We start from the raw sequence: 114,123 nt of genomic DNA on the forward strand, positions 1-114,123 counted from the left end.
AATCGGTCAATCGACAGGGTATAGTTGGTATTTTGTGCCAATGCATAAGCTTAAGGTGGTGCCTCATGCCAAAAAGACGGCTCGATGTCATCGACCGCCGCATCCTGGCCGCTCTGCAACGCGACGCCCGGCTGACCAACGTGCAACTGGCCGAGGAGGTGAATCTATCGCCATCGCCCTGCCTGCGCCGGGTACGCCAGTTGGAGGCGGAGGGGCTGATTCGCGGCTATCACGCCGAGCTGGATCGTGGCGGTGTGGGTTTCGGCCTCACCGTCTTCGTCGGCATCAAGGTGGAGCGCCACCACGAGACCCAGGCCAACGCGTTCCGCGAGGCGGTTGTCGCCCTGCCGGAGGTGGTTTCGGCGCATCTGGTGTCGGGAGAGTCGGATTTCCTGCTGCAGGTAGTCGTGCCGGACCTGGCGGCCTACGAGCACTTCCTTACCGGGATCCTGCTGAGGCTGCCCGGGGTCACCGACATTCGCAGCAACTTCGCTATCCAGACCGTCAAGGCGCACGGATCGCTGCCGGTGGAGCGCCTGGGTGTTACCGAAGAGCGCTCGGTGGAAGAGACGCGTCGCCCATGACTCGATTGCGTCCGGCATCCTTGGCGCCATAGAGGGCAGCATCGGCCCGCTCCAGGGCCTCTTCGGCGGTCTCGTCGTCGCCTATCCGTGCCACGCCGACACTGGTGGTGACGGGTACCCGCTGGTGATTGTGGTCTGGGAAATGGTGCTGCTCCACGGCCTGGCGAATGCGCTCTGCCACGTCGTGAGCTCGATGGATATCGGCGTTGACCAGCAGGATGACGAATTCCTCGCCGCCGTAGCGAGCGACGCAATCTTCAGCTCGGGTCTGGCTGGCCAGCACCCGGGCAAACTCAGTGAGCACCGTGTCCCCCACGGAGTGACCGTGGCTGTCGTTGATACGCTTGAAGTGGTCGATGTCCATCATGAGGACCGCGCAGTCGGGCAGTTGGCCTCCCGAGTGCTCCTCTCGACGCCAAGCCTGGAGCTTGTCCAGATGAAGCTTCAGCGCTCCGCGGTTGAACAGGCCCGTGAGAGGATCATGGGTCGCCTGGCGGTAGACCCGCATCAGCAGGCTCAGTTGGAAATGGTTGGCCGTCAGCGAGACCACTAGCAGGCTGGTCAGCAGCCACAGTCCCTCCAAGCCCGCCGGGGTAAACCAGCTGCCGTCTACTGTCTGGGCATAGACCAGCAGCCAGAGCATCACGATCCCCGCGGCCAGCGACTCTACGATGGTGAGCGGGAAAATGCTGAGAGCGGCGACTAGCAGGAAGGGAATAAAGGCGTAGCCGGCCAGGCGCTCGGCCTCGCCGGGTGGCAATAACATCAGCACCATTGCATAGAAGGCCGCTGGAAGGACCAGCAGTAGGCTCGCGCTGAGGCGGATGCGACCGATCTTTTCACGGCTGAACTTGGCAAGCAGCAGCGTGCCGACTAGCCCAGCCATCAGGAATGCTCGTCCCGCCAGTGTTGTGCCAAGTAGCTCCCTGGGCAGCATCACAACGTCTACCAGGGCCCAAAGCGGAGAGAGCAATACGAAGATAAGCCCCACTGCCAGCACGCGGTTGCGCAGGTATTGGGCGTGGGAGTAGGCGAAGTCCAACGAGTGATGGCGACTACTGAAAGTATCGCGTATCGAGGTCAGATTAGCGCTTAATTCACCACCGGCACGCGGTGCGCTAAGGGGAGGGCTGGTCGATTGGCGTCGCTCTTCTGACATGGGGGGTGATCCTTCGTCGCTCGAGTGAGTCATGGGCACAGGAACTCGTCTTGACCCCGCAGTAGCCGGGTGATGTGTAGTGAAAACACCGAGGATGATAGCAGGTTGCCCCAGGTAGGCCGCGAGCCTAGCGGTTTCATCAGCGCGCCGAGCGTCTTTCTGCTATGATGCAAGCCTTATTTTTTCGCTTACCCGGCCCTCGGCCGTTCGGCCTTCGCTGCCGCTTGTCATCGCTATATGTCGCTCGCTGTTTCCGGCCCCTTATTCGTCTGCAGGATGTTCCCTTGTCTGATCCCACCCCCGATGCCGCTTTCGCCTCGCTGCCGCTGGCGCCGGAACTCCTGGCCAACCTCGCGTCGCTTGGCTTCGATGCCATGACGCCGATCCAGTCCGAGAGCCTGCCGCCGATCCTGGCCGGTCGCGACGTAATCGCCCAGGCAAAGACTGGCTCCGGCAAGACCGCGGCCTTTGGCTTGGGGCTGCTCTCGCGGCTTACCCTGTCGAGCTTTGCAGTACAAGGGCTGGTACTTTGCCCGACCAGAGAATTGGCCGACCAGGTGGCCGGCGAGCTTCGCCGGCTTGCGCGTGGCCTGCCTAACGTCAAGGTGCTGACCCTCTGCGGCGGTGCTCCCTTCGGCCCTCAGCTTTCCTCCCTGGCCCATGGCGCCCATCTCGTGGTGGGCACACCGGGCCGAGTTGAAGAGCATCTGCGCAAGGGCTCGCTGACGCTGGGCCGGCTCGAGATCCTGGTGCTAGACGAGGCCGACCGCATGCTCGACATGGGCTTCCAGGCGAGTCTCGAGGCGATCGTTGCCGAGACCCCGTCCCGCCGCCAGACGCTGCTGTTCAGTGCGACCTTCTCCGACGCCGTGCGACCCGTGGCCGGGGCGCTGATGCGCGACCCGGTGACGGTAGAGGTGGCCGAGGCCCACGACGCCAGCAGCATTCATGAACGGGTCTACCGCGTCGCCGCCGGCGACGAAGCCCGCCTGGAGGGGCTGTGCCGCCTGCTGCTGCACTTTCGCCCGACATCCAGCGTGGTGTTCTGCAACACCAAGCGCGAGACCGATGAGGTGGCCCAGGCGCTCGACGCGGCGGGCTTCAGCGCCCTGGCGCTGCACGGCGACCTGGAGCAGGCCGACCGGGATCGGCTGCTGGTGCTGTTCGCCAACCGCAGCGCCTCGATCCTGGTGGCCACCGACGTGGCGGCTCGAGGGCTCGACATCGCCGAGTTGGACGCGGTATTCAACTACCAGATCGCCCGTGACCTGGAGGTGCACGTGCACCGGGTCGGGCGTACCGGACGTGCTGGCAGTGCGGGCATCGCCTGCACTCTGGTCGGCGAAGGCGAAGATTACCGGCTGGCGCGCCTGACCGACTTTCTCGGCGAGCCCCTTGAGGAGGCCACGTTGCCACCTCGCGCGGTGCTCGGCCGCGAGCCCCAGGAGCCGCCCATGGCGACCCTGCAGATCGGCGCCGGCAAGAAGCAGAAAGTGCGCCCCGGGGATATCCTTGGCGCCCTGACCGGCGAGGCGGGCCTGGCCGGAGACCAGGTGGGCAGGATCAAGGTGCTGGCCAACAGCGCCTACGTGGCCGTTCAGCGCGAGGTGGCCGCCCAGGCCCTGGAACGACTGATCAACGGCGGAATCAAGGGGCGCAGTTTCCGCGCCCGGCGCGTCAGCCATTGAGGCGCATCGGCGAACCCCAGAGGAACAGATGAAGATACCCAAGCGATTACAGCCGCTGGTGGACGACGGCCTGATCGAGGCGGTCGAAAGCCAGCTGATGAGCGGAAAAGAGGCTCAGGTCTACGTGGTGCTCTCCCATGGGGAGCGGCGCTGCGCGAAGATCTTCAAGGAGGCGAAACAGCGCAGCTTCAAGCAGGCCGTGCAGTATCAGGAGGGCCGCCGTGAGCGCAACAGCCGCCGCTCGCGGGCCATGGCCAAGAAGACACGCTTCGGTCAGAAGGAGCAGGAGCAGGCCTGGCTAAATGCCGAGGTCGATGCTCTCTACCGGCTGGCGGCGGCGGACGTGCGGGTGCCCAAGCCCTACGGGTTCATCGACGGCGTGCTGCTGATGGAGATGATCTCCGACGCAGACGGCCTCACCGCCCCGCGCCTTGATGAGGTGACCCTGAGCGCCGAGCAGGCCCGCGAGTACTACGCCAAGATCATCAGCGACGTGGTGAAGATGCTGTGTGCTGGCCTGGTCCACGGCGACCTCTCCGAGTTCAACGTGCTGCTGGCCGCCGACGGACCGGTGATCATTGACCTGCCCCAGGCGGTCGATGCCGCCGGCAACAACAGCGCAGAGATGATGTTTGAGCGCGACGTGGACAACATGCGCCGCTACTTTGGCCGCTTCGCCCCCGAGCTCTTGGCCACTGATTACGGCAAGGAAATCTGGGCGCTCTATGAGGCGGGTGAACTCCACCCGGAGAGCATACTGACCGGCTGCTTTGTGCATGACACCGCGACTGTGGATGTCGACGACCTGATGACGGTGATCGACGACGTACGCGATGAGGAGACCTACCGCCAGGCGGCGCTCAACCGCGGCGATGAGCCCGGGGTCGAGGAGGCCGCCGAAGAGTGGCGTGAGTCACAGCGGGAGCGCTGAGTCGGACGAGGAGACCATCGGTGCGACTGCAACACACCGCCTGGAAAGCCAGGCCTGCCGACTGAGTTTCTAGAATGCCACCCCGGAAACCCGCCCACCGGCGGGTTTCTGCTATCTTGGCGTGCCATCTTACACGACTGCGCACCCTACCCAAGGAGGTCGCCATGCCCACTGTCACCATTCAAGGAGTCCATCGATGAAACCGTCTTACAGGGCCTGGATCCAGGGGCACCTTGAAGAAATCTTCACGGCAATTCTCGCCGCTTTCTTTACCGCGCTGATGTTTCGCGTGGGGCTGGGCATGCTCTTCTCGATCATCAGTGGCCTGGTCATTGCCTATCTGATCCGCCTGGTGGCGGTGCCTTGGGCAGTGCGGGCACTCAAGCGCCGCCTTCCCTGGCTGGATGAGGCTCAGGATGCCACGACGCTCCGCTGAGCGTGTCTCGTCTCCCACTCCCGTTTCCCGCTGTCTGGACTAGGCTTGTCCAGGCGGGTCCTCGTTTGGCCCGCGCTGTCAATCGGCGGCGAATGCCGCCCTGCATGCCATCGCGGAATGGCGAAGGAGAGAACGATGAACAAGCGGATCTGCGCCCTGGCGCTGGGGCTTGCCGGCAGTGCACTGCTGGCGGCTCCAGCGATGGCGGAATTGGAGCGCGTCCCGGCGACCGAGGGTGCCGAGGTTTATCTCATCTCGCCGGAAGACGGGGCGACCCTGCCCGGGCCGGTGACTGTGCGCATGGGCCTCAAGGGTATGGGCGTGGCCCCTGCGGGTGCCAACCTCCCCGACACGGGCCACCACCACTTGCTGGTGAACATGCCGCTGGAGGACTTGGATCTGGACGCACCGCTGCCCTTTACCGATCACACCCGCCACTTCGGCGGCGGTCAGACCGAGGGCAGCCTGGCGCTTGAATCGGGGGAGTACACCCTGCAGCTGCTGTTCATGGATTATCGCCACGTCAGCTTCGACCCTCCGCTGGTCTCCGACGTCATCAGCATCACGGTGGAGTAGTACGGCCGGCCGTCAGGCGCCGCGGAGGCGGTTGACGGCCATCACACCCAAGGCGCCGGCCAGGGCGGTGCCGATCACTACCAGTGAACCAGCAAGGCTTTCCATCAGCGACGGCGCCATCAGCATCACGCCCCCCAGTGCCAGCATCACCATGCCTCCGATCAGCTTCAGCACACGGCCGTGAGTCTCCTGCATGCGGCCGATGCGCAGGGTGACGATGGCTACTGCCAGCACCAGAATTTCGTCGAGCAGGTAAACCAGCAGCGAGACTTGCCAGCGGGCAGCAGGGCTCACGGTCACAGGCATGACGGTCAGTGCCTCGACATCACCGCGGAGGCCGGGTGGCGATCCCGCCGCAGGCAGGCGAACATCCACAGGAACACCGGCACGTTCATCAGCAGGCCATAGAGCAGCGGTACCAGGCCAATGGCCGGCTGCTGCAACACCACGAAGGCCACCATCATCGCCACACCGGCGTTCTGAACACCCACCTCCACGGTGATGGCGCGCACGCTATCGTTGGGCAGCTGCAGCCGCCGGGCCACGCCGTGACCGAGCAGCATGCTCAGCAGGCATAGCATCAGCACGGCGAGAGTCTCGAGGCTGATCAGGGCCGGCAGCCGCGCGGCATGGCTTGCGAAGAGCGCCACCACCACCGAAATCATGGCTACCCCTGTAAACACCTTGACCCCGGGCAGTGCCACCTCAAGCCAGCGTGATGGCAGAGTCCGACGCACCAGCATGCCGGCCAGCACCGGCAGCAGGGTGACCGTCAGCAACTGGCCGACGGTTTGCCAGTAGGGCAGTGAGAGCCCGCCTGTGGTCAGACCCAGCAGTTCGAGGTTCCAGCCCATGATCAGCGGCAGGGTAAAGGGAGCCAGCACGGCGGCGATAGCGGTCAGTGTCACCGACAGGGCCAGGTCGCCCTGTACCAGATAGCTGAACATGTTGGAGGTGGCTCCGCCTGGCACCAGTGACACCAGCAGCAGTCCGGCCGCCGCCAGTGGTGGCAGAGGCAGCAGCAGTACCAATGCCCAGGCGAGCAGCGGCAGCGCCAGCATCTGCAGGCCGGTGCCGAGCAGCACCCGGCGAGGATGGCGGCGGGTGCGAGCGAAGTCGGCCCCGGTCAGGCTAAGGCCCATGGCCAGCATCACGCTGGCCAGCACCCAGGGCAGGGCCACCTGAGATAACCAGGCTGCGGACATGCTTTCTCCTTGCAGGCACAGGGGATACGCCACAGAGTATGCCCCATGTCATGCGTTGCGGCGAAGGGCGGTAGCGCTTTCAGTGGGGAAGATAATGACCGCGGCGTCTGGGCACAAGATGATCATCTGGGGGCAGACCCTGCGCCCACGCACGCTGCCGGCGGCGGTGGGTCCAGTGCTGCTGGGCCAGGCGTTGGTGGCGCCCGGCGACTTTGCCTGGTTCACGGCGCTGCTCTGCCTGCTTTGTGCGCTGACGCTGCAGCTGGCGGTGAACCTGGCCAACGATCTCTTCGACGGACTCTCCGGCGTGGATCAGCCGGACCGCCTGGGACCCACCCGCGCTCTGCAGGCGGGGTGGCTCAGTGCCAGTGAGCTGAGTGCTGGCCTTGCCGTGACCCTGGGCGTTGCCGTGGTGACCGGGCTCTGGCTGGTGCTGTTCGGCCACTGGCTGCTGTGGGGGCTGGGCGGCCTGGCGCTGCTCGGCGTGCTCGGCTATAGCGGTGGGCGGCGTCCCTACGCCAATCGGGGGCTGGGAGAGGCGGCGGTATGGTGCTTCTTTGGCCCGGTAGCGGTACTCGGCGGTCTGCTGGCCCAGCAGAGCCCGATCACGCTGGAGGCAGTGGCGGCCGGCGTGCTGGTGGGTATGCCGGTGGCCGCCATCCTGGTGGTCAACAACCTGCGCGACCGCCACACCGACGCCCGGGCCGGCAAGATAACCCTGGCTGTGCGGATGGGGCCGGGGGCGACCCGCCGGATGTTCACCCTCCTGACGGTGGGGCCGCTAGCGGTCACGCTGCCGCTGGGGATGCCGACCTGGGCGTGGGGGGCATGGGGGATCATTGGCCTGGCGGCGCTGGGCCTGGTACGCGAAATGCATCGTCGCGACGGCGCGGCGCTCAATGCGCTGCTGGGTATGACGGCGTTCTACTCGCTGGCCACGGCTCTGTGGCTTGGGCTGCGCCTGGTGGTGGCCGGCGGCTGAGCCAGCCTGCTTGGCACCAGCGCCACGGCCGGATATCCGCGGCGGCCACCCTACAGATTTCCTGGTAAGCAAGTCGGACCGAATCCGCCGGGATTGACACCTGACTGACGGAGTAGGCGAAGCTGCCGCTGACATGACGGGTCACCGCCGCCCCGGGTGCGCGGCGGTGGGGCCGGTGCTACTCGGGCAGTTCGGCGTTGTGGAAGACGTTCTGCACGTCGTCCAACTCGTTGAGCATGTCGATAAACTTCTCGAACATGGCCACGTCGTCGCCCTCGATGGGCGCAGTGGTCTGGGGGACGAACTGGATCTCGTCGACTTCGAAGTCGATCTCGCCGAGGGCGTCGATCAACGCCTGTTTGGCCTTGGCATACTCGGTATGCGGCGCGAAGACGGTGATAAGGCCCTCCTCGTTCTCGATGTCGGTGACGTCGACATCGGCCTCCATCAGCGCCTCCAGAACGGCTTCCTCGTCGTTGCCGTGGAGGGCGAGAATGGCGCAGTGATCGAACATGTGGCTGACGCTGCCCGGGGTGCCGATCTTGCTCTTGGTCTTGGTGAAACAGCCGCGCACGTCACCGAAGGTGCGGTTGGGATTGTCGGTCAGACAGTCCACGATGACCATGGCATTGCCGGGCCCGAATCCCTCATAGCGGGCCGCGGAGAAATCTTCGCCGCCCACGCCGCTGGCCTTGTCCAGCGCCTTGTCGATGACATGAGAAGGCACCTGATCTTTCTTGGCGCGCTCGATCAGGCCGCGTAGGCTCAGGTTGCCGGCGGGGTCAGTGCCGCCCTGCTTGGCGACCACATAGATCTCCCGGCCGTACTTGCTGTAGACCTTGGTCTTGGCATCGGCCGTCTTGGCCATGGATTCCTTGCGGTTCTGGAAGGCCCTACCCATATCGTTGTCCTGTGGCGTTCAACATGTGCCGAGATTCTACGAAACCGGGCCGGAGGCGAACAGGGATATTTTCGCTCCTGACCCGAGGCCTGCGCCGGGGCAGGGTTACACTGCCGGTAGCTTGGAACCGTCGCGTTCCGTCCCGGCTCGAACGCCAACGTCTCACCGCCCCACCTTCCGGAGAGTGCTCATGGATCACCACGCCTACCGTCATGCCCTGGCCGAACACCTTGGGGGAACCGAACTTCCCTTCACCCTCGATGAATTTGCATCCCGCCTTGCCCGGGTGCGCGCCGCGATGCGTGACTCAGGGCTGGAGGCGCTGCTGCTGACCGACCCCTCCGACATCTTTTACCTGACCGGCTACCACACCTTCGAGGTCTCGGTGCATACGGCCCTGGTGGTCTCGGCCGACCGGCGGGTATTGCAGGTGCCTTCCATCGAGACCGGCCCGGCAGTGGTCACCGCCGCGGTGGACGAGATCCTGGGCTATCGCTGGGAGGGCATCGACGAGGTGATCGCCCCGTTAGTGGAGGCGCTCGCCCCCTATCGCAGCATCGGCCTCGATCTCTTCGGGGCCGGGCTGCGCTTTGGTGTCATCCGCGAGCTGCAGGCGCGGCTTGGTGCCGAGCGCTTTCGCGATGACGGCGGGGCACTGCTCGACGCCATCCGCATCGTCAAGACGCCGGCGGAGCTCGACTGTCTGCGCGAGAGCGCCCGGATCACGTCGGTCGGCCTTCGCGCCGCCGAGGCGATCATTGCTCCCGGCGTCACCGACAACGAGGTGGCCGCCGAAGGCTCCCGGGCCATGCTCGCAGCCGGCAGTGAGTTCATGAGCCTGCAGCCTATCGTCACCAGCGGGCAACGCATCAGCATCATTCATGTCAACCACAAGCGCTTTCCCATTGGCAGGGATGAGCCGGTGTTCCTGGAGTTCGGTTCGGCCTTCCAGCGCTACACTGCGCCCATGATGCGCACCGTCGTGGCGGGCCGTGCCAGCCAAGAGATGCAGGAGGTACGAGACCTGTGCCGCAGCCTCTTCGAGGCATTGCTTGCCGAGATGCGCCCGGGGCGAACCTTCGACGATGCTGCCCGGGCCGCCGGGGCGGTGCTGGCACCCCATGCCGAGCGGCTGTTCTTTTCGGGGGTGTTCGGCTATGCGGTGGGGGCCCAGTTCCCGCCCAGCTGGGTCGAGGGCACCGGCTACATCGCCCGCGGTCAGGAACGAGAGTTTGTGGCGGATATGGTCTTTCATCTGCCGCTCTGTTTGCGCCTGCCGGGGCAGTGGGGTATCGGCCTGAGCGATACCGTGCGGGTGACACCGAAAGGCGGCGAGCCGCTCACCGACAACGACTGGACGCTGGGTGTGGCGCGAGCTTGAGTATGACGCTGCTGCTGATCCTGCTGACCACGGCGGTGACCCTCGCGGCCTGGAAATGGCCATCGCTCTCCCAGGCGTTGATCTACTCGCCGCCCGGCGTGGCGCACGGGCAGTATTGGCGGTTGCTCGGCCACGGTTTCATCCACGCCAACAGCACCCACCTGATGTTCAACATGATCACCCTCTACTTTTTCGGGACGGTGATGGAACTGGTGCTGACGCCGCGCATTGGGCAGGCGGGGTTCGTGCTCTTCTATCTGTCGGGCCTGCTGGTCGCGATCCTGCCGACTCACCTCAAGCACCGTCATAATCCCCGTTTTCGCAGCTTGGGTGCCTCCGGTGCCATCTCGGCGATGCTTTTCGCCTACATATTGTTGCGGCCTTGGTCGTTGCTGTTTGTGCTTTTCATTCCGGTTCCGGCGATCCTCTTCGCCGCCGCCTATGTCATCTACTCCGTTCGCGCCCAGCATCGTGGCCGTGATCGCGTCAACCACAGTGCCCATCTGTGGGGCGGTGCCTGGGGCGTGGTCTTCATGCTTGGCCTGGAGCCGTCGCTGGCCGGGCGCTTCCTTGAGGCGTTGATGTCGCCGGCCAGCGGCGGGATATGGCTAGGTTAGGCTAGGCGCCGAGCGGCACCGGCGTATCGTTGAGCGCTACCCCGGGAGATCCTCGACTTCCTGGAGGAGGAATGCCGAAGGCGTTGCCTCCGTCCATGCTATCGTTTCCTCGAGAATGGCAACCAGAGGAAGGCATGCCATGGCGCAGGACGACCAGCCGGAATCACCGCTGTGGGAAATGATCGCGCTTGACCAGCGAGCGCTGCCGAAGGCGTCGCAGGTCAGCCAGGCGCGCCAGCGCTGGCGTTGTCTGGGACGCTGGCTGAGATTTGGGGCCGAGGCCGGCGATGACCCGGCCAAGGATGAGGCAGAGCTGCAGCATCTGTCTCAGGTTCGTTTGGCCAACCTGGCGCCGCCCATCGACTGGCAGCCGGGGGCTCGGGCTCTGACGCGCTATCTGTCCGAGGTAGGTGACTCGGCTGGGCCAGTGACCTTTCTGATCGGCGCCCCGGAGTGCCATCACGCCGAATTGCTGCGCGTATGGGCCATGCAGCAGGCGGCTCGGACGCTGCCCGAACCGTTGCCCACCAGCCTTCTTGCCGGCGACTCACCCTGGACGCTGGAACCGTCCGAAACACCCTGGGTGATCCCGCAGCTGGAGCGCGGATTCCTGCGCCAGGCGGCGGCCCTGGCGGGGTTGCGGAGCTTTCTCGAGGAGGCGCTGGCCGGCCGCCTGGGGCGCGGGGTGATCGGCTGCGACAGCTGGACCTGGGCCTATCTGCACCATACCTTGGCGCTGCCTGACGCCTCGGCCGTGACCCTGCAGGCCTTTGATGGAGCCCGGCTTTCCCGCTACTTTGCCCATGCGGCGCGGGCGGCGGGCAAGCTGCCGGCCATTCGCGCCGTGGGCAGCGGTGAGTCGGTGTTCGCCGAGGGCGAAGAAGCGCTGGTCAGTCGCGAGCTGCAACCGCTGGCGGTCCACTGTCGCGGTCAGTTGGGTCTGGCCTGGTACTACTGGCGCGCTCGCCTGTGCGAAGAGGCGCCGGAGGGCCACGTCGCGGACACGCTGTGGCTGGCGGAGCACCTCGATGACGCTACCCTTCCCGGCGAAGTGGGGGAGGAGACAGTGCTGCTGCTGCACACCCTGCTGCTCCACGGTGGTCTCGATGAGGCCCTACTCCCCGAGGTGTTGCCGCTCTCCCGTGCACGAGCCCTATCCGGCCTGCGCCAGCTACAGCGGCGAGGCGTGGTGAGCTGCGATGCCGACCGCTGGCGGGTGGCTCCGCTGGGCTATGCGAGTGTGCGCCGCTTGCTTGAGGAGCGTACCTACCTCTTGGATGTCCTCTAGGGAGCCTGCGATGGACGACGACGACTTGCAGATGTTCAACGACATCGACATCACTGCCTTGGTCGAGCTGGCGCTGGTGGTGGTCGGCGCCACCCTGTTAATCGTGCTGAGCCAGAAGGGACTGAAATGGGCGGCCAACCGCCTGCACGGCCATCACCGATTTCGGGCCTTCGCCCTGGTGCCGCTGGTGCGCCTGGCGATTCTGATTGTCGCTCTCTCAATGGCGGTGCCCGTGGTCATCGACCCGTCGCTGCAAAACATGATCGCTCTGCTCGGCGCGGTTGGGTTGGCCATCGGCTTCGCGCTCAAGGACTACGTCAGCAGCCTGATCGCCGGGGTGGTCGCCGCGGTGGAGCTGCCCTATCGGCCGGGGGACTGGGTGGAGATCGAGGGGACCTATGGCGAGGTGGTGCATGTGGGGATGCGCACCATCCAGATGGTGACCCCGGACGATAATCTGGTCAGCATCCCGCACTTAAAGATTTGGGGCTCGGCGATCCATAATGCCAATAACGGTGGTGACAGCCTGCAGTGTGTGGCCGACTTCTATGTTCACCCCGACCATGATGCGGCACGCATCATTGAGGCGCTGCGCGACGTGGCTTTGACCAGCTGCTACCTCAAGTTCGACAGGCCTGTCGCCGTGGTCGCCTGCGAGCAGCCTTGGGGCACCCACTACAGGATTCGTGCCTACCCCGTGGACCCTCGCCAGCAGTTTCGCTTCGTGACCGACCTCACGCTGCGCGGCCGGGCGATGCTCGGGCGCTTGGGCGCACGGCCTGCCCAGGCGCTGGCGGGGCTCGGCGAAGTGGGCTGACCGCTCTCGGCCACTCGGCTCAGACCAGCCAGGCTAGCGCCAACCCGGCGGCCAAAGACGCCAGCATCGGTACCCCGACCCGCCAGCCAGTCCGAGGCGTGCCGAAGAAGCCGGCTAGTGTCGCCTTGACCAGGTTGTTGATGGCGGCGGCGATGACGATGCCCAGCACTGCGGTGGCAGCATCGATGCGCTCGAGCGACATCCTGGCCAACGACAAGGTGATGGCGTCGACATCGGCCAGCCCTGAGGTGGCGGCCAACAGGTAGATGCCGGCTTCGCCCAGCCACTCTCTTAACCACTCGCCTAACAGCATGATCAGTGCTAGTAGAGCGCCGAACAGCAGTGCCGTGCGCAGCTCCAGGGGGTTCTGTATCGGGGTTGGGCCATCTACCCGGGCCGCCAGGCGGTGGCGCCGCCAGATCAGCAGGGCAGGCAGGTAGAGCAGTGCCCCCATGACCAGGATTGGCAGCAGGAGTCGAGGCAGCAGGGCAGGGTGAATCACCGCGGTGTAGATCAGGATGCGTGGGAACATGGTGCCGCAGGCAAGCAGGATGCCGGCGGCTAGCAGGGCATCCAGTTCCGGGGTGCGGCGCGATTGCCGGGCGAAGTGCAGGGTCAGGGCGGTGGAGGAACTGAGCCCGGCGAACAGGCCGGTGAAGAGGATGCCCTTCTCTGGCCCCCCCAGGCGGACGGCGAAGTAACCGACGAAGGAGATGGCGGCGATCATGACGACCATCCACCAGATCTCGTAGGGGTTGAGGACGCCTCCAGGCCCCATGCCCTGGTTGGGTAGAAGGGGTAGCATCACTACCGAGATCATCAGCAGCTTGAGACCGGCGTCGAGCTCGTGGGCCTGAAGCTTGTCGAGCAGGCCGTGGATCTCGTGCTTGTTGTCGAGGATCACCGCGGTGATCACCGCGCAGGCGGTGGCCAGTGCCACGTCGATAGCGACAGCGATGGCGCCGAAACAGAAGGTGAGCAGCAGCCCGATCAGGCCGGTGATGCTGTAGTCGCGGTGCTCGGCGACTCGAGCCCGCCAGGCCACCACGGCGATCGCTGCTACGGCCAGGAACAGCAGCGGAAAAGCCAAGGCGACCAGCGCCTCGGTGAGCAGGGCAGCAATGCCGCCCAGCAGCCCCACCAGGGCATGGGTGCGGATGCCAGCGATACGCTCGCCGGACTTTTGCTCCCGGGCTACCCAGCCCCGTTCGGTGCCGATCAGCGCGCCGAGCAGCAGGGCTACCGCGAGTTGGATGGCGGTCTGGTTGGAGGCGATGAATTGGCTGGCAACGTCGTCCATGGCAATGGGTCCCGGCGGTCGTCTCGGCTGGTTCGTTCAGAATGGACGGAGCGCGGTACGATTGCCATGCGGCCTACAGGCTAGGTGGTCGGCCTCGTTAAGGCAGCGTGAAACTTGCTGTTGCCAGGTCGGCACAGGCGTCACTTAACCATTACGCTGTTATGATATTCGCCTATACACCCAAGGAATGCCGACTGATGGTCGAGCCTGTCACCCGGGGCGACGAGATGGCTGATCGTCGCGTTCGAAAGGATCGCCGGGTTGCTATTGCCCTTTACCTGGTGGGCATGGTGGTGCTGCTGGGTTCCCTGGCCGGCTTCATGGTCGACCAGTACCAGCGTGATATGCAGGCCGCTCACGAGCGAACCGCGGCACGGGCCGACCTGGTTGCCGAGTGGGTCGCCAGCATCTTTTCCGCCAGCGACTTTATCCTGTCGGGCGTGACGGAACTGCTGCAGCCGCCCTGGCGTCAGCGCCTGCTGGGGGAGCCCCTGGATCTGGCGCAGACGGAAAGCTTCCTGGCTCAGCGTAGTCGACGCCTGGACCTGGTTGACAAGATCAGCCTCATCGATCCCGAGGGGCGTATTGTCGCCTCCTCCAGTTCGCTGTATCCCCCCGGCTTCGATATCTCTGGCCTGCCCTTCTACCGCGCCTTTGAGACCATGCCTGCACTCACAGAGCGGGTAACGCCGCTGTTATGGTCGGCGGTAACACGTCGCCATGTGGTAATGCATGGCCGTCGGTTGCCCGATGGTGAGGGGCTGGCCATGGTGGAACTCGATCCCGGTGTGTTCGGCCAGGCTCTGGAGCGGCTGAGCCTGGCGCGCGGTGAGAGCATCGCCATCATCGATACCGAGATGCACCTGATTGCTCGCCGTCCTCGAGAAGGTGACGAGATTCTGGAATCCCTAGGGGTGCAGATCGACGAGCCCCTGACACGCGCCTTCATCGAGAGCGGTGAGCCCCGGGTGCATTTAACTACGGCGTCGCCGCTGGATGGTGACGAGCGGATCTATACCATGCGACGAGTCGATGATCTGCCTTTCGTTGTCGTGGTGGGCGAGGAGAGGGAGGTCTTGCTCGGCGGCTGGACGAATCGCCTGTGGGTCCGGGTGTTGATTGGTCTAGCGGTTATGGGGCTCGGCTGGCTGGCGCTACGCCACTATCTCAATCGGCTGCGCCTTGAGGGAGAAGTCCACCGGCAGGTCAGGGAGCGCGAGCGGGCCCGCCTCGACATTCAGTCCCGCGAGGCGCGTCTTCAGGCGCTGGTGGGCTCGATCCGGGACATGATCTTCGTCTTCGATGACGGAGGGCGCTTCACTTATATTCACGCCCCCGATCCCAACGAGCTGCTGATCGATATTGGCGCGATTCTGAAGCGTCCCTACCGTGAGGTGTTGCCGCCGGCCATGGCCGACCAGCTCGATGAGGCCTTTGAGGCGCTGAGTCTGGGAGGCAAGCCGGTGGAATATGATTATACGCTTCACGTCGGCGGGAAGCCGCGTCAGTTTCACGCGGTGCTGAGTCCACTGTTGGCCCCGGGCGATTCGCAAGAGGAAGTATCCGGCGGGTCACTGGCAGTGGTTCGCGATGTCACCGAGGAGCGCGCCACCGAGGCCCAGCTGCGCATCGCCGCCACTGCCTTCGAGACCCACCTGGGCATGCTGATCACCGATGGCGACAGCCGCATCCTCAAGGTCAATGACACCTTCACGCGAATCACCGGCTATACCGAGGCCGAGGTGGTGGGCAGGAACCCGCGACTGCTGTCGTCGGGGTTGCACAACGAGGTCTTCTATCGTCGTCTCTGGCGCAGCGTGCTGCGCACCGGCAGCTGGCAGGGAGAAGTCTGGAACCGACGCAAGAACGGCGAGGTCTTCCCGGAGTGGCTGACCCTCTCCGCAGTGCGCAATGCCGCCGGCACGACGACCCACTTCGTGGCGACCTTCAGCGATCTGACCGAGCGCAAGGCGGCCGAGCAGGAGATCCACCAGCTGGCCTTCTTCGATCCCCTCACCGGCCTGCCCAATCGGCGGCTTATGCTCGACCGCCTGGAAGGAGCGCTCAAGGATAGCTACCGCAACGGCCAGATCGGTGCGCTACTGTTCCTCGATCTGGACCACTTCAAGCAGGTCAACGATACCCTCGGTCACCACGCCGGTGATCAGCTGCTGCAGGAGGTGGCCCGTCGGCTGGAGGGGGTGCTGCGTGATACCGACACCGTGGCCCGGCTGGGCAGCGATGAGTTCGCTGTGCTGCTGCATGACCTCGGGACCGACGAGGAGGAGGTGGCGGTGGTCGCCGAACGCATCGCCACCAAGCTGCTGGCGGTGATGCAGGCGCCGATGCGCCTCGGCGAAGAGCGCCTCAGCGTATCGATGAGTATCGGCCTGACGCTCTACCGCGACCACGAGACGACCCTCGACGATATCCTGCAGCAGGCCGACATGGCGCTGTTCCAGGCCAAGGCGGCGGGTCGCAACGTCATGGCCTTTTTCGACCCCGAGATGCAGGTGCGCCTGCAGGCCCGTGCGCGACTCGAGACGGATCTGCGCCAGGCGCTGCCCAACGATGAGCTGCGCCTGCACTACCAACCTCAGGTGGACGAGCGAGGTGCCGTTGTCGGTGTCGAGGCGCTGCTGCGTTGGCAGCATCCCGTGCGCGGCCTGGTGTCGCCCGATGAGTTCATTCCCCTGGCCGAGGAGAACCAGCTGATCGTGCCGATCGGCCACTGGGTACTGGAGGCCGCCTGCCGGCAGCTGGCGGCCTGGGCCGCAGATCCGGCGCGGGCGGTGATGAGCCTCTCGGTCAACGTCAGCCCAAGACAGTTCCGCGAACCGGATTTCGTCAAGCGCGTGCTGGAGATCCTCGAGGCGACCGGCGCCCCGGCCTCCCGCCTCAAGCTCGAGGTGACCGAGAGCCTGCTGCTCGAGGCCCGGGACGAGGCGCGCAGCCGGATTCTGGAGCTCCGTGAGTGGGGCGTGCGCTTTGCGCTGGACGACTTCGGCACCGGCTACTCCTCGCTGGCCTATCTCAAGCGGCTGCCGCTGGACCAGCTCAAGATCGACCAGTCCTTCGTGCGCGACCTGTTGGAGGATGAGGCCAGCGAGGCGATCGTCGCCAGTACCATCGCCCTGGCTCAGAGCCTGCAGCTGGAGGTGGTCGCCGAAGGCGTGGAGACCGTAGCGCAGCGAGACTGGCTGCTGGCGCATGGCTGCCGAATCCTGCAGGGCTACCTGTTTGGGCGGCCGGTGCCGGTGGAGGCCCTCGAACTCGATGGCTGAGGCAAGGCGTCAGCCATCGCCGTCGTGGAGATGCGCCTCGGCCTCGGGGGCGCTCTGATAGATATGCGGGGCCACGGCCCGCGCCTCCAGGGCATGGCCCAGCTTGCGGCGCATGAAGCCGCTGGTGGTATAGCGGGTGACCCGGGTATAGAAACGCTCCTCCAGGCCACGCACCATCTCGGTGTAGGCCCCCAGCACTGCGTCGTCGATGCGGCAGTGATCGTAGTTGACCACCGCATAGACTCGCCGGCCGAGCGGGGCTAACCGCGCCTCCACCTCTCGTTCGATGGCGTTCACGTCGGCCTGGGTGTCCACGCGCAGGTTCTCGAAGTCGATAAACAGCACTTCGTCCGCCGCATCCAAGTGGAAGCGCTGGGCCAGCGGGCGCTCAAGCAGCGTCTCGCGCAGGCCCATTGGTGCTTCCTGGAAGATGCGCGGGTCCATCACCTGCGGCGGTTCGGGCATCAGCGGCGTGAAGCCCATCTGCGCGAGAATGTCGCGCTCGAGTTCCACTCCCGGAGCGATCTCGACGAGGGCGAGGCCCTTGGGCGTCAGCGCAAAGACGCACCGCTCGGTCACGTAAAGTACCGGCTTGCCGTCGGCGGCGGCCAGGGCGCCGCTGAAGGTGCGCTGCTCCACCTCGCCGACAAACTTGGGGTGGCCGCCCGCGGGCAGGCGCAGGGCGCCGTCGATCACCACAAGCTCCTCTCGGCAGGCTGTAAAGGTACCCATGAACACCACGCGGCGGGCGTTCTGGCTGATGTTGATGAAGCCGCCGGCACCGGCCAGGCGGTTACCGAAGCGCGAGACGTTGACGTTGCCGGCGGCATCGGCCTGGGCCATGCCGAGGAAGGCGATATCCAGGCCGCCGCCGTCGTAGAAATCGAACTGGGCGGGCTGGTCGATGATCGCCTGGGTGTTGAGGGCGGCGCCGAAGTCGAGCCCGCCGGCGGGCAGGCCGCCGATCACCCCGGGTTCGGCGGTCAGCGTCACCAGTTCCAACATGCGTTCTTCGCTGGCCACCGCGCCGACCCCTTCCGGCATGCCGATGCCCAGGTTCACCACGCTGTTGGGCGTAAGCTCGAAGGCGGCGCGGCGGGCGATGATCTTGCGCGCGGAGAGGGCCATGGGCTCCGGCGCGACCATGGGTGCCCTGATCTCGCCGGAGTAGGCCGGGTTGTAGAGGGTGCGGAAGGTCTGCCAGTGGTGCTCGGGTTCGTCGCACACCACCACGCAGTCGACCAGCACCCCGGGAATCCGCACCTCCTTGGGGTGCAGGGTGCCGGACTCGGCCAGCCGCTCCACCTGCACGATCACCAGGCCCCCCGAGTTGTGCACCGCGGTGGCGATGGCCAGCGCCTCCAGCACCAGCGCCTCGCGCTCCATGGTCACGTTGCCCAGGGTGTCGGCGGTGGTACCGCGCAGCAGCGCCACCTGCAGCGGCAGCGCCGGGTAGAAGAGGGTCTCCGCGCCGTCGATTATCAGCAGCCGTACTCGCTCCTCGGTGCTGATGGCGTTGATTCGTCCGCCTTCCAGACGCGGGTCGACGAAGGTGCCGAGTCCCACCCGGGTGAGAGTGCCGGGCTTGCCGGCGGCGATGTCGCGGAACAGGTGGGAGATCACCCCCTGGGGCAGGTTCCAGGCCTGAATGTGCCCCTCGATGGCCAGCTTCTGCAGCGTCGGCACCAGCCCCCAGTGGCCGCCGATCACCCTGGCCACGAGCCCTTCATGGCCGAAATGATTCAGTCCGCGGGTCTTGCCGTCGCCTTGGCCGGCGGCATACATCAGGGTGAGGTCGCGCGGCGACCCGCTCTCCAGGAAACGCGCCTCCAGGGCCACCGCCAGGTGTTCGGCAAAGCCGATGCCGACGAAGCCGCCGGTGGCCACGGCGTCGCCGTCGCGAATCAACTCCACTGCCTCGCGGGCGGAGACCACCTTGCCCTTGGGGCTGAAGGGACGGTCGGTGAGCAGCGGGTGAGTGCGGCGTTCCATGGCGGGAGACCTCTCGGCGTGCGTTGTCGTTGTTGTTGTCGTGCGAGGCGCTCTCTGGCGACCTGACGCTACGTTAGCACGCTGCTCCGTTGAGCGAGGGGCGGGGCATTTGCCAAGCGTTTCTCTCTGCCTGATACTGTATGGAATTACAGTATTCAGGGAGATGTTCATGTCGTTCTTGCTTCGAACGAGGGTTCGCGTCGTCGGGCGCGCCGCCAGCGAGGGGGTGGGGCCGCTCCGCCCGCTGATGGGCTGTCGGGTGCGGGCAGGCTTTCCCAGCCCCGCCGACGATCATCTGGATGCGGAGATCGACCTGCATGCCTACGTGGTGAAGCGCCCGGCGGCCACCTACTTTGTGCGCGCCGAGGGCGATTCCATGCTCGGCGACGGCATTCACCACGGTGACCTGCTGGTGGTGGACCGCAGTCTGGAGCCGCTTCCGGGCCGGGTGATTGTCATCGCTCTGGAGGGGGAGCCCACCGTCAAACGCCTGGAGCAGCACGGCGCGGCGGTGTGGCTGGTGGCCAGCAACCCGCGCTTCGCGCCGATTCCCCTGGCCGGGCGCGAGTGCGAGGTGTGGGGCGTGGTCACCCATGTGCTCCATGATCTGTTGGGGCGGGCGCCATGATTGCCCTGGTCGACGGCAACAACTTCTACGTGAGCTGCGAGCGGGTCTTCGACCCGCGCCTGGCCGGGCGGCCGGTGGGGGTGCTCTCCAATAACGACGGTTGCGTGGTGGCACGCTCCCAGGAGCTCAAGGCGCTTGGCGTGGCCATGGGCGCGCCTTTGCACCTGCTGCCGCCCGCTGTGCGCCGCCAGGCGGTGCTGCTCTCCAGCAACTATGCGCTCTATGGCGACATGTCGCGACGGGTCAACCAGGTGCTGACGGAGTTCTCGCCGGACGTGGAGCCCTACTCCATCGACGAGAGTTTCGTGGGTTTCGACGGCTTTCCCGAGGAGGCGCTGGAGGCTCATTGTCGTGCCCTGCGCGAGACCGTGGGCCGCTGGACCGGCATTCCCGTGGGGGTGGGCCTGGCGCCGACTCGGGTGCTGGCCAAGCTGGCCAACCGCCTGGCCAAGCGCGAGCCGGCCTTCGAAGGAGTCTGCCGCCTGGATGCCGACGATGAGGCGACCCGTCGGACGCTCGCGGCCTGTCCGGTGGAGGATCTCTGGGGTGTGGCTCGGCGCAGCGCCGAGCGGCTGGCACTGATGGGCATCACCACCGCCTGGGAGCTGCGCGAGGCCGACCCACGCTGGGTGCGAAGCCGCTTTTCGGTGGTGATGGAGCGCCTCGTCTGGGAACTGCGCGGCCGCTCGGCCATCGTGCTCGAGGACATGAGTGAGCCGCGCCGACGCCTGCTGGTGTCGCGCTCCTTTGGCCGGCTCACCGGCGAGCGCCACGAACTGGAGGCGGCGGTCCGCCAGCACGCGGCCCGCGCCGGCGAGAAGCTGCGCCGCCAGGGCAGCCTGGCCCGGGCGGTGCAGGTGTTCCTCCGTACCCACCCCTTCCTGGCCGGTGAACCCCAGTACCGCAACGCCGCCCTGGTGGCGCTGCCCAGTCCCAGCGCCGACAGCCGCGAGCTGCTGGCGGCGGCCAACCGCGCTCTGGAGGCCATCTTCCTCGAGGGCTACCGCTACCAGAAATGCGGGGTGATGCTGCTCGACCTGGTAGACGCCGAGTGCACTCAGCCCTCGCTGCTGGAGACGCCGGATGATGATGCACGCCGCGCACGCAGCCAACGTCTGATGGCCACCCTGGATCGGCTCAACCGCGAGATGGGGCGCGATACGGTGCGCTTCGGCCTGCCCCGCCAGGGCAATGCCTGGACGCTGCGCTGCGAGCATCGCACGCCCCGCTACACCACGCGCTGGGGCGAGCTGATGCGAGTCAAGACGGGTTGAGCAGCGTCCTGGCACAATGGGACTGTTAGGCAAGGCAAGGCAAGGCAAGCCGCGAGACACGGATCGCGAGTTGGCTACACTGAAGTGCCTAGGCACCTTCAGGTAACGGGAGTCGCGCGGGTTGCCTGGTTCATCATCGTCGAGGAGAGCGACTTATGCGCATGCAGAGAAAGAGTGTCATCGTCACCGGTGGGGCCAGCGGTATCGGTCTGGCCAGCGTGGAGCGCTGCCTGGAGGAAGGCGCCAGCGTGGTCATCGCCGACCTCGAGGAGAGCGAAGGAGCCTCACACGCGGCGGCACTGGACGGAAAGCACGCCGGGCGTTGCCTGTTCAAGGCCTGCGACGTCACCGACACCGCACAGGTCGGCCGCCTGTTTGCGGAGACCGTGGAGGAGCTCGGCGGCGTGGACGCGGTGTTCAACAACGCCGGCATCGGCGGCATCGCGCCCTCCGACGAGGTCGGCGACGAGGAGTTCTTGCGCATCATCGACATCAACCTCAACGGCGTTTTCCGGGTCGCCCGGGCTGCGCTCAGGGTGATGTATCGGCAAGGCAGTGGCAGTCTCGTCAACTGCGCCTCCATCCTTGGCGTGTTCGGACAGTCCCAGGCTGCCGCCTACACCGCCGCAAAGGGGGGGGTGGTCAACATGACCCGTAGCCTGGCTATCGAAGCTGCTCCGAAGGGCGTGCGGGTCAATGCCATCGGCCCCGGCTATATCGATACGCCGCTGCTCGAGGCACTGGATGACGACATGATTCAGGGGCTGATCAGCCTGCATCCCATCGGCCGCCTGGGCCGTCCGGAGGAGGTGGCCAACGGCTTCCTGTTTCTGGCCAGCGACGAGGCCAGCTTCGTCACCGGCACTACCCTGATGGTCGACGGGGGCTTTACCGCCGGCAAGTCTTGAGGAGCCATGACGAGCGCCAGTTATGGTCAGTTGAGCAGGCGCTCGACCTCTTCCAGCAGGGCGTCGCTCTGGGCATAAAGTTCCGGCAGCCCATCGATGGCCTGCTGTTCTTCGCCGCTGTCCTGCAGGGCACACAAGCTCTCCGCCAGCCGATGTATCTGCTGGTGCAGACTGTCCAGTTCGTCGATGTCCGAACCCCGAGAATCACGGAGCTGATCGAGCCAGTAGCAGAAGTGGCAGCGTGACGGATCAAGCGGAGGGTGTTCGAGGCCCTCCGACGTGAGCGCTGACACAAGCCGCCGGACCCAATCGCGGTGCTCGATGCTGGCATAGAGCAGAGGCCTCGAGTTGTGATCGATGATCGGCAGGCCGGACCAGTGCGCCGGGGGTTGCCAGTGCAGCAGCCATGCTGGGATCGCCTCGGGCGGCATGGGGCGGGCAATGCCGAAGCCCTGGGCAAACTCACAGCCCACGCGCAGCAGCATGTCGCCGTGGCGAACGGTTTCCACGCCCTCGGCGATCACCTGCCGGTCGAAGGCGATTGCCAGGCTCAGCACCCCTTCGAGGATCTTGAGATCCTCAGGGTTGTCGAGGATATCGCGCACGAAGCTCTGGTCGATCTTGATGGTGCCGGCCGGCAGGCGTTTCAGGTAGGTCAGTGAGGAATAGCCGGTCCCGAAGTCATCCAGCGAGACCTCAATGCCGATTTCACGGGCTCCTTCGAGCAGGCTGGAGACCAGCGCCAGATCGCCGAGGGTGCTGGTCTCGAGGATCTCCAGCTCCAGCGTGCCGGGGGCCAACTCGGGATGTCGGTCAAGCAGGGATCTCAGACGCGGTACGAGATCCCTCTGGCGCAGCTGGCGAGCGCTGACGTTGACGCTGACGGGCAGCTCGACCCCCGCGGACTTCCAAGTGGCCGCCTGGGCCAAGGCGGTGCCGATTACCCATTCGCCGAGCGCTTCCGACAGGGGGTGGTCCTCGATCACCGGGAGGAACTGGGCCGGTGACATCAGCCCATTTTCGGGATGTTGCCAGCGCACCAGCGCCTCGACCCCAATGACTCTGCCAGTGCGCATATGGACCTTGGGCTGGTAATGAAGGATGAACTCGCCTTGCTGCAGGCCTTGCTGGATACGCTCCAGGGTCTCGTTATGGCTGCGGATGCTGCGGTCGTGGTCGGCATCGAAGAGGTGGTAGCGGCCCTTGCCGGCCAGCTTGGCCTGGTACATGGCCTGGTCGGCCTGACGCAACAGCTGGTCCGCTTCGATGGGATCGGACTGGGGGTAGAAGGTCACGCCGAGGCTGGCGGTAACCTGAAGTTCATGGAACTCATACCAGACGGGCAGGCAGGTGGCTTCCAGCAGGCGCTGGAAAATGGCGGTGGCGGAGGACTCGTCGTCCAGGTCCAGCAAGACGGCCACAAACTCGTCGCCTCCCAATCTCGACAGGGTATCGCCCTCACGCATGATCGCTTTCATGCGACGAGACAGGGTGATCAGCAGCTGGTCGCCGGCGGCATGGCCGTAGCGGTCATTGATGTGCTTGAAGCCGTCCAGGTCCAGATAGGCCACCGCCAGGTGGCGCCCCTGGCGATGTTCCTGGGCCATGGCCTGGTGCAGGCGGTCGGCCAGCAGCACACGATTGGGAAGCCCGGTCAAGGCATCGTAGTGGGCCAGGTGTTCGAGCTGCTGTTCGTGTTCCTTGAGCAGGGTGATATCGGTGGAGATGCCCAGTAGCCCGGTGATCCCTCCGTCGTTGTCATCATCGCGGATTGGGGTCTTGAGCTCCAGATAGACTCGTTTACTTTTCGAGTCGCTGACAGTGATTTCCTCGGTGGTCGACTCGCCATTAAATACCCGAGCATCAATCTTGCGCAGGCGGCGTGCGACATCGCTGGGGAAGAAACGGCTGTCCTCGCTTCCCGGTAGGCTCTCTGCTGAGCAGCCGAAAGCTTCCAGGGTGACGCGGTTGGCGAAAGTATAGCGAGAGTCGCGATCCTTCATATAGATGTAAGAGCCCACATGGTCGAGGGCCTTGCGGAAGCGCTCTGCCTCGAGATGGGCGGCGCGCAGGGCGAAGTCCGACTGCTTGCGTTCAGTGATGTCGGTAATCACGCCGTACCACGTAGTGGAGCCATCCGTCTCCCGGTGGGGTAATGCGTCACCGAACAGCCAGTGTTCGCGATCCTGAAGGATGACCCGATATTCATGGCGCCAAGGTGTGAGGGTCTCGGCGGAATGCTGGATGGAGGCTGCCACGCCGTCGAGGTCCTCGGGATGGATCACCGAGAAGACTGGGCTGGCGTCCTCCCTGAGCGCGTCGGGTGCAATGCCGTACACCTGCTGTATGCCATCGCTGGCATAGGGAAAACAGGAGCGGCCGTCAGGGAACAGGCGGTATTCGTAGACAATGCCGGGCACACGGTCGGCGATGGTCTGAAGCCGAGTCAGCAACGACTCGAGCTCCTGTTCACGCTCACGCACGGTGCGCGTCAGGACTTCACTCATACGCAGGGCGCGGGCCCGTGTGGTGGACAGTGAAAACACCAGGGAACCGAGCAGGGCGGTCATGATCAGACCGCCGGCGAAGGTTATCCAGGCGGCCCCGGCGGTGACGGCCTGACCGGGGGCTAAATGATCGAAGGCCAGCAGCCACCGGTTGCCGTTGAAGTCGGTCTGGCGATGCTCAAGAAATTGGCTGGAGCCACTGAAGGCCTGGGCCGGTTTATTGCTGAACAGCAGTCGATCCTCTGCCGTCGTGTCGCCATCGTAGATGCGCAGGCCGACTGCCTGACCATCTTGCTGTTCCCAGTCGCCAAGGATGCCTTCCATGAGGTCGTACATACGATAGGGGCTGTAGGTCCAGCCGATCAGTGCTGTACGACGTCGTTCCACGCTATCGACCGGAGCCCCCTGCCGATAGACAGGCACATACATAAGGGTGCCGGGCTGGATGTCGGTGTCGGTCTCCTGAAGCAGCATGACCCTGCCGGTCAGCGCCGCCCTGCCGGTGTCGCGGGCCTGTTCCATCGCGGCGCGGCGCACCGGCTCCGAGAACATGTCATAGCCGAAGGCTCGCAGGTTGCGATCCTCGAAGGGCTCGAGGTAAACGATTGAGGTGTAGGTGTCGCGAGGGCCATCAGGATGGATATGGTAGTCGGGGAAACCCTCGGCGCGGACCTTGGCCTGGTGGGCGGCAAGCGCGGCGGCAGGAATCCACTGCGCATAGCCGATGCCTTGAATATAGCCGAGCGTATCCGCAGCGCGCAGCTTGTCGAAGTAGGTGCGCCATTCCTCTCGATCGACCTCCTCGGAGGCGTCAAACAGCCCCGCGGCACCGCGCAACACCAACGCGTAGGCGGAAAGACGCTCGTCGATCCTAAGGGCAACCTGATCGGCGGCAAAGCTGAACTGCTCCAGCGCCTTTGATTCGGCATTGCGGTAAACCTGGTGGCCGGAAGTCATCGACAGCAGGATGCCCACCACCAGGATCAGCCAGACGACTCCTGGCAACCGAGCACATCGCTTCGCTCCCATGCTTACCGTTAATCCTGTGTGGTTTTACGTGTCCCTGCAGACCTGCAGAATACTACCGGCAAAGCGGTAGCGCGTCATGGGGAGGAATGATGGGCGCTTGTCTCAGTGATGGCGTTGCGGCTGCATATAGACATGCGGGAGGGAGTGTCATCGTTACCGACGAAGCCAGCGGCATCGGACAAATGGCCGCTTGAGCGCATTCCGGGAATGCTGCTATGGTCAAGCCAGCAGGGTTGGCAGCTGGGCCAGACGGTTTTCCTGACTCGCGCAAGTGCCCCTAGCGTTGCGAACTCCCGCCAATCATCTCCATGGGAAGCGCTTGAACGATGGTAAAGTCCCAATCCAGCATTCTGATTCGCTGCCCGTTGCCTGACGTCTATAGTTTCGTGGTGACCGACTTTGTCCGCAATTACCCTCGGTGGTCTCCCGAAGTCAAACAGCTGAAGCCCTTGAGCAAGGGGCCGTTGGCACTGGGCTGGACGGCCAGGCAGGTGAGGGTCGATCAAGGGCGACGTACCGAAGCCGATTTCCGGGTCATCGCGCTCGAACCCGAGCGTCGCGTGTGCTTCAAGGGAATCAAGGATCCCTTCGTGATCAATTATTTCTTTGAACCGAAGGGTGAGAGCACGCAGTTGACCTTCAGCTTCGAACTGGCGCGTCTGAGCTTGGCACTGCGGCCGTTCGAGAAACTCATCCGCTTTGCGGTTGAGGATGGTACGCAACGCGTCGTGCGAGACCTGAAGGCCTTGGCCGAAAGGGAACTCGGCCAGCAAAAGACAAACTAATATTTATCCCGAGCGCATCCTTACGCTGGAGTCATCATGCTGTTTACCGCTGATAAAGATACAGGAATCATACCCCACGTATTAACTCAGATCTTGGATACCTGCGTGAACGGCGTGACGCTTTCCGACCCGGACCTGCCGGACTCACCGATTGTCTATGCTAACTCCGTCTTTGAGCGGTTGACGGGCTACAGTCAGGAAGAAATCCTGGGACGCAACTGTCGCTTCCTTCAGGGTGAGGATCGCGATCAGCCTGAGCTCGACGAGATCCGCGCTGCCTTAAAGGAACATGCTCCCATCGAGGTAACGCTGCGCAACTATCGCAAGGATGGGACGCTGTTTCACAACCGCCTTTCGATTCAGCCGCTTCGTGATGAGTCGGGGCGCTTGATCTATTATCTCGGCGTACAATACGACGTCAGCGAACTCGTTAACGTCAGGGCCGAGGTCGACCGTCTTGAAAGCATACTGAAAACCGCTTCGCAGGATTGATCTTGCGGGAGCCCGGAACGAAAAGCGGCCACCGCGACAATTCGTCAGGTGGCCGTTTTCATTGGTTTATGTGGTGCCGCAAAGCGGATTCGAACCGCTGACCTGCGCATTACGAATGCGCTGCTCTGCCAACTGAGCTATTGCGGCACTGGCATGATGGTAGCGCCGCGATGGCCGGCAAAGCTAGTCCTTGGTGGCCACTCGCAGCCGAGTGAGTCCTTCCTGAGCAGAGGAAGCCACCAGGCGCCCGTGTCGATCGTAGATGCTGCCGCGGGTGAATCCGCGGCCGCCGCCAGCCCAGGGGCTTTCCATGTGGTAGAGCAGCCAGTCGTTGACCCGCACGTCATGGTGAAACCACAGCGAGTGGTCGAGGCTGGCGATCTGCAGTTTGGGGTCTCGGTAGTCGAGCCCATGGGGTACCAGGGCCGTGGTCAACAGGTTGAAGTCAGAGCTGTAGGCCAGCAGATGGCGATGCAGGGCAGGGTCGTCGGGTAGTTCTCCGGCCAGGCGAAACCACACCCTTTTATGGGCAGGCTGTCCGGTCTGACTTTCCTCGCCTGCCAGCAGAAACTCGATGGGATGGCTGTCGAAGCGCACCAGGCGAGCACTGTCGGCGAGCTTCTCAGGGGTGGGAACCTCGGGCATGTCCGTCTGGTGTTCGATGCTTGACTCCTCCCCGTGAAAGGAAGCACTGCAGAAGAAGATCGGCCGGCCCTTCTGGATAGCGGTGACCCGGCGTGTGGCAAAGCTGTTGCCGTCACGCACCGCGTCCACCTGATACACGACCGGAACGTGGGGGTCTCCCGGGCGCAGGAAGTAGCCATGTAGCGAGTGGGCTTGCCGCTCGGGGAGCACCGTCTGGCTGGCTGCGGACAGGGCCTGGCCCAGTACCTGTCCGCCGAACAGTTGGGGAAGCCCCAGATCCTGGCTGGCGCCGCGGAACAGGTTCTCCTCCAGGGGTTCGAGGGCCAGCAGGCCCACCAGAGCGTCGAGGGGGTTGGACATGGGCGCAATCTCCGATAGAAATCTTGGCCTTGCCGGGCCATTCGTACAGGTGTTTTATCTCAGTCTACATGGAGTCCATGGCGTTGCGCAGCGATGAGTTCTACATGCACCGGGCGCTGGACCAGGCCCGACTCGGGCTCGCCGCCGGAGAGGTGCCGGTGGGGGCAGTGGTGGTGGATCCCAACGGCGAGATTGTCGGCGTTGGCTACAACGCGCCTGTTTCCGGCCATGATCCCAGCGCCCACGCCGAGATTTGTGCCCTGCGCAATGCCGGCGCGACGCTCGGTAACTATCGGCTGGACGGTTGCACCCTTCATGTGACCCTGGAGCCTTGCTTGATGTGCACCGGGGCGATCATCCATGCGCGGGTGTCGCGGGTAGTCTATGGGGCTGCCGAGCCGCGGACCGGCATGGTGGAGTCGAAGGCCAACCTCTTCGCCCAACCCTGGTTTAACCACCGTGTCGAGGTGGTTGGCGGCGTACTGGCGTCCCGCGCCTCAACGCTGCTCAGGGAGTTCTTCGCTGCCCGGCGCGGCCAGTGAGCGAGCCAGCCTTGCCCGATTTCGCCCGGCGTGCTTGGCGCTATATAGCGCCTCATCGGCGGCATTCATCAAATCGTCGATCCGTAGGGGGCCAGGTGTGCCCGTCGCCACGCCGATGCTTACCGTGAGCGGGGCGCCATCGGCGTGGGCCAGGCCGCTGGCCGCAACGGCCTCGCGCAGGTCTTCAGCGATACGAATAGCCTCCTGTTCGTCTCGACCGGGGAGATAGGCGATGAACTCCTCACCGCCCAGTCGGGCGAAGAGCCCGTCGTCCGACGCAATGACCTCATTGCCCAGCTGGCCGATCTCTTTCAGATAGCGGTCACCTTCCAGGTGCCCGAGGTGGTCATTGACCTTCTTGAAATAGTCGATATCGCAGAGCAGTACGCTGATGGGCTCGCGTGGGTCATGCTCACGCAGTGCTTGCAGGAAGGTTCGGCGATTGGGCAGGCCGGTCAGCTCATCGTGACCGGCCAGCCATTCAACCTCCTCTTGCAGCCGGGTTCGCTTGCGTATCTCGCGGCGCAACTCACGGTTGGAGCGCCGCACCGCTCGATGCTGGTTGGCCATCTGCTGCTGGGAGAAGAGTACCAGATAGAGTAATTGGGCCAGCAGCAGACCCACTGTCAGGCTGACCACCGGCTGGCGAGGCAGGTCGCTCAGCAGTCGCCTGAGGGTGGGCTGGGAGAGCAGCACCAGAGGAATGCCTGACAGGTCCAACTCGGCCTCCAACTGCCAGGGTCCCAGCCGAGCCTCGGCTGGCTGGTGGGCCAGACGATCGCGGTCACGGTAGAGGCTGAGCTGCTGGTCCTCGGGATCGATGTTGGCAAACAGCGTGTCCGCCAGGGCGGGAAGGCTCACCGCCATGGCCACGGCGCCGGTGGGGCGTGATTCGGAGGCGAGGAAGATCGGCAGGTAGTGGATCATCCCCGGGCCGCCCTGCAGCAGTTCGATGATGTCGGTACGTCCCTCCCTGCCGCGCTGCAGGGCGCTTGCGACCGCCTCACGGCCAGCGGGTTGGTCGTCGAAGAGCCGGGATCCGAGCACCTGGAGGTTGATGTCAGTCGGTGGGTGCACCAGTTGAATGCGGCTGTTGGTGTCGATGTAGGCGATGTTCAGGAAGTAGCGAAAATCACGCTGGTAAGGCGCCGCCTGCGTGGCCCAGGCGGTGGCGCCCGGTATCATGGGCGTCAGGCGCCACACGTTGGCAAAACGACGCATAGCTGCGAGATGGTCGTCGATTTCTCGTGAGAGACTCTCGGCCATTTGGACATGCTGCTGCTCGACACGGGCCGCGAGGTTCCGTTCCTCCAGCGTTTTCTGATAGTGCCAGAAGAGCAGGCTCAGTAGTGCCAGGCCTAGCCCAGGCCATAGCGCGCGGCTGAGCCGGTAAGACTGCTGCTTCCAGGCGCCAGCGACATCGACGATCTGGCCAAGAAGCAGGGTCAGCAGGATGACCTGAGCAAGCCAGGTTCCCCGTAAGGGTAGCAGGCTGGGTGTATGGAGCGCCTCGACCGCCTGAGCCAGGAGCAATAAGCCGGCCACTCCGAGCAGCATGGGCGCGCCAAGGTTGGCGCGGGTACGCACCACGAGGCTTAGCAGCAGGGCGATCAGGCACAGCGTCAGCAGCAGGGGGGGGCGCCAATCCACCAGCAGGCTGCCGGTCACGATTTGGTTTGCCAGTTGATCCCAACTGACATGGGGGAGCCAGTGCTCCGGCAGCAGATAGCTGACAAGGCACAGACCCAAAAGTCCCAGGGCCGGCCAGAGAAGGACCCGGGAGGCGGCAGGTCCCAGGCGATACCAGGCCAGCTGCCCCAGCGTGGCGATGACCAGCAGCCCGGCGGCGGGAAGAGAGCCGAATACCCCGATAATGGCCAAGACAAGGGCGACCAATGCACCCAGCAGCGACACCATAGTGGCTGTAATGGCCCAGGCGCTTACCGGGCGTTCACTGGCCAGGCGCGGGGGATAGGTTGATGTCATGACTCTCTTCCGGGTCGGGCAGCCGGGCATTGAGCAGATAGAACTGCTGTTGACTGCGATCCACGTAGCTCAGTATCTCATGGTAGCGGCGGATGTTACGTACGTAGATCACAGGCTCGCCGCCTCGCGCATAGCCGTAGCGGGTCTGGCTGTGCCACTCGCGCTCCTGCAACAGTGGCAACGATTCTCGCACGTCCTCCCAGCGGTCCGGGTTGCCACCGCGGTTTTCGGTGATGCGGCGGGCGTCGTAGAGGTGCCCGAGCCCCACGTTGTAGGCGGCCATGGCCATGAACAGGCGGTCTTCTCCCTCTATCGACTCGGGTAGTCGATCCTTTAACTCGCGCAGGTAGCGGGCGCCGCCGTCGATGCTCTGGGCCGGATCCAGGCGGTTGCTAACCCCCAGGTCGCCGGCGGTGGGCAAGGTCAGCATCATTAGGCCGCGCACTCCGGTGGGAGAGGTCGCTTCTGGGTCCCAATGAGACTCTTGATAACCCACTGCGGCCAGCAGTTTCCAGTCGAAGCCGGTCTGGCGTGCGGCTTCGCGGAACAGCTCGGTGTAGGTCGGCAGGCGTGCGTGAGTATGCTTGATAAAAGTGCGCGCACCCACGTACTCCAGATAGTCGTCATGGCCGAAATAGCTGGCGATCACGGCGTCGAGTGCGCCCTCGTCTCGCAGCGTCTGCAGGAAATCATTGGCCTTCTCCGCCAGGGCCAAACCGCCCTCGGCGGGGAAGGCCCAGGCCATACTGAGCGGCTCGCCCAGAGGAAAGCCACGTTCCACCCTGGGAAAGAACATCCGGTTGAGCCGGAACTGGTGCTCGAAGATCACCGCGGCATCGAGCCGCTCATCCTCGATCAGTCGCAGCAGCTCGGCCACTTCCAGCTCCTCCGACTCCCGCCAGGTGAGCGTCGGATAGTCTGTCTTGAGCTCCCGCAGCACCTGGCCGGTGCCGGCGCCGGCCAGAGTGCCCAGGGAAAGGCTAGCCAGCCTATCCGGGCCGGTTACTGGCGCCATGCCGCGCCGATAGACCACCACCGGCTGCAGCTCGAGGATCGGTCGGCTGAAGATCACGCCATCGAGGGCCGGGGTCAGCGGCAGGGCGGCGGCACCCAGGTCGCCCTCCCGACGCACGGCGTCCAGCACGCTGGCGATGTGATGATCTTCGCGCAGCGCCAGGCTCACCCCCAGATGAGCGGCGAAGCGGCGAACCAGCTCATACTCGAAGCCGGTGGGTCCCTCGCGTCCCTCGTAGTAGGTGGTAGGGGTATTGCGGGTATGCATCTGAAGAAAGTCCCGGGCCAGGATATTCTTCAGTTGTCGATCGCTGGGTTCTCCCGGGTGCCCGGGCCACAGGCTAAGGGCGAGCGCAGCGGCCAGACCCAGAGCGGGCAGGGCAGGGCGGCGGCGCCAGCGGCGCAGGAGCTGGATGATCAGGGTCGGGGGCATGAGGTGAGCGGCTGGCAACGTCGACCCATCACCATAACCAGCTGCGGCGTGGCTGTCATCCGCATGATTTCTCGCCACTCGCGCTTTCCAGTATCATGTTTGCCTTGTGCCGCCGGCTGCGGCCCCCGACCTTGATGATTTCCAGAGGCTCCAGGATATGCTCGAACTGCGCGGCGCCCCCGCCCTCTCCGCTTTCCGTCACGCCAAGCTACTGGCCGCTCTCCGCGAGGCGGCGGCTGATGTCGAGTCGCTGAAGGCGGAGTACGTGCACTTCGTCGACCACGATGGCGAGATGTTTGACGACGACCTGGCCACGCTGGAGCAGCTGCTTGACTATGGTTCTTACATTCAGGGTTCTCAAGGCCTAGGTTCTCACGGTCAGGGCTCCCATTTGTCTGGTAACCGAATGTCAGGCAGCCCGGCAGCGAGCAGTGCCGAGGGCCAATTGTTTCTGGTGGTGCCGCGCATCGGCACCCAGTCGCCCTGGTCCTCCAAGGCCACGGATATCGCCCATAGCTGCGGTCTGAGGCAGGTGCGCCGCCTCGAGCGCGGCATTGCCTACCGGGTCAAGCTCAAGGGTATGCTCTCGGAGAACGCCTTCGAGGGGATCCGCGCCACCCTCCACGACCGCATGACCGAGACGGTGCTGGCCGATGCCTCCGACGCCGTGCAGCTCTTCGCCCACCACGAGCCGGCCCCGCTGGGCAGCGTCGATATTCTGGAGGGCGGCCGCGAGGCGCTGGTCGCCGCCAACGTCGCGCTGGGTCTGGCGCTGGCCGAGGATGAGATTGACTACCTGGTGGGAGCCTTCCAGGAACTGGGTCGCAACCCCACGGACGTCGAGCTGATGATGTTCGCCCAGGCCAACTCAGAGCACTGCCGCCACAAGATCTTCAACGCCGACTGGGTGATCGACGGCGAGGCCCAGAGCCACTCGCTGTTCAAGATGATCAAGAACACCCATCGGGTCTCCCCCGGGGACATCCTCTCCGCCTACAGCGATAACGCCGCGGTGATCCGTGGTAGTGAAGCGCCGCGCTTCTTCCCGGCGCCGCTTACCGGACGGGCAGACGAGCGTGCCGCCTATGGCAGCGCCCTGGAGCCGATCCAGATCCTGATGAAGGTGGAGACCCACAACCACCCCACGGCGATCGCCCCGCATCAGGGGGCGGCCACCGGCGCCGGTGGCGAGATTCGCGACGAGGGCGCCACCGGCATCGGTGGCAAACCCAAGGCGGGCCTCACCGGCTTCAGCGTCTCCAACCTGCGCATTCCCGAGTTCGTGCAGCCCTGGGAGGCCTTCGACTACGGCAAGCCGGAACGCATCGTTTCGGCACTGTCGATCATGCTCGAGGGGCCCATCGGCGGCGCGTCTTTCAACAACGAGTTCGGCCGGCCCAATCTTGCCGGTTACTTCCGCACCTATGAGCAGGATGCCCTGGGCGCCAACGGCATCGAGCGCCGGGGCTTCCACAAGCCGATCATGCTTGCCGGCGGCTATGGAAATATCCGCGATGGCCACGTCCAGAAGGGTGAGATACCGGTGGGCGGCAAGCTGATCGTGATGGGCGGTCCGGCCATGCTGATCGGACTGGGCGGCGGGGCGGCCTCCTCCATGGCGTCCGGCACCTCCAGTGCCGACCTGGACTTCGCCTCGGTTCAGCGCGGCAATCCCGAGATCGAGCGCCGCGTCCAGGAGGTGATCGATCGCTGCTGGGCGCTGGGCGAGAAAAACCCCATTCGTTTCTTCCACGACGTGGGCGCCGGCGGGCTCTCCAACGCCCTGCCGGAGCTGGTCAAGGACGGCGAGCGAGGCGGGCTGTTTGATCTGCGCGCGGTGCCCAACGCCGAGCCGGGCATGAGTCCACTGGAGATCTGGTGCAACGAGGCTCAGGAGCGCTACGTGCTGGCGGTGGCCGCGGAGGACCTCGACACCTTCGACGCCCTTTGCCGGCGCGAGCGCTGCCCCTATGCGGTGGTTGGCGAGGCTACCGAAGCACACCACCTGACCGTGCGTGACGACCATTTCGATAGCCTGCCGGTCGACCTGCCGATGAGCGTGCTGTTCGGCAAGCCACCGAAGATGACCCGCGAGTTTCAGCGTGCGCCCAACGTGATGTCCGGCATCATGCTCGACAACCTCGACCTGCGCGAGGCCATGGATCGGGTGCTGCGCCTGCCTGCCGTCGCCTCCAAGAGTTTCCTGATCACCATCGGCGACCGCTCCATCACCGGCCAGGTGGCCCGCGACCAGATGGTCGGCCCCTGGCAGGTGCCGGTAGCCGATGTTGCAGTGACGACGGCAAGCTTCGACACCCACGCCGGCGAGGCCATGGCCATGGGCGAGCGTTCCCCGGTGGCCTTGATTGACCCGGCCGCCAGCGCCCGTCTGGCGGTGGCCGAGGCCATTACCAACCTGGCGGCGGCCCCTATCGAGAAGCTCGCGGACATCAAGCTCTCCGCCAACTGGATGAGTGCGGCCGACCACCCCGGCGAGAACCAGGCGCTGTTCGATGCCGTTCACGCTGTGGGCATGGAGCTCTGCCCGGCGCTGGGCATCGCCATTCCGGTGGGCAAGGACTCCATGTCCATGCGCACCGCCTGGCAAGAGGAGAACGAAAAGGGAGACATCGAGGAGAAGAGCGTCACCTCACCGCTGTCGCTGGTCATCACTGGCTTCGCGCCGGTCACGGATGCCATGCGCACCCTGACGCCCCAGATTAACCTGGAGCAGGATGAGTCCGACCTGATCCTGATCGACCTGGGTAGCGGCCTTAACCGCCTGGGTGGCTCGGCGCTGGCACAGGTCTATGGCCAGGTAGGCGACGTTTGTCCGGACCTGGAGGATCCCGAGGACCTCAGGGCCTTCTTCGCGGTGATCCAGGGGCTCAATGCCGAAGGCAAGCTGCTGGCCTACCACGACCGCAGCGACGGCGGCCTGCTGGTGACCCTGCTGGAGATGGCCTTCGCCGCTCACGCCGGCTTGGAGATCAAGCTTGATTGGCTGGTCGACGAGCCTGCCGAGGCGGTGAATGCCCTGTTCGCCGAGGAACTGGGGGCGGTGATCCAGGTGAACCGCCAGGATACCGAGGCGGTGCTGGCCCAGTTCGCCGCCGCCGGCCTCGAGACCTGCGGCGTCATCGCCCGTCCGCGCTACGACGATCAGGTGCGCGTCACCCTCTTCGAGGAGCCGCTGCTGGAGACCACTCGCCTGCTGGCACAGCGTACCTGGAGCGATACCAGCTACCGGATGCAGGCGCTGCGCGATAATCCTGACTGTGCCAAGAGCGAGTTCGACGGCCTGCTCGACGACCGCGACCCGGGCCTCTCCGCCGCCCCCAGCTTCGATGTGAACGAGGACGTCAGTGCGCCCTTCCTCAACCTGGCGCGCCCATCGGTGGCGGTGCTGCGTGAGCAGGGGGTCAACGGCCAGGTGGAGATGGCCTGGGCCTTCGACCGCGCCGGCTTCGAGGCCGTCGACGTGCATATGAGCGACATTCTCGAGGGGCGCGTCGACCTGGAGCATTTCAAGGGCCTGGTGGCCTGTGGCGGCTTCTCCTACGGCGACGTCCTGGGCGCCGGGGGCGGCTGGGCCAAGTCCGTACTGTTCAATGAGCGCGCCCGGGAGCAGTTCGGATCCTTTTTCCAGCGTGACGACAGTTTCTCGCTGGGGGTCTGCAACGGCTGCCAGATGCTGGCCCAGCTCAAGGAGCTGATCCCCGGTGCCGAGGCTTGGCCGCACTTCGTGCGCAACGAATCGGAGCAGTTTGAGGCCCGCGTCGCCATGGTTCAGGTGGAGAAGAGCCCCTCGATTCTGCTGGCCGGCATGGAGGGCTCACGGCTGCCCATCGCCGTGGCCCACGGTGAGGGTCGCGCCGAGTTCCGCGACAGCGCTCACCTGCGCAGTATGCAGGGTAATGGCCAGGTAGCGCTGCGCTTTCTGGATAACCACGGCCAGACCACTACCCGCTACCCGGCCAACCCCAACGGCTCGCCCTCCGGCATCACCGGCCTGACCACACCTGACGGACGCGCCACCATCATGATGCCTCACCCCGAGCGGGTGGTGCGCGCGGTCACCAATTCCTGGCGTCCGACGGAGTGGACGCACGACGGTGCCTGGCTGAGGCTTTTCCGCAACGCACGAGTCTGGCTGGGGTGAGCGCGAGACACCCACGGGAGACGATACGGGAGGCGGCCTTCGGGCCGCCTTTGGTGTCTTCACCGCCCTCACTGCGCCCCTATCAGCAGGAGGCGGTGCGACGGGTGGTGGTCCACTTTCGCGGCTCGGACGAGCCTGCCGTGGTGGTGTTGCCCACCGGCAGCGGCAAGTCGCTGGTGATCGCCGAGCTGGCGCGCCTGGCCAGGGGCCGCGTGCTGGTGCTGGCCCACGTGCGCGAACTGGTGGAGCAAAACCACGCCAAGTACCTGGCCTATGGCCTTGAGGCCGATATTTTCAGCGCCGGCTTGGGGCGCAAGGAGAGCGGCCGCCAGGTGGTGTTCGGCTCGGTGCAGTCGGTGGTACGCAATCTCGAGCGTTTCGCCGCGTCCGACCATCCGCTTGGCCCCTTTACCCTGCTGGTGATCGATGAGTGCCACCGGGTCTCGCCGAAGGAGGATGCCAGCTACCGCCAGGTGATCGACCATCTGCAGGTGGCCAATCCGAGGCTCAAGGTGCTGGGACTGACCGCCACGCCCTACCGGCTGGGACAGGGTTTCATCTACCACCGCCACCATCACGGCATGGTGCGTGGCGATGAGGACGCCTTCTTTCGCGACTGTGTCTTCGAGCAGCCGCTGCGGCTGATGGTCAAGCAGGGCTACCTGGCAAAGCCGGTTCGGATCGACGCCGCGCTTTTCAAGGACGGGCAAGAGCTGCGTTACGACTTCTCGACGCTATTCTCCGCGTCAGGCCCGGCAGCGGGTGGCCTGTTCCGCGAGGAGGAGCTCAACCGGGTGGTGGCGGGACACCGCGCCACCCCGGGGATCATCGCCGAGGTGGTGGAGCGCGCCCGGGAGCGCCAGGGCGTGATGCTCTTCGCGGCCAGTGTGGCCCATGCCGAGGAGATCCTCGGCTATCTGCCGGCGCGCGAGTCGGCGCTGATCACCGGCGAGACGCCCTCCGCCGAGCGCGAAAGGCTCATCAATGCCTTCAAGGCCCGCGAGCTCAAGTACCTGGTCAACGTGGCGGTGCTCACCACCGGCTTCGACGCGCCCCACGTGGATCTGATTGCCATTCTGCGTCCCACCGAGTCGGTGAGCCTCTACCAGCAGATCGTCGGCCGTGGCCTGCGGCTCTCGCCCGGCAAGCACGACTGCCTGATTCTCGACTACGCTGGCAACCCCTGGGACCTCTATGCGCCAGAGGTGGGCTCGCCGAAGCCGCCTGGCGACACCGAGCCGGTGCAGGTCGAATGCCCGGCCTGCGGCCACGCCAACCTCTTCTGGGGGCGGCGCGAGGGTGAGTTGGTGATCGAGCACTTCGGCCGCCGCTGCCAAGGATTGATCACCGACGCCAGTCCCGCTTCCGGAGCAAGCAGAGGCCCGGTAGGCGCGGCTTCGGGCGCCGGAGATCAGGTAGGCGCGGCTTCGGGCGCCGGAGATCAGATAGGCGCGGCTTCGGGCGCCGGTAAAAAGCACCAGTGTGAATTTCGCTTTCGCTTCAAGGTGTGTGGTGAGTGCGGCACCGAGAACGATATCGCCGCCCGGCGCTGTCACGGCTGCGAGGTCCTGCTGGTGGATGCCGACGACAAGCTCAAGGAGGCACTGCGCCTGCGCGATGCTCGGGTGCTGCGCGTGGCTGGCATGCAGTTGGAGGCAACGGTCAACGGCCGTGGCTTGGCACGCCTCAAGGTGACCTACCACGACGAGGACGGCACCACGCTCTGCGAATGGTTTGCCCTGGAGACTCCGGCCCAGCGCGGTGCCTTCGCCGTGGCCTTTCTGCGCGACCACCTGCGGGCCCCGGGGGTGTCGTTCCGTCCCACCACCCCCGATGAGGTGGTCGCCGAGCAGCGCCGCCTGCGCCACCCCGACTTCGTGGTGGGCCGCAAGGTGGGCCGCCATTGGCAGGTGCGCGAGAAGCTCTTCGACTATACCGGCCGGTATCGCCGCGCCGAAGCGGTGGAGTAGGGTGACGGATTGTTGAACGACACCTAGGCCTAAGGGTGGTGTACGGTAAATCTTGGTAAAATGACGCTTAGGATGATCAGGCCGATAATAATATTTGAGAGGGGGTAGGGTGCTGCTGCCAGACGACTTTTTCGCAAGCCTGGTGGAGAGGGTGGATGACGTGATCTGGGCGGTCAGTTATCCGCATTTCCAGCTCGAGTACCTCAACCCTGCCGCCGTTGCCGTGTTTGGCCGCCCCACTCAGGCATTCATGGACGATTCACGCCTCTGGCTGACCATCGTGCATCCCGATGATCGCGACGACGTCGCCGCTTCCCATGATCGCTTGCTGCAGTTGGGAACGGTGGAGCGCCGTTACCGAATCCTCAGGCCTGATGGCGAGCAGGTCTGGATACACGACCGAGCCTGGCTGATGCGGGGCCAGAGAGGAGAGCCGCTGCGCCTGTGCGGCGTTGCACGGGATGTGACTCGGGAAATGGCCGAGCAAGAGCAATTGAACAGCACCTTGAAGCTGCACCGGCGATTCATAGAGAGCGCCACAGACCCCATCTTTCTGGCCAGAGTGGAGCCCGACGACACCTTCGTCTTTCACTACAACAATCCGGCCCACCGGCAGCTAACCGGCATCTCCCTGGAGGCTCTGCGCAGCCAGACCCCGGATACTCTGCTCGAGGCGTCACAGGCGGCGACCGTCAAGGCGCACTATCGCGAATGTGTTCGACTCAAGCGACCCATCCAGTATGAGGAGCGTCTCGACCTGCCGGCCGGTGCTCGAGACTGGCAGACCCTGCTGGTGCCCGTGGAGGACGCGGCAGGTAACGTCATCGAGCTGGTGGGCATTGCGCGTGATATCACGCCCCTCAAGGAGGCCGAGCGGAAAAGTCGTGATGCCTTCGAAGCCCTTGACCAGCTGCTGCAGGCGAGCCCCGTGGTGATCTACGAGTGCCTGCCGACGCCCGATCTGATACCGATCTCTATCAGCTCCAGCGTGGAACGGCTCTTCGGCTACGTTCGTGACGAATTGCTTAACCGCCCCATCTGGCAGGACATGATTCATCCGGATGACATGGTCCAGAGCCTTGCCAAGGTCCATGCCCTGTTCGCAGGGGAGGGGCCCATCCAACTCAACTACCGCTTGCGTCATCGGGACGGCCACTATCTCCAGGTACAAAGCGAAAAACGGTTGGTCCTCGACACGGGGGGGCATCCCATCAAGGTCGTGGGGGCGATCCTGGATGTCACGGGGACTTATCGGCTCAGTCAGCGGCTAGAGAAGCTGGGTCAACAGCTGCCCGGCTTCATCTATCAATATCTGCTTACCCCCAGCGGAGAGGGTCGATTCCTCTATGCCAGCAGTAGCAGCATGGTGATCTACGGGGCGACCCCCGACGAACTGGCGCAAAGCGATACGGCTGCCTTTGGTGTGATTCACCCTGATGACCGTTACAGCGTGAAGACAGCGATCGAGACGTCGGCAGAAAACCTGAGTCATTGGCACTGTGAATATCGGATACGCCATCCCCAGGGCCACGAGCTCTGGGTCGAGGGGTTGGCCACGCCGGAGCGGCTGGAGGATGGCAGTGTGATGTGGCATGGCTATATTGCCGACGTTTCGGAGCGCAAGCGACTCCAACTGGAACTCGAAGAGAGCGAGGCGCGTTTCCGGCGTCTGGCGAGCGTGGACATGCTGACGGGAGCACCGAATCGGCGCCACTTCATGCATCGCCTTGATGCCGAGCTGACACGCGTCAAGCGTCACGGCGTGGATTCTTGCTTGGTGATGTTCGATGCCGACCACTTCAAGCGCATCAATGATACCTTTGGTCATGCCGCCGGAGACGATGTGCTCAAGGCGCTGGTAAGCACGGGGCGAGAGGCACTTCGAGCTCACGATATGCTGGGTCGGCTGGGCGGCGAGGAATTCGCGATTCTGCTGCCCGATACCTCGTTCGAGGGTGCCGTTACCTTGGCCGAACGGTATCGCCAGGCCGTGGCGGATTTGCAGGTGGACACAGGTGATGCCCGTATTCGCTTGACCGTCAGTCTAGGAGTGGCGGCGTTGAGAACGAACGATTCGTCTGACAGTGCCATGGAGCGCGCCGACAAGGCGCTCTACGCGGCCAAGACATCCGGTCGTGACCGCGTTTGTCGCGAAGGCGAGGAGACGGGTGACGTCACAATCGGCTGACCGGGTCTGTCTGTGCGGGAGGCATCTTGCTAAACTGGCCAGTTGACCCCGCGTCCCCGGAGAGCACCGCCGCGTGAGCGACACTCCCGATACCGCCAGCCCCGAGCAGAGCATCGTTGTGGCCCAGCAGGCCGCAGTACTCGGGCGGCTGTTCAATGAGCCGATTACCGAGTTGCCGGAGGATCTCTACATCCCACCGGAGGCGTTGCGGGTGTTCCTGGAGGCCTTCGAGGGTCCGCTGGACCTGCTTCTCTACCTGATTCGCCGTCAGAATCTCGACATCCTGGCCATCGACGTGGCCGCCATCACCCGCCAGTACATCGAGTACGTGGAGCTGATGAAGGCCATGGAAATCGAGCTGGCCGGGGAGTACCTGCTGATGGCGGCGATGCTCGCCGAGATCAAGTCGCGTACCCTGCTGCCACGCCCGCCCAAGGAGGGTGACGAGGACGAGGAAGCGGACCCGAGGGCCGAGCTGATCCGACGATTGCAGGAGTACGAGCGGCTCAAGCATGCCGCCGAGGCGCTGGCCGAGCTGCCGCGCCTGGGTCGCGACTGGTTTCCGGCAAAGGCGGCGCTGCCGCCGCTGGAGAGCCGGATGATCCATCCCGAGGTGGATCTGAATGAGCTGTTGGGCGCCCTGGCGGGTATCCTGCGGCGGGCCGAGCTGGCCCAGACCCACCATATTAGCCGCGAGGTGCTCTCGACTCGGGCGCGCATGCTGGCAATCATGGAGCGGCTCGGCAACGGGCATTTCACCCCCTTCGAGGCGCTGTTCAGCCTTGAGGAGGGGCGCGCCGGGGTGATTGTGACTTTCATGGCGATCCTCGAACTCGCCAAGGAAGCGATGATCGAGATCGTGCAGAATGCTCCGCTCTCTCCGATCCACGTGCGTGTCCGCGCGCCGGAGGAGGATAGCGAAGCGGGGAAACTGGGCGACCTGGAGGCCGAGGGCGAGAGCGCCTTCGCGAGCGATGACGAGGGGGGGCGGCCATGACCGCCATGGCGTATCCCGAGGTCCTGGACGAGATCCTGGAGGCCGCGTTGCTGGCCGCCGGCGAGCCACTCTCCCTGGAACGCCTGGAGGGGCTCTTCGACGACCACGAACGCCCGCCAAGGCGGGCCTTGCGCGAGGCGCTGGAGCGACTTGGGGGACGTCATGAACGTGGTGCCATGGAGCTGCTCGAGACCGCATCGGGCTTCCAGCTGCGCATCCGGCCGCGACTCTCGGCCTGGATCTCGCGCCTATGGGATGAGCGCCCGCAGCGCTACTCCCGTGCCCTGCTCGAGACGTTGGCGCTGATCGCCTATCGCCAGCCAGTGACCCGCGGCGACATCGAGGAGGTGCGCGGGGTCACGGTGAGCGGCTCGATCATGCGCACTCTGCTGGAACGCGGCTGGATCCGTGTGGTGGGCCATCGCGACGTGCCGGGTCGGCCGGCGGTCTATGCCACCACGCGCAGCTTCCTCGATGACTTTGGCCTCAAGACCCTCGACGAGCTTCCACCGATGCATGAGCTGAAGGCGTTCGAGGAGCCCGGGTTGATGAAAGAGCTCGACGACGAGGCCCCACCGCCGCCCCAGTACGCTCTGCTGGCTCAGGCCGACGAGGCGCCGGAAGAGCCGACGAGAGAGACAGCCGCTGCCCCGAAGCAGGACGAGATATTCCCGGAGGAAGGGGCTGCGGCCCGCTCTTCGGAAGCGACGGCCGGGAGGGCCGACGATCACCACGCCGGGACGGCGTCAGAGCGGTCCGGACTGAGCTTCGCCGAACTCGAAGCTCGCCTGACCGAACGTGCCCGGAGCCGCGTCGATGATGACGCTGCCCCGGGTGCGGAATCCACACCCAGTGAGAACGACTCATGAGCACTACCACCGAAAAACTTCAGAAGGTCCTGGCCCGCGCCGGGCTTGGCTCCCGCCGCGAGATGGAGGCCGCCATTGCCGATGGCCGGGTCAAGGTCAACGGCCAGGTGGCTACCCTGGGCGACCGCATCGAGATGCGCGACAGGGTGCTCTTCGACAGCCGGCCAGTCACCCTGCGCGGCGCCGAAGAGGTGCCGCGCAGGGTCATCATGTACAACAAGCCTGAGGGCGAGCTGTGCACTCGCAAGGACCCGGAGGGTCGACGCACCGTCTTCGACCGACTGCCGCGCCTAAAGGGCGAGCGCTGGATCGCGATCGGCCGTCTCGACATCAACACCAGTGGCCTGCTGCTCTTCACCACTGACGGTGAGCTGGCCAACCGGCTAATGCATCCCTCTACCGAGGTGGAGCGCGAGTATGCCGTGCGCGTCATGGGCCAGGTGACCCGTCAAAACGTGGTCGCCATGGTCGAGGGCGTAATGCTCGATGACGGTCCGGCGAGCTTCACCGATGTGCAGGAGTTCGGGGGCGAGGGTATCAACACCTGGTTCCACGTGGTGATCCAGGAGGGACGTAATCGCGAGGTGCGTCGCCTGTGGGAGTCACAGGGACTTACCGTAAGCCGCCTCAAGCGGGTGCGCTACGGCAATATCTTCCTGGACAAGCGGGCCAAGGCGGGCGAGTGGCTGGAGCTCTCCCAGGACGAGGTCGATGACCTGTCCGAGCTGGCGGGGCTGGCCTCACGAAAGGTGCCGGACCTGACCCCTGACGAGAAGAGCCGCTGGAATCGCGACAAGCGCAAGCGGAAGCCCGTGCAGGCCATGCGCAAGCCCAAGACCAGAACTCGCAGCTGACCAGCGGGTGCGACACAAGGCAAAAAGTCCTTGCCAGCTAGGGGGCAAATCAGTAATATTTGCTCCCGTTCGGAGGGGTCGTTAGCTCAGTTGGTAGAGCAGTTGGCTTTTAACCAATTGGTCGTAGGTTCGAATCCTACACGACCCACCATCCGGACCTGTACGCTTGCTTGCAAGTGCTGGGTCGTTAGCTCAGTTGGTAGAGCAGTTGGCTTTTAACCAATTGGTCGTAGGTTCGAATCCTACACGACCCACCAGTCATACAAAACGCCGCCGCTTCTCATGAAGCGGCGGCGTTTTTTTCATCGCGTTGAAACTCTGTTATCGGGTATCGCTGAGAGCGTTTATCGATCCTGAAGTCGCACACGGCCCAGCGTGTAGTCGCCTCCCTGGTTGACCATCACAACGCCCTGAAAGGGATCGCGTAGTCCGGTGTCCCGCACTCGCAGCAGGCGCCGATCATCCACGTGGACCTGCATCTCTCCGTTTCCATCACGGGTCCAGATGATGCTGTGGAACCGCCCGTCCTCGAGCTCAAGCTGACCTTCTTGGCGGGCAATCACCTCGACGCTTCCGGATATCAGTCTGACCAGGCTGAGCCCCGGGCGTGACCCGGGAGAGTAGACCAGTCGATAGCCGGTGCCGTTGGGTCGATTGCCCTGGAAAAGCCCCACTTCCAGACTGCCCGGTTGCTGGCGGGAGGCGAGCTGGAGTTCCAGCCTGAAAGCATTGTCGACCGGTGCATTGACGAAGATACGCGCCGGTTCCACGGCGATGGGCACTTCGTCCCTTCTGACGCTGCCCGTCTGATCGAGGATCAGCTCCAGCATGGCCAGGCCTATTTCCTCCGGCCGGTCGGTGCTGAGCCTGCGTGAGTCTCGATCGCTGGCCCGCTGTGTCTCTACGATGCTGCGCAACCCGTTGTCATCGACCTCAAAGTCGCCGCTGAGGATCGTCCAGGCAGGATTCCGACGGTAGTCGCCATCGCTGAAGTCATCCTGCAGGGCGACTCGAGGCGAGGCGATGCGCGGCGGCGGTGAGTCTTCCGGCACCGCCTCCTTCTCCGTCTGGCGCAGGCGTCTCAACAGGCCGGTCGTTGGGTAGCCATCCTGTTTCACGTCCACGTCGGCCTGATACTCACGTATCGCGTTACGGGTCCGGCGTCCCATGGCACCATCTACCGGGCCGGCATCATAGCCGAGCCGATTGAGCTCACGCTGTATTTCGGCAATGCCTTGCCGATCCGACAGGGTCTCGATGTCGGGCCGCGATAGCGGTGCCGCCTGGGGAGGTGGTGTCTCTTCTGGCTTCCAGACCCGCGCCGCCTGCTGCGCGTCGGCGATTTGCCCGGCCGTCATGCGGCTGGTCAACGCATCGCGCGCCTCGGCGGCATGACGGTGACCTCGGGCTGCGGAAAGGTTGTACCACTGGTGGGCCTGCACGAAGTCCTGTGGTGTCCCGCTGCCGGCCTCGTGGAGGCGGCCCAGCATGTATTGGGCATCGGCATCGCCGCTTTTAGCGGCTTCGCCGAATACCTGCAGAGCCTGGCGGTACTCTTGCCGTTCATAGTGGCGCATGGCCTCGGCGTAGTCAGCGCTGACCAGTCCGATGTGACCGAACAGGAGAACCAGAAGCATGAATCCTTTGATGATGAACACAGGGTATCTCCAGTGAACGAGGGCATCCTCTTCGAAATGCTGCCTCAGGACCTCACGTGCGGCCTTGTCCCTTCCCTTGACTCGCTCTTCTCTTGTCGCAACAAAGGTTTCAACAAAAGTCTCAACAAAAGTCTCAACGAAGACCGAGGACGGAAAGAACCACCAGCACGACGACGATTACACCTACGATATAGACGATATTGTTCATGATGTGTACCTCTGTGTTGCGCATTGATCTGCCTCAAGAGGCGGCTGGATGTTTCGTGATGAGATGGCGTCACGGTCCGTGCGACGCATAGCGCAACTCCCTGTACAGGCTGTTCCTTGCCCCGCTGATAGAAGGATATCTCCTGGCTGGCTTGCCCTCCGTGCGGTGGCGTACATTCGACCAGATACTGGCAGCGGCTTGTCGGTCGTTCGGTAACCACCGTAGAAGCCGTCTGTCTGACGATCTCGATCAGCGCTGTGGCTCCTCAGTAAATGGCATCGCTTTTTTCATATGAAATAACGTTGTCCGAAAAGATTCTGCTGCCTATCAGATCGCAGCGATGAGTTACGTGAGGCACCGCACCGACCGTGCTTCGAGTATCGACTATATTAGTATCGGGAGCTCTTCTTTGAATTTGCATCGCTTCATGAGGAGAGTCAGATCCCGAATGAAACAGTCACTTGGAGATCGGCTCATGAACAAGAATCAGGTTGAAGGTCGGGCGCACCAGGCGAAGGGAAAGGTCAAAGAAATTGTCGGCAAGCTGACCGGCAACAAGGAGACAGAGTACAAGGGTAAGGCCGAAAAGCAGGGCGGCAAGGCTGAATCCAAGTACGGAGATGTCAAGGAAGACGTCAAGAAAGCAACGGATTAAACGATTCCCTCCGAAATTGAAGAAGCGTCACAGCCCGGCTTGGTACCCTTCAGGCCGGGTTTGCGTTGTTGGTTTCGGCGGGTGCGTCCTGTTGACATCGCGCCAGTCGGGACATCATAAGGTATGTCGGTGACGACCCCGTCGGTCACCTGGCTCGGCAGCTCATCGTCGCCTCGGGTCGGGCACTTTTCCGACCGGGGCTTGTCAATACACTCATCTTAACGTTTAGAATAGAGGTTCTGGTCGACCACAGCGAAAGACGCAAGGGTTGGCCTCAGGCGCATCGTCCGCGCGGATCGCGCGAATCACGATGTACCCGATCATGCAGGGGGAGCCCCTGCCAGTCACAGTGGTAGACACGATGACGATCATGACTTCCCGCGCGGAGGTACACGAGTACCTGACCCGCACCTATTGCCCCACCCGCATTCCCGCTGACGATGAAGTGCGTATCGAGGAGATCAAGCGACTCCTCAGGGTCAACAACGCCGTTCTGGTGGCCCATTACTACACCGACGATGCCATCCAGCAGCTCGCCGAGGAAACTGGCGGCTGCGTGGCTGACTCCCTGGAAATGGCCCGCTTCGGCGCCCGCCACGAGGCCAACACTCTTGTGGTAGCCGGCGTGCGCTTTATGGGCGAGACCGCCAAGATCCTGTCGCCGGAAAAGCGCGTGCTGATGCCGACCCTGGAGGCGACCTGCTCGTTGGACCTGGGCTGCCCGGCCGACGAGTTCAGCGCTTTCTGTGATCAGCACCCCGATCGGACGGTTGTGGTCTATGCCAACACGTCGGCGGCGGTGAAGGCCCGCGCAGACTGGGTCGTGACCTCGTCGATTGCCGTGGAGGTGATCGAGGAGCTCCATGCTCGCGGCGAGAAAATCCTGTGGGCCCCGGACAAGCACCTTGGCGGCTATATCCAGAAAAAGACCGGCGCCGACATGCTGCTGTGGGACGGTGCCTGCATCGTCCACGAGGAATTCAAGGCCAAGGGCGTCGAAGACCTCAAGGCGCTCTACCCGGAGGCGGCGGTGCTGGTGCATCCGGAGTCACCGGCTGCGGTAGTGGAGCTGGCCGACGTGGCGGGTTCTACCTCGCAGTTGATCCAGGCGGCGAAAGAGCTGCCCAACGACAAGCTGATCGTCGCTACCGACCGCGGCATCTTTTTCAAGATGCAACAGGCGGTGCCCGAGAAGATCTTATTCGAAGCGCCCACTGCCGGTAACGGTGCCAGCTGCAAGAGCTGTGCCCACTGCCCGTGGATGGCCATGAATGCCTTGGACAACCTGGCCGGTGCTCTGCGTCTCGGCTCCGGCGAGATCTTAGTCGACGACGCGCTTCGTCTGGCCGCTCTCAAGCCGCTGGAGCGGATGTTGAACTTCCAGCGCTGAGGCTCAAGGTCCCGCGCTAGAATTTTTCCAGCGTCTCCCGATAGCCAATAAAAGCCTCTCGGCGCTGCTCTATGCGGGCAGCCGCCCCGACGTCTCCCTCCCGCTCAGCTACCTGCCTGGCCACTTCCAGCTGGCGGATGGCATCGGTGATGCGTCCGTCAAGCTGGAGCCGCTCTGCCCGGGCCAGGTGACCCCAGGCTTCGCGGCCGCTGCGGCCTGCGGCCTGGGCCAGTAAGGTGAATACTTGGGGATCTTCGTGGCGTTGCTCTGCGAGCTCGCGCAGAACCCGCCATGCCGCATCGGCATCACTTTGCAGTAGCGCCTCGCCCAGCACTAGGGTGGCAGGTAGGTAGCCGGGTATCAGCCGCAGCAGCTGGCGGCTGCGCTCGGTGGCGTCGTCAAAGCGACCGGCATCGAAGGCTACCTCGGCGGCTGAGGCAGGCAGTAGGCTCAGGTCGGGCTCTTGGCGGGCCAGGGCGTCGAGGGTCGCGAGTGCCGCATCGGTATCGCCTCGGCGGGCCTCCAACAAGGCGTCGAGGTATCGCCGGGCAGCGCCGGGCACGTCGTCCTGGGCAAGCTGATTGATGGCCTGCTGCGGGTCGTGCTTGTGGATCGCCAGCAGAGCTCGGGCTCGCACCAGGTGATACTGTAACGTGTCGTCGCGAGGGGAGATCGCCGCGAGCTGGCCGGCCCGGTCTTGGGTATCGCTGATACGCGATTCGGTCACCGGGTGGGTGAGCAGGAACTCTGGCGGATTGCCGCCCTGCAGGCTGACCATGCGCTGCATGGCGCGAAACATTCGCACCATGGCCTGGGGGTCGTAGCCGGCCTCGGCCATGGCCTCCAGGCCAATGCGGTCAGCCTCCTGCTCGAAGCGACGAGAGTAGGCCAACTGGTCTTGGATGAAGGCGGCTTGGGAACCCATGGCCACGCCGATGCCGGCTTCGCCACCGCCGGCGGCGGCGATCAGCATGCCCGCCAGCATGGCGGCCATGGCCGGCACCTGGGTCTGTTCGGTGCGGGCTTGGCCGCGGGCATAGTGGCGCTGAGAGAGGTGCCCCAGCTCATGGGCCAATACCGAGATCATGGCCGCCTCTTCCTCGGCAAAGGCGAACAGGCCGGCATTCACGCCGATGATGCCCCCTGGCACGGCGAAGGCGTTGAGCTGACGGCTGTCGACCAGAGTCACCAGCGGCTGACTGCCGCCGAGCCCGCTGTGGGGCAGCAGCCGCGAGACCATCGACTCCACATAGTGCTGGGCGATGGGATCCTGCCACTGCGGGGCGCGGGCCCTAAACTGCCGCAGCCAGGCTCGTCCCAGGCGAAACTCTTCGCCGCTGGCGGCTTGGCTGTTGCCGCTGGCCAGGCTCGGCAGCCCAGCGGCGCTATCCCACTGGGGCTGGGTCCATTGGGCAGTGGCGGGCATGGCCAGGACCAGACACAGGGCGCCCATGGCGAGTCGGGGAAAACGGCGCGGCATGCTCGGGATCTCCTGTGATGAGCCGGTGTGGCCATGGTCTGACATTGATTCAGCCGGTAAAGTGCCGTTAAATCCCGGGGGTTCTCATGCTGAATCGCCATCCGGCGCCAGGCAGTGTACCTCCACCCCTTCATTGTTCCGGGAGAGTTCATGGCTCTGCAATCCGATGACCTGCTCGACGCTCGTGGTCTTCCCTGCCCATTGCCGCTGCTCAAGGCGAAGCAGGCATTGGCACGCCTGGCTCCGGGCCAGTTGCTCGAGGTGATGGCCACCGATGCCGGTTCCTGGCAGGACTTCGACACCTTCACCGCCCAGAGTCACCATGACATGCTGGAGCGAGAGGAGCGAGGCGACGTCTATCATTTCTGGATCCGCAAGGGCAGAGAGGAATCTTCATGACCCTGCGGACGGTCTTCAAGGGCTGGATAGATCATTACTTCTCCGACGAGGAGGCAGTGATTCTGCTGGTGCTGCTGGTGCTCGGCTTCGCCGCGGTGATCTTCCTCGGGCGCATGCTGGCACCCTTCCTCACCGCTCTGGTGGTCGCCTTCCTGTTGCAAGGGGCCGTGAGCTGGCTGCAGCGCCGCCACGTGCCCCACCTGCTGGCGGTAACCCTGGTGTTCCTGGGCTTCATCGGCATGCTGCTGGCGATGGCCTTCATCCTGATGCCGCTGATCTGGAATCAGCTGGTAGGGCTGGTGCAGGAGACGCCACGCATGTTCGCCAGTGGCCAGCAACTGCTCGACGACTTGCAGGAACGCTACCCGCAGCTGATCACACCTGATCAGATCCAGAACTGGGTCGCCGTGGCCGGGCGCGAGATGACACAGGTCGGCCAGCGTGCCCTGACCCTGTCGCTGGCCTCCCTGGGCAATGTGCTGGCGCTGATCATTTATCTGGTACTGGTGCCGATCCTCGTGTTCTTCCTGCTCAAAGATCGTGAAAAGCTGGTGGGTTTCACTCTCTCGCTGTTGCCCCATAAGCGTGCCCTGATGACCCGTATCTGGCAGGAGATGGACGTCCAGATCGCCAACTATGTGCGCGGCAAGTTCATCGAGATCATCATCGTGGGCACCGTCGCCTTTCTCACCTTCGCTTACTTCGGGCTGCCTTATTCGGCGCTGCTGGCGGTGCTGGTGGGTTTCTCGGTGCTGGTACCCTACATCGGCGCGGCGGTCGCTACCCTGCCGGTGGCGGCGGTGGCCGGCTTTCATTTCGGCATGACCAGCGAGTTCGTCTATGTGGTGATCGCCTACGGTATCATCCAGGCGCTGGACGGCAACGTGCTGGTACCGATCCTGTTCTCCGAGGCGGTCAATCTGCACCCGGTGTCGATCATCGTGGCGGTGCTCTTCTTCGGCGGTATCTGGGGGTTCTGGGGGATCTTCTTCGCCATTCCGCTGGCGACCCTGCTCAAGGCGCTGGTCTACGCCTGGCCCCGTGGGATTCAGCGGCACAAGCGAGAGGAAGCCGGCGAGGTCCTGGTCAAGGAGTGATCGGAGCCACCATGGCGGCTCCGCTGGGTTGCTCAGCCGACGTCCAGGCTACCCTTCTGCAACGTCTGGGCGGCTTCCAGCACCTCCTGGGCGTGGCCAGGCACCTTGACCCCGCGCCATTCCTTGGCGAGCCGGCCCTCGGCGTCGATCAGGAAGGTGCTGCGCTCAATGCCCAGGTGCTCCTTGCCGTAAAGCTTCTTGAGCTTGATGACGTCAAACACGCCGCACACTGTTTCATCCTTGTCGGAAATTAGTTCGAAGTTGAAACCCTGCTTGGTCTTGAAGTTCTCCTGGGCGCGGACACCGTCCCGGGAGACACCAAGGATGACGGTGTTGGCGGCGTCGAAGTCCGGCTTGCGGTCCCGGAAGTCGCCCCCTTCGGTGGTGCACCCTGGTGTGCTGGCCTTGGGATAGAAGTAAATGACCACCTGCCGGCCCTTGAGCTCGGAGAGTGACACGGTGTTGTCGCCGGTGGCAGTGGCGGTGACGTCGGGAACCGGCTGGCCGATGCTCACGCTCATGGGAGTCTCCTGCGCGTTGGTTGGGGAACTTGATTACACGCAAGTGCTGAGGCGCTGTCAAAGCCGCAATCGCCGCGGCGGAGTCAAAGTGGCGCGCCTAGCTGTACAGGCTCTGGCCGGCTGAGTACCATTTGACCCCTGACGTGGGCCACGCGCCCCGCCCCTTCCTGACCCGGTGTCTACTGGGCCGAGGCATAGCCCTCGAATCGAGAGGATAGAGAGGATGATCACTGGCAGTATCGTCGCCCTAGCGACGCCGATGAAGGTCACTGGCGACATCGACTGGGAATCGCTGCGTCGCCTGGTGAACTTCCACCTCGACAACGGTACCGATGGCATCGTTGCCGCCGGCACCACCGGCGAGCCCACCACAATGTCGTTCGCCGAACACTTCGATGTGATTCGTGCCGTGGTGGAAGAGGTGAACGGCCGCATTCCGGTTATTGCCGGCACAGGGGCCAACGCCACCTCCGAGGCGGTGGAACTGGCCCGCTATGCTGGCGAGGTGGGGGCCGACTACTGCCTGTCGGTCTGCCCCTACTACAACAAGCCCACTCAGGATGGCCTCTACCAGCATTTCAAGGCGGTAGCCGAGGGCAGCAAGCTGCCGGTGATCCTTTACAACGTGCCGGGCCGGACCGCCTGTGACCTCTACAACGAGACCGTGCTGCGCCTGGCCGAGGTGGATAACATCGTCGGTCTCAAGGATGCCACCGGAAACCTGGAGCGGGCCGAGGACCTAATTGCACGGCTCAAGGGCAGCGGCTTCATGCTCTATTCTGGCGATGACGGCACTGCCTGCGACTTCATGCTGATGGGCGGCCACGGTGATATTTCGGTAACTGCCAACGTGGCCCCCAAGGCCATGCACGACCTCTGTGCGGCGGCGGTGGCAGGCGAAGTCGACCTCGCCCACCAGCTCAACACCCGGCTGATGCCGCTGCACACCAACCTGGGCATCGAGTCCAATCCGATCCCGGTCAAGTGGGCGCTCTACCACATGGGGCTGATCGAGCCGGGCATTCGCCTGCCGCTTACCTGGCTCTCGGAGAAGTACCACTCCACGATCAGTGAGGCCCTGCAACTGGCTGACCTGATTGAGGACTGACCGGCGCCGAGCCGGACCCTGGACAACTGGATGCAAGGTGGACGCATGAACTCAGCGCTGAAATGGCTTCCCCTGGTGGCGGCCGTGGCCCTCGCGGGCTGTGCCCGTGAGTCGGGCTACTATCACGACCGCAACGTCGATTACGCCGATGCACGAACGGCCCCGGCACTGAATCTGCCCGAGAGTCGGGATCGTCAACGCTATCGCGATGCCATGCCGGTGCCCCAGGCGGCAGGCGATTTCCGCGCCTCCGACGGACGCTTTCGTGCGCCGAGCCCTAAGGCGCTGGGAGCGGGTCGTGGCATGGAGCGCGATTTCGTCGAGCGCCGTGCTATCGGCAGTGACGCCTGGCTGGTGGTGGGCGCCGATCCGGGCGCCGTCTGGCCCCAGCTTGAAGACTTCGCTCGCACCCGGGGGCTGGGCATCCAGGCCAGCGACTCCTCGCGCGGTGTGATCGATACTCGCCAGGCGCGACTCAGCCTGCGACAGGGCCTGCGTGCCGGCGACAGCGAGGTGCGCTGTGACCAGGGGGGAGCCCCGGTGGGCGCCTGCCTTGATGCCCTCGAGCAGTACTTCGGGGCGAGCAGCGCCACCGCTAGTGCCTCTTCCCTGGCGGCGCAGCGTCTGGCCGGCGAGGCGCGGCTGAACCTCGAGCAGCGCGGTGATGAGTGGCTCGTCGAGATTCCGCTGGAGATCGACCGCACCTGGGCCGAACTCGACCATCAGTTGCGCCAGGACTTCACCGTTGAGGAGCGCCGCGAGCTGCTGGAGAGCAATCCGGCGAGTCGCGAGTTCCTGATTAGCTATATGACGGTCAGCGAGCGCAACCGCAATCCGATACAGATCGTCTTCAGCCCCGATGTGCGCCAGATGCATCAGCAGGTTCGCCTGGTGCTGGAGTCCGAAGGGCCTCGCCAGACCGTGCTGCGGGCGGTCAATGCCAGCGAGCGCGACTTCAGTGCCGAGGACCAGCGCGAGTTGCTCGAGCGGGTGGCGGGCCTTCTGCGCTGATGTTGGCAGAGCCGGGTGCCGCCGCGCCGGGCCGGGGGCGGCTGCAGTTCGCCTCTCTGGGCAGCGGCAGCAAGGGAAACGCGACCCTGGTCAGCGACGGGGAGACTCACCTGCTGGTGGATTGCGGCTTCGGTCTGCGTGAAACCGAGGGTCGACTGGCACGTTTTGGATTGCATCCGCGTCAGCTCGACGCGGTGCTCGTGAGTCACGAGCACGGCGATCATGTCCGCGGGGTGGGTCCGCTGGCGCGCCGCCATGGCGTGGCGGTCTACCTGACGCCGGGCACCTGGCGTTCTGGTCGGCTCGGCGAGCTGCCGGTCCGACACTGGATTACGCCGCAGCAGCGTTTTGCCGTGAAGGGACTCACCATTTCCCCTGTGACCGTGCCCCATGACGCCCGTGAGCCGGTGCAGTTCCGTTTACATGGCAGTGAGCGCAGCCTTGGCGTGCTCACCGACTTGGGACACCCCACCGAGCACGTGGCCGAGGTGTTCTTCGGCTGTGACGCCCTGGTGCTGGAGTGCAATCATGATGTCCAGATGCTTGCCGAAGGGCCCTATCCGGCGCACCTAAAGCGACGGGTAGGCGGTGACTGGGGGCACCTGGCCAATGCCCAGGCCGCAGCACTGCTGCCGCGCCTAGGTCTGGATCGCTTGCAGCACATCGTCTGCTCGCATCTGTCAGAACACAACAATCGCCCCGAGTTGGTCCGCGAAGCTCTGGTGCCACTGCTCGATGGCGATGAATCTCGTCTCAGGGTCTCATGCCAGGCGGCTGGCATGGCGTGGCAGGCTATCGGCTGACCCGTCAACCTCACCTCATTTTCTTTTAACACGTCCCGTTTTCGCGGCTCGCAGCCTCTGGAGGCTTCCATGGAAAAGCGTCAAGAACTCTATGCCGGCAAGGCCAAGTCGGTCTTTGCCACCGACGATCCGTCTCGCGTGATCCTGCAATTCCGCGACGACACCAGCGCCTTCGACGGCGAGCGCATGGAGTCGTTGGCGCGCAAGGGCATGGTCAACAACTGCTTTAACGCCTTTATCATGGAGACGCTGGCGGCGGCGGGAGTGCCGACCCACTTCGAGAAGCGTCTTTCTGCGACCGAGAGCCTGGTCAAGACGCTGGCGATGATCCCGGTGGAGTGCGTGGTGCGCAACATCGCCGCCGGTGGCCTGGTCAAGCGCCTGGGCGTCTCAGAGGGTCAGGAACTCACCCCGCCGACCTTCGAGCTCTTCCTGAAGAACGATGCCTTGCACGACCCGATGATCAACGAGTCGCTGGCCGAGACCTTCGGCTGGGCCACCCTCGATCAGCTGGCCGAGATGAAGGCGCTGACCTTCAAGGTCAACGAGATACTCAGGGCGCTTTTCGCCGACGGCGGCATGCTGCTGGTGGACTATAAGCTGGAGTTCGGCTTGTTCGAGGGTCAGATCGTGCTGGGCGATGAGTTCTCACCGGATGGCTGCCGGCTGTGGGACGCCAAGACCCGCGAGAAGCTCGACAAGGACCGCTTTCGCCAGGGCCTGGGCGGCGTGATCGAGGCCTACGAGGAGGTAGGCCGCCGCATCGGTGTAACATTCGCCTGATCGGATCGGTTTTCCGATCGCGTCGGGAAGCGCTCAGGCCGCGACGATCTCTACCACCTCTATCCGCGTACCCTCGTCCGTCGCAATGGCTTGAAAGCGCACGTCCACGTCACGCAGGCGCACGCCATAGATGCGCGTCTCGGCGCCACGGTGGTAGGCCGGGCGAGGGTCCTGTGCCAGCACCTGGGTGACCAGCTCGCCGAGGGAGTCGCCGTCGGGACGTTCGGCCAGTGTCGCCTCTGCGCTGGTGCTGAACGCTACCGAGAGCAGGGCAGGCGCCTTGGGGGCAAAGCCGGCGCGGGCATCGGGGCGCGCCTCGGCCCAGGGCAGGTAGGGTTTGATATCGATCACCGGGGTGCCGCTGACCAGATCGGCACCGCCCAGTATCAGGCGTACTCCACGTCGTGTGTCGACCTCAACGAGTTCCACCAGTGACAGGCCCAGGCGGTTGGGGCGATGGGTGCTGCGGCTGGCGAACACGCCCACCTTGGCGTTGCCGCCCAACCGCGGTGGGCGCACCAGGGGGGGCCAGCCCTCCGCGCCGCCCTGCTCGGGGCTGAGGTGGAAAAGAAAGGTCAGCCACAGGTGGCTGAAATCCTCCAGACCGCGCACTGCCAGGGGGTCGTCGAAGGGAGGTACCAGGATCAGGCTGGCACGGGCCGCCGGCGCCAGGCCGGGCTGGCGAGGGATGCCGAACTTGTCGGGGTAGTCACTCTCTATGAACCCGATGGGTGACAGCGTGAAGGCGTGATGAGGTGGCGTCTCGGTCATGGGGGAATTATGCCCGTCGCAGGGCCTGGCGGCGAGGGGATTGGCCCAGCGGTTGTGCTTGTGTAATCTTTCGGCAACGCACATGGCTACGGGACTTTCATGAACGACACGCTGATGCCGGCCGGCATTGAGGCTCAGCCCCCCGGGGGCGCAAGAATCTGCTATCGCCAGGCTCGGGCCAGGGACGCAGCCGATCAGGCCGAAGTTTTCCACCACGCCGTGATGCAGGGGGCTATGTCCCATTACAGCGTGGCACAGCGAGAGGCTTGGGCATCAGTTCTGCCTCGTGATGCCAGCGCATGGGCGGCTCGCCATGCGCTTTTCACTACCCTGGTGGCCGACTGTGACGGGCGCTGCGTAGGCTTTCTGGAATTGGACATTCCCCGTGGGCGTATCGAGACGCTATACGTCTGGCCGTCGCTGTCGCGACGCGGGATCGGTTCCACCCTGCTGATACATGCCGAGCGTCTGCTGATGGAGCACGGACACGACCTGGCCCACATCGAGGCTAGTCTGGTACTGGTCGAGCGACTGGTGAGGCGTGGTTGGCGAGTCGTTGGCGAGGAATGGGTGGAGCGCGGCGGTGAGCAGCTGTGTCGGTCCCGTCTTGAGAAGCGTCTCACCGCCGTGGAGACCTGAGCCTCCTTCATTGCCTTAGGGCTATTGGATGATTCGCATGGAGAGGTCGATCGCCTTGATGTCCTTGGTCAGGGCACCGCTTGAGATGCAGTCCACGCCGGTCTCGGCAATGGCACGCAGGGTGGTCTCCTCGACATTGCCAGAGGCCTCCAGGGTCGCCCGGCCGGCGCTGCGCTGGACCGCCTCGCGCATCTCATCCAGGCTGAAATTATCCAGCATGATGATGTCAGCCCCGGCCGCCAGAGCCTGATCCAGCTCTGCGAACGTTTCCACTTCCACTTCTACCGGTAGGTCACGAGCAATGTTGCGCGCCTCGCGCACCGCGGCCTCGATGCCACCGCAGGCGGCAATATGATTCTCCTTGATCAGGAAGGCGTCCCACAGGCCAATGCGGTGATTGTGGCCGCCGCCACAGGTGACCGCGTACTTCTGAGCCAGGCGCATCCCCGGGAGGGTCTTGCGCGTGTCCAGCAGGCGAACGCCGGTGTCTTGAATCAGATCCGCATAGTGGCGGGTGCGGGTGGCAGTGGCCGAGAGGGTCTGAAGCAGGTTCAGTGCAGCGCGCTCCCCGGTGAGCAGGCTGCGGGCGGAGCCCCGGAGCTCCAGAAAAACCTGGCCGGCCTCGAGGTGATCGCCATCGGCGGCGTTCCAGTTCAGGCTCACCGTGACGTCGAGGCGCCGGAACAGTTCATCGACCCAGGCGACGCCGCACAGCACGCAATCCTCGCGGGTGATGACTCGGGCGCATGCCGTGGCATCACTGGGAATCAGCTGAGCGGTGATATCGCCCGGGCCCAGATCTTCGGCCAGCAGCCGAGCGGCGGCGGCGCGGATTTCTTCGATGAGCTTGTCGTGGTAGGGCAGGGCATCCTGGTAGTCCATGCGGGGCACTCGTAGGGTTGAAGCCGGCGCGGGGTGGCCGAGGTGATCGGTGGCGATCATTATAGGGAATCCATGGGGTTCACGTCAGGGGATACCGATGCCCATCAAACAGGGATGGCTTGAGGGTGCGCGGCGGGTGCCGTCACCCAACTGTGATGAGAGGCCCGATGGCGAAGTCTCGCTGCTGCTTCTGCACTCCATCAGCCTGCCGCCCGGCGAGTTCGGCGGCGAGCATATCGAGCGGCTGTTTACCAACTGCCTGGACCCTGCCGACCATCCCTTTTTTGCCGAGATCGCCCATCTCAGGGTCTCCGCCCATCTGCTGATCCGCCGCGACGGCGAATGCGTGCAGTTTGTGCCGTTTCACGGCCGCGCCTGGCATGCGGGCCGCTCCCGCTGGTGCGATGGGCTGCGTGAACGCACCTCGCTCAACGATTTCGCTATCGGTATCGAACTCGAGGGTGATGAAGTCTCGCCCTATCGCCTGGCCCAGTATCTTGCGCTGGCGCGAGTGACTGCCGACCTGCTGGCGGTCTACCCGATGTTGGAGGAAACACGCATCACGAGTCACGCTCGTGTGGCGCCGCTGAGAAAATCTGACCCCGGCCTCGCCTTCGACTGGGCCTTTTTTCGGCAGCGGTTGGCACGTGGTGCGATGCTCGATCAGCCTCAGGCCTAGCAGCACCTTGTTCTGGTCGTTCGCTCGCTTCATACGGTAGTTTACTTACAACTGCTTGTCCTCGGGCGAATTGCTCAATGCGAAGTCCTGCTAACCCATTGTGTTGCGGTGCAATAATCGATAATTGGAATTTCTTTCCAAAAAAGCTTGAATTGGCAGGTCGGCTTCTTTGGGGTATCTTTCACCCAGAAGCGGCGGTTAATGCGCGTCGTCATGTAAGAAAACTACACAATGTTAGTCGGCTGATTCTCACTTACGAGAAAATGCCTAGATACCCGCGAAGGCGGGTGCAAGTTACACCATCGTCATTCGGAGAGACGTCATATGAGTCTGGAGGCAAGAGAGGATCTCGATCCGGTCGAGACCACGGAGTGGCTGGAATCCCTGGAATCGGTGCTGGATCGCGAGGGCGATGAGCGTGCCCGGTTCCTGCTGACGCGCCTGGCGGATCGTCTGCGCCGCGACGGGACCCAGTCTCCCTTCTCGGTGACAACCCCGCATCGCAACTCCATCCCGGTGCACCGTGAGGCGCCTCTGCCGGGGGATATCTTCATGGAGCGGCGGATTCGTTCGCTGGTTCGTTACAATGCTATTGCCCAGGTAATTCGCAACAACCGCGCCAAACCTGGGCTCGGCGGTCATATCGCCAGCTTCATGTCGGCGGCGACACTTTATGACGTTGGCTTCAATCACTTCTTTCGCGCACCGAATGGCGATTTCGAAGGAGATCTGGTTTACATCCAGGGCCATGTGGCGCCGGGCGTTTACGCTCGCTCTTACCTGCTGGGTCGCCTCTCCGAAGAGCAGATGGACAAGTTCCGTCAAGAGGTTGATGGCGACGGCCTGTCATCCTATCCCCACCCCTGGCTGATGCCTGATTTCTGGCAGTTCCCGACGGTCTCCATGGGCCTTGGGCCCATTCAGGCGATCTACCAGGCCCACGTGATGAAGTACCTTCATTCACGTGAAATGAAGGACATGTACGACCGCAAGATATGGTGCTTCATGGGCGACGGCGAATGCGACGAGCCTGAATCCCTGGGTGCCATTCACCTGGCAAGCCGCGAGAAACTCGACAATCTTATCTTTGTCATCAACTGCAATCTGCAGCGTCTCGATGGTCCAGTTCGTGGCAATGGCCGCATCATGGATGAGCTCGAGGGCGTCTTCCGCGGTGCGGGCTGGAACGTGCTCAAGGTGGTCTGGGGTCGGCTGTGGGATCCGCTGTTCGAGAAGGACAAGAAGGGCATCCTGCAGAAGCGCATGGACGAGGCGGTCGACGGCGAGTATCAGAACTTCAAAGCCAATGACGGCGCCTATACCCGTAAGCATTTCTTCGGCAAGTATCCCGAGACTGCCGAGATGGTTAAGGACATGTCCGACGAGGACATCTGGAAACTTAACCGTGGCGGGCACGATCCTTTCAAGGTCTATGCGGCTTACCACGAGGCGACCCATACCACCAATGGCCGTCCCACAGTGATCCTTGCGCACACCGTCAAGGGCTATGGCATGGGCAGCGGTGACGGTGAGGCCGCCAACGAGGCCCATCAGGTCAAGACCATGGAGTACGAGGCGCTCAAGACATTCCGAGACCGCTTCGGCATTCCGTTGAACGATGAGCAACTCAAGGAAGTGCCGTACTACAAGCCGGAAGACGACTCCCCCGAGCTTAAATACATGCATCTCCAGCGCGAGCGACTGGGCGGCTTTGTGCCGAGCCGGCGCAGCGATTTCGAGGCGCTGGACATTCCTCCCTTGGACGACAAGATATTCGCCTCCCAGACCGGAGGCTCCAAGGGGCGTGAGGTTTCCACGACCATGGCCTTCGTGCGTGTGCTTAACGGCCTGGTCAAGCACAAGGAGCTCGGTTCGCGGGTAGTGCCCATCATTCCCGATGAGGCACGTACCTTCGGCATGGAGGGGATGTTCCGTCAGCTCGGTATCTACACCTCCGAAGGTCAGAAATACGAGCCGGTCGACAAGGGCCAGATCATGTTCTATCGCGAGGATCAGAAGGGCCAGATCCTCGAGGAAGGCATCACCGAGGCTGGCGCCATGTCAGCCTGGATCGCCGCAGCGACCTCTTACTCGAACAATAACATCACGCTGCTGCCTTTCTACGTGTACTACTCGATGTTCGGCTTCCAGCGTATTGGTGATCTGGCCTGGGCCGCGGGCGACCTTCAGGCCCGTGGTTTCCTGGTCGGCGGCACAGCGGGGCGCACTACCCTGAACGGTGAGGGCCTGCAGCATCAGGACGGTCATAGCCATCTGCTTGCCTCCACGATCCCCAACTGCCGCAGTTACGATCCGACCTATGCCCACGAGGTGGCGGTGATCGTCCAGGATGGTTTGAAGCGCATGTTCGCCGACAAGGAGAACTGTTTCTATTATCTGACGGTGATGAACGAGAACTACGAGCATCCCGAGCTCGAAACGGTACCTGCCGAAGACATCATCAAGGGCATGTACCTACTGCGCGAGACCCAGGGCGACAAGGGGCGCGTGCAGCTGATGGGCTCCGGCACCATCCTGCGCGAGGTCGAGGCCGCCGCGGCAATCCTCGCGGAGGAGTGGGGGGTAGGCGCCGATATCTGGAGCGTCACGAGCTTCAACGAGCTTCGCCGTGAAGCCCTGGAGATCGATCGCCAGGCCTTCATCAATCCCGATGCCGAGCCAGGCAAGCCTCATGTGACCCGTTGCCTGGAAGGTCGCGAGGGACCGGCAGTTGTCTCCACCGACTACATGAAGCTGTTTGCCGACCAAGTTCGCGCCTGGGTGCCCACCGACTACCATGTGCTAGGGACCGACGGCTTCGGCCGCTCCGATACCCGTGAGAAGCTGCGCGCCTTTTTCGAGGTCGATCGTTATTACGTGACCGTCGCCGCGCTCAAGGCGCTGGCTGACCGTGGCGAGTTGGATCGCAAGGTCGTCGGCGAGGCGCTTAACAAGTACGGCATCGACCCGGCCAAGCCCAACCCGCTTGAGGTGTGAGGCGCCGACCGACTGATCCGTTGGCATGGCGGGCCGCTGGGCCCGCCCCCGTCAAGAGTTTGAAGGAGCGCGACCTTGAGTAGCGAAATCATCAAAGTTCCGGACATCGGTGGCGATACCGATGTGGAAATCATCGAAATCGCGGTGGCCGTGGGCGATACCATCGACCCAGAGGACACCTTGATCACGCTGGAGTCCGACAAGGCCAGCATGGATGTACCTGCCCCAAAGGGCGGCAAGGTGCTGAGGGTGCTGGTGAAGGAGGGCGACACCGTCTCCGAAGGTGACGACATCGTTGAAATCGAGGTGGAGGGGAGTGGCGAGTCCGAGGTCACCGCTGCCGACAAGGACACTGCGTCACCCGCCGAGTCTGCCCCCGAGAAGGCGTCTGCTCCGGCTGCGGAGAAGTCCGCTGCCCGGACCGGCGGCGGTGGCAAGCAGACCGTCGATGTCAAGGTTCCCGACCTCGGCGGTTCTTCGGATGTGGAAATCATCGAGGTGGCGGTGGCAGAAGGTGATGAGGTCTCCGCCGAGGATACGCTGATCACTCTGGAGTCTGACAAGGCCTCCATGGATGTGCCTAGCCCGCATACCGGTAAACTGGTTTCGCTGACGGTCAAGGAAGGCGATACGGTCTCCGAGGGCGACGTGATCGGCACCATGGAGATCGCCGGCGAGGGCGGCGAGTCCGAGTCAGCCGCGTCTGAGCCGGAGCCTGAGGAGGCTGTCGCGCCTGAGCCTGAAGAAGAGCAGGAGGCGACGGCTTCCGGCGAGCCCGAGCGGAAGGAGATCCGCGTGCCGGATCTCTCAGGGTCCTCCGATGTACCGATCATCGAAATTGTCGTGACTGCCGGTGACGAGATCAACGAGGAAGACCCGCTGATCACCCTCGAGTCCGACAAGGCCTCCATGGACGTGCCGAGCCCCTTCAAGGGCAAGCTGCTCGAGCTCACTGTCAAGGAGGGCGATACCGTCTCCGAGGGTGATCTGATCGGCTATATGGAAGTGGCCGGCGCGGCCAAGCCGAAGGCAGCGGATAAACCTTCCGAGTCAAAGGCTCAGGCATCGAAGTCGGATGCACCGAAAGCCGAGAAGCCGTCATCGACCCCGAATGGGAGGCCGAGCCCCGAGGCCCAGATGGCTGCTCACAAGCCTCGTGACGGCAAGCTGGTTCACGCTGGCCCGGCGGTACGCATGCTGGCTCGCGAGTTGGGCGTCGATCTCGGCCAGGTCAAACCCAGCGGTCCCAAGGAGCGGGTGCTCAAGGAGGATGTCAACGCCTATGTCAAACAGGTGATGGCGAGCCAGGGCCAGGCCCAGGCAGCGACTGGCGCGCCGGCAGCGTCAGGTTCCGGCATTCCTCCCATCCCGGACCAGGACTTCAGCCAGTTCGGCGAGGTAGAAGAGAAACCCATGGGTCGCCTGATGAAGATGGGCGCCACCAACCTGCATCGCAGCTGGGTCAATCTGCCACACGTCACCCAGTTCGACGAGGCCGACATCACCGAGTTGGAGGTCTTCCGCAAGTCCATGAAGGCCGAAGCGGAGGCTCAGGGGGCCAAGCTCACGCCGCTGCCCTTCATGATCAAGGCGTGCGCTTATGCCCTGCGTCAGTATCCGCAGTTCAACGTCAGTCTGAGGGCCGACGGCGAGTCGGTCGTGTGGAAGAAGTACGTTCATATCGGCATCGCCGTGGATAGCCCGGACGGTCTGATGGTGCCGGTGATTCGCGATGCGGACAAGAAGTCGCTGATCGACATTGCGAAGGAGTCCGTGGAGCTGGCCAAGAAGGCACAGACCAAGAAGCTCAAGCGGGATGAGATGACCGGCGGCTGCTTTACCATCTCAAGCCTCGGTTCCATTGGTGGCACCGCCTTTACCCCCATCGTCAATGCCCCGGAGGTGGCCATTCTCGGCGTTTCCAAGGCGTCGATGAAGCCGGTGTGGGACGGCAAGGCCTTCGAACCGAGGCTGATGATGCCGCTATGTTTGTCTTATGACCATCGGGCGGTCAACGGCGCCGATGCGGCGCGCTTCACTGCGCTGCTGGCCCAGCTGCTGAGCGATATTCGACGCCTGCTGCTGTGACCTAGAGGTACTTTCCGGCGGTTCTGGCAACACCACGACGGCGCCTTAGGGCGCCGTCGTTTCTTGGGGCGAGTCTAGGGCAATAGTCGCCAGACCAAAGTGTTATTCGGCCTCGATATAATTGATCTGCAAGACTTTATTGGCCGAGCAGGGGGCAAGCTGCAGGGGCAGTGCTTGTGCCTGACCCGGGCCGCGGTTATCGTTTCACATCATTTATTTCTTCACTAATGACAGCCATTTGTACTTGAGGACAAGAACATGCGATTGATCCTGTTGGGCGCCCCGGGTGCCGGCAAGGGCACCCAGGCCCAGTTCATCTGCGAGCGCTTCAACATCCCGCAGATCTCCACCGGCGACATGCTGCGTGCCGCCGTCAGGGAGGGCAGCGAGCTGGGGGTCAAGGCCAAGGAGATCATGACCAGCGGTGGCCTGGTGTCCGACGACATCATCATTGGCTTGGTGAAGGAGCGCATCAGCCAGCCCGACTGCGAGAGCGGTTTCTTGTTTGACGGCTTTCCGCGTACGATTCCCCAGGCAGATGCCATGAAGGAAGCGGGCGTTAAGCTAGATCACGTGCTGGAAATCGCTGTGGAAGACGAGGAAATCGTCAAACGCCTTGCCGGCCGCCGCGTGCACCAGGGGTCGGGCCGCGTTTATCACGTTGAGTACAATCCTCCCAAAGAAGTCGGCAAGGATGACGTCACCGGCGAGGCGCTTATCCAGCGCGATGATGACCGAGAGTCCACCGTGCGCAACCGCCTGGCGGTCTACCATGAGCAGACAGCGCCGCTGGTTGACTACTACCAGGCCTGGGCCGAGCAGGATCCCGAGGCCGCCCCGACCTACCATCGCGTGGAAGGCATCGGCAGCGTCGACGACATCAAGGCCCAGGTGCTCAAGGCGCTGGAGGGTTAACCGCTCCATACTGGTCGTGGCTTTCCCGGCGCCCCTTGGCGTTGCAGACAGCCCCCTACTCGATGGCCCGCCTTGGCGGGCCATCGTCGTTTGCGGTCCTGCCACGTATAATGGCCACCCTGTTCCTCCTGCGATGGTTGTGCCATGTCGATCCTGCTGGCCCTGGATGCCTCTTCGAGCGCCTGCTCCGCCGCCGTGCTGCGGCGCCGCGCGGGCGCCGACGATGAACTGTTCACCCGCTTCGAAATGGCGCCGCGGGCCCACACCCGACGGCTGCTGCCCATGGTCGACGAGGTGCTGGCCGAGGCCGGCGTGCACCCCGCTGAACTGGACGCCGTAGCCTACGGCCGTGGCCCCGGCTCCTTTACCGGTCTGCGCATCGCCGCCGGCGCCGCCCAGGGGTTGGCCTATGGTCTCGATCGTCCGCTGATCGGTGTTTCTACCCTGGCGGCACTGGCCCTGGGTGCCCACCGCCGCCATCACTTCCGCTGGATGGTCACCGCCCTGGATGCGCGCATGGGCGAGATCTATGTGGCGGCCTGGCAATGCCGCGATGGCCTGCCGGAGCCGCTCCTCGATGAGGCGGTGATATCGCCCTCGCGTCTGTGCCTGCCGTCCGGCCATGACGATCACGATTGGGTGGGGATTGGTTCTGGCTGGGGCCTTTGGGAGCAGATACCCCTCGAGGTGCAGGCGGAGATGAGTCAGCGTCTGCCGGAGGCAGAGGCCGATGCCGCCGATATGGCGCTGCTGGCCATGGCCGAGCTGGAAAAGGGGGGCGGCCAGCCGGCTCATCTGGTTCAGCCTGTCTATCTGCGCAACGAGGTGGCCTGGAAGAAGGCGAGGTGAGCGCGCTGCCGCCGGTGGCGGTGCACGATAAGGCGCTGAGCGCCTTGGCCGAGCGCCTGGGGCTGCCTATTGGTGGCGAAGCGCAACTCACCCTCGAGTGCTGCGATGGCCGTCTGGTTCTTGCCGGCGATGCCAAGCGCTATGGCCACCCGCTGGCGGTTGAGTTCGCCAGCGGCACGGTGGCTCATCGTCGCCGCTTCGGGGGTGGGCGTGGGCAGCTGATTGCTCGCGCTTGTGGTCTGGCCCAGGGGGTGACGCCATCCATTGTGGACGCCACGGCGGGACTTGGCCGCGACGCCTTCGTGTTGGCCAGTCTTGGTGCGCCGGTGCTGCTGGTGGAACGTGTGGGGGTGATCTTCGCCCTGCTCGAGGACGGTCTGGTCCGAGCGTTGAGGGATGTCGAGATCGCCGAGATTGCCGCCCGCATGACACTGATTCACGGCGATGCGGCCACGGAGCTTGAGGCCCTGATAGCGGCGGCTGACTTCCCGCCCCAGGTGATTCACCTGGACCCCATGTTCCCTCATCGCGAAAAGTCAGCGCTGGTCAAGAAGGAGATGCGGTTGTTCCGCACCCTTGCCGGAGACGATGGGGACGCGCCACGCCTGCTGGAGGCGGCCTTGGATGTGGCCACCCATCGGGTGGTGGTCAAGCGCCCACGAAAGGCGCCGCCCATTGAGGGGCCGCCACCGCGCCACGTGATCGAGGGCAAGACCAGCCGCTACGATCTCTACGTTCACCAGGCTCTGCGCGCTGGCTGATCAGCCCTGGCGGGTCACCAGTTGCAAACGGTGGCGCAGGGTAGGGTCGAGCAGCCGTTGCGATTGGCCAGCGGCCTCGCGGAGTCGGTCGTCGTAAACCAGTCGCTCCTCGTCTCGCCACAGCCAGCCCTCCCGCTCCAGACTCTCTATCAGACTGACGAACAGCTGGGGATCGAAGAATTCAGGGGCGTCACGCCCCGAGAGCAGTGCCAGCCGCTCGGCCAGTTGGCGCCCTTGGTCGGCCAGAGCCTCGGCGGTGAGCCTGCCGGGGCCGGCGTCGAGCAGTACGGCGAGCAGCAGGTAGCCGCGCTCCAGCGATGGCTGCATCAGCTGGCCCAGCTGAATGAGGCCCTCGCCGGCATCCAGCGGCTCTACTCGGCGCTGCCATCCCGTCTCGCCGTGCTCCAGCAACCCCAGTTCGGTCAGCACTCCCAGCATGACGAAGATCGCTTTGCGCAGCGAGGGGGGCGGTTCGACCATCAACTCGCGAGCGAGGATCGGCCAGCCGGGAGCGAGGAGTTCCTCCAGATCGTCAAGATCGTGGTCCGCCTGGTGGCGAAAGGCGAAAGCGGTTAGCCCGGCGAGGGCGAAGAGGTGCAGGACATTATTGCGGTACCAGCCCAGCAGGGCGGATTGGGAAGCGTCGGCCAGCACGATGTCGCCCATCGGGTGCTCCCGTCGCTGCACCATACCCAGCGCCAGGGCCTGGTCGATCCATTCCGCGGGAGAGCCCGGTGGCAGGCTTGTATAGGCGGCGCCTGGCAGGCGGCGCTGCAACTCGGCGAGCAGGTCGAGCTGGCGCTCAAGCAGGCGTATCTCGATGGCGTGGTGGGGGGTGGCCAGCACTGCCAGAGCCACCAGGTTGATGGGGTTGAGGGCCGCGGCGGCGTTGATGCGCCGGCAAAGGGTCTCGCCGAGCCGCGGTACCACCTCGTCGAGCCAGGCCGGACGAGTCTCCCGGGACTCACGCCAATCGCCGCCCACCTCGTCATCCAGGAAATTGGCCAGCAGCAGCGGCTCGCCCACATTGACCGAGACGCGACCGAAGGGCTGGCGAATCTGGCGAAACACTCGCAGCAGGGCGAGGGGGCTCTCCTTGCGTTTCTTGCCGCCGCGAAGCTCTCGCTGGTAGCTGGCGCTCTCAATGATCCTTTCATAGCCGATATGCACCGGAATGAAGGCCAGCGGTTGGTGGCGGCCTTCGGTGGCGCTGCGCAGGAAGGAACGCAGGGTCATGGCCACCATCCCGGGGCGGGCCGGCAGCATGCGGCCGCTGCGTGAACGTCCTCCCTCGATAAAGTATTCCAGCGGGTGGCCTCGCGAGATGAGTCGATGCAGGTAGGCGTTGAACACTGCTGCATAGAGCCGGTTGTCGCGGAAGGTGCGGCGCAGAAAGAACGCGCCGCCGCGTCGCAGCAGCGGGCCGATCAGCGGCATGTTCAGATTACGTCCGGCGGCGATGTGGGGTGGCATCAGTCCATCGTGGTAAAGCACATAGGAGAGCAGCAGATAGTCGATGTGGCTGCGGTGGCAGGGCACATAGACCAGGGTATGGTCGCCGGCCAGGGCCTTGACCCGCTCGAGGCCACGCACGTCGACACCATCGTAGAGCCGGTTCCACAGCCGGCGCAGCAGGCCGTCCATGAAGCGCAACACCGGATAGGTCATGTTGGAGGCGATCTCATGGCCGTAGCGAAGGGCGCGACGCTGGAGGCGCTCTGCCGAGGGGCGCCCCTCGGCAGCCATCGAGGTGATCACTTCGCGTACTTCCGGGCTTCTGGCCACCCCCTCGATCAGGGTGCGGCGGTGGGAGAGGTCGGGGCCCAGCACCCGCGTGCGCACACGACGGAAATGCACCCGCAACAGCCGTGCGGTCTTGCGGTTGGTCAGCCGGGCGTCCGCGTCACGAGCGCCAGGCAGATCGCCAAGCCGCAGCGGGGCGCCGAAGTGCACTTCCACGCTGCGGCGATTGACCAGTACCGAGAGCAGACGGCGCAGGCGTCCGGTGAGCTGCCAGCTATCCGCGGCGACCATTCGCCAGAAGCCAAAACGCTTGCCGGGTGCGCGTCCCCAGAAGATGCTCACCGGCACCAGTTGGACCTCCTGGCCGGCTTCGTCCAGGCACTGCTCGATGAGCGGCCGAAAGGGGGCCTCGGGCCGGGGGCGCCCTCGCCAGAGCCGGCGGCGCGGTGCCGGCAGGGCGAGGCAGGCCGCCAGCTCCATCTGGCCGACGCGTCGTCGTCCGCCTGCCAGAGGCAAACCGTAACGTCGGGTCAGCGAGGCCAGCAGGTAGGCGTCGCTGATGGCCGGGCGAGGCAGCACATAAACCACCGGTAGGCTTGGTTCGAGCGCCAGCGCCTCGGGCTCGGGCTCGATCAGACGCGGCTTGACCCAGGCAGCGATCAGCCAGGTCATCAGCGCGCGCAGAGGGATGGTGAGAAGGTGACGCAAGGCCATCCGTTTGCCCCGATGCAGGAAAGGGAAAGAAAAGGCCAGTATAGTCTCCCGGCAGGCATCGGGTCAGGCCTGCGGCCCAGGACGGGGAATCTGCCATGCACGGTATCTGGAGGGAAGGCAACCACTTCGAGCTCTTGCCCGAGGCGAGTCGCTTTCTGCCGGCCATGTTCGAGGCGCTGGAACGCGCCGAGTCATCGATCCTGATCGAGCTCTATCTGATGGAGTCTGGGCGCCTGGCCTCGGCGCTGATTGGTGCTCTGATCAAGGCCGCTGAGCGCGGCGTCACGGTGATGTTGATGCTCGATGGCTACGGCGCCATGGGACTCTCGAGCGAGGATCGCCAACGCCTGGAAGCGGGCGGCGTGGCGCTGCGTTTCTTCAATCCGCTAGGCTTGCACTCCTTGGCCCGAAACCTGACACGGGACCATCGCAAGCTGGTGGTGGTGGATGGTCGAGTCGCTTTCACCGGCGGCTTCGGTGCCGTGGACGAGTTCCTCGATGCCTGGTACGAGGTGGCCATGCGAATCGAGGGACCGGTAGTGGCCGATTGGGTGCGTCTGTTCTGCCGGCTGTGGGATTCGCCTCTGACCCGCGGCAGCGGTGCCTCTGAGCTGGTGCACGGGCTCTCTACCGAGACCCACCAGGCCGAAGGTTACCGGGGCATGACAGGACGGGTGGTATGGGGCCAGGGCTATCGCTATCAGGCCATTCGCCATTCACTGCATCGTCAGATAAACGGCGCTCGCCATCGAATCTGGATCTGCACGCCCTATTTCGCGCCCACTTTTAGTCTGCGCCTTCGCCTGGCCCGGGCCGCCCGCCGAGGGGTGGACGTAAGACTGCTGCTGCCGGGTGATATCCACGACCATCCCGGGGTTCGCTACGCCGGCCAGCGCTTCTATGGCCGGCTGCTCAAGGCCGGGGTACGCATTCATGAGTTTCAGCCCAACTTTATCCACGCCAAGTTCTCGCTGATCGACGACTGGGTCACCCTGGGCTCCTGCAACTTCGACCACTGGAGCCTGCACTGGAACCTGGAAGCCAATCAGGAGGTAGTTGATCGGCGCCTTGCAGGCGAGGTGGCCGAGCTATTCAAGCGCAACTTTGCCGCCAGCCACGAGATCGATCCTCAGGTATGGTCCCGGCGCCCGCGCTGGCAGAGGCTGAAGGAGTGGCTTTACGGCAGCCTGGACGGAATGCTGTCCCGGCTGAGATAGCGTCGAACCGCCAGGCTATCCGGTAGCCCGGGTCGGCGAGGCAAGGCCTTCCGCTAGAAAGCCCCCAAGGGGCGCTGCTAATCGAGAACGCACTGCTTTACCGCTTTCCCTTGCTGCCACGCCCTGCGGGCTTCTTTCTGCGTGGGCTGGGTTTGGGGGTCTCCGGCGGTACGCGGTAGTGCAGATAGAGGTCCAGTACCAGCTCGGGCAACTGGCGCACCAGACCCTCCAGACGCGTGCCCTCACCAACGAATTCGGCCATATCGGGCTCGTCGTCGAATAGCCCAGAGAGCGCCATGAAGGGCAGCAGCAGGGTGGCGGCAGCCTCCTCGTCTTCCTCGAACCAGGCTGCTTCGTCCAGGAATACCCCCTCCATGAAGCCGGCGCACCAGTCGCCGATGGGCGTCTCCTCGGCGGCCAGATCGTCCAGGGTAAGTTCGAAGGGCAGTTCCGGTAGCTGCCCCTGCTCGAGTGCAGCGATGGCGTTTCGGCGAAGCTGGTCGAGCAGTCCGAGAATCTCCTCTCGCTCGGAAGCGTCATGGAAATCCGGTTCGCCCTGGAAGATCTCTGCCACCCAGGCGGCCGGGTCTGCCTCGCTGGGCGCTACCGCCAAGGCCACCAGGAAACCGTGGCTGCCTATCAGGTCGAGAGCATCCTCGCCAACCCGGTCGGAGGCCAGGAATTCGTCCAGGCGGTCGAGTTGATCGTCGTCGAGCAGGGGTTCGGGCTGGGGTTCAGGCTGGGAGGTATCGGACATCGTCACTCTCGCGGGCTGGAGGGCAGGAACGGCACTTTACGCCTGACAGTCGAGGGGCCATTCTAGCACCCCATGACCCGACCCGCGCTTCCTACCCCTGACCTCGACCGCCTCGCTACCCTAGAGGGCGAAGCGCTGCTTGCTGCCCTGTATGCGCGGGTAGAGTCCGCCTGGCGGCTGTGTCGCGAGGTGCATCCGGGGCTTCCCCGGCCCCAAGTCTGGTGTGACCTGCGCGGGAAATGCGCCGGACAGGCCCATTTCGGGCGGGGTGGACTACGCTTCAATCCGGTGTTGTTCGCCGAGAACCGCCGGGAGTTCATGGTGGAAGTGGTGCCCCATGAGATGGCCCACTGGCTGGTCCACCACTTGGAGGATGGATGCCGGGCTCGCCCTCACGGCCGTGAGTGGCAGACGGTGATGCGAGGGCTGTTTGGCTTAACGCCCCGCACCACTCACCGTTTTGACACCGGTCGCTCCAGTCCCGCACCCCACCGCTATGCCTGTGACTGTCGCGAGCATGGGTTCAGCACCCGGCGCCACGCGCTGGCGCGGCAGGGGCAGCGCTACCGCTGCCGTCACTGCGCTCAGACCTTGGTCTATCTTGGGGTTTGAGTGCTTAAAATAGGTGCTTAAAGCATTGTTATTAAAAGGAAATTTGCTCATACCAATGTCTAAGTGGAAGTAGCGTCAGGCAGGGGTATGCTGACATCACCTTAAATGGCACCGGTCACTCCCAGACAATGACAATTCACGGCCGGCCGGTTTCACTCACTTGACGGGGCCATCCCAAATATAGAGGCACTCCTATGAGCGATCAGCAGAACGTTTACCCGGTGCGCGATGATATCGCCGCCAAGGCCTGGGCCGATAAGGCGACATATCAGGCGATGTACCAGCAGTCCGTGAACGAGCCGGATACCTTCTGGGCCGAGCAGGCCAAGCGAATTGACTGGGTCAAAGCCCCCTCAAAGATCAAGCACACCAGTTTCGATCCACACAACGTGGACATTCGCTGGTTCGAAGACGGCACGCTGAATGCCAGCACCAACTGCATCGATCGCCATCTTGAACAGCGCGGCGACCAGACCGCCATTATCTGGGAAGGAGATGACCCCAACGATTCGGCCCACATCACCTATCGTGACCTCCATGAGCGTACCTGCAAGCTGGCCAATGCCCTGAAAGAGCTGGGCATCGGCAAGGGCGACGTGGTCACACTCTATATGCCGATGATCCCCGAGGCCGCCGTGGCCATGTTGGCCTGCGCCCGTATCGGCGCGGTGCATTCCGTGGTGTTTGGCGGTTTCTCTCCCGATGCTCTGGCCCAGCGCGTGGTTGGCGCCAACTCCAAGCTGGTGATCACGGCCGACGAGTCCGTGCGTGGCGGAAAGCATGTGCCGCTCAAGGATAATGTCGACGCGGCCCTGACTCGCGACGGCACCGAAATCTGCAAGAATGTGCTGGTGGTCAAGCGCACCGGCGGTGAAATCGAGTGGAACGATGGCCGAGACGTCTGGTACGCCGACGTGGTCGACAAGCAGTCCGCCGACTGCCCTGCCGAGGAGATGAATGCCGAGGATCCGCTGTTCATTCTCTACACTTCCGGCTCCACCGGTGCGCCCAAGGGCCTCAAGCACACGACCGGCGGCTACATGGTCTACGCCAGCCTGACCCACCAGTATGTGTTCGACTATCAGGACGGTGAGATTTACTGGTGCACCGCAGACGTCGGCTGGGTCACCGGCCACAGCTACATTGTCTACGGTCCGCTGGCCAACGGTGGTACTACCCTGATGTTCGAGGGCGTGCCCAGCTATCCGACCCATGGCCGTATGGGCGATATCGTCGACAAGCACAAGGTCAACATTCTCTACACCGCACCCACTGCCATCCGCGCCCTGATGGCCCATGGCGACAGCGTGATGGACTCCAGCCAGCGCGACACCCTGCGCATCCTCGGGTCGGTGGGTGAGCCCATCAACCCCGAGGCCTGGGACTGGTTCTACCGCGTCATCGGTAACTCCAAGTGCCCGATTGTGGATACCTGGTGGCAGACCGAGACCGGCGGCATCATGATCGCCCCGCTGCCCGGTGCCACGGATCTCAAGCCCGGTTCCGCCACCCTGCCGTTCTTCGGCGTTCAGCCGGCGCTGTTCGACAGCGAGGGCAACACCCTCGAAGGCGCCGTGGAAGGCAACCTGGTGCTCACCGACTCCTGGCCGGGTCAGGCACGCTCCATCTGGGGTGACCATGAGCGCTTTACCCAGACCTATTTCTCCACCTACAAGGGCGTCTACTTTACCGGTGACGGTTGCCGTCGCGATGAGGACGGCTACTACTGGATCACCGGTCGTGTCGACGATGTGATCAACGTCTCTGGCCACCGTATGGGGACTGCAGAGATCGAATCCTCCCTGGTGGCCCACGATGCCGTGGCCGAGGCCGCCGTGGTGGGCTTCCCCCACGATATCAAGGGTCAGGGTATCTATATTTATGTGACCCTGAACGGCGATGTGGAGCCCACCGACGAGCTCAAGAAGGAGCTGACCCAGTGGGTGCGCAAGGATATCGGTCCGATCGCCTCGCCAGACGTCATCCAGTGGGCCCCGGGCCTTCCGAAGACACGCTCCGGCAAGATCATGCGCCGCATCTTGCGCAAGATTGCTGCCAACGAGTGCGACGGCCTGGGCGATACCAGCACCCTGGCCGATCCGGGTGTTGTCGACGAGCTGATCGAGAACCGCGCAGTTCGCTGATTGTCGCGTCGCTGTTCCCTTGCAGAGCCGGCCTTATTGGCCGGCTTTTTGCGCCAGCTCAATAATATTGTCGACAATGTTGTCGGGGCGCTTGGGAATCGGCTCTAGCATGGGGTAACATGCCTCACAGTCACATAAGACCCCGAGTGGCGGTCCACGCCCGCTGCCAGAGGAACCGGAGGAGAATCCATGGCATTTGCCCAGAAATTCATCGTCGCCGATGACCATCCGCTGTTCCGCGCAGCCCTCACCCAGGCGCTGCGCCAACTGGCGCCCCAGGCCGAAATCGTGGAGTCCGACACCATGCAGGCCACCGCCGAGGTGGTGAATCGCCACCCGGACGCCGACCTGATTCTGCTCGACCTGCACATGCCCGGGGCCCACGGTTTCTCAGGCTTGATACAGCTGCGTGGCCAGACGCCCGACATTCCGGTGGCAGTGGTCTCGGGTAGTGATGAACCCTACGTGGTGCGTCGGGCCATCGACTACGGTGCCTCGGGCTTCATTCCCAAGTCTTCGTCGCTACAGCTGATCGCCGAGGCAGTGGGTGAGATTCTCGACGGCGAGGTGTGGTTGCCTGCCGAGCTGGCCGCGGTAATGGGCGAGGCCAATGAGGATGAGACCAAGTTCGCCGAGGCAATCGCCTCGCTGACCCCGCAGCAGTTCCGCGTGCTCAACATGCTCACCGAGGGGCTGCTCAACAAGCAGATCGCCTATGAGCTGAGCGTCAGCGAAGCGACCATCAAGGCCCACGTCACCGCTATCCTGCGCAAGCTGGGCGTCCATTCTCGCACCCAGGCGGTCATCGCCGCCCAGAAGCTCGAGGTCGAGCCGCCAAAAGTCGAATCCTGAGCGCCAGATAGCAAGTGCCCATGACATTAGAAAACCCACCGTCAGGTGGGTTTTTTACATGATGGGTTTGCCGCCTGACGCTACTGCGCCGCGCGACTGGCTTGCAGGGTGCGAGTGAGCAGGGCGCGGAGGGCGGCGGGGCGCACCGGCTTGAGAAGCAACTGGTAGCCAGCGCGCCGGACCTCCTCGGCGACTTCCTCGGTGCGGTCGGCGGTGATCACGATGCCGGGCACCGCGCCCTCATGCCGCTCGCTGAGGGCCTCGAGCGCCATCAGGCCGGTGACTTCGTTGTCCAAATGGTAGTCGGCGAGTATCGCGTCGGGGTCGCCATCGAGGTGGCGCAGTACCGATTTGGCCCCGCCAATGGTGGTGGCGGTGAATACCTCGCAGCCCCAGCCCGAGAGCATCGCCTTCATGCCCTCAAGGATCAGGCTCTCGTTGTCGATGCACAGAACGCGAATGCCAACAAGCTTGTTTCCGGCGCGCTTGGGCGAGGCAGCCTCCTCGGCCTGCTGCGCCTCGCTGCGTGCTTCGACCACTGGGACACTGACCGCGAACATGGTGCCTGAGCCCTCCTTCGAGCGCACCGTGATGGGGTGATCGAGCACGCGGCTCATGCGGTCGGCGATCGACAGTCCCAGCCCAAGACCCTTCTCGCTCTCCTTGTGTCGCGAGGCCTGATCGAGTCGACGGAACTCCTGAAAGATTTCCACCTGCTTGGATTCGGGAATGCCGGGGCCCGAATCCCACACCTGGATGGAGATGCGTTCGCCATGACGACGGCAGCCCATCAATACTCGGCCCTCCTGGGTGTAGCGGATGGCGTTGGACAGGAAGTTCTGAATGATCCGTCGCAGCATCTGGGCATCGCTATCGACCCAGACTCGCGTGGGTACCACCAGCAGGTCGAGGCCGCGATCTTCGGCCATTACCTCGAACTCGGCGCGTAGCGGGCGAATGATATCGGCCAGCGCGAAGTGACTGCGCCGCGGGGTCAGCGCCCCGGCGTCAAGCTTGGAGATGTCGAGCAGGGTGCCGAGCAGTTCCTCGGCAGCCTGCAGCGAGTTGTCGATATGGCCGATGATGCGCTTCATGTTGTCGGGCTCCATCTCCTGGGAGAGGGCCGAGGTAAACAGCCGCGCGGCGTTGAGTGGCTGCAGCAGATCGTGGCTGGCCGCTGCCAGGAAGCGGGTCTTGGAGGCGTTGGCGTCTTCGGCCAGCTGCTTCGCCTGGCGCAGTGCCAGTTCGGCTTCGGCTCGCACCCGGTTCTCCTGGCGCAGAGCGGCGTTGGCCTCGGAGAGTGCCTGGGTGCGCTCTCGTACGCGCTCCTCGAGGGTCTCATTGGTCTCCTTGAGGGCGATTTCCGCCTGGCGGCGCTCGGTGATGTCCTGATAGAGGGCGAAGAAGCCGAGTATCGCCCCGCTGTCACCGAAGTGGGGCGTGTAGGTAACCAGCATGTAGCGTCGCCCCTCGGGGAGCCGGAGCGAGACCTCGAAGCTGACTCGCTCACCGACCAGTGCCCTTTCGATCCATGGCGCTCGCTCGCGGGCCATCTCAGGTGACACGACGTCTTGAACCCGCTTGCCGATCACTGCGTTGCGGTCGATACCGAAGGCCTGCTCATAGGCGCGGTTGGTAAAGAGGTAGCGACACTCCTTGTCGAAGTAGGCAATCAGCGCGGGCACGTTGTCCGTATAAATACGGATGTTGTTTTCCGAGCGAATCAGCGCTTCCTCGATGCGCTTCTGCTGGGTGATGTCCTGATAGGTGTAGACGAAGCCGCCGCCGGGCATGGGATTGCCCTGGACCTCCAGTACGCTGCCGTCTTGGCGGTAGCGTACGTAGCGGTGGGGCTGGCCCTCGCGAATATTGTCGAGTAGCAGTTGGACGTGCTCTTCGGGGTCGCCGGGTCCGTACTCGCCGTTATGCGCGTTGTAGCGGAAGATCTTGTCCATCGGCGCGCCGACGCGAATCAGGTGGTCGGGGAAGCGGAACAGTTCCAGATAGCGCTGGTTCCACACCACCAGGCGCAGGTTTTGATCCACCACGCTGATGCCCTGATTGATGTTCTCGATGGTGGCCTGGAGCAGGGCGCGGTTGAACTCCAGCACCTGGGAAGCTTCATCGACGATGGAGATCACGTCGGAGATGCCGATGCCGCGGCCCTGCAGCGCCGAGTTGACCACGATTCGGGCCGAGGAGGCCCCCAGCACCGAAGCCAGGAAGCGCTCGGTGAATTGGATGACATCGATGGAGGCGCGGGCGCTGTCCTCCAGCGTCGAGCCGCCGCGCCGTGCGTAGTCGTAGAAGGCGCGACTGACCTGGCCGGCGCCAAGGAAGCGTTCGCAAAGCACCTTGAGATCACCCACGGTGGTGGCGCCGGTCCAGGGGCGGTTCACGGAGGTCTGGCGGGTCTCTACGCTGTCCACGAAGAGCGAGGCCTGGATGCGTTCCACGACGCGTTGGGAGGTGACCTGGGAGACGAAGATGTAGCAGAACAGGTTTACCCCCAGCGACAACATGACGCCGTGGGTGAAGCTATCGCCGACATTCAGCCCAAACAGCGAGGTGGGCGCCAGCCAGACCAGCCCCAGCGGGCCCCCATCGACCCAGTGGCCTGGCAGCACTCCTGCCGAGATCATCGCTGGCATCAGCAGGCTGTAGGCCCAGATGGCGAAGCCGGCGTTCATGCCGACGATGACTCCCAGGCGGTTGCCACGTTTCCAGTAGAGCCCGCCAATCAGAGCGGGAGCGAACTGGGCAGCGGCGGCAAAGGAGAGCATGCCGATGGAAGCCAACGAGGCGAACTCGCCGATCAAGTGATAAAAGCCGTAGGCCATGGCCAGCACTGCGGCAATGGTAATGCGCCGAGCGCGCAGCACCAGGCGGCCGTAGTCGCGGGCCTTGGTGTCGAACCAGCGCAGGCGGAACAGTGCCGGGATAACGATCTCATTGGAGATCATGATCGATACCGCCACGGCGGCCATGATCACCATGCCGGTGGCCGCCGAGAAGCCGCCGATAAAGGTCAGCAGGGTCAGCCACTGGCTGTCCGCCGCCATGGGCAGCGCCAGCACATAGGTGTCCGGCGCGATGCCGCTGTCGGCAAACAGGGTCAGGCCGGCGGCCGCCAGTGGCAACACGAAGAAGGCGAAGGCGGCCAGGTAGAGTGGGAAGAGCCAGCGCGCCTTGGAAGCATCGTCGGGGTGGGTGTTCTCGACCACCGCCACGTGAAACTGGCGCGGCAGGCAGAGGATCGCCAGCATCGCCAGCAGGGTCTGGGCCCAGAAGCTTTGGCCGAAGTCCTGCTGGGCCAGTTGGCGCTGGAGCTCCAGCTGTACCTCAGCCTGGGCGAAGAGCTCGCCCAGGCCGTCGAACATGCCCCAGGTGACGTAGGCGCCGAGCACCAGGAAGGCGACCAGCTTGACCAGGGACTCAAAGGCCACGGCGTGAATCAGTCCCTCGTGATGCTCCGTGGCATCGGTATGGCGAGTGCCGAACAAGATGGCGAAGGCCGCCATTACCACCGCGACGTAGAAGGCGGTGTCGGCAAACAACGGAGTATGCGTAGGGTCACCGGAGGCGGTGAGCACGCTGAAGGAGGTAGATACCGCCTTCAATTGCAGGGCGATATAGGGCAGGGTGCCGATCAGTGCCACCAGGCTGGCGAAGGCGGCTAGAGACTGGGCCTTGCCGTAGCGAGAGGCGATGAAATCGGCGATGGAGGTGACGTTCTGGTGCTTGGCCACGCGGATCATCTTGGCCAGCACCGGCCAGAACAGCAGGAAGGTGAGGATCGGCCCGACGTAGATGCTGGCGAAGGACCAGCCTCCGGTGGCTGCCTGGCCCACTGCGCCGTAGAAAGTCCAGGACGTGCAGTAGATGGCCAGTGCCAGGCTGTAGATGATAGGCCGACGCCGGCTGGCACCATGCTGGCGGGCATGACGGTCGCCGCGCCAGGCAATGCCGAACAGCACGGCGATGTAGAGCAGCGATATGGCAACCAGCAGCCAGCCTGAGAACATGATCTTTCTCCCTCGAGTCTGGCGCCCATTCTAGGGCAATGTGACCCGTGAAGGCAGGCGGCGGGGTGTCAGGCGTCCTGGCAGACTGCCTGGAAGATCGGGGCGTCCTCGTTCAGCCGGCGACTGTGCTCGAGAAGTGGCCGGCGAGTGTCCGCTTCCAGCGGCAGCATTTCGCGGTTGGTGCAGTTCATCAGCCAGGTCTGGGTTGTGACGCGGTCCTGGACCTGTTTCTCGAAGTAGTAGAGAAGGAACTCGACGCGTCGTTCACCGTTCTGCTTCTGAATCGCCATGCTCTGCTCATCGATCACGCTGAAAGCAGTCGCCATGGGAAAGAAATAGGTCCAGGGGCGCCAGAACATGGCGTCGTGCTCGACCTCGACCACCTGGGCCGACTCGGGCAACAGCTGCTGCTTATGTTCGTACCAGGAGTACTCGACGCTGATCTGGTAGCCGAGCATGCCCATTGCGCCGAAGACCGGGATGATCCAGGTCGGCAGTCGCTTGCCGCTGGCCATGCGCAGCACCATGGCGATGCCGGCAGCGCCAAGGCCGGCGAAGATCGCCGCGATCAAATGCCAAATCATGAAAGGTCCTTACTGAAAGCGATCGGGCTTCCCTAGGGAAGCCCGATCGGTGGGAGTTAACTGGCCCGGCGAGCCGGGCCAGGGGGCCATTATGGCCCAGATAGACCTGAGCAGTTAGTGGTCGACAGCGGTGCCAGCACCCTTCGGGTAGCGCACGCTTTCTACCAGGTCCTGAATCTCCTGCGGAGGCTCTTCGGTCGCACTGGAAACCGCGAAGGCAACCGCGAAGTTGAAGATCGCACCCACCGCGCCAAAGGAGAGCGGGGAGATGCCCAAGATCCAGTTGTCCGGGGTGTTGGGCAGCATATTGGTGCCCGGAACGAAGAACCAGCCCAGGTAGGTGAAGATATAGAGAAGAGTCAGCAGCAGACCGGTCAGCATGCCGGCAACCGCGCCCTTGTCGTTGATCCGCTTCGAGAAGATCCCCATCATCAGCGCCGGGAACAGCGAGGCGCCGGCGATACCGAAGGCCAGGGCTACCGTCTGGGCGGCGAAGCCCGGAGGGTTGAGGCCCAGGTAGGTGGCCAAGAGGATGGCACCGCCCATGGAGATCCTCGCCGCCAGCATCTCGCCTTTCTCGGAGATTTTGGGGTTGATCATGGTCTTGATCAGGTCGTGACTGATGGCCGAAGAGATGGCCAGCAGCAGACCAGCGGCGGTAGATAGCGCAGCCGCGATACCGCCGGCGGCGATCAGACCGATGACCCAGCCTGGCAGGTTGGCGATCTCGGGGTTGGCCAGTACCAGGATATCGTTGTTGACGGTCAGCTCGTTGCCTTCCCAGCCAAGCTCTTCAGCAGTTTGGGCAAATTCTTCGTTGTATTGTGTTGAGTCAGGATCGGTAGCTGCCGAGTTGAACATCTGGATGCGACCGTCGTTGTTGAGGTCGTTGAAGGTGATCAGGCCGGTCTCTTCCCAGGTGCGAACCCACTCCGGACGCTCCGAATAGAGGATCGCGTTGGAAGCAGCCGACTCATAGTTTTCGACCTGGCCGGCCATTTCCGGGTATACCGTGGTGGCCAGATTCAAGCGCGCCATGGCACCCACGGCCGGTGCCGTCAGGTAGAGCAGGGCGATGAAGACCAGGGCCCAGCCAGCGGACCAGCGAGCGTCGGCCACCTTCGGCACGGTGAAGAAGCGGATGATGACGTGGGGCAGACCCGCGGTACCCACCATCAGCGACAGGGTGAACAGCACCATGTTGAGCTTGTTGTCCACGTCCGCCGTGTAGTCACGGAAGCCCAGCGCCACCACGACGTCATCGAGCTTCTGCAGAAGCGGGATGCCGGATTCGCTGTGGGTGCTGAACAAGCCGAACATCGGGATCGGGTTGCCGGTCAGCTGGAACGCAATGAATACCGCCGGGATGGTGTAGGCGATGATCAGCACGATGTACTGGGCCACCTGGGTGTAGGTGATGCCCTTCATGCCGCCGAATACCGCATACAGGAACACGATGAAGGCAGCGATCCAGATGCCCCAGGTATTGGAGACCTCGAGGAAACGGGAGAAGGCCACGCCGGCGCCGGTCATCTGACCGATGACGTAGGTGACGGAGGCCACGATCAGACAGATAACGGCCACCAGGCGTGCCGCATTGCTGTAGAAGCGATCACCGATGAAGTCCGGCACCGTGAACTTGCCGAACTTGCGCAAGTACGGAGCCAGCAGCATGGCGAGGATCACGTAGCCGCCGGTCCAGCCCATCAGGAAGGTGGAGTTGGCGTAGCCGCCGGAGGCCAGCAGGCCGGCCATGGAGATAAAGGAGGCTGCGGACATCCAGTCGGCGGCGGTGGCCATGCCGTTGGTGATCGGGTGAACGCCGCCGCCCGCCACGTAGAAGTCTTTGGTTGAACCCGCTCGGGCCCAGATGGCGATGCCGATGTAGAGGGCGAAAGAGGCCCCTACAAACAGCAGATTGATGGCAAATTGACTCATGCTGGTTTACTCCCCCAGACCGAATTTCTGATCGAGCTTGTTCATCTTCCAGGCGTAGAAGAAGATCAGCACGATAAAGGTGAGGATGGAGCCCTGCTGGGCGAACCAGAAGCCCAGGTCGGTTCCGCCCACCGGAATGCCGGAGAGCAGCGGCCGAAACAGGATGGCGCATCCGTAAGAAACGAAGGCCCAGACGATCAGGCATCCCCTTATCAGGCGCACGTTCGCCTTCCAGTAGTCGGCGGAATCTATTTTCTCTTCTGCCATTATCGTGTTCTCCACTTGTTATTGGTGGGGTTGGGAAGTTGGGTGGTCTGTTGGCTGTGAATCATCAGGGCAATCTCGAGTCTTTTACCGGGCCTTTGTGAGCCCCTTGGGTTTATCTCCGGAGGGAAGACGCATGTGGGATAGACCAGACCGATATCGAAACACGTTGTTTTCGTAGGATTGTCCTGCACGACGCAATGTGGATAGTGGGCAATGAGTGGTGAAAATGAATCCCAGACTTTCGTATCATGAGAAAAATACGATTTAATTGGCTCTGAAAAATATATTTTATATCAATCGGTTGAAATTTTTTTGTCGGTTTCTTGCTAAGCAACGGGAAGCGGGATTAGGACGATTGTATAGGGGCGGAGAGGTTGGCTTTCTTCCGGTCACCGCTGGTCTTGGACAATCGTCTAAGCGGTTGGGAGGGAAGACGTTCGTCTAGCTTATACAGGTAATGAAGGGGCTGTTATTCTTCAATCAGGTTTCCCGTCAAGCAGGATGCCCCGGTCTGCCTTCGTGGCAGCCCCCTGAATTCCGCAACCAGCGTTCAACAATCACCAGGTGACGGCCATAAACGCCGTTCCCGTTCCGGCCTTTCCCTCAGCCATTAGCCCCCCGCGGGGCGGTGGGGGATCCATTACATGATGGTCGGAAAGCCGTCCGCGAGGTCAGCGCCATGGTCGAGGTCGATCTTTCCCAACCGCCGTTCACCCTTCTCGATGAAGCCGGCCGCGAGAGGGTTCGCCAGGGCGTCGATCTGGCCTATTTCGATCGCGACGAGATCATTCTCGAGACGGGTCAGGCCGGCGAAAACCTCTTCCTCATTCACAAGGGCGAGGTGGCAGAAGTCGACCCGACGCTGCCGGCAGCCCGCTCGCGTATCGGTCACTACACCCGTGGCGACCTGTTCGGCGCCATCAGCATCCTCAACGGCAAGAGCCGCTATCGCTTTCGGGCCGAGCAGGAGAGTCTCTGTTACCTGCTGCCCAGGCCGCTCTTCCTCGAACTCTGCAACGACTACCCGCCCTTTTCTGAGTTCTTTCGCCAGACCCTCGCTCACAAGGCGCGCCTGCTGACCGAGCAGCGCGCAGAGGGGGGGGTCACCATGGCTGGATTCATGCTGGCTCGGGTCGATGAGTGCATGCGTGAGCCGCTGATTGTGCCGGCCGCCACTACCATCGCTGAGGCCGTGACTACCATCAACGAGCGCCATGCCGACAGCATGCTGGTGAAGGGGGATGCCGGCCCTGGCATGATTACCAAGACCGACCTGCTCAACGCTCTGGTGGTGGAAGGCCGTGATCGCGACAGTGCCCTGGACGGGCTGGGCCGCAACGAGCTGATCACGGTAGGGCCGGGGCAGTATCTGTTCGAGGCACTGGTGGTGATGACCCGCCATAAGGTGGAGCGTGTGGTGGTGCTGGATAAAGAGGTAGTGATGGGCGTCGTTGAACTAACTGACGTACTCAGCTACTTCTCGAGCCGCAGCTACGTGGTCAGCCTGCAGGTAGAGCAGGCCGAGAGCCTCGAGGCATTGGCTGCCGCCAGCCGCCGCACGCCGGAACTGGTCAAGGCCTTGATGGCCCAGGGGGTCAAACTTCGCTTTGCCATGGGCCTGCTGGCGGCGCTCAACGGTCGTATCATGAGCAAGGCCTGGGGGTTTCAGGTCGATGAGCGTTACCACGCAGACAGCTGCCTGATGGTCATGGGCAGCGAAGGGCGCGGCGAGCAGATCCTCAAGACGGATCAGGACAACGGTCTGATCCTGGCCGACGACCTGGACTGGCCAGACTGCGGGGAGCAGATGCAGCGCCTCACCGAGACGCTGATCGAGCTGGGTTACCCGCCCTGTCCGGGCAACATCATGGTCTCCAACCCCGAGTGGGTCGGTACCGTGACCCAGTGGCGTGAGCGCATTGCCAGTTGGGCCAGTAAGCGTGACGGTGACAGCTTGATGAAGCTGGCCATCATGCTCGACTCCCACGCGGTGGCAGGCAATCCGGCTTTACTCGACCGCGTGCGCGACGAGCTGTTCGAACGCTGCGCTGGCGACGAGCTGTTGCTCTCCTACTTCGCTCGTACCATCCTGCGATTCTCCACCCCGCTCACCCTGTTTGGTTCGCTCAAGCGCCCTCAGCACGGTATCGACATCAAGAAGGGCGGTATCTTTCCCATCGTTCACGGGGTGAGGGTAATGGCGTTAGAGCGGGGCATTCGTCCTACTTCCACCCTGGAGCGCCTGGATGCTCTGGCGGCGGATGGCCGGTTGGAGCCGCGGTTCGCGGAGGATCTGGGCGAAGCCCTGTCGCTGTTCACCGAAATGCGCCTCAAGCAGCAGCTTGAACACCTAGACAGCGGCGGCGACGAGCGCCAGCCCGACCGCGTAGTGGTTCAGGAACTCTCGTCGCTGGAGCGCGATCTGCTGCGAGAAGCGCTGCACATCGTCAAGGATCTTAAGCAGCGGCTATCGCATCGCTTTCATCTAGAGTATTCGTGATGGTCAGGTGACCCCCGAAGGAACGGCGATTTGCGAAGAAAAAACGAAGACACAGGGAGCTCCACCATGATCAAGGTCCTGCGGCGTGCCGCCGACCGACGACGACACGCCAACGGTGACTACGCCTGGCTCTTTCATCCTTACACGGGTGACGAGATGGTGGTCATCGATATCCGGGTCATCGGGGTAGGTAGCCGCAGCCCTCAGTTGGCCTCTATTGCTGCCGTCAAGGTGCGTGGGGAGCGGGTGCTGACTAGCGAATCCCTGGACCTGCGCCTGACGTGCTCCGCGAGCCCTTCTGCCGAATTGGTTCGCAGCCAGGGTCTGCAAGGTATGGATCTAAGCGGCGGCCTGGCCGTTGAGGATGCCCTGGAGCGCCTGCTTGATTTCGTCGGCAACCGTCCCCTGCTGGGCTGGCACCTGGGTTTTGATCTGGCGATTCTCAATCGCGAGCTGCGGCCGCGCTTCGGCTTCGACCTGCCCAACGCCACCATCGACGTGGCTCAAAGCTACTTGAGGCGCCTGCGCCGCCGCCATCCGGAGGTGGAAGCCGCGCCGCGCTTCGAAAAGGTGGCCGAACTGCTGGACGTGCCGCTGATGGGGCGTCACACCGCCCTGGGGGATGCGGTGACCACGGCCCTGATCTTTCTGCGCCTTGAACACCAGTCCAGCGCCCTGGGTCGCTATTCCTGAATCGCTATTCTTGAAGGGTAGGGCGGCGTCGCCTGATGGCGTCGGCGATGGTAGGATAGGCCCCCCGTTATTTTTGCTCGCACTGGCAGCGCTTACCGACCATGCACGACGCCTCGATATTCGATCCCCGTGATCGTCAGAAGACCGCCTCTGCGGCCGCCCACACGTTTCAGGAAGCTCCTTCGCCGACTCTTGATGCACTCGATGTCCGCGGCAAGCGTGAGTTTGACAAGCTGAAGAAGCGCCTTCGGCGCCAGACGGGCAATGCGATCATCGACTACGGGATGATCCATGAGGGCGATCGCGTGATGGTGTGCCTGTCCGGTGGCAAGGACAGCTATACGATGCTGTCGATCCTGCGCAGCCTGCAGCGCAACGCCCCGATCGATTTCTCGCTGGTGGCGGTTAACCTCGACCAGAAGCAGCCGGGTTTTCCCGAGCACGTGTTACCGGAGTACCTGGCGTCCATCGGCGTCGAGTATCGCATCCTCGAGCGTGATACCTACTCGGTGGTCAAGGAGAAGACTCCAGAGGGCAGGACCACCTGCGCACTCTGCTCGAGGCTGCGACGCGGCTCTCTATATGGTTTTGCGGAAGAGATCGGCGCCACCAAGGTTGCCCTGGGTCACCATCGCGAAGATATCCTCGAGACGCTGTTCCTCAATCTGTTTTTCGCTGGCAGCCTCAAGGCTATGCCACCCAAGCTGCTTGCCGACGATGGCAAGAACATTCTGATCCGCCCGCTGGCCTATTGCCGGGAGGCCGATATCGCCGAGTATGCGCGGCTGATGGAATTTCCAATCATTCCCTGCAATCTTTGCGGCTCCCAGCCCAACCTTCAACGTCAGGTGGTCAAGGAAATGCTCGCCGATTGGGAAGGTAAACACCCCGGCCGTCTGGAGAGCATGTTCAAGGCGGTAACCAATGTGGCCCCGTCGCAGCTTGCCGACCGCGAGCTGTTCGACTTCGCCGGGCTGGAAGAGAAGCAGGCGCGAGTGTTGGCCAGCAGGATCGATCTCCTCAACGAGTCGTAAGCGCTATTTTGCCCCTTCTTCCTCGGCAACCAGAATAAGGGATTCCAGATCGAGGATGTGTACTTCGCGGCCAGAGACCTCAACTAGGCCCTGGCTCTGGAACCGACCGAGAATTCGACTGACGGTCTCCACGGCCAGTCCCAGATAGTTGCCGATGTCGGCCCGCGACATGGAGAGGCGGAAGCTGTAGGGGGAGTAACCGCGTCGGCGAAAACGGTCGGAAAGTCCCGCGAAGAAGCTGGCGAGTCGCTGGTCGGCGGTCTTGCGTGACAGCAGGCGCATCATGCGGCGGTCTGCGCGCAACTCCTTGCTCATGCTCTTGTAGAGCTGGCCGCGTAGCTCGGGCAGAGACTCCGATAGCTGATCCAGCCGGTCGAAGGGAATCTCGCAGACGGTGGTGGTTTCCAGCGCTATCACTGTTCCGGGGTAGTGGTCCTCGTCGATGCCGTCCAGGCCCGCCAGCTCGCTGGGCAGATAGAAGTTGGTGAGCTGGTCGTCGCCGCTACCCTCGGTGGTCACTTGTTTAAGGCTGCCCGAACGTACCGCATAGACGCTGGTGAACGGGCTGTCCTGGCGAAAGAGAGTCTCGCCCTTCTTGAGAGGTGCGCGCCGACGAATGATGGCGTCGAACTGATCCATGTCCTGAATTTCGAGTGCCAGTGGCAGGCACAGCGAGCTCAGACTGCAGGTCTGGCAGCGAGTTTCATGCAGCACGGAGCGCCGCCGTCCGGTCAGGCTATCAGGCATGGCCGCCTTCTCCTTGATCGTGATCATGGCGGACAGTATGGAGGATTCTACGGGCAGGGCAAACCACCTCCAAGGAGGTAGGTCAGTAAGACCGACGGCTCACGACATCGGTGAGGCCCGGGAGGCGAAGACGTCGAGGAGGCGGGCCAGGGAACAGACTCCCTCGGGTGTCACCCTCAGGCACTCGCCGCGGCGCTCCAGCAGCCCCGCCTGGCAGAGCGGGGTCAGGCGCTGCAGGGCATGGGCCATGGCCTCGGCGGCGTCGCGCCCGTGGGCCTTCGACAGCGCGGTGAGGTCCAGCTCATGCCGGCAGGCGAGCGATTCTATGGCGTCGCGTCGCATGCGCTGGGTGGCGTCCAGTCGGTGGCCGACCTCCGCGGGCAATCTGCTTGCGTCCAGCGCAGTTTCATAGTCGGTCAGGGTCATGGCGTTGCGGGTAATGGTGTCGCCGACCCGACTGATGGCGGCGACGCCGAGACCGATCTGATCAACTGGAGGGTAGGGGGTGTAGCCCTGCAGGTCCCGCGCCAGGCGGCCCTCTTCCAGGGCCAGCGCCAGGCTGTCATCCGCGCGGGCAAACTGACCGAGCCCGAGAGGCACATAGCCGGCAGCGGCGAGTCGGTCGCGTGCCTCTCTCATGATCGCCAGCTGGGCCGCCGCTTCGGGCAGATCCTTTGTGTGGATTTCGCGCTGGGGTCGGTAGCGCCGAGGCAGGTGGGCGTAGCGGCGCAGGGTAATGCGTGCCGGCGCCATGGCGATCACCTGATCCAGCGTCTCGCCGAAACCCTCGGGCGTCTGCAGCGGCAGGCCCACGATCAGGTCCAGGTTGAGCGAGTGGAAACCAAGGCGCTCGGCCTCGTCCACCAGCGACTCGGTCAGTACTCGAGGCTGAATCCGGTTAATCGCCTTTTGCACCCGCGGGTCAAGCTCCTGAACACCCAAGCTCAGGCGGTTGAAGCCCAATGCCTGAAGGTGGCGCAGGGTGAAGACATTGGCTTCGCGGGGGTCAATCTCGATGCTGAAATCGCGCTCACGGGCGTTGGAGAGCCCGAAGCGAGCATCGAGACGGTCGAAGAGGTCGCCCATCTGGTTCAGTGACAGGAAGGCGGGTGCGCCACCCCCCCAATGCAGGCGCTGTACGGGAGGATGGGCATTCAGCAGGCGGCTGATCAGCACCATTTCACGGTCTAGGCGTGTCAGGTAAGGTTCCGCCTGACGGTTGTCCCGAGAAGGTACCCTCAGGGAGGCACAAAAACGACAGGCCTGCCGGCAGAAGGGCAGGTGAACGTGAATCGCCAGCGGTGCCCCGGCGGGATGCTCGGTCAGCGCCCGTGTTAATGCAGCCGGACCATACCCCGAGGTGAGGCGATCGGGAGAGGTGAGGTAGTGAGATCCGTCGTGGTTATGGAACGGCATCGAGGACCTGCTTCCGGCAGCCGATGATAGCCCGGCGCGATTATTGCGTTTCGCCTGCACGGGCATGACGCTGCTCCCGGCTGTGGATGTAATCACATGCTAGGGCGGCTTGGCGTGTATGACGTTGAGCTGTGTCAATCTGGCGTGGAATAGTCTCGAATTACCCCTGGCTCTGAGTAGGGAGCATCAGCCACAGCTGCCACAGGGCGAAAGCGATGATCGACATTGCCGCCAGTGTGCGTGTGGCGGGATGGCGGATCAGTCCGCCCAGTTGGCGGGCTGCTAGCCCTGTGGCGAGCAGTGCCGGCAGGGTGCCGAGGCCAAAGGCACCCATCAGCGCCGCCCCCCTGAGCGGGTCGGCGCTGGCCAGACTCCAGGCCAGCATCGAGTAGACCAGCCCGCAGGGCAGCCAGCCCCACACGGCTCCCAGCGCGATCGCCTGAGGGATCCTCACCACGGGCATCAGCTTCCGACCCACCGGCTCCAGGTGCCGCCACAGGCGTTTACCGACCGCCTCGACCCTGAGCAGCCCTTTCCACCAGTCGGCGATGTAGAGCGCCATCAGGATCAGCATCAGCGCGGCGAAGCCCTGCAGGGCAGTCCGCATGCCGGGGGTAAGAGTGAGCAGGGTGCCGAGTGCGGCCACCAGGGCACCTGCCAGCATGTAGCTGACGATGCGTCCCAGGTTGTAACCCAGCAGCAGGCCAGTCAGGCGTGAGGGTGAGCGCATGCTGGGGGGCACCGCAAAGGTCAGTGCGCTCATGATGCCGCCGCACATGCCGATGCAGTGGGCGCCGCCGAGCAAGCCGAACACGAAGGCCGCCAGCAGCGGCGGCAGGCCAAGCCCGGTGGGATCCATCAGCCGGGCTCATCGGGGTCAGAACGCTGCGCCTTGGCACGCTCGCGTGCGTCGCGGCGGCGCTGGCGCTCGTCGGCGGGCAGGTCGTTCTCGTCCTCGTCGAAGAGGATGCGGTGGGCGGGGCCCTCGAGGTCGTCGAACTGGTCGTTCTTGACCGCCCAGAAGAAGGCCCAGACGGCCAGGCCCAGCAGAATCAGCGACAGCGGGATCAGTAGATAGAGAATGCTCATGGGGTCACCCGGCTGGGTTCAGGGGAGGGCAGCGGTGCCGTCGTGTCGGGCATGGCGCGGCTGCGGAAACGGTTGAGGCGCAGGGCGTTGCCCACCACCACCATGGAACTGCCCGCCATACCCATGGCCGCCAGCCAAGGCGGGACCAGGCCCACGGCGGCAAGGGGCATGGCGGTAAAGTTGTAGCACACCGACCAGATCATGTTCTGGCGCATCACCCGGCGGGTGGCGCGGCTGATCTCGACCGCCTCGACGATGCGTGACAGGCGCGGGCTCAGCAGGATGGCATCGGCGCTGGTGCGGGCCAAGTCGGTGGCGCCGTTCATGGCGATGGCAACGTCGGCGCCGGCTAGCACCGGCACATCGTTGATGCCGTCGCCGACCATGGCGACCTTCTCGCCGGCCGTCTGGCTCTCGCGGATACGCGCGAGCTTGTCCTCGGGGCTGGCGCCGCCGCACCAGGTGGGAATGTCCAGCCGCCGGGCGAGATCACCCGCCGCGCCGGGAGTATCGCCGGAGAGCAGCTCCACTTCCAGCCCCAGGGCCTTCAGCGCCGCGACGGTGTCGGCGGCGTCTTCGCGCACTCGGTCCTGCAGAGCGAACCAGGCCCTCGGCTCGCCCTCCTCGGAGAGCAGCAGCCATTGGCCGTCACCGGGCGCCTCCAGTGCATGCTTCGACGCGGCGAAGTCAGGCTTGCCGAGCCGCCAGAGGCGACCCTCAAGGGTGCCCTCAAGCCCCTGACCGGTCCGGCTGACCACTTCGGAGGCGCGCACCGTGGCCAGCCGATAGGGATGAAAGGCGCGGGCGATAGGGTGTTCGGAGCGTGCCTCAAGGGCGGCGGCCAGAGTGCGGGCGTGTTCGGCGTCGAGCTCACCCAGCGGTCGGCTCTCTACCAGCGTCATCTGGCCGCTGGTCAGGGTGCCGGTCTTGTCGAGAATCACCCGGTCGAGCTGGGAGAGCGACTCGATGGCGTCGGCGCGGGTCACCAGCACTCCGCGGCGACGCAGCTGGCCGTGGCCGGCGGTGAGCGCCGTCGGGGTGGCCAGGGCCAGGGCGCAAGGACAGGTGACCACCAGCACTGAGAGCATGATCCAGGGCATCCGCGCGGGGTCGATGAACCACCAGGTGATCGTTACCACCACGGTGACCACCAGCAGGCGCAACACGAAGAGATGCGCCATGCGCGCCGCCATCTGGGCCAGGCGTGGACGGCTGGCGAAGGCGCGGTCGGTGAGGTCGACGATGGCGGCCACTCGAGCGTCGCGCCCGGCGTGGGTTACCCGTACGATCAGCGGGCTCTCGATGTTCTGGCTGCCACCGGTGACGGTCTCGCCGAGGCGTCGGGTGACCGGCAGGTACTCGCCGGTAAGCATGGATTCGTCGAGGCTCGACTCGCCGTCCTCGATCACGCCGTCGGCTGGCACGCCATGGCCGGGCTTCACCAGCACCCGGTCGCCGGCGGCCAGCTCGCTGGCCGGCAGAATGCGCTCCTCGCCCTCCTCGGTGAGGCGAATCGCCGAGAGCGGCAGGGCGCCGGCCATGGCGTTGCCACTGTGGCCGCTGCGTCGCCGGGCACGAGACTCGACGTAGCGCCCGAACAGCAGAAAGAAGGTGAACATCGCCGCCGAGTCGAAGTAGATCTCGCCCTTGCCGGTTATCACCGCATAGCCGCTGGCGGTATAAGCGAAGCCGATGGCCAGGGAGACCGGCACGTCCATGCCCAGCACCCGGGTGCGCAGGTCGCGCACGGCATTGCGGAAGAAGGGCATCGCCGAGAAGAACACCACCGGGGTGGTCAGGGCGAAGGAGAGCCAGTGGAAGAGGGCGTAAAAGTCCTCGCCGATGCCCTCGGGGCCGGCCACGTAGATGGGGATGGAGAACATCATCACCTGGGCCATGCCCACCGCGGCGATGATCAGCCGGCGCACGTTCATGCGCTCCTCATGCTGCAGGCGCGCCTGGGCCTCGTCGGGCTCGTAGGGCTGGGCCTGGTAGCCGATGGCGGCCATCTCGGCGAGGATGCGCGACAGCTTGACCGTTTCGGGGTCCCAGCTCACCCGCACCCGATGGTGGGTGAGGTTGACGGCGCTGGAGTCGATCCCCGCCAGGGCGTTCAAGCGGTGCTCGATCAACCAGGCGCAGGCGGCGCAGGTGATGCCGTCCACCGCCAGGGTGGCGTGCACCCGATCGCTGTCGGCCTCGGGGTGGACGAACTGGTGCTGCAGGCCCGGGTCGTCGAATACCGACCAGGTCTCGGCACGCACGGATTCCCGCTCATCGGGGCGTTCCGGCAGCTCGGTGCGGAAGCGATAGTAGCTCTCCAGTCCACCGTCGACGATGGCTTGTGCCACCGCCTCACAGCCGGGGCAGCAGAGCGGCTGGCGGGTGTCGTCCATGGTGATCGACCAGGGAGCGCCCCGGGGGACTCGGCTGCCGCAGTGGAAGCATCCCGCCGAGTCGTCGGCAACGTCCTCACTCATGGGCTCAGGGTTTCCTACCCGCTCAGGCATGTCAGGAGTCGTTGGCGGGCGCCGCGCGCCCCGGGGTCAGGCGCACGGCATCCTCATCCGGAAAGCGGCCCTCACCCACCAGCCGCCACTCGGGTTCATCGACCTGGGGCTGCAGTTGCAGATACCAGCGATAGCGCAGGTTGTCAGGTGCCTGGCCCAGGTAACGGCCGTCGCGAACGTGCTCGAGGGTAATCTCGATATCGCGATCATCCCGGGTGGGGAAGATCAGCTCGAAATCGAGTTTCTCGGGGTAGTGGTCGCCCTCCAGGTCCAGCACCACGTCGCTGGTCAGGGGGTCGATACGCACGCTTGCTGCGATCCCCAGCTCGGCGGCGCGCTCCTGTTTGGCCAGCACCATGTTAATGGCACGGCCGTGCTCGTAGTAGTCCTCCTGTACCATACCGTCGGCACTGCGGATCGCCAGAAAGGCGAAGGTGGAGCTGACGCTGATCGAGAGCATCAGCAGCCCGATCAGAAACCAGGGCCAGAACTGCTTGTACCAGGGAGTCACAGGGTGGGACATGTCATCTCCGGATGTCGCCGATGAAGCGGATCTCGCGTTCCAGCGTGATGTTCGAGTCCTCATCGGCCTCGATGCGTAGGGTAATGGGGTGGCTAGGGCGCTCGATTACCGACGGGTCAACGGTGATGGAAATCACGTTGCTGCGGCTGTCTCCAGCGGGCACCGTGATACGGTCAGTGTCCAGGACCAATCCCGGCAGGCCGGAAGCCTCCAGGCGATAGACATGGTCCTCGCTGTCCAGGTTGCGTACCGTCAACACGTAGATGTTGCTTAGGCGGCCATCGCGGGTGAGCTGGTAAAGTTCGGTGCGCTCGCGTTCCACATCGAACCCCAACGGGGTGCGATCGGTCACTGCCCAGGCGAACACGCCTATCATGACAATCAATGCCGCCAGGTAGCCCATCAGACGTGGACGCACGATGTGGGTTGGCTTGCCTTCCAGGGCGTTCTCGGTGGTATAGCGAACCAGACCGCGAGGGTAACCCATCTTGTCCATCACGCTGTCGCAGGCATCGATACAGGCCGCGCAGGTGATGCATTCGTACTGCAGGCCGTCTCGGATATCAATGCCGGTGGGGCAGACCTGTACGCAGAGGTCGCAATCGATGCAGTCGCCGTAGCCCGCCTCTCTGGCCTCGGTGTGGCTGAGGCTCTTCTTGCGGGCGCCACGGGGCTCCCCGCGTTCCGTGTCATAAGAGACAATCAGGGTGTCGCGGTCAAACATCACCGATTGGAATCGCGCGTAGGGGCACATGTAGATGCACACCTGCTCGCGCAACCAGCCGGCATTGAGGTAGGTGAACACCAGGAAAAAGCCGGTCCAGAAATAGGACCAGCCGTGGGCCTGAAGGGTCGGTAGGTCAACGACCAGTTGACGGATCGGCGTGAAGTAACCCACGAAGGACACCCCGGTAGCCAGTGCGATCAGCAGCCAGATGGCGTGCTTTGCCGACTTTCGCCACAGCTTATCGGCGCTCAAGCCGCTACGGTCAAGTTTGATGCGGCGGTTGCGGCTACCCTCGAGTCGGTGCTCGAACCAGATGAACAGGAAGGTCCAGACACTCTGAGGGCAGGTATAGCCGCACCACACTCGGCCGGCGAACACCGTGATGAAGAACAGCCCGAAAGCGCAGATGATCAGCAGCCAGGAGAGAAGCATGAACTCCTGGGGGTAGAAGGTGGCGGCGAAGATGTGGAACTCCCTGCTGGGCAGGTCGAACCAGATGGCCGGACGATCGCCCCAGGGCACCCAGGGGATCAGAAAGAACCCCAGCATCAGGGCCCAGTTGGCGCTGCGCCTCACCTTCTGAAAGAGGCCCTTGATCTCCCGCACGTAGATGTGGCGTCGGCTGGCGTACATCTCCTGTTGCACCTTCGGGCCGGGGGAGTGGTGCTCGACCGGTGACGGCGTGACATCGCGGGCAGGTATCTTGTCGCTCATGGCAGGCTCACGGCAGGAGGGGGGAAGGGCCAGCAGTGATGCTGGGGTGATCATTGTATCGAGATGGCGAACCAACGAGAAAGGGTGCGACGTGGCGCCGCACCCTCAAGGTCTTTCCGGAAGGAGTATCAGTCCCGGAAGCGCAGGCTGTAGACGTAGGCCGCGACCAGGTGGACGCGTTCCTCGCCGATATAGGCGGCCTGAGCCGGCATGTGGCCGTTGCGTCCGTTACGCAGGGTCTGACGCACGGAGTCTGCCACGCTCTGCCCCGGCCTCTGGTAGAGCCAGATGTCGTTGGTCAGGTTGGGCGCGCCCAGCGCCTGGTTGCCGGTGCCGTTGGGCATGTGGCAGGCGGCACAGACAGAGGCATAGGTCGCCGCACCGCGTTCGGCGCGTTCCTCGTCATGCTCAAGCTCGGAGAGCGAGAGGGTGAACTGGGTGAGGTTCTCGATGTTCTCCTCGCCGAGCTGCTGCCAGGAGGGCATCAGACCGTTGCGGCCGCGGACCAGACTGGTAACGATATTGTCCGGTTCGCCGCCGTAGAGCCAGTCGTCGTTGGTCAGGTTGGGGAAGCCGTAGCCGCCCTGAGCGTTGGAGCCGTGACACACCGCACAGTTGTTGAGGTAGATGCGCTCGCCCACCCGCATGGCGTCGGCGTCCCGGGCCAGATCGGGGATCGGGATCTCTTCGTACTGGGCGAAGATCGGTGTGAAGCGCTCTTCGGCGCGGGCCACCTCTTCCTCCCACTGGCCTTCCTGGGTCCAGCCCAGTACGCCGGCGAAGTTGCCAAGCCCCGGGTAGAGCACCAGATAGCCCAGCGAGAAGATCACGGTGCCCACATACAGCTGAAACCACCAGCGCGGCAGCGGGTTGTCGTACTCCTCGATGCCGTCGGCGGCGTGCCCGGTGGTCTCGACGTTGCCTTCGGCGTCGGGAATCTTTTCCGTCTTGCGGTTGGCGTAGAGCAGCCATGTGGCAAAACCGATGGAGCCCAGCGTGATGACAATGATCCAGGTGCTCCAGAACCCGGAAAGGGAGTCACCCCAGAGATTATTCATGCGTTCTTGTCTCCCTTGCTCTTGCGGGAATCGGCCCCGTTTGGCGAGGCGCTCCTGTCACGGTTCGGCTGCTCATCATCATCGGCGAAGGGCAGGTGGGCCGCCTCGTCGAAGTCAGGCTTGCGACGCTTCGAGTAGGCCCACACGGTGATGCCGATGAAGGCCACAATAAGCAGGCCTGTGATGATGCCGCGGAAAGTCCCGGTATCCATGCTCAGCGGGTTCCCTCGAGAACTGTGCCCAACTGCTGAAGGTAGGCGATCAGCGCAATGATTTCCTGTTGGCCGCGTACCTCGCGGGTGGCGCCTGCGATGTCCTCGTCAGTGTAGGGCACGCCCACCATGCGAAGCGCCTCCATCTTCTTGGGCGTGGCGTTGCCATCCAGCGTGCGCTCGAAGAGCCACGGGTAGGCAGGCATGATCGACTCGGGCACCACGTCACGCGGGTTGTACATGTGGGCGCGGTGCCAGTCATCGCTGTAGCGGCCGCCGACGCGGGCCAGATCGGGGCCGGTGCGCTTGGAGCCCCACAGGAAGTTGTGGTCGTAGACGGACTCGCCGGCCACGCTGTAGTGGCCATAGCGCTCGGTTTCGGCGCGGAACGGACGAATCATCTGCGAGTGACAGCCCACACATCCCTCGCGGCGATAGATATCGCGACCTTCCAGTTCCAGGGCGGAGAGCGGGCGCAGCCCGTCTACCGGCTCCGTGGTCTGTTTCTGGAAGAACAGCGGCACGACCTCGGCAAGGCCGCCGAAGCTGATAGCCACCAGGATCAGCACGGCGAGCAGGCCGACGTTCTTTTCGATGATCTCGTGTTTCATTGGTGTCGGTATCCCCGGTTGCTCAGGCGGTCTGCGGAAGCGGCTGGCGAGCGTCTTCACTGCGATTGACGGTCATGTAGACGTTGTAGGCCATGATCAGCATGCCCACGACCCAGCACAGGCCGCCGATCAGGCGCACAATGTAGCCGGGACCGCTGGCCTCGACGGACTCGATGAAGGTGTACATCAGGGTGCCGTCGGCGTTGATGGCGCGCCACATCAGGCCCTGCAGGATACCGTTGACCCACATGGAGGCGATGTATAGCACGGTGCCGATGGTCGCCAGCCAGAAGTGGATTCCGATCATGCCCACGGAGTGCATCTCGGTGCGGCCGAACAGGCGCGGAATCAGGTGGTACATGGACCCGACGGTGATCATCGCCACCCAGCCCAGGGCACCGGCGTGGACGTGACCGATGGTCCAGTCGGTGTAGTGGGACAGCGCGTTGACTGTCTTGATCGCCATCATCGGCCCCTCGAAGGTGGACATGCCGTAGAAGGAGAGGGCCACCACCAAAAAGCGCAGGGTCGGATCGGTGCGCAGCTTATGCCAGGCGCCGGAGAGGGTCATCATGCCGTTGATCATGCCACCCCAGGAGGGCGCCAGCAGGATGATCGACATGACCATGCCCAGGGACTGGGCCCAGTTGGGCAGGGCGGTGTAGTGCAGATGGTGCGGACCGGCCCACATGTAGACCATTATCAGCGACCAGAAGTGTACGATGGAGAGACGGTAGGAGTAGACCGGGCGCTCGGCCTGCTTGGGTACGAAGTAGTACATCATCCCCAGGAAGCCGGCGGTCAGAAAGAAGCCCACCGCGTTGTGCCCGTACCACCACTGCACCATGGCGTCGATGGCGCCGGCATAGACGGAGACGGAATACATGGCGGTGACCGGAATGGCGGCATTGTTGACGATATGCAGCACCGCAACGGTCAAGATGAAGGCGGCGAAGAACCAGTTGGCCACGTAGATGTGGGAGGTCGTGCGCTGCTTGATCGTCATCAGGAAGACGATGGCATAGCTGACCCACACTACAGCGATCAGGATATTGATCGGCCATTCCAGTTCGGCGTACTCCTTGGTGGTGGTGTAGCCCAGCGGCAGGGTGATGACTGCCGAGAGGATCACCGCCTGCCAGCCCCAGAAGGTAAACGCGGCCAGTTTGTCGGACCAAATCCGGGTCTGACAGGTCCGCTGAACCACGTAGTAGGAGGTGGCAAACAGCGCGGAACCCCCGAAGGCAAAGATGACGGCGTTGGTGTGCAGCGGCCGCAGGCGACCGAAGCTTGTCCAGGGTAGATCGAGATTGAGTTGCGGCCATACCAGTTGTGCGGCGAGGATGACACCGAGGAGCATGCCCACGATGCCCCACACCACTGTCATGATCGCGAACTGCCGAACTACCTTGTAGTTGTAGGTCGGGTGTTCAATTGCTGTGCTCATGTCAGGTTCCCATCGAACGCGGTAGCGGGTTGAAGCTGCGTCAGTTTGCCACGGACCCAGCGCCCCGAGGATGATGCAGGTCAAGACGTAATGGATTGTATCGCAGCCCGTCCCAATCCTGAACACGCCAATCGGTGTAGTCGGAGAAATCACGAGGAGATCCCTTGTCACATTACGCCGCTCAGGATTATGAGCCCATTACCCCGGCCCTGTGTCGCGAACGTCTGGCGGCCGGCCAGCTAGGACGCTGGTGGTTGCCTGACGGCCCTCTGGAAGTTCGCGGCGAGGCCCGCGTGGGCCGACTGCTGATGGTCCATGGCGCGGGTTCTGGTCAGGATTCCACATTTCTGCAGCGCTGTCGCGATGCTCTAGCCGAGCAAGGTGTCCAGACGCTCGCCATCGAGTTCGCCTACCTGCAACAGATGCGCCGAGAGGCGCGGCGTCGGCCCCCACCTCGTATAGATCGACTGGTCGAGGAACTGATGCGCTGGTGCGACACTCTGACGCATTCTTCCTTGCCGCCGCTGTGGCTTGGAGGTAAGTCCATGGGAGGACGAGTGGCAAGTCTGCTGGCGGCTCGCGACGGCGCCGCTGGCCTGATCCTGTGTGGTTATCCCTTCCATCCATCGGGCAAGCCCGATTCTTTGCGTCTCTCCCATTGGCCATTGATCTCCTGTCCTACCCTGGTGGTTCAGGGGAGTCGCGACCTTTTCGGTAGCCGGCAAGAGATCGCCGGTTATGATCTTGGCCATGCCCGTGTCCACCTGCTCGAGGATGGCGATCATGACTGGCGGCCGCGCCGCTCCAGCGGCCGCACTCAGGCGTTGCTGATCGATGAGGCGGCCAAGGTCATCGCTGACTTTATGGCCACGCATTGATGGGTGGCCGGGGCAGGGCGAGCCGATAAAATGCTGGCGAAATGACGACTCGGATCGAGTCGGGCAAAAAGCGTTGACATTGATCTCGTCCCCTGTAGAATTCAGCGCCACGTGTCCAGGGGTGGTTAGCTCAGTTGGGAGAGCACCAGCCTTACAAGCTGGGGGTCACAGGTTCGAACCCTGTACCACCCACCACTGCCTGATAGCAGTGCCTGATCACGAGAAGCACGCAGCGGACCGGTAGTTCAGTTGGTTAGAATGCCGGCCTGTCACGCCGGAGGTCGCGGGTTCGAGTCCCGTCCGGTCCGCCACGATGATGGATTGGTAGCACCAGAAAAAAACGCAACGGTTGCATTAGAAGATTCATAAGCTTGTAGTTTACGTGGGTGATTAGCTCAGTTGGTTAGAGCACCAGCCTCACATGCTGGGGGTCACTGGTTCGAATCCGGTATCACCCACCACGCGGACCGGTAGTTCAGTTGGTTAGAATGCCGGCCTGTCACGCCGGAGGTCGCGGGTTCGAGTCCCGTCCGGTCCGCCATTACTACTTGTTGATTCCTTGTGTCTATTGCAACTCAGTGTTGCGCTCGAATTCTCAAGCCCTGGGCCACTCGCCCGGGGTTTCGTGTTTTAAGGCCGCTAGGTTTCTTGTCGAATGTTCTTACCGACGGGGTTTCCCACGGCTTTCGCGGCGCTTACATTCCTCTCTTCTCGTTGCCCTTACCCGGGGCGTCCCTCTTCAACTTTTCTCTCCCACTTTTCTCTTCGACTCCCCCCTGTCATAGCGTTTCGGCCTTGCATCCGCTTTGCACCCCTGGAACAACTATCATACAGTTGTTTGAATTGTCGGCCTTCTCCCCCTTTTTGCCTGCAAACAACCAGGAGCGCAACATGACCGCCTACCCTCATTTGTTCCGGCCCCTGTTGGTAGGTCATCTGACGCTGCCAAATCGGGTGCTGATGGGTTCCATGCACACCAACCTGGAAGAGGCGCCCGGTGGCTTCGAGCGTCTGGCAGCCTTTTATGTCGAGCGGGTTCGGGAGGGCGTGGCGCTTATCATTACCGGTGGCATCGCCCCCAATCCGGAAGGTGCTGTTTTCGAAGGGGCCGCCACCCTGGAGCATGAGGCGCAGCTCCATGACCATCGCCGCGTAGTGAAAGCCGTCCATGCCGAGGGCGGGCGCATCTGCATGCAGATTCTGCATGCCGGGCGCTATGCCTATAGTCCCGCGCTGGTGGCCCCCTCGGCCATTCAGGCGCCGATCAATCCTTTTATACCCCGTGCGCTGAGCGAGAGCGAGGTGGAGCAACAGATCGCCGACTACGTGCGCTGTGCAAGGCTCGCCAAGGAAGCCGGCTATGATGGCGTGGAGGTGATGGGCTCGGAAGGTTATCTGATCAACCAGTTCGTCTGCCGGCGCACCAACCACCGTGACGACGCCTGGGGCGGTGAATTCGTCAGCCGCATACGCTTCCCGGTAGAGATCGTGCGGCGTATTCGCGAGGCGGTGGGCGATGAGTTCCTGATCATCTTCCGGCTCTCCATGATCGACCTGGTGGAGGAGGGCAGTACCCATGACGAGGTGGTCGCCCTGGGCCGCGCTGTCGAAGCTGCCGGGGCCAGCCTGATCAACACCGGTATCGGCTGGCATGAAGCACGGGTGCCAACCATCGTCACGAGTGTGCCGCGGGCGGCCTTCACCGCAGTGACCCGGCGCATGAGAGCAGAGCTGACGGTACCGCTGGTGACCACCAACCGCATCAATATGCCGGAAGTAGCCGAGAAAGTGCTGGCCGAAGGCCACGCGGACATGGTCTCCATGGCGCGGCCCTTCCTGGCCGACCCGGCCTGGGTGAGCAAGGCCGCCGATGGCCGGGCAGAGGAGATCAATACCTGCATCGCCTGCAACCAGGCGTGTCTGGACCACACCTTCCAGGGCAAGGCGACTTCCTGTCTGGTTAACCCCAGAGCTGGCCACGAGACCGAACTGCTGATCACACCCGCCGAGGTGCCCAGGCGGGTCGCCGTGGTAGGTGGTGGTCCAGCGGGGCTGGCGGCGGCGCTCACTGCTGCCCAGCGCGGCCATGTGGTGACCCTTTTCGAGCGCAGTAACGAACTGGGTGGGCAGTTCAACTATGCGCGGCGGATTCCGGGCAAGGAGGAGTTCGACGAGACCCTGCGCTATTTCCGGGTGATGCTCGACCGCCATGGGGTGCGTGTACGCCTCAACTGCGAGGCCGACGTCAAGGCGCTTCGCGACTTCAGTGCGGTGGTGGTGGCCAGCGGGGTACGCCCGCGCCTTCTGGAGCTGCCCGGAAGCGCTCATCCGAAGGTGATGACCTACCCCGCAGCGATCCTGCACCCGGAGCGAGTCGGTCGGAGGGTGGCGATCATCGGCGCCGGCGGCATCGGCTTCGATGTGGCGGAGTTGCTCACTCAGGGCGTTCACTCGTCCTTGGATCGCGATGCCTGGTGCGACGAGTGGGGTGTGGATCTGTCGGTCGCGACTCCGGGCGGCCTCAAGACGCCGCGCAACCCAAGTGTGTTTCGCCAGGTCTTCCTGCTTCAGCGCAAGGCCTCCAAGCCTGGAAAGGACCTCGGCAAGACAACCGGCTGGGTGCATCGGGCTTCGCTCAAGCACCGCGGCGTCGAGACGCTTGTCGATTGCGAGTACCTGGGCGTCGACGATGCCGGTTTGCGTCTGCGGGTCGGTGGAAAAGCTCGACTGCTCGAGGTGGATAGCGTGGTGGTCTGCGCCGGCCAGGAGCCGGTGCGTGAACTATTCGAGCCGCTGCGCGCCGAAGGTTTCGAGGTACACCTGATCGGTGGCGCCGACGAGGCCACCGAGTTGGACGCCAAGCGTGCCATCGATCAGGGAACCCGGGTGGGGGCAGGGCTCTAGCCATCCGAAGGATGGCATCGTCTCATCTTCCGGTTACCGTGCCTGGGGGCCAGTCCCCCGGAACCTTTCGCTGCTCACCTGTAGGCTTACTTTCGTGGCCCGCCGAGTCTTCTCGGCGGGCCACGCTAGTGTTGCGTTGACAAAAACCGCACGGTGGCCAACGAACCCTTGGTCGACATCATGCTCTTAATGGGTAACGTCAGCGTTGATTCGATGTCCGCTAATGCTGTGCCGGACTGTCCTACGCTGAACTTGTCACGATCCGGAGCGCCGCTGACGCATCAGGCGCCGAATCATCGGGCTTTAAGGAGGCATCGATGAGCATCTTTGACCATGTGCAGAATCGCTATGAGCGCGTCCAGCAGGAGGAACTGACCCTGCAGGAGTACCTGGAACTCTGTCATCGGGAGCCAACGACGTTTGCATCGGCCGCCGAGCGGATGCTGGAGGCCATCGGCGAGCCCGAGGTGATCGATACGGCCAAGGACCCACGTCTCTCGCGCATCTTTTCCAACAAGGTCATTCGTCGCTACCCGGCCTTTTCCGAGTTTTACGGTATGGAGGAGGCGATCGAACAGATCGTGTCGTATTTTCGCCATGCCGCCCAAGGCCTCGAGGAGCGAAAGCAGATTCTCTACCTGCTCGGGCCCGTTGGCGGCGGCAAGTCCTCGCTTGCCGAGCGGCTCAAGCTGCTGATGGAGAAGGTCCCCTTCTATGCCATCAAGGGTTCGCCTGTCTACGAGTCACCGCTGGGCCTCTTTTCGCCCGAGGAGGACGGCGAGCTGCTCGAGAAAGAGTACGGTATTCCGCGCCGCTACCTGAAAAGCGTGATGTCGCCCTGGGCGGCCAAGCGCCTCAAGGAATTCGGCGGCGATATCAGCCAGTTTCGTGTGGTACGCCTCTATCCCTCTCGTCTCAACCAGATCGCCATCTCCAAGACCGAGCCCGGAGACGAGAATAATCAGGATATCTCGTCGCTGGTTGGCAAGGTGGATATTCGGCAGTTGGAAATGTATTCCCAGGACGACCCTGACGCCTACAGCTTCTCCGGCGGCCTTTGCCGCGCCAACCAGGGTTTGATGGAGTTCGTGGAGATGTTCAAGGCGCCGATCAAGGTGCTGCATCCGCTGCTTACCGCCACCCAGGAGGGAAACTATAACCCCACCGAGGGCATGGGAGCGATTCCCTTCGAAGGCATCGTGCTGGCCCACTCCAACGAGAGCGAGTGGCAGGCATTCCGCAACAATCGCAACAACGAAGCCTTTCTCGACCGCGTCTATATTGTCAAGGTGCCCTACTGTTTGCGGGCCTCCGAGGAGGTCAAGATCTATCGAAAGCTGCTTGAGCACTCGTCGCTCAACCAGTCGCCCTGCGCTCCGGATACCCTGCGTATGCTGGCACAGTTCACGGTGCTCTCACGGCTCAAGGAGCCGGAAAATTCCAGCGTCTATTCCAAGATGCGGGTCTATGACGGCGAGAACCTCAAGGATACCGATCCCAAGGCCAAGTCGATCCAGGAGTACCGCGATGCCGCCGGAGTGGACGAGGGTATGGACGGGCTTTCCACCCGCTTTGCCTTCAAGATTCTCTCCAAGGTGTTCAACTTCGACAGCCACGAAGTGGCGGCCAATCCGGTGCATCTGCTCTATGTGCTGGAGCAGAGGCTGGAGCAGGAACAGTTGCCACGTGAGACCTTTGAGCGCTACCTGCGCTACATCAAGGAGTACCTGGCGCCGCGCTATGTGGACTTCATCGGCAAGGAGATTCAGACGGCGTACCTCGAGTCCTACTCCGAATATGGCCAGAATATCTTCGATCGCTACGTCACCTATGCCGACTTCTGGATCCAGGATCAGGAGTACCGCGATCCGGAGACCGGCGAGCTGTTCAACCGTCAGTCTCTGAATGAGGAATTGGAGAAGATCGAGAAGCCTGCGGGCATCTCCAATCCCAAGGATTTCCGCCATGAGGTGGTCAATTTCGTGTTGCGGGCCCGCGCCCAGAACAACGGCATGAACCCCAGCTGGCAGTCCTACGAGAAGTTGCGCGGTGTGATCGAGCAGAAGATGTTCGCTAACACTGAGGAGTTGCTGCCGGTGATTTCCTTCAACGCCAAGGCCTCCCAGGCGGACCAGAAGAAGCACGAGGATTTTGTGGCCAGGATGGTCGAGCGCGGTTACACCGAGAAGCAGGTGCGCCTGCTCTCTGAGTGGTACTTGCGGGTGCGCAAGTCGCAGTAGGCCAAGGAGGTCATCCATGACCTATTTCATCGATCGACGGGCCAACGCCAAGCATAAGAGCGCGGTCAACCGGCAGCGTTTCCTGGATCGCTATCGGACCCATATCAAGCGGTCGGTTGAGGAGGCGGTTAACCGACGATCCATTACTGACATGGAGCGCGGCGAGAAGGTATCGATCCCAAGCCGAGATATTTCCGAGCCCGTATTCCAGCATGGTCCGGGTGGGAAGCGTTCGATCGTCGCGCCCGGCAACAAGGAATTCACCGAGGGGGACCGCCTGCGCCGTCCCGGCGGCGGTGGCGGCGCGGGTGGCGCCGGAGAAGGCGGCGCCTCTGACCAGGGCGAGGGTATGGATGAGTTTGCCTTCACCCTGAGTCGCGAAGAGTTTCTTGACTTCGTCTTCGACGGCCTGGAACTGCCCCATCTGGAGCGCAAGGCGCTGGTGGATCTCGACGAGGTGAGGCCGGTGAGGGCGGGGCTCTCCCGTGATGGCGTACCGGCGCGGATCAATATCGTGCGCTCCATGCGAGAGGCTCACGCCCGGCGCATCGCCATGCGGGCGCCCATCCGCCGCGCCCTGCGAGAGGCGCGCGAAGCCCTCGAGATCGAGGAGCGCAAGGACCCTGTGCTGCGTAACCCCTCGCGCATCAAGGAGCTCGAAGCGGAGATCGTACGCCTCGAGAAGCGCCTCGAATCGGTGCCCTTTATCGACACCTTCGACCTGCGCTACAACAACGTGACCAACCAGCCCCAGCCTTCCAGCAAGGCGGTGATGTTCTGTGTGATGGACGTCTCGGGCTCCATGACCCAGGCCCACAAAGACATCGCCAAGCGCTTCTTCCTCCTCCTTTATCTGTTTCTGGAGCGCAGCTACGAGAAGGTCGAACTCGTCTTCGTGCGCCACCACACGGCCGCCAAGGAGGTCGACGAGGAGGAGTTCTTCTACTCACGGGAGACCGGCGGCACTATTGTCTCCAGCGCTCTGACCCTGGTGGACGAGATCATCGCCAAGCGCTACCCGCCGGGACAGTGGAATCTCTACGTGGCTCAAGCCTCGGACGGTGACAACTGGGACGACGACTCCGTTGCCTGTCGAGAGTTGCTGATCAAGAAGTTAATGCCGCGCCTGCAGTATTTCACGTACGTGGAGATCACTCCTCACGCCCACCAGGCGCTATGGGAAGAGTACGAAACGGTGGCCGCCGAGTTTTCGGCGCGTTTTGCCATGCGCCAGATCGTCGAGGCCGGTGATGTCTATTCGGTGTTCCGTGAGCTGTTCAAGCGACGCGCCGTTGGCGGATAGACGCCTGGCGTGTCGCAGAGGAGGAACCATGACACGACGCAAGCCCATTGCCACCGGATCCGACTGGAACTTCGAGATCCTCACCGAGTTCGAGCGCGAGATTGCACGGTTGGCAGACGAGTATCGCCTCGATATCTACCCTAACCAGATCGAGGTGATCACCACCGAACAGATGATGGACGCCTATGCCAGCGTAGGCATGCCGGTCGGCTACCACCACTGGTCCTTCGGCAAACAATTCCTGGCGGTGGAGCAGGCCTACCGGCGGGGCCAGATGGGCCTGGCCTACGAGTTGGTGATCAACTCCGACCCCTGCATCGCCTACCTGATGGAGGAGAACACCCTGATGATGCAGGTGCTGGTGATGGCCCACGCCTGCTACGGCCATAACTCCTTTTTCAAGGGTAACTATCTTTTCCGCACCTGGACCGATGCGAGCTCGATCATCGACTACCTGATGTTTGCTCGGCAGTACGTTGCCGAATGCGAGGAGCGCCACGGCGTCGCGGCGGTGGAGCAACTGCTGGATGCCTGTCATGCCCTGCAGAACTACGGCGTCGATCGCTACAAGCGCCCCTCGCCAATCTCCGCCGCCGAGGAGGCGCGCCGCCAGAAGGAGCGCGAGGCGTATCTGCAGACCCAGGTCAACACCCTGTGGAGCACCATCCCCGGACGGCCTGTGGCGGATGCGCTGGCCGGGGGGCACGACGAGGATGATCCGCTCGGGCTGCACACCGGTGGTCGCTACCCGCCGGAGCCCCAGGAAAACCTGCTCTACTTCATCGAGAAGAACGCCCCTCTACTGGCGCCCTGGCAGCGCGAGGTGGTGCGCATCGTGCGTAAGCTGGCTCAGTACTTCTACCCCCAGCGCCAGACCCAGGTGATGAACGAGGGCTGGGCGACGTTCTGGCACTACACGCTGATGAACCGTCTCTTTGATGAGGGGCTGGTGGACGAGGGGCTGATGCTGGAGTTCCTGCAGTCGCATACCGCAGTAGTGAATCAGCCGGCCTTCGACAGCCCGTGGTACAGCGGGATCAACCCCTACGCGCTGGGCTTTGCCATCTTCAGCGACCTCAGGCGGCTGTGTGAAAATCCAACGGAGGAGGATCGCCAGTGGTTTCCCGACGCCGCCGGCAGCGACTGGCGTGAGACCCTGGAGTTCGCCATGAAGAACTTCAAGGATGAATCCTTCATCCAGCAGTTCCTGTCACCCCAGGTCATCCGGGACCTCAAGCTGTTCACGGTGGTGGACGATGACCAGGAGGAGATGCTGGAGGTCTCGGCGATCCATGACGAGCGCGGTTACCGACGGGTTCGCGAAGCGCTGGCTACTCAGTATGCCCTGTCGCTGCGCGAGCCCAACATTCAGGTCTATGCTGCGGATATACGCGGTGATCGTTCGTTGACGCTACGCCACGTTCAGGACAGCCGCCGCCCTTTGGCGCGCAGCGTCTATCCGGTGATCCGGCATCTGCATCAACTCTGGGGGTTCCCCGTGCGACTGGAGTCAATGGAGGGTGATGAGTTGGTGCGCCGCTATCAGTGGCCGCTGCCGCAGGAGATGGCTCAGACCTGAGTTGCGCGCCCTGAAATGACGAAACCCGCGCCAAAGCGCGGGTTTCCTTCAAACGTGCCGTGTAGCGATCAGGACTGAGCAATCCAGGACTGACACCATCCAGCTGGCTCGACGCTGTTTTGAGGAAACAGCTGGCAACCTTGATTGCCTGCCTGGTAGAACATGCAGTTATCGCAGCGCTCACCCTCTTCATAAGCTGGGTGATCGGCTGCCTCGGCAGCATCCTCGACATAGTTCAGTGCCTGGGCCTGGTCTGCACCCGGGTCGAGGCGCGGAAGATCTTGAGCAAAGGCGCTTCTGGAGAGGATACCAGCGCCCAGCGGCAGGGCAGCGAGGCCGAGCATGCTGTTGCGCATGAAGTCACGACGGCTATGGTTGGCCATGGGATCTCCTTTTCGTCACGGTTTCAGGAACAATTCCTGTTCTTCTTTTTTAGCGAGTGGTGAGCCACCGACGATTAAGACAGGGGCTGCTCCAGACAGTTCGCTGTCCTATGGTAGTAGAGTGACTATGTCGATGCGAACCAGCCAGTCGCTGTGCGGCAATCTGCCGCGTAGCATGCCAGAGTTCAGGAGAGTCGATGATCTTCACCCGTTTTGCTTCCCCCCTTGGTGAAATCCTGCTGTGTGCGGATCCAGCGGGCTTGCGTCAGCTGATTCTCACCGCCGAGGAGTTGACGGACCCCGAGGGGGCTCGCCGAGACGACGATGCCCTGATCGATGCCCGTGAGCAGGTGCTGGCTTATCTGGACGGCCGCCGGCGCAGCTTCAGCCTGCCGTTGGCGCCGGGAGGCAGCGATTTTCAGCGCCAAGTCTGGGCCGCCTTGTTACGCATTCCCTGGGGGGAAACCCGCACTTACGGGGAACTGGCGCGCCGGCTTGGTCGCGAGGGCGCCGCTCGCGCTGTGGGTGCCGCCAATGGTGCCAATCCGCTGCCGCTGCTGATTCCCTGCCACCGAGTGGTTGCCGCCAGCGGCCTGGGCGGCTATAGCGGAGGACTGGCGCTCAAGCGCCGGCTCCTCGAGATGGAAGGCAGTCTTCCTGGCTGAACCGCGATTCTGCCGGGCTGCCGGCACTGGTATACTCGCTTTCTAGCCGGTTGCCACCGACCGCATATCCACCGCGCCCAGTGGGGCCGCATCAAGGAGAGTGCCCGATGCAGAATGCCGTAATCCTGATCAATGCCGAGAAGGGCCAGGTCAAGGCGGTGGCTGAGCGCCTGGCCGACGTGGACGGGATCAGCGAGGTCTATTCTACCTGCGGACGCTATGACCTGGTGGCCATTGCCCGCACCCGCGATTTCGAGAGCCTGGCAGAACTTGTTACTGAAAGGTTGAACGCCGTGGAGGGTGTCCGCGACACCGAGACGCTCAATGCCATGCAGGTGCATTCCCGCCACGACCTGGAAACAATGTTCTCACTGGGCTGGTAACCGTTACGAGCCGGGCGCCAGGGTGTCCGGTCGGTGTTTCCCTGCACTGTTCCCCCACCGCTCGCTGGAAGCCATTCAAGGATGAGTCGTCGTCGTTCCCCCGTTACGCGCTGGCGCCGCCAGGCGCGTCGTTTTGGTATTACTCTGCTCTTCGTGCTGGTTGCCTCCGGTCTCTGGTACGGACAGGAGCGTCAGGTTCGCGATCAGCTGGTGTGGATGGGTGTGCCCGAGTGGCAGAGCCCGACACTCCCCAGCCTGCATCGAGTGCTGCGCAACGAAGGCTTTCTGGTGGGCTGGTCCGACGTTCGGGTCAACCCGCTGTGGGTCAGCTACCAGCTTCGGGCGGTGGAGGATCCCAGCGCCGGCCCGCGGCCTGGTTTTCGAAAGGACTGGCGAACCCTGTGGCCAGTCGGCACTGACCATTACGCCGGCAGCGGTTACGACCGTGGCCATATGGCCCCCAACTACGCTATTGCAGCGGTGCACGGACGGGAGGCGCAGCTCGACACCTTCTACATGAGCAACATGTCGCCCCAGCGCCCGGATCTTAACCGGCGGTTGTGGCAGCGCCTCGAGGAAGTGGTGATCGATCGCTTCGTGCCGCGTTTCGGTGAAGTTCAGGTGATTACCGGGCCGGTATTCCCGGAGCGCTTTTTCGACAATGTCTTCAATCGTGTGGGTCTTGTAGAGGTTCCCGAGGCCTTCTACAAGATCATTGCCGTGCCGGGGGATAAGCCTCGCGTGCTGGCCTTCCTCATGCCCCAGGAGGTGCTTGGCGATGAGCCACTGGATGCCTACCTTGTCAGCGTCGACGAAATCGAGGGGCTTACCGGGCTCAACTTTTTCCCGCGATTGCCCGATGTCGTCGCCGAGGTCCTGGAGGGAGAGGTGATCACCCAAGGCTGGGCTTTGGAGGAGGTGGCGCGCTTGCCGGGGCGTTTCTGAAAAGGGTGTTTCGAGCGGGCACAAAAAAGCCGCGATCCATGTCGCGGCTTCCTGTGATGTTCTTATCTGATTCAGTCGGCACGATGCGTTGATAAGATTGGTGCCCAGGAGAGGACTTGAACCTCCACGTCCATACGGACACTAGCACCTGAAGCTAGCGCGTCTACCAATTCCGCCACCTGGGCGCATCATGCAATATGTCGTGTTCGCGGTAATCCCGAAGGATTCTGGTGCCCAGGAGAGGACTTGAACCTCCACGTCCATACGGACACTAGCACCTGAAGCTAGCGCGTCTACCAATTCCGCCACCTGGGCGAACACGAGCAATACCAACTGATAAAGAGCAGGGAGCGAACTCCGCACCATCATTCCTGAAGAAAGGATGGTGCCCAGAAGAGGACTTGAACCTCCACGTCCTTACGGACACTAGCACCTGAAGCTAGCGCGTCTACCAATTCCGCCATCTGGGCAGGCGATGCGCATGTTACCCGATTTCTTCGCCAATGCAAGCGTCATAGGGGCATCGAGCCGCTGTTTTCTTCCTTTCCGGGGTGGCAGCGAGGGTCACCATGGTTGGGTGGTGGACGGCGCGGCGCTATACTGGGTGTATGACAATTGAAACGATACGCCAGACCTCATGCTTGGGGCGCCTTTGCGCCATTTCTCTCATGCCGTCATCGACCCTGCCAAGGATGCTCAACGCATGACCCATTGGACGCTCAGCGACGACCCGCACGCCAGCCGCGAGGCCCACAAGTACGACAATCCCGCCCCCAGCCGCGAGTACCTGCTCGCTCGGCTCGAGGAAGTTGGTAAACCGATCACCCACGAGACGATGAGCCGCTTGCTGGGCCTCGATGATGAGGATCTGCAGGAGGCGGTGCGTCGTCGCCTGGCCGCCATGGAGCGGGATGGCCAACTGCTGCGCAATCGCGCCGGTGCCTACGCACTGATCGACAAACTTGATCTGATCCGAGGCAAAGTGCTGGGACATCGTGATGGTTTTGGCTTCCTGCTCCGTGAGGACGGAAAGAAGCCCGATCTGGTCCTGCCGCCCAGGCAAATGCGCCGCGCCTTCCACGGTGACTACGTGCTGGCTCGCGTCAGCGGACGGGATCGCCGCGGCCGCGACGAGGCGACCATCGCCGAGGTAATTTCCCACAACACGCAAACCATTGTCGGCGTCTACCGCCAGAACACCTCCGAGTTCGGGGTGCTGATCCCCGAGAACCCGCGCATCACTCAGGAAGTGATCATCCCGCACAGCGCTTGCGGCGGGGCAAAGGACGGCCAGGTGATTTCGGCAAAGATCGTTCAGCAGCCCGAGACCCGAGTGCAGCCGGTTGGCGAGGTGATCGAGGTGCTCGGCGAGCGCATGGATCCGGGGATGGAGATCGACATTGCCATCCGCAGCTATGAGATCCCCGCCGAGTTTCCGCCGGAGGTCGACGACCAGATCGCCAGCATGTCTGCCGAGGTGGCCGATGAGGACAAGCACCGCCGCATCGACTTGCGTGATGTGCCGCTGGTGACGATTGATGACGAGACCGCCAAGGACTTCGACGATGCGGTCTGTGCCTGGAAGACCAAGTCAGGCAGTTGGAAACTGCTGGTGGCCATCGCCGATGTCTCCCATTACGTGCGTCCGGGCAGCGCCCTGGACCAGGAGGCGATTCGACGCGGGAACTCGGTCTATTTCCCCGGGCAGGTCGTGCCGATGCTGCCTGAGCTCCTCTCCAACGGACTTTGCTCGCTGAACCCGTCCGTCGACCGGCTGGCTCTGGTCTGTGAGATGAATATCTCCCAGAGCGGCACCATCAGTCGCTACCGCTTCTACGAGGCGGTGTTCCAGTCGCACGCGCGCCTTACCTATAACAAGGTAGCGGCGATCCTCGACGAGGGCGACTCAGCGGGCGATGCCTTGCGCGAAGAGCATCGCGCGCTGGTGCCATCGCTGCAGAATCTGCATTCCCTCTATCGGGTGCTGCGCGAGGCCCGTGTAGCGCGCGGTGCCATCGATTTCGAAACCACCGAGACGGCCATCGTCTTCAATGATGAGCGCAAGATCGAGAAGATCGTCCCGCGTTCACGCAATGATGCCCATAAGATCATCGAAGAGTGCATGCTGGCGGCCAACGTCGCTACGGCACGCTTCCTTGACAAGCACGACCTGCCGGCACTCTATCGCATCCACGAGAAGCCCTCGCCTGAGCGCCTCGACAAGCTGCGGCTCTTCCTGAATGAGCTGGGTCTGTCACTGGGCGGCGGCGATGATCCCAGTCCTCAGGATTATCGGGAGCTGGCCGAAGTCATCAAGGATCGTCCCGACACCGACGTTATCCAGACCGTGATGCTGAGATCCATGAGCCGGGCGGTCTATTCACCCCAGAATGACGGTCACTTCGGCTTGGCGTATCCGGCCTATGCACACTTTACCTCGCCGATCCGCCGCTACCCGGATCTGCTGGTTCACCGCGCCATCCGCTCGGTGATTCGTGGGCCGCGCCAGACCAATACGGTGCTGCGCGCCGACGGCGCGCTGGTGGAGCCGCCAAGCAAGTGGGCGCCCTATACCTTCGAGCAGATGCTCGAGCTCGGCGAACACTGCTCGATGACAGAACGCCGCGCCGACGACGCCACCCGTGACGTCGAGGACTGGCTCAAGTGCGAGTTCATGTCCGACAAGCTGGGCGATGTATTCGACGGCACCATCGCCTCGGTCACTCAGTTCGGTATCTTCGTACGCCTCGATGAGGTCTATGTTGAGGGGCTGGTGCACGTCACCTCATTGCCTTCTGATTATTACCACTACGAGCCCGAGAAGCACCGCCTCAAGGGTGAGCGCAGCGGCATGAGCTACCGGCTGGGGGATGGGGTCACCGTGCAGGTGGCCCGTGTCGATCTCAATGATCGCAAGATTGACTTCGCCTTGGCTGATGACAAGCCTCGCCCCAAGCGGGCCCCGCGCCGCCGCCGCGGGGCGGATGACGCTCCCGATAAGGGGCGTGCGCGGGCCGGTGGCAAGCCGCCCAAGGCCGAGGCCGCTCCGGTGGCCAAGGCCGAGGAGGGTGACGGCAAGAAGCGCGGGGGTGGACGTCGCCGCCGCTCGCGGCGCTGAGCGTTTTCTCTTCCACCACGGATGTAAGGATGGTCATGAAGCAGAAGCGACCCCGGCGGCCTGCCGGCAGCCTGCCGGCAGTACCTGGCGGCCTGGAGGCGGTGTTCGGCGTGCATGCGGTGCGCGCCCTGCTTGACCGCGGCGAGACGCCGCGGGAGCTGTGGGTCCAGGAGGGCAGCGCGGGCGGCCGTCTCTCCGAGCTGGTCGAATCGGCGGGGAGTCGCGGTGCTCGCATCCAGGTCCGTCCCCGAGATGAGCTCGACCGGCTCGCCCAGGGGGCAGCCCACCAGGGAGTGATCGCCTTCGCCACGCCTCTGACCTTCGAGAGCGAAGCGTCCCTGTGGTTCAAGCTGGAAGCCTGGCCCTTTGAGGCGCCGCCGCTGCTGCTGGTGCTGGATGGCGTCACCGACGTGCACAACTTCGGCGCCTGCCTGCGCAGCGCCGATGCCGCCGGCGTCCACGGTGTCATTGTGCCCAAGGACAAGGCGGCGCCGCTCAACGCCACGGTGCGCAAGGTGGCCTGCGGGGCTGCCGAGAGCGTGCCGGTCTACCAGGTCACCAATCTGGCCCGTGCCTTGGCCAGGCTTAAGGAGTTGGGGGTCTGGATCACCGGAACTGCCGGCGAGGCCGAAACGTTGGTCCATGAGGCCGATCTCACCGGCCCCACCGCACTGGTAATGGGCGCCGAGGGCAAGGGCATGCGTCGCCTTACCCGTGAGGCTTGTGATCTACTGGTCAAGCTGCCCATGGCCGGCAGCGTGTCCAGCCTCAATGTCTCGGTGGCCACCGGCATCTGCCTGTTTGAGGTGGTGCGCCAGCGACGCGGCTGAAGTGCCGGGTGCTTGCTATCGCCTCCGCCACTCTCTACAATTCTTGCGCCCGTTCGTCCTTCGAACGGGTACTCGTGATTTTTTACTATCACCTCCTTGCTTCCCCGGAGCCAGGTCTCACGTGGAAGCTGCCAAACCGCAAGGAGATTTCATGCGTCATTACGAAATCGTGTTCATGGTCCACCCGGACCAGAGCGAGCAGGTCCCGGCCATGGTCGAGCGCTACACCAGCCTCGTTACCGAAAAAGGCGGTATCGTGCATCGTCTCGAAGATTGGGGCCGTCGTCACCTGGCTTACCCGATCAACAAGATTCACAAGGCTCACTATGTGCTGATGAACGTTGAGTGCGAAGGCGAGACTCTCGACGAGGTCGAGAACATCTTCCGCTTCAACGACGCCATCATTCGCAGCCTGGTGGTGCGCTGCAAGGAAGCGGTGACTGAAGCTTCCCCGATGATGAAGCCGGTGGAAGAGAAGCGTGTCCGTCGCGATGATCGCGACGAGAAGCCCCGCGCCGAAACCGCCTGATCTCACCCATCGCACCTCTGAAGGAGTCTTCACATGGCACGCTTTTTCCGTCGCCGCAAGTTTTGCCGCTTCACCGCCGAGGGCGTGAAACAGATCGATTACAAGGATCTGGACACCCTCAAGGCTTACATTACCGAGACCGGCAAGATCGTTCCCAGCCGTATCACGGGTACCAAGGCTCGCTATCAGCGCCAGCTGGCCACCGCCGTAAAGCGCGCCCGTTATCTGGCTCTGCTGCCCTACACCGATAGTCACCAGTAAGCGCCTGGCGTGATGCTCGTAATTGCCCGCTGGATGATGCGGGGCACTCCCTACGCCGTTGGTGGGGCCGCCCTCTCCACACTCATTCCCTGGCTGTTCTGGATGGGGGCTGCCATCGCGGCACTCGTCACCCTTCGTCGGGGTCTTACGGCAGCGCTGCCGGTGATCGTGGCGGCAGGAATTCCGGCAGGCTGGTGGTGGGCCCAGGGCGACGTCATTCCGTTAACCAGCGTGTTGCTGGTTACCCTGATGGCGATTGTACTGCGCTCCCGCATGCGCTGGGGCGAAGCGATGATCATCGGGGCTCTGGTGGGTGCCGGAATGATTCAGCTCGGCGTCTTCCTGCCACCGGGCGGTGCGGGCCCCATGCTGGAGCAGCTGCGGCAGAGTTCGCCCGAGGTGGAGCGTCTGCTCAGCGAGTTGGCCAGCCAGGGGCTCGATACCGAGCAGCTTGCCGGCGTGCTGATCGGCGGCATTACCGGTCTGGTCGTGCTGATCGCCGCGGTAGCCTGCCTGGCGCTCGCGCGCAGCTGGCAGGCGGGACTCTATAATCCCGGCGGCTTCCGCGAAGAGTTTCATGCCCTGCGCCTGACACCCCGCGAGCTTGCTGTGCTGGTGTTTCTAGGGGTGATCGGTGCGGTGCTGGGTCTTCCGGTCTTGGGCATGCTGTTGTGGATTCCGCTGCTGGTGGCTGGCATTGCGCTGGTGCACGGTTATATCGGATTGAAAGGGATGAACGGGCTGTGGCTGATTGTCTTCTATATTTTGCTGATCACCACCTGGCCCATGATTCTGATTGTGCTGCTGCTGGCCTTCATCGACGTTTTCGCGGATTTCCGCAGGCGTGTGGCCAGCCGCAACTGACAAGAGGTTAACGAGATGGAAGTCATTCTGCTCGACAATATCGGCAAGCTCGGCGGCCTGGGTGACCAGGTAACCGTCAAGCCCGGCTACGGCCGTAACTACTTGATGCCCTACGGCCTAGCCGTACCGGCTTCAAAGGAAAATATCGAGGCGTTCCAGGCTCAGCGCGCCGAGCTCGAGGCTCAGTCCGCCGAGCGCAAGGCCGAGGCCCAGGCGCGTGCTGCTCAGCTCAACGAGATCGAACTCTCCCTGGTCTCCAAGGCCGGCGATGAGGGCAAGCTGTTCGGCTCGATTGGTCCCCGCGATCTGGCCGAGGCCATCGCCTCCGCCGGCTTCGATGTGGCCAAGAGCGAAGTGAAAATGCCGGAAGGCCCGATCCGGGCCACCGGCGAGTACGACATCCACCTGCAGCTGCATGCGGAAGTCGACGCCACCGTGCGTGTGGTGGTGGTGGCCGAGTAAGTCCCGGACACCGCCTGACAAGGGGCGCAGGGAGAAATCCCTGCGCCCCTTGTCACGTCTGGACATCGCTGGCCCATGGGGCCCGCTGCCCGTCTGGGGTAGAATGATTTCCCCGCCATGCTCAGGGTGAACTCCCGCGATGCCAGAAATGCTCGTGCACGACAAGGAAACCGCCGCCCTAAAGGTGCCGCCCCATTCACTGGAGGCGGAGCAATCGGTGCTGGGCGGCTTGATGCTCGACAATCAGGCATGGGACAACGTCGCCGACCGCCTTGTGTCCGACGACTTCTATCGCTACGAACATCGGCTGATCTTCAACGTCATGGCGGGGCTCGCCGAGGGAGGGCGACCGCTGGACGTCGTGACCCTTTCCGAGGCGCTGGAAGGCCGCGACCAGCTCGATACCGTGGGTGGCCTGGCCACTCTAGCCGAGCTCGCTCGCAATACCCCTTCCGCCAGCAACATCCGCGCCTACGCCGATATCGTTCGCGAGCGGGCCACCTTGCGCAAGCTGATCCGTGCTGCCAGCCAGATAGCTGACGGCGCCTTCAGTCCCCAGGGTCGGCCGGCGGACGAGCTGGTAGACGAGGCCGAGCGCCTGGTCTTTCAGATAAGTGAGGAGCGCCCCAAGTCAGGGGGCCCCATCGGCATGAGCGAGCTGCTGGCCAAGGCGGTGGACCGCATCGACGAACTGTTCAACATGCAGGGCCAGATGACCGGTCTCTCTACCGGGTTCCGCGACCTGGATGAGATGACCACGGGCCTGCAGCCCTCTGATCTGGTTATCATTGCGGGCCGCCCCTCGATGGGCAAGACCACCTTTGCCATGAATGTGGTGGAGCATGCGGTAATTTCCAGCGATAAACCGGTGATGGTGTTCTCCATGGAGATGCCATCGGAGTCGCTGATGCTGCGCATGCTTTCGTCCCTGGGGCGCATCGACCAGACCCGGGTGCGCACCGGCCAGTTGGAGGACGAGGACTGGCCGCGACTCACCTCGGCGGTCAACCTGCTCAAGGACAAGCAGCTGTTCATCGACGATACCGCGGCGCTATCACCCAACGAGATGCGCTCGCGGGTTCGGCGGTTGGTGCGCGAGCACGGCAACGTCGGCCTGATCATGATCGATTACCTGCAGCTGATGCAGATCCCGGGCTTCTCCGAGAACCGCACCGGCGAGATCTCGGAGATCTCCCGCTCAATGAAGGGGCTGGCCAAGGAGTTCGACTGTCCGGTGGTCTGTCTCTCTCAGCTCAATCGCTCCCTGGAGCAGCGTCCCAACAAGCGCCCGGTGATGTCGGACCTGCGCGAATCGGGTGCCATCGAGCAGGATGCAGACGTGATCGCCTTCGTCTATCGCGACGAGGTTTATAACCCGGACAACCCCGACAATCAGGGATTGGCCGAGCTGATCATCGGCAAACAGCGTAACGGCCCCATCGGCACGGTGCACATGGCTTTCATCGGCAAGTACACCCGCTTCGAGGACCTGGCGCCGGACAGCTACGGTGACACCTTCGGTGAGTAGGGCACATCTTTCGGCAATCCAGTCGACTTGAGCCCGGCGAGTAGGGCCTTATAATTCCCACCCCTGGTAACACGGCATATAAAACCGATTAGAGGAGATGGCATGGCAGGTGGATTTCGGCGCGGCAATCGGCAGCGCACTCCGAAGCTTCAGGCCCGCGGGGAACTGCAGTCCCTGGAGCGGGAAGGCCCCTTCAAGGAGTGGCTGGGTATGCCTGACCTCTACCGTTATCAGCTGGTGGTGGAAGATGAGCTTTACAGCTATCAGACTGAGGACCACGAGCTGCCCGTGAAGGTGGGCGATCTGGTGGTGTTTCGCTACAAGGAGACCAAGGCGGGCAAGTGGATCGATCGCAACTCCTTGGGCAAGGCCATCGATCCCTCAAGCTATCAGTGACTTACGGAACCCTCCGGCGTGTCGATGGTCATAGATTTTATTCTTTGCCGTCACCGTGGCGTCATCCGATGGCGCCATACTGTTCCTCAGTGCACTTACAATAACCCCCGGAGGGAACCATGGAATTCAAGGACCTCAAGGCCTTCGCGGCCCATCACGATAACTATGAGATTCGCGTCATCGGTCATGCCGGCAGTCGTTTCTATCAGATAGAACTGGAAGATATCGAGGCACAGCGCCACA

95 protein-coding genes and 10 tRNA genes (1 of these 105 only partly in view) are annotated in these 114,123 nt (G+C 63.5%); 68 read left to right on the plus strand and 37 right to left on the minus strand.

Going from position 1 to position 114,123, the window contains the following annotated elements; translation table 11 throughout:
• Positions 1 to 65 precede the first annotated feature (65 nt).
• Positions 66 to 584, plus strand: a complete 519-nt coding sequence (locus tag ACFODV_RS03625; RefSeq protein ID WP_379754803.1) for an Lrp/AsnC family transcriptional regulator — start codon at positions 66 to 68, stop codon at positions 582 to 584.
• Here ACFODV_RS03625 and ACFODV_RS03630 read toward each other — a convergent pair.
• Positions 544 to 1,743, minus strand: a complete 1,200-nt coding sequence (locus ACFODV_RS03630) for a GGDEF domain-containing protein (protein ID WP_379754806.1) — start codon at positions 1,741 to 1,743, stop codon at positions 544 to 546. The two genes, ACFODV_RS03625 and ACFODV_RS03630, sit on opposite strands and share 41 nt — an antisense overlap.
• A gap of 284 nt (positions 1,744 to 2,027) precedes the next feature.
• Here ACFODV_RS03630 and dbpA point away from each other — a divergent pair, with 284 nt between their 5' ends.
• The 4 genes from dbpA (at position 2,028) to ACFODV_RS03650 (ending at position 5,374) form a co-directional block, all read left to right on the plus strand.
• Entirely contained in the window at positions 2,028 to 3,431 is a 1,404-nt protein-coding gene (gene dbpA, locus ACFODV_RS03635) for an ATP-dependent RNA helicase DbpA (protein WP_379754809.1), read from the plus strand.
• A 28-nt stretch (positions 3,432 to 3,459) separates the two neighbouring features.
• Positions 3,460 to 4,362 carry a PA4780 family RIO1-like protein kinase gene (locus ACFODV_RS03640; protein ID WP_379754812.1) on the plus strand — a complete coding sequence of 301 codons (903 nt, stop codon included), beginning with the start codon at positions 3,460 to 3,462 and terminating at the stop codon, positions 4,360 to 4,362.
• A gap of 196 nt (positions 4,363 to 4,558) precedes the next feature.
• Positions 4,559 to 4,798, plus strand: a complete 240-nt coding sequence (locus ACFODV_RS03645; RefSeq protein ID WP_379754815.1) for a hypothetical protein — start codon at positions 4,559 to 4,561, stop codon at positions 4,796 to 4,798.
• 135 nt (positions 4,799 to 4,933) lie between these two features.
• Positions 4,934 to 5,374 carry a DUF4399 domain-containing protein gene (locus ACFODV_RS03650; RefSeq protein ID WP_379754818.1) on the plus strand — a complete coding sequence of 147 codons (441 nt, stop codon included), beginning with the start codon at positions 4,934 to 4,936 and terminating at the stop codon, positions 5,372 to 5,374.
• Positions 5,375 to 5,386: 12 nt separating this feature from the next.
• On the opposite strand, the gene ACFODV_RS03655 is transcribed toward ACFODV_RS03650, so the two are convergent.
• Positions 5,387 to 5,680 (minus strand): hypothetical protein, encoded by a 294-nt coding sequence (locus tag ACFODV_RS03655; protein WP_379754821.1) that lies wholly within the window; start codon positions 5,678 to 5,680, stop codon positions 5,387 to 5,389.
• Between the two features lie 5 nt (positions 5,681 to 5,685).
• Positions 5,686 to 6,579, minus strand: coding sequence for a bile acid:sodium symporter family protein (locus ACFODV_RS03660; RefSeq protein WP_379754824.1), 894 nt, complete (start codon positions 6,577 to 6,579; stop codon positions 5,686 to 5,688).
• 94 nt (positions 6,580 to 6,673) lie between these two features.
• On the opposite strand from ACFODV_RS03660, the gene menA reads away from it, so the two are divergent.
• Complete coding sequence (gene menA / locus ACFODV_RS03665; protein ID WP_379754827.1) at positions 6,674 to 7,561, plus strand: 1,4-dihydroxy-2-naphthoate octaprenyltransferase; 888 nt, start codon at positions 6,674 to 6,676, stop codon at positions 7,559 to 7,561.
• A 178-nt stretch (positions 7,562 to 7,739) separates the two neighbouring features.
• Here the strand turns inward: menA and ACFODV_RS03670 are convergent, their stop codons facing one another.
• Positions 7,740 to 8,462, minus strand: coding sequence for a YebC/PmpR family DNA-binding transcriptional regulator (locus ACFODV_RS03670; RefSeq protein ID WP_379754830.1), 723 nt, complete (start codon positions 8,460 to 8,462; stop codon positions 7,740 to 7,742).
• 190 nt (positions 8,463 to 8,652) lie between these two features.
• Here ACFODV_RS03670 and ACFODV_RS03675 point away from each other — a divergent pair, with 190 nt between their 5' ends.
• The 4 genes from ACFODV_RS03675 (at position 8,653) to ACFODV_RS03690 (ending at position 12,565) form a co-directional block, all read left to right on the plus strand.
• Positions 8,653 to 9,843 carry a M24 family metallopeptidase gene (locus ACFODV_RS03675; protein ID WP_379754833.1) on the plus strand — a complete coding sequence of 397 codons (1,191 nt, stop codon included), beginning with the start codon at positions 8,653 to 8,655 and terminating at the stop codon, positions 9,841 to 9,843.
• Positions 9,844 to 9,845: 2 nt separating this feature from the next.
• The gene (locus tag ACFODV_RS03680) at positions 9,846 to 10,460 is read left to right on the plus strand and encodes a rhomboid family intramembrane serine protease (RefSeq protein ID WP_379754836.1); all 615 of its coding nucleotides are present in this window, start codon (positions 9,846 to 9,848) and stop codon (positions 10,458 to 10,460) included.
• A gap of 139 nt (positions 10,461 to 10,599) precedes the next feature.
• Entirely contained in the window at positions 10,600 to 11,748 is a 1,149-nt protein-coding gene (locus ACFODV_RS03685; protein ID WP_379754839.1) for a hypothetical protein, read from the plus strand.
• Positions 11,749 to 11,758: 10 nt separating this feature from the next.
• A complete protein-coding gene (locus tag ACFODV_RS03690; RefSeq protein ID WP_379754842.1) occupies positions 11,759 to 12,565 on the plus strand; it encodes a mechanosensitive ion channel family protein in 807 nt (268 codons plus the stop codon).
• A gap of 19 nt (positions 12,566 to 12,584) precedes the next feature.
• Here the strand turns inward: ACFODV_RS03690 and ACFODV_RS03695 are convergent, their stop codons facing one another.
• Positions 12,585 to 13,865, minus strand: coding sequence for an MgtC/SapB family protein (locus ACFODV_RS03695; RefSeq protein WP_379754845.1), 1,281 nt, complete (start codon positions 13,863 to 13,865; stop codon positions 12,585 to 12,587).
• 197 nt (positions 13,866 to 14,062) lie between these two features.
• On the opposite strand from ACFODV_RS03695, the gene ACFODV_RS03700 reads away from it, so the two are divergent.
• A complete protein-coding gene (locus tag ACFODV_RS03700; protein WP_379754848.1) occupies positions 14,063 to 17,149 on the plus strand; it encodes a bifunctional diguanylate cyclase/phosphodiesterase in 3,087 nt (1,028 codons plus the stop codon).
• Between the two features lie 9 nt (positions 17,150 to 17,158).
• Here ACFODV_RS03700 and ACFODV_RS03705 read toward each other — a convergent pair whose 3' ends face one another.
• Positions 17,159 to 19,141, minus strand: a complete 1,983-nt coding sequence (locus ACFODV_RS03705; protein ID WP_379754851.1) for an acyl CoA:acetate/3-ketoacid CoA transferase — start codon at positions 19,139 to 19,141, stop codon at positions 17,159 to 17,161.
• Positions 19,142 to 19,310: 169 nt separating this feature from the next.
• Here ACFODV_RS03705 and ACFODV_RS03710 point away from each other — a divergent pair, with 169 nt between their 5' ends.
• From ACFODV_RS03710 to ACFODV_RS03720, 3 genes are all read left to right on the plus strand, one after another.
• A complete protein-coding gene (locus tag ACFODV_RS03710) occupies positions 19,311 to 19,769 on the plus strand; it encodes a LexA family protein (RefSeq protein ID WP_379754854.1) in 459 nt (152 codons plus the stop codon).
• Positions 19,766 to 21,043: a Y-family DNA polymerase gene (locus ACFODV_RS03715; RefSeq protein ID WP_379754857.1), complete on the plus strand. Its 1,278-nt coding sequence runs from the start codon at positions 19,766 to 19,768 to the stop codon at positions 21,041 to 21,043. The genes ACFODV_RS03710 and ACFODV_RS03715 overlap by 4 nt, the downstream gene beginning before the upstream one ends.
• 155 nt (positions 21,044 to 21,198) lie before the next feature.
• On the plus strand, positions 21,199 to 21,951 hold the full coding sequence (locus tag ACFODV_RS03720; RefSeq protein WP_379754860.1) for an SDR family NAD(P)-dependent oxidoreductase: 753 nt from the start codon (positions 21,199 to 21,201) through the stop codon (positions 21,949 to 21,951).
• Between the two features lie 26 nt (positions 21,952 to 21,977).
• On the opposite strand, the gene ACFODV_RS03725 is transcribed toward ACFODV_RS03720, so the two are convergent.
• Positions 21,978 to 25,487, minus strand: a complete 3,510-nt coding sequence (locus ACFODV_RS03725) for an EAL domain-containing protein (RefSeq protein WP_379754863.1) — start codon at positions 25,485 to 25,487, stop codon at positions 21,978 to 21,980.
• A gap of 326 nt (positions 25,488 to 25,813) precedes the next feature.
• Here ACFODV_RS03725 and ACFODV_RS03730 point away from each other — a divergent pair, with 326 nt between their 5' ends.
• Both ACFODV_RS03730 and ACFODV_RS03735 read left to right on the plus strand, forming a co-directional pair.
• Positions 25,814 to 26,272: an SRPBCC family protein gene (locus ACFODV_RS03730; RefSeq protein WP_379754866.1), complete on the plus strand. Its 459-nt coding sequence runs from the start codon at positions 25,814 to 25,816 to the stop codon at positions 26,270 to 26,272.
• Between the two features lie 36 nt (positions 26,273 to 26,308).
• Positions 26,309 to 26,764 (plus strand): PAS domain-containing protein, encoded by a 456-nt coding sequence (locus ACFODV_RS03735; RefSeq protein WP_379754869.1) that lies wholly within the window; start codon positions 26,309 to 26,311, stop codon positions 26,762 to 26,764.
• 71 nt (positions 26,765 to 26,835) lie between these two features.
• Here ACFODV_RS03735 and ACFODV_RS03740 read toward each other — a convergent pair.
• Together ACFODV_RS03740 and ACFODV_RS03745 are read right to left on the minus strand one after the other, a co-directional pair.
• Positions 26,836 to 26,911: transfer RNA gene (locus ACFODV_RS03740), tRNA-Thr, on the minus strand.
• Between the two features lie 36 nt (positions 26,912 to 26,947).
• Positions 26,948 to 27,769, minus strand: coding sequence for an acyl-CoA thioesterase (locus ACFODV_RS03745; protein WP_379754872.1), 822 nt, complete (start codon positions 27,767 to 27,769; stop codon positions 26,948 to 26,950).
• 83 nt (positions 27,770 to 27,852) lie between these two features.
• On the opposite strand from ACFODV_RS03745, the gene tadA reads away from it, so the two are divergent.
• Positions 27,853 to 28,311, plus strand: a complete 459-nt coding sequence (gene tadA, locus ACFODV_RS03750; RefSeq protein WP_379755585.1) for a tRNA adenosine(34) deaminase TadA — start codon at positions 27,853 to 27,855, stop codon at positions 28,309 to 28,311.
• Here tadA and ACFODV_RS03755 read toward each other — a convergent pair.
• Entirely contained in the window at positions 28,267 to 30,297 is a 2,031-nt protein-coding gene (locus tag ACFODV_RS03755; RefSeq protein ID WP_379754875.1) for a GGDEF domain-containing protein, read from the minus strand. The two genes, tadA and ACFODV_RS03755, sit on opposite strands and share 45 nt — an antisense overlap.
• A complete protein-coding gene (gene mltF, locus ACFODV_RS03760; protein WP_379754877.1) occupies positions 30,263 to 31,744 on the minus strand; it encodes a membrane-bound lytic murein transglycosylase MltF in 1,482 nt (493 codons plus the stop codon). Before mltF ends, ACFODV_RS03755 begins: the two co-directional genes overlap by 35 nt.
• Positions 31,745 to 31,901: 157 nt before the next feature.
• Here mltF and purL point away from each other — a divergent pair, with 157 nt between their 5' ends.
• The 8 genes from purL to ACFODV_RS03800 all read left to right on the plus strand — a co-directional run bounded on the left by purL (position 31,902) and on the right by ACFODV_RS03800 (position 43,041).
• Complete coding sequence (purL, locus tag ACFODV_RS03765) at positions 31,902 to 35,906, plus strand: phosphoribosylformylglycinamidine synthase (RefSeq protein ID WP_379754880.1); 4,005 nt, start codon at positions 31,902 to 31,904, stop codon at positions 35,904 to 35,906.
• A gap of 53 nt (positions 35,907 to 35,959) precedes the next feature.
• Positions 35,960 to 37,876: a DEAD/DEAH box helicase family protein gene (locus ACFODV_RS03770; RefSeq protein WP_379755588.1), complete on the plus strand. Its 1,917-nt coding sequence runs from the start codon at positions 35,960 to 35,962 to the stop codon at positions 37,874 to 37,876.
• Positions 37,877 to 37,985: 109 nt separating this feature from the next.
• Positions 37,986 to 40,064 (plus strand): sensor domain-containing diguanylate cyclase, encoded by a 2,079-nt coding sequence (locus ACFODV_RS03775; protein WP_379754883.1) that lies wholly within the window; start codon positions 37,986 to 37,988, stop codon positions 40,062 to 40,064.
• A gap of 73 nt (positions 40,065 to 40,137) precedes the next feature.
• Positions 40,138 to 41,061 (plus strand): segregation and condensation protein A, encoded by a 924-nt coding sequence (locus ACFODV_RS03780; RefSeq protein WP_379754887.1) that lies wholly within the window; start codon positions 40,138 to 40,140, stop codon positions 41,059 to 41,061.
• A complete protein-coding gene (scpB, locus tag ACFODV_RS03785) occupies positions 41,058 to 41,930 on the plus strand; it encodes an SMC-Scp complex subunit ScpB (RefSeq protein WP_379754890.1) in 873 nt (290 codons plus the stop codon). Before ACFODV_RS03780 ends, scpB begins: the two co-directional genes overlap by 4 nt.
• Positions 41,927 to 42,784 carry a 23S rRNA pseudouridine(2605) synthase RluB gene (rluB, locus tag ACFODV_RS03790; RefSeq protein WP_379754893.1) on the plus strand — a complete coding sequence of 286 codons (858 nt, stop codon included), beginning with the start codon at positions 41,927 to 41,929 and terminating at the stop codon, positions 42,782 to 42,784. Before scpB ends, rluB begins: the two co-directional genes overlap by 4 nt.
• Before the next feature lie 75 nt (positions 42,785 to 42,859).
• Positions 42,860 to 42,935: transfer RNA gene (locus ACFODV_RS03795), tRNA-Lys, on the plus strand.
• Positions 42,936 to 42,965: 30 nt separating this feature from the next.
• Positions 42,966 to 43,041 (plus strand) — tRNA-Lys (locus ACFODV_RS03800).
• A gap of 87 nt (positions 43,042 to 43,128) precedes the next feature.
• On the opposite strand, the gene ACFODV_RS03805 is transcribed toward ACFODV_RS03800, so the two are convergent.
• Positions 43,129 to 44,421, minus strand: coding sequence for a peptidoglycan-binding protein (locus ACFODV_RS03805; protein WP_379754896.1), 1,293 nt, complete (start codon positions 44,419 to 44,421; stop codon positions 43,129 to 43,131).
• A 704-nt stretch (positions 44,422 to 45,125) separates the two neighbouring features.
• On the opposite strand from ACFODV_RS03805, the gene ACFODV_RS03810 reads away from it, so the two are divergent.
• On the plus strand, positions 45,126 to 45,305 hold the full coding sequence (locus tag ACFODV_RS03810; protein WP_379754899.1) for a CsbD family protein: 180 nt from the start codon (positions 45,126 to 45,128) through the stop codon (positions 45,303 to 45,305).
• A gap of 361 nt (positions 45,306 to 45,666) precedes the next feature.
• Positions 45,667 to 46,695: a quinolinate synthase NadA gene (gene nadA, locus ACFODV_RS03815; RefSeq protein ID WP_379754902.1), complete on the plus strand. Its 1,029-nt coding sequence runs from the start codon at positions 45,667 to 45,669 to the stop codon at positions 46,693 to 46,695.
• A gap of 16 nt (positions 46,696 to 46,711) precedes the next feature.
• Here the strand turns inward: nadA and ACFODV_RS03820 are convergent, their stop codons facing one another.
• A complete protein-coding gene (locus ACFODV_RS03820) occupies positions 46,712 to 48,175 on the minus strand; it encodes a M48 family metalloprotease (protein ID WP_379754905.1) in 1,464 nt (487 codons plus the stop codon).
• A gap of 150 nt (positions 48,176 to 48,325) precedes the next feature.
• On the opposite strand from ACFODV_RS03820, the gene ACFODV_RS03825 reads away from it, so the two are divergent.
• Positions 48,326 to 48,574 (plus strand): sulfurtransferase TusA family protein, encoded by a 249-nt coding sequence (locus tag ACFODV_RS03825; RefSeq protein WP_379754908.1) that lies wholly within the window; start codon positions 48,326 to 48,328, stop codon positions 48,572 to 48,574.
• On the plus strand, positions 48,571 to 49,671 hold the full coding sequence (locus tag ACFODV_RS03830) for an AI-2E family transporter (protein WP_379754911.1): 1,101 nt from the start codon (positions 48,571 to 48,573) through the stop codon (positions 49,669 to 49,671). Before ACFODV_RS03825 ends, ACFODV_RS03830 begins: the two co-directional genes overlap by 4 nt.
• A 32-nt stretch (positions 49,672 to 49,703) precedes the next feature.
• Here ACFODV_RS03830 and ACFODV_RS03835 read toward each other — a convergent pair whose 3' ends face one another.
• Positions 49,704 to 50,192, minus strand: coding sequence for a peroxiredoxin (locus ACFODV_RS03835; RefSeq protein WP_379754914.1), 489 nt, complete (start codon positions 50,190 to 50,192; stop codon positions 49,704 to 49,706).
• A gap of 223 nt (positions 50,193 to 50,415) precedes the next feature.
• Here ACFODV_RS03835 and dapA point away from each other — a divergent pair, with 223 nt between their 5' ends.
• From dapA to purC, 4 genes are all read left to right on the plus strand, one after another.
• Entirely contained in the window at positions 50,416 to 51,300 is an 885-nt protein-coding gene (gene dapA / locus ACFODV_RS03840) for a 4-hydroxy-tetrahydrodipicolinate synthase (protein WP_379754917.1), read from the plus strand.
• Between the two features lie 45 nt (positions 51,301 to 51,345).
• Complete coding sequence (locus ACFODV_RS03845; protein ID WP_379754920.1) at positions 51,346 to 52,311, plus strand: lipoprotein, NlpB; 966 nt, start codon at positions 51,346 to 51,348, stop codon at positions 52,309 to 52,311.
• Positions 52,311 to 53,114, plus strand: coding sequence for an MBL fold metallo-hydrolase (locus ACFODV_RS03850; RefSeq protein ID WP_379754923.1), 804 nt, complete (start codon positions 52,311 to 52,313; stop codon positions 53,112 to 53,114). The genes ACFODV_RS03845 and ACFODV_RS03850 overlap by 1 nt, the downstream gene beginning before the upstream one ends.
• A gap of 69 nt (positions 53,115 to 53,183) precedes the next feature.
• Positions 53,184 to 53,897, plus strand: a complete 714-nt coding sequence (gene purC, locus ACFODV_RS03855; protein WP_379754925.1) for a phosphoribosylaminoimidazolesuccinocarboxamide synthase — start codon at positions 53,184 to 53,186, stop codon at positions 53,895 to 53,897.
• Between the two features lie 33 nt (positions 53,898 to 53,930).
• Here the strand turns inward: purC and tsaA are convergent, their stop codons facing one another.
• Positions 53,931 to 54,668 (minus strand): tRNA (N6-threonylcarbamoyladenosine(37)-N6)-methyltransferase TrmO, encoded by a 738-nt coding sequence (tsaA, locus tag ACFODV_RS03860; protein ID WP_379754928.1) that lies wholly within the window; start codon positions 54,666 to 54,668, stop codon positions 53,931 to 53,933.
• A gap of 99 nt (positions 54,669 to 54,767) precedes the next feature.
• On the opposite strand from tsaA, the gene ACFODV_RS03865 reads away from it, so the two are divergent.
• Positions 54,768 to 55,307, plus strand: a complete 540-nt coding sequence (locus ACFODV_RS03865; protein WP_379754931.1) for a GNAT family N-acetyltransferase — start codon at positions 54,768 to 54,770, stop codon at positions 55,305 to 55,307.
• Positions 55,308 to 55,328: 21 nt separating this feature from the next.
• Here the strand turns inward: ACFODV_RS03865 and nadC are convergent, their stop codons facing one another.
• Positions 55,329 to 56,189: a carboxylating nicotinate-nucleotide diphosphorylase gene (gene nadC / locus ACFODV_RS03870; RefSeq protein WP_379755591.1), complete on the minus strand. Its 861-nt coding sequence runs from the start codon at positions 56,187 to 56,189 to the stop codon at positions 55,329 to 55,331.
• A gap of 97 nt (positions 56,190 to 56,286) precedes the next feature.
• Between nadC and ampD the strand changes: the two genes are divergently transcribed.
• From ampD to ACFODV_RS03900, 6 genes are all read left to right on the plus strand, one after another.
• Positions 56,287 to 56,868, plus strand: coding sequence for a 1,6-anhydro-N-acetylmuramyl-L-alanine amidase AmpD (gene ampD, locus ACFODV_RS03875; protein ID WP_379754933.1), 582 nt, complete (start codon positions 56,287 to 56,289; stop codon positions 56,866 to 56,868).
• A 324-nt stretch (positions 56,869 to 57,192) separates the two neighbouring features.
• Positions 57,193 to 59,865 (plus strand): pyruvate dehydrogenase (acetyl-transferring), homodimeric type, encoded by a 2,673-nt coding sequence (gene aceE, locus ACFODV_RS03880; protein WP_379754936.1) that lies wholly within the window; start codon positions 57,193 to 57,195, stop codon positions 59,863 to 59,865.
• Positions 59,866 to 59,940: 75 nt separating this feature from the next.
• Entirely contained in the window at positions 59,941 to 61,953 is a 2,013-nt protein-coding gene (aceF, locus tag ACFODV_RS03885) for a pyruvate dehydrogenase complex dihydrolipoyllysine-residue acetyltransferase (RefSeq protein ID WP_379754939.1), read from the plus strand.
• Positions 61,954 to 62,211: 258 nt separating this feature from the next.
• Entirely contained in the window at positions 62,212 to 62,868 is a 657-nt protein-coding gene (gene adk / locus ACFODV_RS03890) for an adenylate kinase (protein WP_379754942.1), read from the plus strand.
• Between the two features lie 144 nt (positions 62,869 to 63,012).
• Complete coding sequence (gene tsaB, locus ACFODV_RS03895) at positions 63,013 to 63,717, plus strand: tRNA (adenosine(37)-N6)-threonylcarbamoyltransferase complex dimerization subunit type 1 TsaB (protein WP_379754945.1); 705 nt, start codon at positions 63,013 to 63,015, stop codon at positions 63,715 to 63,717.
• Positions 63,714 to 64,478, plus strand: coding sequence for a class I SAM-dependent methyltransferase (locus tag ACFODV_RS03900; RefSeq protein ID WP_379754948.1), 765 nt, complete (start codon positions 63,714 to 63,716; stop codon positions 64,476 to 64,478). The genes tsaB and ACFODV_RS03900 overlap by 4 nt, the downstream gene beginning before the upstream one ends.
• On the opposite strand, the gene plsB is transcribed toward ACFODV_RS03900, so the two are convergent.
• Entirely contained in the window at positions 64,479 to 66,935 is a 2,457-nt protein-coding gene (gene plsB, locus ACFODV_RS03905; protein ID WP_379754951.1) for a glycerol-3-phosphate 1-O-acyltransferase PlsB, read from the minus strand.
• Between the two features lie 95 nt (positions 66,936 to 67,030).
• On the opposite strand from plsB, the gene ACFODV_RS03910 reads away from it, so the two are divergent.
• Complete coding sequence (locus ACFODV_RS03910) at positions 67,031 to 68,152, plus strand: phospholipase D-like domain-containing protein (protein ID WP_379754954.1); 1,122 nt, start codon at positions 67,031 to 67,033, stop codon at positions 68,150 to 68,152.
• Positions 68,153 to 68,249: 97 nt separating this feature from the next.
• On the opposite strand, the gene ACFODV_RS03915 is transcribed toward ACFODV_RS03910, so the two are convergent.
• Entirely contained in the window at positions 68,250 to 68,909 is a 660-nt protein-coding gene (locus tag ACFODV_RS03915) for a YecA/YgfB family protein (protein ID WP_379754956.1), read from the minus strand.
• A 72-nt stretch (positions 68,910 to 68,981) separates the two neighbouring features.
• Between ACFODV_RS03915 and ACFODV_RS03920 the strand changes: the two genes are divergently transcribed.
• The 3 genes from ACFODV_RS03920 to ACFODV_RS03930 all read left to right on the plus strand — a co-directional run bounded on the left by ACFODV_RS03920 (position 68,982) and on the right by ACFODV_RS03930 (position 72,517).
• On the plus strand, positions 68,982 to 69,521 hold the full coding sequence (locus tag ACFODV_RS03920) for a SprT family zinc-dependent metalloprotease (RefSeq protein ID WP_379754959.1): 540 nt from the start codon (positions 68,982 to 68,984) through the stop codon (positions 69,519 to 69,521).
• Between the two features lie 194 nt (positions 69,522 to 69,715).
• Positions 69,716 to 71,665, plus strand: a complete 1,950-nt coding sequence (acs, locus tag ACFODV_RS03925) for an acetate--CoA ligase (protein ID WP_379754962.1) — start codon at positions 69,716 to 69,718, stop codon at positions 71,663 to 71,665.
• 189 nt (positions 71,666 to 71,854) lie between these two features.
• Positions 71,855 to 72,517 (plus strand): LuxR C-terminal-related transcriptional regulator, encoded by a 663-nt coding sequence (locus ACFODV_RS03930; protein WP_290784888.1) that lies wholly within the window; start codon positions 71,855 to 71,857, stop codon positions 72,515 to 72,517.
• 80 nt (positions 72,518 to 72,597) lie between these two features.
• On the opposite strand, the gene ACFODV_RS03935 is transcribed toward ACFODV_RS03930, so the two are convergent.
• The 4 genes from ACFODV_RS03935 to ACFODV_RS03950 form a co-directional block, all read right to left on the minus strand.
• Positions 72,598 to 76,542, minus strand: a complete 3,945-nt coding sequence (locus ACFODV_RS03935) for a NahK/ErcS family hybrid sensor histidine kinase/response regulator (RefSeq protein WP_379754965.1) — start codon at positions 76,540 to 76,542, stop codon at positions 72,598 to 72,600.
• A 68-nt stretch (positions 76,543 to 76,610) separates the two neighbouring features.
• The gene (locus ACFODV_RS03940) at positions 76,611 to 77,126 is read right to left on the minus strand and encodes a hypothetical protein (protein ID WP_379754968.1); all 516 of its coding nucleotides are present in this window, start codon (positions 77,124 to 77,126) and stop codon (positions 76,611 to 76,613) included.
• A gap of 114 nt (positions 77,127 to 77,240) precedes the next feature.
• Positions 77,241 to 79,064 (minus strand): sodium:solute symporter family protein, encoded by a 1,824-nt coding sequence (locus ACFODV_RS03945; protein ID WP_379754971.1) that lies wholly within the window; start codon positions 79,062 to 79,064, stop codon positions 77,241 to 77,243.
• A 6-nt stretch (positions 79,065 to 79,070) separates the two neighbouring features.
• Positions 79,071 to 79,331 carry a DUF4212 domain-containing protein gene (locus ACFODV_RS03950; RefSeq protein ID WP_379754974.1) on the minus strand — a complete coding sequence of 87 codons (261 nt, stop codon included), beginning with the start codon at positions 79,329 to 79,331 and terminating at the stop codon, positions 79,071 to 79,073.
• A 679-nt stretch (positions 79,332 to 80,010) separates the two neighbouring features.
• On the opposite strand from ACFODV_RS03950, the gene ACFODV_RS03955 reads away from it, so the two are divergent.
• From ACFODV_RS03955 to ttcA, 3 genes are all read left to right on the plus strand, one after another.
• The gene (locus tag ACFODV_RS03955) at positions 80,011 to 81,831 is read left to right on the plus strand and encodes a putative nucleotidyltransferase substrate binding domain-containing protein (protein WP_379754977.1); all 1,821 of its coding nucleotides are present in this window, start codon (positions 80,011 to 80,013) and stop codon (positions 81,829 to 81,831) included.
• Positions 81,832 to 81,897: 66 nt separating this feature from the next.
• Positions 81,898 to 82,524: a 3'-5' exonuclease gene (locus ACFODV_RS03960; RefSeq protein ID WP_379754980.1), complete on the plus strand. Its 627-nt coding sequence runs from the start codon at positions 81,898 to 81,900 to the stop codon at positions 82,522 to 82,524.
• A gap of 101 nt (positions 82,525 to 82,625) precedes the next feature.
• Entirely contained in the window at positions 82,626 to 83,558 is a 933-nt protein-coding gene (gene ttcA, locus ACFODV_RS03965; RefSeq protein WP_379754982.1) for a tRNA 2-thiocytidine(32) synthetase TtcA, read from the plus strand.
• Positions 83,559 to 83,561: 3 nt separating this feature from the next.
• On the opposite strand, the gene fnr is transcribed toward ttcA, so the two are convergent.
• From fnr to ccoN, 11 genes are all read right to left on the minus strand, one after another.
• Positions 83,562 to 84,305: a fumarate/nitrate reduction transcriptional regulator Fnr gene (fnr, locus tag ACFODV_RS03970; protein WP_379754985.1), complete on the minus strand. Its 744-nt coding sequence runs from the start codon at positions 84,303 to 84,305 to the stop codon at positions 83,562 to 83,564.
• 99 nt (positions 84,306 to 84,404) lie between these two features.
• Entirely contained in the window at positions 84,405 to 85,721 is a 1,317-nt protein-coding gene (gene hemN / locus ACFODV_RS03975) for an oxygen-independent coproporphyrinogen III oxidase (RefSeq protein ID WP_379754988.1), read from the minus strand.
• 160 nt (positions 85,722 to 85,881) lie between these two features.
• Positions 85,882 to 86,580, minus strand: coding sequence for a sulfite exporter TauE/SafE family protein (locus tag ACFODV_RS03980; RefSeq protein ID WP_379754991.1), 699 nt, complete (start codon positions 86,578 to 86,580; stop codon positions 85,882 to 85,884).
• A complete protein-coding gene (gene ccoS / locus ACFODV_RS03985) occupies positions 86,580 to 86,810 on the minus strand; it encodes a cbb3-type cytochrome oxidase assembly protein CcoS (RefSeq protein ID WP_379754994.1) in 231 nt (76 codons plus the stop codon). Before ccoS ends, ACFODV_RS03980 begins: the two co-directional genes overlap by 1 nt.
• Positions 86,807 to 89,290 (minus strand): heavy metal translocating P-type ATPase, encoded by a 2,484-nt coding sequence (locus ACFODV_RS03990; protein ID WP_379754997.1) that lies wholly within the window; start codon positions 89,288 to 89,290, stop codon positions 86,807 to 86,809. The genes ccoS and ACFODV_RS03990 overlap by 4 nt, the downstream gene beginning before the upstream one ends.
• 31 nt (positions 89,291 to 89,321) lie before the next feature.
• The gene (locus ACFODV_RS03995) at positions 89,322 to 89,843 is read right to left on the minus strand and encodes a FixH family protein (protein ID WP_379755000.1); all 522 of its coding nucleotides are present in this window, start codon (positions 89,841 to 89,843) and stop codon (positions 89,322 to 89,324) included.
• 1 nt (position 89,844) lies between these two features.
• Positions 89,845 to 91,284, minus strand: coding sequence for a cytochrome c oxidase accessory protein CcoG (gene ccoG / locus ACFODV_RS04000; protein WP_379755003.1), 1,440 nt, complete (start codon positions 91,282 to 91,284; stop codon positions 89,845 to 89,847).
• A gap of 128 nt (positions 91,285 to 91,412) precedes the next feature.
• The gene (gene ccoP / locus ACFODV_RS04005) at positions 91,413 to 92,342 is read right to left on the minus strand and encodes a cytochrome-c oxidase, cbb3-type subunit III (RefSeq protein WP_379755006.1); all 930 of its coding nucleotides are present in this window, start codon (positions 92,340 to 92,342) and stop codon (positions 91,413 to 91,415) included.
• Entirely contained in the window at positions 92,339 to 92,554 is a 216-nt protein-coding gene (locus tag ACFODV_RS04010) for a cbb3-type cytochrome oxidase subunit 3 (RefSeq protein ID WP_290784904.1), read from the minus strand. Before ACFODV_RS04010 ends, ccoP begins: the two co-directional genes overlap by 4 nt.
• Before the next feature lie 2 nt (positions 92,555 to 92,556).
• On the minus strand, positions 92,557 to 93,165 hold the full coding sequence (ccoO, locus tag ACFODV_RS04015) for a cytochrome-c oxidase, cbb3-type subunit II (protein WP_379755009.1): 609 nt from the start codon (positions 93,163 to 93,165) through the stop codon (positions 92,557 to 92,559).
• A 22-nt stretch (positions 93,166 to 93,187) separates the two neighbouring features.
• Positions 93,188 to 94,612: a cytochrome-c oxidase, cbb3-type subunit I gene (gene ccoN / locus ACFODV_RS04020; protein WP_379755012.1), complete on the minus strand. Its 1,425-nt coding sequence runs from the start codon at positions 94,610 to 94,612 to the stop codon at positions 93,188 to 93,190.
• 164 nt (positions 94,613 to 94,776) lie between these two features.
• On the opposite strand from ccoN, the gene ACFODV_RS04025 reads away from it, so the two are divergent.
• The 9 genes from ACFODV_RS04025 to ACFODV_RS04065 all read left to right on the plus strand — a co-directional run bounded on the left by ACFODV_RS04025 (position 94,777) and on the right by ACFODV_RS04065 (position 103,516).
• A complete protein-coding gene (locus ACFODV_RS04025; RefSeq protein ID WP_379755015.1) occupies positions 94,777 to 95,490 on the plus strand; it encodes an alpha/beta family hydrolase in 714 nt (237 codons plus the stop codon).
• 119 nt (positions 95,491 to 95,609) lie between these two features.
• A tRNA-Val gene (locus tag ACFODV_RS04030) sits at positions 95,610 to 95,685 on the plus strand.
• Between the two features lie 39 nt (positions 95,686 to 95,724).
• Positions 95,725 to 95,801, plus strand: a tRNA-Asp gene (locus tag ACFODV_RS04035).
• A gap of 73 nt (positions 95,802 to 95,874) precedes the next feature.
• Positions 95,875 to 95,951 (plus strand) — tRNA-Val (locus ACFODV_RS04040).
• 3 nt (positions 95,952 to 95,954) lie between these two features.
• Positions 95,955 to 96,031, plus strand: a tRNA-Asp gene (locus tag ACFODV_RS04045).
• 350 nt (positions 96,032 to 96,381) lie between these two features.
• Positions 96,382 to 98,394, plus strand: coding sequence for an FAD-dependent oxidoreductase (locus ACFODV_RS04050; protein ID WP_379755018.1), 2,013 nt, complete (start codon positions 96,382 to 96,384; stop codon positions 98,392 to 98,394).
• 317 nt (positions 98,395 to 98,711) lie between these two features.
• Entirely contained in the window at positions 98,712 to 100,634 is a 1,923-nt protein-coding gene (locus tag ACFODV_RS04055; protein WP_379755021.1) for a PrkA family serine protein kinase, read from the plus strand.
• Positions 100,635 to 100,650: 16 nt separating this feature from the next.
• A complete protein-coding gene (locus tag ACFODV_RS04060) occupies positions 100,651 to 101,937 on the plus strand; it encodes a YeaH/YhbH family protein (RefSeq protein ID WP_379755024.1) in 1,287 nt (428 codons plus the stop codon).
• A gap of 28 nt (positions 101,938 to 101,965) precedes the next feature.
• A complete protein-coding gene (locus ACFODV_RS04065) occupies positions 101,966 to 103,516 on the plus strand; it encodes a SpoVR family protein (RefSeq protein WP_379755027.1) in 1,551 nt (516 codons plus the stop codon).
• Positions 103,517 to 103,584: 68 nt separating this feature from the next.
• Here the strand turns inward: ACFODV_RS04065 and ACFODV_RS04070 are convergent, their stop codons facing one another.
• The gene (locus ACFODV_RS04070; RefSeq protein WP_379755030.1) at positions 103,585 to 103,899 is read right to left on the minus strand and encodes a high-potential iron-sulfur protein; all 315 of its coding nucleotides are present in this window, start codon (positions 103,897 to 103,899) and stop codon (positions 103,585 to 103,587) included.
• A 197-nt stretch (positions 103,900 to 104,096) separates the two neighbouring features.
• Here ACFODV_RS04070 and ACFODV_RS04075 point away from each other — a divergent pair, with 197 nt between their 5' ends.
• The 3 genes from ACFODV_RS04075 (at position 104,097) to ACFODV_RS04085 (ending at position 105,892) form a co-directional block, all read left to right on the plus strand.
• Positions 104,097 to 104,564 (plus strand): methylated-DNA--[protein]-cysteine S-methyltransferase, encoded by a 468-nt coding sequence (locus tag ACFODV_RS04075; RefSeq protein WP_379755033.1) that lies wholly within the window; start codon positions 104,097 to 104,099, stop codon positions 104,562 to 104,564.
• Between the two features lie 107 nt (positions 104,565 to 104,671).
• Positions 104,672 to 104,947 carry an Lrp/AsnC family transcriptional regulator gene (locus ACFODV_RS04080; RefSeq protein WP_379755036.1) on the plus strand — a complete coding sequence of 92 codons (276 nt, stop codon included), beginning with the start codon at positions 104,672 to 104,674 and terminating at the stop codon, positions 104,945 to 104,947.
• A gap of 81 nt (positions 104,948 to 105,028) precedes the next feature.
• On the plus strand, positions 105,029 to 105,892 hold the full coding sequence (locus ACFODV_RS04085) for a DNA/RNA non-specific endonuclease (protein WP_379755039.1): 864 nt from the start codon (positions 105,029 to 105,031) through the stop codon (positions 105,890 to 105,892).
• Between the two features lie 98 nt (positions 105,893 to 105,990).
• Here ACFODV_RS04085 and ACFODV_RS04090 read toward each other — a convergent pair.
• The 3 genes from ACFODV_RS04090 to ACFODV_RS04100 form a co-directional block, all read right to left on the minus strand.
• Positions 105,991 to 106,077, minus strand: a tRNA-Leu gene (locus ACFODV_RS04090).
• A gap of 43 nt (positions 106,078 to 106,120) precedes the next feature.
• A tRNA-Leu gene (locus tag ACFODV_RS04095) sits at positions 106,121 to 106,207 on the minus strand.
• A 68-nt stretch (positions 106,208 to 106,275) separates the two neighbouring features.
• A tRNA-Leu gene (locus ACFODV_RS04100) sits at positions 106,276 to 106,362 on the minus strand.
• Positions 106,363 to 106,595: 233 nt separating this feature from the next.
• On the opposite strand from ACFODV_RS04100, the gene rnr reads away from it, so the two are divergent.
• The 9 genes from rnr to ACFODV_RS04145 all read left to right on the plus strand — a co-directional run.
• Positions 106,596 to 109,010: a ribonuclease R gene (gene rnr / locus ACFODV_RS04105; protein ID WP_379755042.1), complete on the plus strand. Its 2,415-nt coding sequence runs from the start codon at positions 106,596 to 106,598 to the stop codon at positions 109,008 to 109,010.
• Between the two features lie 29 nt (positions 109,011 to 109,039).
• Positions 109,040 to 109,840: a 23S rRNA (guanosine(2251)-2'-O)-methyltransferase RlmB gene (gene rlmB, locus ACFODV_RS04110; RefSeq protein WP_379755045.1), complete on the plus strand. Its 801-nt coding sequence runs from the start codon at positions 109,040 to 109,042 to the stop codon at positions 109,838 to 109,840.
• Between the two features lie 151 nt (positions 109,841 to 109,991).
• The gene (rpsF, locus tag ACFODV_RS04115; protein WP_379755048.1) at positions 109,992 to 110,369 is read left to right on the plus strand and encodes a 30S ribosomal protein S6; all 378 of its coding nucleotides are present in this window, start codon (positions 109,992 to 109,994) and stop codon (positions 110,367 to 110,369) included.
• A 33-nt stretch (positions 110,370 to 110,402) separates the two neighbouring features.
• Positions 110,403 to 110,630, plus strand: coding sequence for a 30S ribosomal protein S18 (gene rpsR, locus ACFODV_RS04120; protein WP_023004506.1), 228 nt, complete (start codon positions 110,403 to 110,405; stop codon positions 110,628 to 110,630).
• A gap of 12 nt (positions 110,631 to 110,642) precedes the next feature.
• Positions 110,643 to 111,494, plus strand: a complete 852-nt coding sequence (locus ACFODV_RS04125) for a hypothetical protein (protein WP_379755051.1) — start codon at positions 110,643 to 110,645, stop codon at positions 111,492 to 111,494.
• Between the two features lie 15 nt (positions 111,495 to 111,509).
• A complete protein-coding gene (rplI, locus tag ACFODV_RS04130; protein ID WP_379755054.1) occupies positions 111,510 to 111,956 on the plus strand; it encodes a 50S ribosomal protein L9 in 447 nt (148 codons plus the stop codon).
• Between the two features lie 139 nt (positions 111,957 to 112,095).
• Positions 112,096 to 113,484, plus strand: coding sequence for a replicative DNA helicase (dnaB, locus tag ACFODV_RS04135; protein ID WP_379755057.1), 1,389 nt, complete (start codon positions 112,096 to 112,098; stop codon positions 113,482 to 113,484).
• 102 nt (positions 113,485 to 113,586) lie between these two features.
• Entirely contained in the window at positions 113,587 to 113,880 is a 294-nt protein-coding gene (locus tag ACFODV_RS04140; protein WP_379755060.1) for a hypothetical protein, read from the plus strand.
• Positions 113,881 to 113,999: 119 nt separating this feature from the next.
• Positions 114,000 to 114,123, plus strand: the start of a protein-coding gene (locus tag ACFODV_RS04145) for a DUF6482 family protein (RefSeq protein WP_379755063.1). The gene runs 179 nt beyond the window's last position; only the first 124 of its 303 coding nucleotides appear in the window; the start codon lies at positions 114,000 to 114,002; its stop codon lies beyond the right edge, outside the window.

The sequence above is a fragment of the Halomonas tibetensis genome (assembly GCF_042643535.1).
Lineage (GTDB): Bacteria > Pseudomonadota > Gammaproteobacteria > Pseudomonadales > Halomonadaceae > Halomonas > Halomonas tibetensis.

Coding starts and splice junctions, on each gene's coding strand:
- ACFODV_RS03625 (WP_379754803.1), top strand. CDS start 66: ATGCCAAAAAGACGGCTCGATGTCATCGACCGCCGCATCCTGGCCGCT.
- ACFODV_RS03630 (WP_379754806.1), bottom strand. CDS start 1,743: ATGTCAGAAGAGCGACGCCAATCGACCAGCCCTCCCCTTAGCGCACCG.
- ACFODV_RS03640 (WP_379754812.1), top strand. CDS start 3,460: ATGAAGATACCCAAGCGATTACAGCCGCTGGTGGACGACGGCCTGATC.
- ACFODV_RS03645 (WP_379754815.1), top strand. CDS start 4,559: ATGAAACCGTCTTACAGGGCCTGGATCCAGGGGCACCTTGAAGAAATC.
- ACFODV_RS03650 (WP_379754818.1), top strand. CDS start 4,934: ATGAACAAGCGGATCTGCGCCCTGGCGCTGGGGCTTGCCGGCAGTGCA.
- ACFODV_RS03655 (WP_379754821.1), bottom strand. CDS start 5,680: ATGCCTGTGACCGTGAGCCCTGCTGCCCGCTGGCAAGTCTCGCTGCTG.
- ACFODV_RS03660 (WP_379754824.1), bottom strand. CDS start 6,579: ATGTCCGCAGCCTGGTTATCTCAGGTGGCCCTGCCCTGGGTGCTGGCC.
- menA (WP_379754827.1), top strand. CDS start 6,674: ATGACCGCGGCGTCTGGGCACAAGATGATCATCTGGGGGCAGACCCTG.
- ACFODV_RS03670 (WP_379754830.1), bottom strand. CDS start 8,462: ATGGGTAGGGCCTTCCAGAACCGCAAGGAATCCATGGCCAAGACGGCC.
- ACFODV_RS03675 (WP_379754833.1), top strand. CDS start 8,653: ATGGATCACCACGCCTACCGTCATGCCCTGGCCGAACACCTTGGGGGA.
- ACFODV_RS03680 (WP_379754836.1), top strand. CDS start 9,846: ATGACGCTGCTGCTGATCCTGCTGACCACGGCGGTGACCCTCGCGGCC.
- ACFODV_RS03685 (WP_379754839.1), top strand. CDS start 10,600: ATGGCGCAGGACGACCAGCCGGAATCACCGCTGTGGGAAATGATCGCG.
- ACFODV_RS03690 (WP_379754842.1), top strand. CDS start 11,759: ATGGACGACGACGACTTGCAGATGTTCAACGACATCGACATCACTGCC.
- ACFODV_RS03695 (WP_379754845.1), bottom strand. CDS start 13,865: ATGGACGACGTTGCCAGCCAATTCATCGCCTCCAACCAGACCGCCATC.
- ACFODV_RS03700 (WP_379754848.1), top strand. CDS start 14,063: ATGGTCGAGCCTGTCACCCGGGGCGACGAGATGGCTGATCGTCGCGTT.
- ACFODV_RS03705 (WP_379754851.1), bottom strand. CDS start 19,141: ATGGAACGCCGCACTCACCCGCTGCTCACCGACCGTCCCTTCAGCCCC.
- ACFODV_RS03710 (WP_379754854.1), top strand. CDS start 19,311: ATGTCGTTCTTGCTTCGAACGAGGGTTCGCGTCGTCGGGCGCGCCGCC.
- ACFODV_RS03715 (WP_379754857.1), top strand. CDS start 19,766: ATGATTGCCCTGGTCGACGGCAACAACTTCTACGTGAGCTGCGAGCGG.
- ACFODV_RS03720 (WP_379754860.1), top strand. CDS start 21,199: ATGCGCATGCAGAGAAAGAGTGTCATCGTCACCGGTGGGGCCAGCGGT.
- ACFODV_RS03725 (WP_379754863.1), bottom strand. CDS start 25,487: ATGGGAGCGAAGCGATGTGCTCGGTTGCCAGGAGTCGTCTGGCTGATC.
- ACFODV_RS03730 (WP_379754866.1), top strand. CDS start 25,814: ATGGTAAAGTCCCAATCCAGCATTCTGATTCGCTGCCCGTTGCCTGAC.
- ACFODV_RS03735 (WP_379754869.1), top strand. CDS start 26,309: ATGCTGTTTACCGCTGATAAAGATACAGGAATCATACCCCACGTATTA.
- ACFODV_RS03745 (WP_379754872.1), bottom strand. CDS start 27,769: ATGTCCAACCCCCTCGACGCTCTGGTGGGCCTGCTGGCCCTCGAACCC.
- ACFODV_RS03755 (WP_379754875.1), bottom strand. CDS start 30,297: ATGACATCAACCTATCCCCCGCGCCTGGCCAGTGAACGCCCGGTAAGC.
- mltF (WP_379754877.1), bottom strand. CDS start 31,744: ATGCCCCCGACCCTGATCATCCAGCTCCTGCGCCGCTGGCGCCGCCGC.
- purL (WP_379754880.1), top strand. CDS start 31,902: ATGCTCGAACTGCGCGGCGCCCCCGCCCTCTCCGCTTTCCGTCACGCC.
- scpB (WP_379754890.1), top strand. CDS start 41,058: ATGACCGCCATGGCGTATCCCGAGGTCCTGGACGAGATCCTGGAGGCC.
- rluB (WP_379754893.1), top strand. CDS start 41,927: ATGAGCACTACCACCGAAAAACTTCAGAAGGTCCTGGCCCGCGCCGGG.
- ACFODV_RS03805 (WP_379754896.1), bottom strand. CDS start 44,421: ATGCTTCTGGTTCTCCTGTTCGGTCACATCGGACTGGTCAGCGCTGAC.
- ACFODV_RS03810 (WP_379754899.1), top strand. CDS start 45,126: ATGAACAAGAATCAGGTTGAAGGTCGGGCGCACCAGGCGAAGGGAAAG.
- nadA (WP_379754902.1), top strand. CDS start 45,667: ATGACGATCATGACTTCCCGCGCGGAGGTACACGAGTACCTGACCCGC.
- ACFODV_RS03820 (WP_379754905.1), bottom strand. CDS start 48,175: ATGCCGCGCCGTTTTCCCCGACTCGCCATGGGCGCCCTGTGTCTGGTC.
- ACFODV_RS03825 (WP_379754908.1), top strand. CDS start 48,326: ATGGCTCTGCAATCCGATGACCTGCTCGACGCTCGTGGTCTTCCCTGC.
- ACFODV_RS03830 (WP_379754911.1), top strand. CDS start 48,571: ATGACCCTGCGGACGGTCTTCAAGGGCTGGATAGATCATTACTTCTCC.
- ACFODV_RS03835 (WP_379754914.1), bottom strand. CDS start 50,192: ATGAGCGTGAGCATCGGCCAGCCGGTTCCCGACGTCACCGCCACTGCC.
- dapA (WP_379754917.1), top strand. CDS start 50,416: ATGATCACTGGCAGTATCGTCGCCCTAGCGACGCCGATGAAGGTCACT.
- ACFODV_RS03845 (WP_379754920.1), top strand. CDS start 51,346: ATGAACTCAGCGCTGAAATGGCTTCCCCTGGTGGCGGCCGTGGCCCTC.
- ACFODV_RS03850 (WP_379754923.1), top strand. CDS start 52,311: ATGTTGGCAGAGCCGGGTGCCGCCGCGCCGGGCCGGGGGCGGCTGCAG.
- purC (WP_379754925.1), top strand. CDS start 53,184: ATGGAAAAGCGTCAAGAACTCTATGCCGGCAAGGCCAAGTCGGTCTTT.
- tsaA (WP_379754928.1), bottom strand. CDS start 54,668: ATGACCGAGACGCCACCTCATCACGCCTTCACGCTGTCACCCATCGGG.
- ACFODV_RS03865 (WP_379754931.1), top strand. CDS start 54,768: ATGAACGACACGCTGATGCCGGCCGGCATTGAGGCTCAGCCCCCCGGG.
- nadC (WP_379755591.1), bottom strand. CDS start 56,189: ATGGACTACCAGGATGCCCTGCCCTACCACGACAAGCTCATCGAAGAA.
- ampD (WP_379754933.1), top strand. CDS start 56,287: ATGCCCATCAAACAGGGATGGCTTGAGGGTGCGCGGCGGGTGCCGTCA.
- aceE (WP_379754936.1), top strand. CDS start 57,193: ATGAGTCTGGAGGCAAGAGAGGATCTCGATCCGGTCGAGACCACGGAG.
- adk (WP_379754942.1), top strand. CDS start 62,212: ATGCGATTGATCCTGTTGGGCGCCCCGGGTGCCGGCAAGGGCACCCAG.
- tsaB (WP_379754945.1), top strand. CDS start 63,013: ATGTCGATCCTGCTGGCCCTGGATGCCTCTTCGAGCGCCTGCTCCGCC.
- plsB (WP_379754951.1), bottom strand. CDS start 66,935: ATGGCCTTGCGTCACCTTCTCACCATCCCTCTGCGCGCGCTGATGACC.
- ACFODV_RS03910 (WP_379754954.1), top strand. CDS start 67,031: ATGCACGGTATCTGGAGGGAAGGCAACCACTTCGAGCTCTTGCCCGAG.
- ACFODV_RS03915 (WP_379754956.1), bottom strand. CDS start 68,909: ATGTCCGATACCTCCCAGCCTGAACCCCAGCCCGAACCCCTGCTCGAC.
- ACFODV_RS03920 (WP_379754959.1), top strand. CDS start 68,982: ATGACCCGACCCGCGCTTCCTACCCCTGACCTCGACCGCCTCGCTACC.
- acs (WP_379754962.1), top strand. CDS start 69,716: ATGAGCGATCAGCAGAACGTTTACCCGGTGCGCGATGATATCGCCGCC.
- ACFODV_RS03930 (WP_290784888.1), top strand. CDS start 71,855: ATGGCATTTGCCCAGAAATTCATCGTCGCCGATGACCATCCGCTGTTC.
- ACFODV_RS03935 (WP_379754965.1), bottom strand. CDS start 76,542: ATGTTCTCAGGCTGGCTGCTGGTTGCCATATCGCTGCTCTACATCGCC.
- ACFODV_RS03940 (WP_379754968.1), bottom strand. CDS start 77,126: ATGATTTGGCATTTGATCGCGGCGATCTTCGCCGGCCTTGGCGCTGCC.
- ACFODV_RS03945 (WP_379754971.1), bottom strand. CDS start 79,064: ATGAGTCAATTTGCCATCAATCTGCTGTTTGTAGGGGCCTCTTTCGCC.
- ACFODV_RS03950 (WP_379754974.1), bottom strand. CDS start 79,331: ATGGCAGAAGAGAAAATAGATTCCGCCGACTACTGGAAGGCGAACGTG.
- ACFODV_RS03955 (WP_379754977.1), top strand. CDS start 80,011: ATGGTCGAGGTCGATCTTTCCCAACCGCCGTTCACCCTTCTCGATGAA.
- ACFODV_RS03960 (WP_379754980.1), top strand. CDS start 81,898: ATGATCAAGGTCCTGCGGCGTGCCGCCGACCGACGACGACACGCCAAC.
- ttcA (WP_379754982.1), top strand. CDS start 82,626: ATGCACGACGCCTCGATATTCGATCCCCGTGATCGTCAGAAGACCGCC.
- fnr (WP_379754985.1), bottom strand. CDS start 84,305: ATGCCTGATAGCCTGACCGGACGGCGGCGCTCCGTGCTGCATGAAACT.
- hemN (WP_379754988.1), bottom strand. CDS start 85,721: ATGCCGTTCCATAACCACGACGGATCTCACTACCTCACCTCTCCCGAT.
- ACFODV_RS03980 (WP_379754991.1), bottom strand. CDS start 86,580: ATGGATCCCACCGGGCTTGGCCTGCCGCCGCTGCTGGCGGCCTTCGTG.
- ccoS (WP_379754994.1), bottom strand. CDS start 86,810: ATGAGCATTCTCTATCTACTGATCCCGCTGTCGCTGATTCTGCTGGGC.
- ACFODV_RS03990 (WP_379754997.1), bottom strand. CDS start 89,290: ATGAGTGAGGACGTTGCCGACGACTCGGCGGGATGCTTCCACTGCGGC.
- ACFODV_RS03995 (WP_379755000.1), bottom strand. CDS start 89,843: ATGTCCCACCCTGTGACTCCCTGGTACAAGCAGTTCTGGCCCTGGTTT.
- ccoG (WP_379755003.1), bottom strand. CDS start 91,284: ATGAGCGACAAGATACCTGCCCGCGATGTCACGCCGTCACCGGTCGAG.
- ccoP (WP_379755006.1), bottom strand. CDS start 92,342: ATGAATAATCTCTGGGGTGACTCCCTTTCCGGGTTCTGGAGCACCTGG.
- ACFODV_RS04010 (WP_290784904.1), bottom strand. CDS start 92,554: ATGGATACCGGGACTTTCCGCGGCATCATCACAGGCCTGCTTATTGTG.
- ccoO (WP_379755009.1), bottom strand. CDS start 93,165: ATGAAACACGAGATCATCGAAAAGAACGTCGGCCTGCTCGCCGTGCTG.
- ccoN (WP_379755012.1), bottom strand. CDS start 94,612: ATGAGCACAGCAATTGAACACCCGACCTACAACTACAAGGTAGTTCGG.
- ACFODV_RS04050 (WP_379755018.1), top strand. CDS start 96,382: ATGACCGCCTACCCTCATTTGTTCCGGCCCCTGTTGGTAGGTCATCTG.
- ACFODV_RS04055 (WP_379755021.1), top strand. CDS start 98,712: ATGAGCATCTTTGACCATGTGCAGAATCGCTATGAGCGCGTCCAGCAG.
- ACFODV_RS04060 (WP_379755024.1), top strand. CDS start 100,651: ATGACCTATTTCATCGATCGACGGGCCAACGCCAAGCATAAGAGCGCG.
- ACFODV_RS04065 (WP_379755027.1), top strand. CDS start 101,966: ATGACACGACGCAAGCCCATTGCCACCGGATCCGACTGGAACTTCGAG.
- ACFODV_RS04070 (WP_379755030.1), bottom strand. CDS start 103,899: ATGGCCAACCATAGCCGTCGTGACTTCATGCGCAACAGCATGCTCGGC.
- ACFODV_RS04075 (WP_379755033.1), top strand. CDS start 104,097: ATGATCTTCACCCGTTTTGCTTCCCCCCTTGGTGAAATCCTGCTGTGT.
- ACFODV_RS04080 (WP_379755036.1), top strand. CDS start 104,672: ATGCAGAATGCCGTAATCCTGATCAATGCCGAGAAGGGCCAGGTCAAG.
- ACFODV_RS04085 (WP_379755039.1), top strand. CDS start 105,029: ATGAGTCGTCGTCGTTCCCCCGTTACGCGCTGGCGCCGCCAGGCGCGT.
- rnr (WP_379755042.1), top strand. CDS start 106,596: ATGACCCATTGGACGCTCAGCGACGACCCGCACGCCAGCCGCGAGGCC.
- rlmB (WP_379755045.1), top strand. CDS start 109,040: ATGGTCATGAAGCAGAAGCGACCCCGGCGGCCTGCCGGCAGCCTGCCG.
- rpsF (WP_379755048.1), top strand. CDS start 109,992: ATGCGTCATTACGAAATCGTGTTCATGGTCCACCCGGACCAGAGCGAG.
- rpsR (WP_023004506.1), top strand. CDS start 110,403: ATGGCACGCTTTTTCCGTCGCCGCAAGTTTTGCCGCTTCACCGCCGAG.
- ACFODV_RS04125 (WP_379755051.1), top strand. CDS start 110,643: ATGCTCGTAATTGCCCGCTGGATGATGCGGGGCACTCCCTACGCCGTT.
- rplI (WP_379755054.1), top strand. CDS start 111,510: ATGGAAGTCATTCTGCTCGACAATATCGGCAAGCTCGGCGGCCTGGGT.
- dnaB (WP_379755057.1), top strand. CDS start 112,096: ATGCCAGAAATGCTCGTGCACGACAAGGAAACCGCCGCCCTAAAGGTG.
- ACFODV_RS04140 (WP_379755060.1), top strand. CDS start 113,587: ATGGCAGGTGGATTTCGGCGCGGCAATCGGCAGCGCACTCCGAAGCTT.